At 72.4% G+C, this 85,255-nt stretch carries 74 protein-coding genes, 1 tRNA gene and 1 pseudogene; 28 read left to right on the top strand and 48 right to left on the bottom strand.

Annotated features, from left to right (window positions below):
- Positions 1-236: 236 nt before the first annotated feature.
- The 4 genes from SRB5_RS27225 to SRB5_RS27210 are packed head-to-tail and all read right to left on the bottom strand — an operon-like array spanning position 237 to position 3,608.
- Positions 237-1,007: an SDR family NAD(P)-dependent oxidoreductase gene (locus tag SRB5_RS27225; RefSeq protein WP_153456078.1), complete on the bottom strand. Its 771-nt coding sequence runs from the start codon at positions 1,005-1,007 to the stop codon at positions 237-239.
- 37 nt (positions 1,008-1,044) lie between these two features.
- Positions 1,045-1,812 (bottom strand): energy-coupling factor ABC transporter ATP-binding protein, encoded by a 768-nt coding sequence (locus tag SRB5_RS27220; protein WP_153456077.1) that lies wholly within the window; start codon positions 1,810-1,812, stop codon positions 1,045-1,047.
- Entirely contained in the window at positions 1,797-2,561 is a 765-nt protein-coding gene (cbiQ, locus tag SRB5_RS27215) for a cobalt ECF transporter T component CbiQ (protein WP_323378543.1), read from the bottom strand. The genes SRB5_RS27220 and cbiQ overlap by 16 nt, the downstream gene beginning before the upstream one ends.
- Before the next feature lie 3 nt (positions 2,562-2,564).
- Positions 2,565-3,608, bottom strand: coding sequence for an energy-coupling factor ABC transporter permease (locus SRB5_RS27210; RefSeq protein WP_153456076.1), 1,044 nt, complete (start codon positions 3,606-3,608; stop codon positions 2,565-2,567).
- A gap of 236 nt (positions 3,609-3,844) precedes the next feature.
- Here SRB5_RS27210 and SRB5_RS27205 point away from each other — a divergent pair, with 236 nt between their 5' ends.
- Complete coding sequence (locus tag SRB5_RS27205) at positions 3,845-7,162, top strand: S41 family peptidase (protein WP_153456097.1); 3,318 nt, start codon at positions 3,845-3,847, stop codon at positions 7,160-7,162.
- A 96-nt stretch (positions 7,163-7,258) separates the two neighbouring features.
- On the top strand, positions 7,259-7,483 hold the full coding sequence (locus SRB5_RS27200; protein WP_153456075.1) for a hypothetical protein: 225 nt from the start codon (positions 7,259-7,261) through the stop codon (positions 7,481-7,483).
- 75 nt (positions 7,484-7,558) lie between these two features.
- Here the strand turns inward: SRB5_RS27200 and SRB5_RS27195 are convergent, their stop codons facing one another.
- The 3 genes from SRB5_RS27195 to SRB5_RS27185 are packed head-to-tail and all read right to left on the bottom strand — an operon-like array spanning position 7,559 to position 10,871.
- A complete protein-coding gene (locus SRB5_RS27195) occupies positions 7,559-8,446 on the bottom strand; it encodes an SDR family oxidoreductase (protein WP_323378540.1) in 888 nt (295 codons plus the stop codon).
- Positions 8,443-9,366 (bottom strand): alpha/beta fold hydrolase, encoded by a 924-nt coding sequence (locus SRB5_RS27190; RefSeq protein WP_153456074.1) that lies wholly within the window; start codon positions 9,364-9,366, stop codon positions 8,443-8,445. Before SRB5_RS27190 ends, SRB5_RS27195 begins: the two co-directional genes overlap by 4 nt.
- Entirely contained in the window at positions 9,363-10,871 is a 1,509-nt protein-coding gene (locus tag SRB5_RS27185; protein WP_153456073.1) for a flavin-containing monooxygenase, read from the bottom strand. The genes SRB5_RS27190 and SRB5_RS27185 overlap by 4 nt, the downstream gene beginning before the upstream one ends.
- Before the next feature lie 166 nt (positions 10,872-11,037).
- Here SRB5_RS27185 and SRB5_RS27180 point away from each other — a divergent pair, with 166 nt between their 5' ends.
- Positions 11,038-11,787 (top strand): MerR family transcriptional regulator, encoded by a 750-nt coding sequence (locus tag SRB5_RS27180; RefSeq protein ID WP_153456072.1) that lies wholly within the window; start codon positions 11,038-11,040, stop codon positions 11,785-11,787.
- A gap of 10 nt (positions 11,788-11,797) precedes the next feature.
- Here SRB5_RS27180 and SRB5_RS27175 read toward each other — a convergent pair whose 3' ends face one another.
- The 5 genes from SRB5_RS27175 to SRB5_RS27155 all read right to left on the bottom strand — a co-directional run bounded on the left by SRB5_RS27175 (position 11,798) and on the right by SRB5_RS27155 (position 15,514).
- Positions 11,798-12,433, bottom strand: coding sequence for a hypothetical protein (locus SRB5_RS27175; RefSeq protein WP_153456071.1), 636 nt, complete (start codon positions 12,431-12,433; stop codon positions 11,798-11,800).
- 65 nt (positions 12,434-12,498) lie between these two features.
- Positions 12,499-13,380: a DUF6528 family protein gene (locus SRB5_RS27170; RefSeq protein ID WP_153456070.1), complete on the bottom strand. Its 882-nt coding sequence runs from the start codon at positions 13,378-13,380 to the stop codon at positions 12,499-12,501.
- On the bottom strand, positions 13,377-14,639 hold the full coding sequence (locus SRB5_RS27165) for an RNA polymerase sigma factor (RefSeq protein ID WP_323378538.1): 1,263 nt from the start codon (positions 14,637-14,639) through the stop codon (positions 13,377-13,379). The genes SRB5_RS27170 and SRB5_RS27165 overlap by 4 nt, the downstream gene beginning before the upstream one ends.
- A gap of 54 nt (positions 14,640-14,693) precedes the next feature.
- The gene (locus SRB5_RS27160; RefSeq protein ID WP_153456069.1) at positions 14,694-15,050 is read right to left on the bottom strand and encodes a YciI family protein; all 357 of its coding nucleotides are present in this window, start codon (positions 15,048-15,050) and stop codon (positions 14,694-14,696) included.
- A 122-nt stretch (positions 15,051-15,172) separates the two neighbouring features.
- Positions 15,173-15,514, bottom strand: a complete 342-nt coding sequence (locus tag SRB5_RS27155; protein WP_153456068.1) for a hypothetical protein — start codon at positions 15,512-15,514, stop codon at positions 15,173-15,175.
- 144 nt (positions 15,515-15,658) lie between these two features.
- Here SRB5_RS27155 and SRB5_RS27150 point away from each other — a divergent pair, with 144 nt between their 5' ends.
- From SRB5_RS27150 to SRB5_RS27135, 4 genes are all read left to right on the top strand, one after another.
- Positions 15,659-15,880 (top strand): GntR family transcriptional regulator, encoded by a 222-nt coding sequence (locus SRB5_RS27150; RefSeq protein ID WP_153456067.1) that lies wholly within the window; start codon positions 15,659-15,661, stop codon positions 15,878-15,880.
- A 75-nt stretch (positions 15,881-15,955) separates the two neighbouring features.
- The gene (locus tag SRB5_RS27145) at positions 15,956-16,672 is read left to right on the top strand and encodes a class I SAM-dependent methyltransferase (RefSeq protein ID WP_153456066.1); all 717 of its coding nucleotides are present in this window, start codon (positions 15,956-15,958) and stop codon (positions 16,670-16,672) included.
- Positions 16,673-16,702: 30 nt separating this feature from the next.
- On the top strand, positions 16,703-17,023 hold the full coding sequence (locus SRB5_RS27140) for a winged helix-turn-helix domain-containing protein (RefSeq protein ID WP_323378544.1): 321 nt from the start codon (positions 16,703-16,705) through the stop codon (positions 17,021-17,023).
- Positions 17,020-17,358: a helix-turn-helix domain-containing protein gene (locus SRB5_RS27135; RefSeq protein WP_153456065.1), complete on the top strand. Its 339-nt coding sequence runs from the start codon at positions 17,020-17,022 to the stop codon at positions 17,356-17,358. The genes SRB5_RS27140 and SRB5_RS27135 overlap by 4 nt, the downstream gene beginning before the upstream one ends.
- Here the strand turns inward: SRB5_RS27135 and SRB5_RS27130 are convergent.
- The 4 genes from SRB5_RS27130 to SRB5_RS27115 all read right to left on the bottom strand — a co-directional run bounded on the left by SRB5_RS27130 (position 17,333) and on the right by SRB5_RS27115 (position 18,503).
- Complete coding sequence (locus tag SRB5_RS27130) at positions 17,333-17,620, bottom strand: hypothetical protein (RefSeq protein ID WP_323378537.1); 288 nt, start codon at positions 17,618-17,620, stop codon at positions 17,333-17,335. The two genes, SRB5_RS27135 and SRB5_RS27130, sit on opposite strands and share 26 nt — an antisense overlap.
- 54 nt (positions 17,621-17,674) lie before the next feature.
- Positions 17,675-17,995: a type II toxin-antitoxin system PemK/MazF family toxin gene (locus SRB5_RS27125; protein ID WP_323378536.1), complete on the bottom strand. Its 321-nt coding sequence runs from the start codon at positions 17,993-17,995 to the stop codon at positions 17,675-17,677.
- Entirely contained in the window at positions 17,992-18,204 is a 213-nt protein-coding gene (locus tag SRB5_RS27120) for a type II toxin-antitoxin system CcdA family antitoxin (protein WP_153456064.1), read from the bottom strand. The genes SRB5_RS27125 and SRB5_RS27120 overlap by 4 nt, the downstream gene beginning before the upstream one ends.
- 71 nt (positions 18,205-18,275) lie before the next feature.
- Positions 18,276-18,503, bottom strand: coding sequence for a hypothetical protein (locus SRB5_RS27115; protein WP_323378535.1), 228 nt, complete (start codon positions 18,501-18,503; stop codon positions 18,276-18,278).
- A gap of 342 nt (positions 18,504-18,845) precedes the next feature.
- Here SRB5_RS27115 and SRB5_RS27110 point away from each other — a divergent pair, with 342 nt between their 5' ends.
- Positions 18,846-19,079 carry a GntR family transcriptional regulator gene (locus tag SRB5_RS27110; RefSeq protein ID WP_153456063.1) on the top strand — a complete coding sequence of 78 codons (234 nt, stop codon included), beginning with the start codon at positions 18,846-18,848 and terminating at the stop codon, positions 19,077-19,079.
- A 35-nt stretch (positions 19,080-19,114) separates the two neighbouring features.
- Here SRB5_RS27110 and SRB5_RS27105 read toward each other — a convergent pair whose 3' ends face one another.
- Positions 19,115-19,912 carry an exodeoxyribonuclease III gene (locus SRB5_RS27105; RefSeq protein WP_323378533.1) on the bottom strand — a complete coding sequence of 266 codons (798 nt, stop codon included), beginning with the start codon at positions 19,910-19,912 and terminating at the stop codon, positions 19,115-19,117.
- A gap of 65 nt (positions 19,913-19,977) precedes the next feature.
- Between SRB5_RS27105 and SRB5_RS27100 the strand changes: the two genes are divergently transcribed.
- Positions 19,978-20,577 (top strand): type ISP restriction/modification enzyme, encoded by a 600-nt coding sequence (locus SRB5_RS27100; protein WP_153456062.1) that lies wholly within the window; start codon positions 19,978-19,980, stop codon positions 20,575-20,577.
- Between the two features lie 259 nt (positions 20,578-20,836).
- Here SRB5_RS27100 and SRB5_RS27095 read toward each other — a convergent pair whose 3' ends face one another.
- From SRB5_RS27095 to SRB5_RS27090, 3 genes are all read right to left on the bottom strand, one after another.
- On the bottom strand, positions 20,837-21,613 hold the full coding sequence (locus SRB5_RS27095) for a glutaminyl-peptide cyclotransferase (protein WP_228390483.1): 777 nt from the start codon (positions 21,611-21,613) through the stop codon (positions 20,837-20,839).
- Entirely contained in the window at positions 21,513-22,550 is a 1,038-nt protein-coding gene (locus tag SRB5_RS35980; RefSeq protein ID WP_228390475.1) for a DMT family transporter, read from the bottom strand. Before SRB5_RS35980 ends, SRB5_RS27095 begins: the two co-directional genes overlap by 101 nt.
- A gap of 209 nt (positions 22,551-22,759) precedes the next feature.
- A complete protein-coding gene (locus SRB5_RS27090; RefSeq protein WP_153456060.1) occupies positions 22,760-23,611 on the bottom strand; it encodes a 3-hydroxyacyl-CoA dehydrogenase family protein in 852 nt (283 codons plus the stop codon).
- Positions 23,612-23,657: 46 nt separating this feature from the next.
- Between SRB5_RS27090 and paaI the strand changes: the two genes are divergently transcribed.
- Together paaI and paaK are read left to right on the top strand one after the other, a co-directional pair.
- A complete protein-coding gene (paaI, locus tag SRB5_RS27085) occupies positions 23,658-24,077 on the top strand; it encodes a hydroxyphenylacetyl-CoA thioesterase PaaI (protein ID WP_153456059.1) in 420 nt (139 codons plus the stop codon).
- Positions 24,074-25,372: a phenylacetate--CoA ligase PaaK gene (gene paaK, locus SRB5_RS27080; protein WP_153456058.1), complete on the top strand. Its 1,299-nt coding sequence runs from the start codon at positions 24,074-24,076 to the stop codon at positions 25,370-25,372. The genes paaI and paaK overlap by 4 nt, the downstream gene beginning before the upstream one ends.
- Before the next feature lie 219 nt (positions 25,373-25,591).
- Here paaK and SRB5_RS27075 read toward each other — a convergent pair whose 3' ends face one another.
- Positions 25,592-26,107, bottom strand: a complete 516-nt coding sequence (locus tag SRB5_RS27075) for a GNAT family N-acetyltransferase (protein WP_153456057.1) — start codon at positions 26,105-26,107, stop codon at positions 25,592-25,594.
- A 202-nt stretch (positions 26,108-26,309) separates the two neighbouring features.
- Positions 26,310-27,005: a hypothetical protein gene (locus SRB5_RS36770; RefSeq protein ID WP_228390474.1), complete on the bottom strand. Its 696-nt coding sequence runs from the start codon at positions 27,003-27,005 to the stop codon at positions 26,310-26,312.
- A 275-nt stretch (positions 27,006-27,280) separates the two neighbouring features.
- Between SRB5_RS36770 and SRB5_RS27065 the strand changes: the two genes are divergently transcribed.
- Positions 27,281-28,417 carry an SGNH/GDSL hydrolase family protein gene (locus SRB5_RS27065; RefSeq protein ID WP_194293046.1) on the top strand — a complete coding sequence of 379 codons (1,137 nt, stop codon included), beginning with the start codon at positions 27,281-27,283 and terminating at the stop codon, positions 28,415-28,417.
- 41 nt (positions 28,418-28,458) lie between these two features.
- Here the strand turns inward: SRB5_RS27065 and SRB5_RS27060 are convergent, their stop codons facing one another.
- Complete coding sequence (locus SRB5_RS27060; RefSeq protein WP_323378531.1) at positions 28,459-29,277, bottom strand: endonuclease/exonuclease/phosphatase family protein; 819 nt, start codon at positions 29,275-29,277, stop codon at positions 28,459-28,461.
- Positions 29,278-29,313: 36 nt separating this feature from the next.
- On the bottom strand, positions 29,314-29,943 hold the full coding sequence (locus SRB5_RS27055) for a TetR/AcrR family transcriptional regulator (RefSeq protein ID WP_153456055.1): 630 nt from the start codon (positions 29,941-29,943) through the stop codon (positions 29,314-29,316).
- 134 nt (positions 29,944-30,077) lie between these two features.
- Between SRB5_RS27055 and SRB5_RS27050 the strand changes: the two genes are divergently transcribed.
- The 3 genes from SRB5_RS27050 to SRB5_RS27040 are packed head-to-tail and all read left to right on the top strand — an operon-like array spanning position 30,078 to position 33,540.
- Positions 30,078-31,391: a flavin-containing monooxygenase gene (locus tag SRB5_RS27050; protein ID WP_153456054.1), complete on the top strand. Its 1,314-nt coding sequence runs from the start codon at positions 30,078-30,080 to the stop codon at positions 31,389-31,391.
- Positions 31,388-32,215: an SDR family NAD(P)-dependent oxidoreductase gene (locus SRB5_RS27045; protein WP_153456053.1), complete on the top strand. Its 828-nt coding sequence runs from the start codon at positions 31,388-31,390 to the stop codon at positions 32,213-32,215. Before SRB5_RS27050 ends, SRB5_RS27045 begins: the two co-directional genes overlap by 4 nt.
- Positions 32,212-33,540 (top strand): MFS transporter, encoded by a 1,329-nt coding sequence (locus SRB5_RS27040; RefSeq protein ID WP_323378529.1) that lies wholly within the window; start codon positions 32,212-32,214, stop codon positions 33,538-33,540. Before SRB5_RS27045 ends, SRB5_RS27040 begins: the two co-directional genes overlap by 4 nt.
- Positions 33,541-33,640: 100 nt before the next feature.
- On the opposite strand, the gene SRB5_RS27035 is transcribed toward SRB5_RS27040, so the two are convergent.
- The gene (locus SRB5_RS27035) at positions 33,641-33,910 is read right to left on the bottom strand and encodes a chorismate mutase (RefSeq protein ID WP_153456052.1); all 270 of its coding nucleotides are present in this window, start codon (positions 33,908-33,910) and stop codon (positions 33,641-33,643) included.
- Positions 33,911-34,259: 349 nt separating this feature from the next.
- A complete protein-coding gene (locus tag SRB5_RS27030; RefSeq protein WP_153456051.1) occupies positions 34,260-34,610 on the bottom strand; it encodes a hypothetical protein in 351 nt (116 codons plus the stop codon).
- Positions 34,611-34,754: 144 nt separating this feature from the next.
- On the opposite strand from SRB5_RS27030, the gene SRB5_RS27025 reads away from it, so the two are divergent.
- Positions 34,755-35,792 (top strand): helix-turn-helix domain-containing protein, encoded by a 1,038-nt coding sequence (locus tag SRB5_RS27025; RefSeq protein WP_153456050.1) that lies wholly within the window; start codon positions 34,755-34,757, stop codon positions 35,790-35,792.
- Between the two features lie 47 nt (positions 35,793-35,839).
- Here the strand turns inward: SRB5_RS27025 and SRB5_RS27020 are convergent.
- The 11 genes and pseudogenes from SRB5_RS27020 to SRB5_RS26970 form a co-directional block, all read right to left on the bottom strand.
- Positions 35,840-36,784, bottom strand: a pseudogene (locus SRB5_RS27020) (hydroxyacid dehydrogenase); the annotation flags it as partial.
- Positions 36,785-36,908: 124 nt separating this feature from the next.
- The gene (gene fabG, locus SRB5_RS27015) at positions 36,909-37,661 is read right to left on the bottom strand and encodes a 3-oxoacyl-ACP reductase FabG (protein ID WP_153456049.1); all 753 of its coding nucleotides are present in this window, start codon (positions 37,659-37,661) and stop codon (positions 36,909-36,911) included.
- Positions 37,658-38,779 (bottom strand): beta-ketoacyl synthase N-terminal-like domain-containing protein, encoded by a 1,122-nt coding sequence (locus tag SRB5_RS27010; RefSeq protein ID WP_153456048.1) that lies wholly within the window; start codon positions 38,777-38,779, stop codon positions 37,658-37,660. The genes fabG and SRB5_RS27010 overlap by 4 nt, the downstream gene beginning before the upstream one ends.
- Complete coding sequence (locus tag SRB5_RS27005; RefSeq protein ID WP_153456047.1) at positions 38,776-40,059, bottom strand: beta-ketoacyl-[acyl-carrier-protein] synthase family protein; 1,284 nt, start codon at positions 40,057-40,059, stop codon at positions 38,776-38,778. The genes SRB5_RS27010 and SRB5_RS27005 overlap by 4 nt, the downstream gene beginning before the upstream one ends.
- Positions 40,056-40,316 (bottom strand): acyl carrier protein, encoded by a 261-nt coding sequence (locus SRB5_RS27000; RefSeq protein ID WP_153456046.1) that lies wholly within the window; start codon positions 40,314-40,316, stop codon positions 40,056-40,058. Before SRB5_RS27000 ends, SRB5_RS27005 begins: the two co-directional genes overlap by 4 nt.
- A gap of 51 nt (positions 40,317-40,367) precedes the next feature.
- Positions 40,368-40,577 carry an MbtH family protein gene (locus SRB5_RS26995; protein ID WP_153456045.1) on the bottom strand — a complete coding sequence of 70 codons (210 nt, stop codon included), beginning with the start codon at positions 40,575-40,577 and terminating at the stop codon, positions 40,368-40,370.
- 61 nt (positions 40,578-40,638) lie between these two features.
- Positions 40,639-49,071 (bottom strand): non-ribosomal peptide synthetase, encoded by an 8,433-nt coding sequence (locus SRB5_RS26990; RefSeq protein ID WP_194293044.1) that lies wholly within the window; start codon positions 49,069-49,071, stop codon positions 40,639-40,641.
- On the bottom strand, positions 49,068-56,762 hold the full coding sequence (locus SRB5_RS26985; protein ID WP_153456043.1) for a non-ribosomal peptide synthetase: 7,695 nt from the start codon (positions 56,760-56,762) through the stop codon (positions 49,068-49,070). Before SRB5_RS26985 ends, SRB5_RS26990 begins: the two co-directional genes overlap by 4 nt.
- A complete protein-coding gene (gene sbnA, locus SRB5_RS26980; RefSeq protein ID WP_153456042.1) occupies positions 56,759-57,769 on the bottom strand; it encodes a 2,3-diaminopropionate biosynthesis protein SbnA in 1,011 nt (336 codons plus the stop codon). Before sbnA ends, SRB5_RS26985 begins: the two co-directional genes overlap by 4 nt.
- Positions 57,770-57,790: 21 nt before the next feature.
- Positions 57,791-58,594: an ABC transporter permease gene (locus tag SRB5_RS26975; protein WP_153456041.1), complete on the bottom strand. Its 804-nt coding sequence runs from the start codon at positions 58,592-58,594 to the stop codon at positions 57,791-57,793.
- On the bottom strand, positions 58,591-59,565 hold the full coding sequence (locus SRB5_RS26970) for an ATP-binding cassette domain-containing protein (RefSeq protein ID WP_323378528.1): 975 nt from the start codon (positions 59,563-59,565) through the stop codon (positions 58,591-58,593). The genes SRB5_RS26975 and SRB5_RS26970 overlap by 4 nt, the downstream gene beginning before the upstream one ends.
- Before the next feature lie 315 nt (positions 59,566-59,880).
- Between SRB5_RS26970 and SRB5_RS26965 the strand changes: the two genes are divergently transcribed.
- The 4 genes from SRB5_RS26965 to SRB5_RS26950 all read left to right on the top strand — a co-directional run bounded on the left by SRB5_RS26965 (position 59,881) and on the right by SRB5_RS26950 (position 65,211).
- Positions 59,881-62,154, top strand: coding sequence for an MMPL family transporter (locus SRB5_RS26965; protein ID WP_153456040.1), 2,274 nt, complete (start codon positions 59,881-59,883; stop codon positions 62,152-62,154).
- A 43-nt stretch (positions 62,155-62,197) separates the two neighbouring features.
- Positions 62,198-63,205, top strand: a complete 1,008-nt coding sequence (gene sbnB, locus SRB5_RS26960) for a 2,3-diaminopropionate biosynthesis protein SbnB (protein ID WP_153456039.1) — start codon at positions 62,198-62,200, stop codon at positions 63,203-63,205.
- A gap of 138 nt (positions 63,206-63,343) precedes the next feature.
- Positions 63,344-64,582 (top strand): sensor histidine kinase, encoded by a 1,239-nt coding sequence (locus tag SRB5_RS36765; RefSeq protein WP_153456038.1) that lies wholly within the window; start codon positions 63,344-63,346, stop codon positions 64,580-64,582.
- Positions 64,567-65,211, top strand: coding sequence for a response regulator transcription factor (locus SRB5_RS26950; RefSeq protein ID WP_323378527.1), 645 nt, complete (start codon positions 64,567-64,569; stop codon positions 65,209-65,211). Before SRB5_RS36765 ends, SRB5_RS26950 begins: the two co-directional genes overlap by 16 nt.
- Positions 65,212-65,259: 48 nt before the next feature.
- On the opposite strand, the gene SRB5_RS26945 is transcribed toward SRB5_RS26950, so the two are convergent.
- Genes SRB5_RS26945 through SRB5_RS26935 form a run of 3 tightly spaced genes read right to left on the bottom strand, consistent with a single transcriptional unit; the run spans position 65,260 to position 69,421 of the window.
- The gene (locus SRB5_RS26945; protein ID WP_194293043.1) at positions 65,260-66,687 is read right to left on the bottom strand and encodes a High-affinity nickel-transporter; all 1,428 of its coding nucleotides are present in this window, start codon (positions 66,685-66,687) and stop codon (positions 65,260-65,262) included.
- Positions 66,684-67,964 (bottom strand): tetratricopeptide repeat protein, encoded by a 1,281-nt coding sequence (locus tag SRB5_RS26940; protein WP_323378526.1) that lies wholly within the window; start codon positions 67,962-67,964, stop codon positions 66,684-66,686. Before SRB5_RS26940 ends, SRB5_RS26945 begins: the two co-directional genes overlap by 4 nt.
- Complete coding sequence (locus SRB5_RS26935) at positions 67,961-69,421, bottom strand: DUF4331 domain-containing protein (RefSeq protein ID WP_323378525.1); 1,461 nt, start codon at positions 69,419-69,421, stop codon at positions 67,961-67,963. Before SRB5_RS26935 ends, SRB5_RS26940 begins: the two co-directional genes overlap by 4 nt.
- A 251-nt stretch (positions 69,422-69,672) precedes the next feature.
- Between SRB5_RS26935 and SRB5_RS35975 the strand changes: the two genes are divergently transcribed.
- Positions 69,673-70,941 (top strand): hypothetical protein, encoded by a 1,269-nt coding sequence (locus SRB5_RS35975; protein ID WP_194293042.1) that lies wholly within the window; start codon positions 69,673-69,675, stop codon positions 70,939-70,941.
- Positions 70,942-71,000: 59 nt separating this feature from the next.
- On the opposite strand, the gene SRB5_RS26925 is transcribed toward SRB5_RS35975, so the two are convergent.
- The 7 genes from SRB5_RS26925 to galU form a co-directional block, all read right to left on the bottom strand.
- A tRNA-Ala gene (locus SRB5_RS26925) sits at positions 71,001-71,074 on the bottom strand.
- 76 nt (positions 71,075-71,150) lie between these two features.
- Complete coding sequence (gene sepX / locus SRB5_RS26920) at positions 71,151-72,170, bottom strand: divisome protein SepX/GlpR (RefSeq protein ID WP_323378524.1); 1,020 nt, start codon at positions 72,168-72,170, stop codon at positions 71,151-71,153.
- 140 nt (positions 72,171-72,310) lie between these two features.
- Entirely contained in the window at positions 72,311-72,931 is a 621-nt protein-coding gene (locus SRB5_RS26915; protein ID WP_323378523.1) for a GNAT family N-acetyltransferase, read from the bottom strand.
- Positions 72,932-72,945: 14 nt separating this feature from the next.
- Positions 72,946-73,449 (bottom strand): MogA/MoaB family molybdenum cofactor biosynthesis protein, encoded by a 504-nt coding sequence (locus tag SRB5_RS26910; RefSeq protein ID WP_153456034.1) that lies wholly within the window; start codon positions 73,447-73,449, stop codon positions 72,946-72,948.
- Positions 73,446-73,952 carry a cyclic pyranopterin monophosphate synthase MoaC gene (gene moaC, locus SRB5_RS26905; protein ID WP_153456033.1) on the bottom strand — a complete coding sequence of 169 codons (507 nt, stop codon included), beginning with the start codon at positions 73,950-73,952 and terminating at the stop codon, positions 73,446-73,448. Before moaC ends, SRB5_RS26910 begins: the two co-directional genes overlap by 4 nt.
- 69 nt (positions 73,953-74,021) lie before the next feature.
- Positions 74,022-75,350, bottom strand: a complete 1,329-nt coding sequence (gene glp / locus SRB5_RS26900) for a molybdotransferase-like divisome protein Glp (protein WP_153456082.1) — start codon at positions 75,348-75,350, stop codon at positions 74,022-74,024.
- Positions 75,351-75,358: 8 nt separating this feature from the next.
- Positions 75,359-76,267 (bottom strand): UTP--glucose-1-phosphate uridylyltransferase GalU, encoded by a 909-nt coding sequence (gene galU, locus SRB5_RS26895; protein WP_153456032.1) that lies wholly within the window; start codon positions 76,265-76,267, stop codon positions 75,359-75,361.
- A gap of 141 nt (positions 76,268-76,408) precedes the next feature.
- Between galU and SRB5_RS26890 the strand changes: the two genes are divergently transcribed.
- Positions 76,409-77,032, top strand: coding sequence for a 5-formyltetrahydrofolate cyclo-ligase (locus SRB5_RS26890; protein WP_407703984.1), 624 nt, complete (start codon positions 76,409-76,411; stop codon positions 77,030-77,032).
- On the opposite strand, the gene SRB5_RS26885 is transcribed toward SRB5_RS26890, so the two are convergent.
- Positions 77,029-79,758 carry a penicillin acylase family protein gene (locus tag SRB5_RS26885; protein WP_153456031.1) on the bottom strand — a complete coding sequence of 910 codons (2,730 nt, stop codon included), beginning with the start codon at positions 79,756-79,758 and terminating at the stop codon, positions 77,029-77,031. The two genes, SRB5_RS26890 and SRB5_RS26885, sit on opposite strands and share 4 nt — an antisense overlap.
- A 137-nt stretch (positions 79,759-79,895) precedes the next feature.
- On the opposite strand from SRB5_RS26885, the gene SRB5_RS26880 reads away from it, so the two are divergent.
- The 6 genes from SRB5_RS26880 to SRB5_RS26855 form a co-directional block, all read left to right on the top strand.
- Entirely contained in the window at positions 79,896-81,440 is a 1,545-nt protein-coding gene (locus SRB5_RS26880; RefSeq protein ID WP_228390473.1) for a potassium/proton antiporter, read from the top strand.
- Between the two features lie 152 nt (positions 81,441-81,592).
- The gene (locus SRB5_RS26875) at positions 81,593-82,873 is read left to right on the top strand and encodes an MFS transporter (RefSeq protein WP_323378522.1); all 1,281 of its coding nucleotides are present in this window, start codon (positions 81,593-81,595) and stop codon (positions 82,871-82,873) included.
- A 74-nt stretch (positions 82,874-82,947) separates the two neighbouring features.
- Positions 82,948-83,292 (top strand): FmdB family zinc ribbon protein, encoded by a 345-nt coding sequence (locus tag SRB5_RS26870; RefSeq protein ID WP_323378521.1) that lies wholly within the window; start codon positions 82,948-82,950, stop codon positions 83,290-83,292.
- Between the two features lie 63 nt (positions 83,293-83,355).
- Positions 83,356-84,216, top strand: coding sequence for an S-methyl-5'-thioadenosine phosphorylase (locus SRB5_RS26865; protein WP_153456030.1), 861 nt, complete (start codon positions 83,356-83,358; stop codon positions 84,214-84,216).
- 192 nt (positions 84,217-84,408) lie between these two features.
- Positions 84,409-84,597, top strand: a complete 189-nt coding sequence (locus SRB5_RS26860) for a hypothetical protein (RefSeq protein ID WP_194293041.1) — start codon at positions 84,409-84,411, stop codon at positions 84,595-84,597.
- A 31-nt stretch (positions 84,598-84,628) separates the two neighbouring features.
- Positions 84,629-85,255: P1 family peptidase (locus SRB5_RS26855; RefSeq protein ID WP_194293040.1), on the top strand; the 627-nt coding region annotated here is incomplete at its 3' end.

Genomic DNA, 85,255 nt, shown 5'->3' with positions numbered 1-85,255 from the left:
CCCCGCCCCCCAGGACAACTTCGGCCCGCCGCCCCCCATGCCGCCGAATCCGCCGGGCGCCTAGGGCCTGTACGGAGTTCCCCGTCGTTCGCGCGGAGCGCGGCGTCGCGGCGTTCGGTGCGTGCTCTCGGCGTGCGGCAGACCAGGTCATGTGGCGGAGCCACCTGTCCTGGGCTGCCGTGCGGCGAGAGTGCGTGCCGGGCGTCGGGGCGCAGACGGGGAACTCCGTACAGGCCCTAGTCCCGCGGCGCCCGCGTCCAGGCCAGGTTCCCGGCGAGCAGCCCGCCGTCCACCGGCAGCGTGACCCCCGTGATCCACGCGGCGTCCGCGGAGGCCAGGAACGCCACCGCCGCCGCCACGTCCGACGGCTCGCCGACGCGGCCCAGAGGGTAGACGTTCGCCGCGACCGCGGCCAGGGTCTGTTCCCGGCCGTCCCAGGCGCGGGTGCGGATGGTGCCGGGGGCGACGAGGTTGACGCGGACGCCGTGGTCGGCGGCCTCGATCGCGAGGGTGCGGGTGAAGCCCGCGAGGCCCGCCTTCGCGGCGCTGTACGCGTGTTCGCCGAGGCCCGTCTCGCCGTTCACGGAGCCGATGTTGACGATCGCGCCGCGTCCGCCGGCCCGCGCCAGATGCGGCAGCGCGGCGCGCGAGACGCGGACGGCGCCGTGCAGGGTGACCTCGAAGGTGGCCAGCCAGTCCGCGTCGGAGATGGTCTCGACGGGGCCGACCGTCGCGCCGGCGTAGGCGTTGTTGACGACGACGTCGAGCCGGCCGAAGGTCTCCACGGTGTGGGCGACGGCCTCGTCCACGTCGGCGGAGTCCCGTACGTCGCAGTGCACCCACTCCGCACCGCGGCCGATGTCCGCGGCAGCCGCCTTGGCCGCGTCGGCGTCGACGTCGGCGACGACGACGCGGGCCCCCTCCGTGGCCAGCCTGCGGGCGATGGCCGCGCCGATGCCGCGGGCTCCTCCGGTGACGATCGCTGCGTAACCACCGAACCGTGTCATGGCGGAAGGGTAAGCCCGTGACCAGCGATGCGGTAGATCACCGTCGGGCGGAAGCGGCGGCCCTCGGGTCGTAGCCGAACGGGAGCTCAAGGCGGTGGCGGTGCATCAGGTCCTCGTCGGCGAGGATGTCGCCGGTCGGGCCGTCGGCGGCGATAATCCCGTCGCTGAGGATCAGCGAGCGGGGGCACAGCTCCATCGCGTACGGGAGGTCGTGCGTGACCATCAGGACCGTGACGTCCAGGGAGCGCAGGATGTCGGCGAGTTCGCGGCGGGAGGCGGGGTCGAGGTTGGAGGAGGGCTCGTCGAGGACGAGGATCTCCGGCTCCATCGCGAGGACCGTGGCCACGGCGACGCGGCGGCGCTGGCCGAAGGAGAGGTGGTGCGGCGGGCGGTCGGCGAACTCCGCCATGCCGACGCGCTCCAGCGCGGCCTCGACGCGGGCGGTGAGCTCGGCGCCGCGCAGGCCTGCGGTGGCGGGGCCGAAGGCGACGTCCTCGCGGACGGTGGGCATGAAGAGCTGGTCGTCGGGGTCCTGGAAGACGATGCCGACCCGGCGGCGGATCTCGGCGACGTTGCGCTTCTCCACCGGCAGCCCGGCCACGGTGACGGAGCCCGCGCCGCCGCCGAGGATGCCGTTGAGGTGCAGGACGAGCGTCGTCTTGCCGGCGCCGTTGGGGCCGAGGAGAGCGACGCGTTCGCCGCGGGCGATGGTCAGGTCGACGCCGAAGAGGGCCTGGTGGCCGTCGGGGTAGGCGTACGCGAGGCCGGAGACCTCGAGCGAAGGAGCGGTCACAGCAGGATCCATCCCGTCAGGCACACCACCAGCGCCGCCCCCGGCAGCGCGGCGGCACGCCGCCAGTCGACGGCGGTCGCCGTCACCTCGTCGATCACCGGCATGCTGCCGGTGTAGCCGCGGGACACCATCGCCAGATGCACCCGCTCCCCCCGCTCGTAGGAGCGGATGAACAGCGCCCCGGCGGACTTCCCGAGCACCCCCCAGTGCCGTACGCCGCGCGCCCGGAAGCCCCGCGACTCGCGGGCGATCCGCATCCGCCGCATCTCGTCGGTGATGACGTCCCCGTACCGGATCATGAACGACGCGATCTGCACCAGCAGCGACGGCATCCGCAGCCGCTGCAGCCCCAGCAGCACCTCGCGCAGCTCGGTCGTGGCCGCGAGGAGGACCGAGGCGGCGACCCCGAGGGTGCCCTTGGCCAGGATGTTCCAGGCGCCCCAGAGCCCCGATTCGCTCAGCGACACCCCGAGGACGTGCGTGTACGGGCCTTCGGCGACGAACGGCAGCAGCAGCGCGAACGCGACGAACGGCACCTCGAACACCAGCCGCCGCAGCACGAACGTCACCGGCACCCGCGCGTACGCGGCCACCCCCGCGAGCAGCCCGGCGTACAGCGCGAACGCCCACATCGCCTCCCGCGGCGTGGCGACGACCACGAGGACGAAGCCGAACACCGCCGCCAGCTTGCAGTGCGCCAGCAGCGTGTGCACCCGGCTGTGGGCGTGCCGGTAGAGCCGGTGACCGTGACCCGCTCCCACGGCTCAGGCCCCGGTGGCGGAGACGGACTCCGGCCGGCGCGAGCGGCGGACGACCACGAAGACCCCGGAGCCCACGGCGAGCGTGAGCCCCACCCCGATCACGCCCGCGGTCCCGCCGGAGAGGCGGGCGTCGGTGATGTCCTTGACGCCGTAGTCGGCGAGGGGTGAGCTGGAGAGTCCGTGCTCCTCCTCCTTGGCGGCGATGCCCTGGTCACCGGCGACCTTCTCCAGGCCGTCCGGGTCGGCGGAGGCGTAGAAGCTGACGACGCCCGCGAGCACCACGGCGGCGGCCAGGCCCGCGGCCCACACCGTGCGCGTGGAGCGGGCGGCGGCCGGGGCGGGGACGGCGCCCGGGACGGTGGACGTGGAGCCGTCGGCGTGGCGGATGAGCAGCGGGCGGGCCAGGCCCCGGGCGCCGTGCACCAGGTCGGGGCGGACGGCGGCGACGGAGCCGACGGTGAGGGTGGTGATCGCCGCTTCCCCGAGGCCGATCAGCAGGTGGACGCCGACCATGGCGGTGACGACCTTGCCCAGGGAGACATCCGCCGTCCCGCCGATCGCGTACAGCCCGGTGAAGGCGAGGGCGGCGGCCGGGACGGAGAGCATCGCGGCGGCGAAGGAGGCGACGCCCAGGCCCGTACGGCCGCGCGGGAGGACCCGCAGCAGGCCGCGGAAGACGGCGTACGAGACGACGACGGTGACGACGCCCATCAGCGTGATGTTGACGCCCAGCGCGGTGAGGCCGCCGTCGGCGAAGAGCAGGCCCTGCATGAGGAGGACGACGGAGACGCACAGCACGCCCGTATAAGGTCCGACCAATACGGCGGCCAGGGCCCCGCCCAGCAGATGGCCGCTGGTACCGGCGGCGACCGGGAAGTTCAGCATCTGCACGGCGAAGATGAACGCGGCGACCAGCCCGGCCAGCGGCGCGGTGCGCTCGTCCAGCTCCTTACGGGCCCCGCGCAGGCTGACCGCGACGGCTCCGGCGGCCACCACGCCGGCGGCGACGGAGACGGGGGCGTCGAAGAATCCGTCGGGTACGTGCATGCGGGTCCCCTCCCAAGTGTTTCAGGTGGTCCGATGATATCCCTCTATTGCGAACGACTCGCAATAAGGACGTTAACGCAAGAGGTTCGGAGCGGGGCGCGCGGCGGATTGGCGTGCGCCCCCGTCGATCCGAGTTGCCGGGCCTCCACGGCGCCCGAAAACTGGGGATTGTGACTGTTCAGGGTGATTCTTCCGCGTCCTTCGGGTACCTTCGTGCCCCGCATCTGCACGGCGACATGATCTGCTTCACCACCGAGGACGATCTGTGGCTGGCCCCGCTGGTCGGCAGCGACCAGGTGCCGGAGCGCGCCTGGCGGCTGACGGTGGACCGGACCCGGGTGGACAACCCCCGCTTCAGCCCGGACGGCCGCACGATCGCGTTCACCAGCCTGCGCAGCCTCGACCCCGAGGTGTACGTGGTGCCGGTCACCGGCGGCGAGGCGGTGCGGCTGACGTACTGGGGCGGCACGGACACCAAGGTGCGCGGCTGGTCGCCGCCGGACGAGGACGGGCGGACGGACATCCTGGCGGTGTCGTCGTTCAGCCAGCCGCTGGCGTCCTTCCAGTGGGCGTACACGGTGCCGGCGGACGGGAGCATGGCGGGCAAGCTGCCGTGGGGGCCGGTGAACGACATCGCGGTCGGCACGCTGGACGGCGAGCGGCAGCATCTGCTGCTCACGGGGAAGCCGCCGCACGAGCCGGCGGGCTGGAAGCGGTACCGCGGCGGGGCGATGGGGCGGCTGTACCTGGGCGGCCGGCGGCTGCTGGCGGAGCTGGGCGGGAACCTCGAGAGCATCATGATCGTCGGGGAGCGGATCGCGTTCCTCTCCGACCACGAGGGCGTCGGCAACCTCTACTCCTGCAAGCCGGACGGCAGCGATCTGCGCCGGCACACCGACCACGCCGACTTCTACGCCCGCGCCGCGTCCACCGACGGCCGCCGGGTGATCTACCAGTGCGCCGGCGAGCTGTGGCTGGTCGACGAGCTGACCCCGGACAGCGAGCCGCGCTGGCTGCCCGTACGCCTCGGCGCCCCGCGCGCCGGCCGGCGCCGCTACCAGGTGTCCGCCGCGGCGAACGTCCGCGGCCTCGCCGTCGACGCCACGGGGCGGGCGAGCGCGGTGGAGGTCCGCGGGGCGCTGTACTGGCTGACCCACCGCGACGGCCCGGCGCGCACCGTCGCGCACACCCCGGGGGTACGGATCCGGCTGCCGCAGACGCTGGGAACGACCGGGTCGGTCGCGTACATCACGGACGCGGACGGGGAGGACGCGATCGAGATCGCCGACCTGCCGCAGGCCGGCACCGTACGGCTGCCGCTGCGGATGGCGGGCGGCGAGCTGGGGCGCGTACACGCGATGGTGCCGTCGCCGGACGGCTCGACGATCGCGGTGGCGTCGCACGACGGACGGCTGCTGATCGTGAAGGTGCCGGACCGGCCGTCGCCGTTCACCCATGTCCCGGCGGACGAGGAGAAGGAACACGACGAGGTCGAGCAGGGGGAGGAGGGCCCGGGCGAGGAGAAGAACGAGAGGGGGGAGCCCGTGACCCACGCGCGCGAGCTCATCCGCTCGGACAACGGGCCGGTGCGCGACGTCTCCTTCTCCCCGGACTCCAAGTGGATCACCTGGGCGCATCCGGGGCTGGGCCGCTCGCTGCGCCGGATCAAGCTGGCGCGGCTGGCGGACGACCTGGTCGTCGACGTGACGAACGGGCGCTTCGAGGACGAGCAGCCGGTGTTCACCCGCGACGGCCGCTATCTGGCGTTCCTGTCCTGGCGGGGCTTCGACCCGGTGTACGACGTGCACACCGGCGATCTGTCGTTCCCGCTGGGCAGCCGCCCGTATCTGGTGCCGCTGTCGTCCGCGACGCCGTCGCCGTTCGCGCTGTCGGCGGAGGGGCGGCCGGCGGCCGGCGGGCTGGACCCGACGGGGGCGGAGAGCGGTGACGGCACGGTGCACGTGGAGCCGGCGGGGCTGGAGGCCCGGGTGACGCCGTTCCCGGTGGCGGCGTCGAAGTACTCCTCCCTCACGCCGGTCGCGGGCGGCGGGCTGGTGTGGCTGCGGTGGCCGATCTCCGGAGCGCTCGGGGAGACGTTCGCCAACCCGTACGACACCTCCGGCAATCCGACGCTGGAGCACTTCGACATCGCCAAGGCCAAGCGGACGGAGCTGACGTCGCTGGTCAGCTCGATCTGGTCCAGCGGTGACGGCAGCCGGCTGGTCGTGCTGGACGAGGGGACGCTGCGGGTGATCCCGGCGACCGAGCGGGCGGAGGCCGACACCACGACGTACATCGACCTGCGGCGGATCATGCACGAGGCGGATCCGATCGCGGAGTGGCGGCAGTCGTTCGAGGAGGCGGGGCGGATCATCCGGTCCTACTACTGGGAGCCCAACATGTGCGGCATCGACTGGCCGGGGGTGCTCGACCAGTACCGGCCGCTGCTGGACAAGGTGGCCTCCCCCGACGAGTTCGCCGACCTGCTGCGGGAGGTGCTGGGCGAGCTGGGCACCTCGCACGCGTACGTGACGCCCGCGCGCTCCAACGAGGGGCCGTCGCCGTACCAGCGGCCGCTGGGGTTCCTGGGGGTCAACTACTCCCGTACGCAGCACGGGGAATGGGCCGTCGCCCGGATCCTGCCGGGCGAGTCCTCGGACAACCGGGCCCGGTCACCGCTCGCCGGGCAGGGCGTGCGCGAGGGCATGGTGCTGATCGAGATCGACGGGCGGCGGATCGACTACCGGCTGGGGCCCGGCCCGTTGCTGGCCGCCGCGGGCGGTACGACGGTCGAACTCACCTTCCGCGTACCGGAGACGGGGCGGGCTCGGCGGGTGGCGGTGGTGCCGCTGATCGACGACCGGCCGCTGCGCTACCAGGACTGGGTGGCCAACCGGCGGGCGCTGGTGCGCGAACTCAGCGACGAGCGCTGCGGATACCTCCACATCCCGGACATGGTGGGGTCGGGGTGGGCGCAGTTCAACCGCGACCTGCGGATGGAGATGAGCCGGGAGGCGCTGGTCATCGACGTACGGGGCAACGCGGGCGGCCACATCAGCGAGTTGGTGCTGGAGAAGCTGACGCGCTCGATCCTCGGGTGGGACCTGACGCGCAACGCCGAGCCCGTGTCGTACACCTCGATCGCGCCGCGCGGGCCGCTGGTGGCCCTGTGCGACGAAGGGACCTCGTCCGACGGCGACATGATCATCGCGGCGTTCAAACGGCTGGGCCTGGGGCCGGTGGTGGGGCTGCGGACCTGGGGCGGGGTGGTCGGGATGACGGGGCGGCATCTGCTGGGCGAGGGGACGGTCATCACCGTGCCGATGAACGCGGCCTGGTTCTACGAGTACGGCTGGTCGGTGGAGAACAAGGGCGTTGAGCCCGACATCGTGGCCGACCGCACGCCGGTGGACTGGGCGGAGGGGCGCTGCTCGGAGCTGGCGGTGGCGGTGGACACGGCGCTGCGGCTGCTGGCGGCGAACCCGGCGAAGGTGCCCCCGGACTACAGCGACGTGCCGGACCGGAGGCGGCCGCCGCTGCCGCCGCGGGATTGAGCCGTCACCCGGCCGATTTGATCGAAATGCGGAGGAATGCGGCGTATGTAAATCTAATTCTGCCCCCACCGGACTCACTACTAGGAGTGACAACAGATGGGCATCGCAGAAAACCCCCAGGACCGGCAGCGCCAGCAGCAGGGCCAGGAGCAGCAGCGCCAGGAGCAGCAGCGCCAGCAGGGTCAGCAGGGCCAGCAGCAGGGCCAGCAGAACCCGCAGAACCCGCAGCGGCAGCAGGACCAGCGTCGCCAGCAGGAGCAGCAGCGCAAGGGCCAGCAGCCGGGCCAGCAGTCCTGGGATGACGCCGAAGACAGCTTCTGACGCGTCCGCTTGACCCGCACGACTGTGCATCGAGGGGTGCGTACCGGAGCTCCGGTACGCACCCCTCACCCGTGCCTAGCGCCCGGTACGCGCCGACTCGTCCGCGGCCCCGCCCGCCCCGACCAGCCCGCGCCGCGCATCGCGCCCGGCCGCCAGCCGGGGGGCGAACTTCCGCATCTCGCGGGCGCCGCCCAGCGCGATCAGCCCCGGCAGCGAACCCCGTACCGCCTGCATGCCGCGCAGCCACCACTGGCCGTACACGTGCGGCGCGCGGCGCACGATGCCCCGCACGATGCGGTCCACCGCCGGCTCCAGCGAATACGTCTTGTTCAACGGCCACGGCAGGGACCCGCGCAGCTCGCGCATCACCTCGTCCGCGTCCGCGCCGCGCACCATGTCGGTGTCCGTCCAGCTCAGATAGCCCACGCCGACGCCGACGCCCTGATACGACAGCTCCCCGCGCAGACAGTGCGCGAACGCCTCCACGCCGGACTTTGAGGCGCAGTACGCGGCCATCATCGGCGCCGGGGTGATCGCGGCGAGGGAGGCGATCTGCAGCAGATAGCCGCGGCTCTCCACCAGCGCCGGGACGAACGCGCGGGCCGTGGCGACGCTCCCCAGCAGGTTGACCTCGATGACCCGGTCGAAGCTGCGGGCGTCGGAGTCCACGAACGGCCCACCGGTCGCCACCCCGGCGTTCGCCACCACGATGTCCACCCGGCCGAACCGCTCGACGACCTCCGCCGCCACCCGGCCCATCGCCTCGTGGTCGGTGACGTCGGCGTGCCAGTACGCGGCCTCGCCGCCCAGCGACGCGGCGACCCCCTTCAGCTCCTCCGGCTCCAGCCCCACCAGCGCGAGCGTCGCCCCGCGCGCCGCCAGCTTGCGCGCCAGCAGCGCCCCGACCCCGCGCGCCGCGCCCGTGACGACGGCGACCTTTCCGTCCAGCCTCTTGCCGCTCACGCGCGCTCCCCCTCCGTCATCAGATGGCCCTTCACCAGCCCCCGGATCGCCCCGCTCACCGCGTCGGGCGCCTCGACCGGCGTCATGTGCCCCATCCCCGGCAGCTCCGTGACGCCCAGGCAGTCGGGCAGCCCCGCGGCCAGCCGCCGTCCGTGCACCGCCGGCGTCAGCCGGTCGGCGAGCCCCTGGATCACGGCGGTCGGTACGGGGATCCGCCGCACCTGGGCCTCCAGGTCCAGGGCCGACAGCACCCGCCCCCACCGCCCGCGCGCCTTCGGCGGACAGGCGTGCACGATGTACGCGCAGGCCTCGATCTCCGCCGGCCGCGCGCCCGGGCCCATGGTGGCGTACCGCAGCAGCTTCTTCCCGACGGGCGTGACCGGCCCCAGCGGCAGCCGCGAGTGCAGGAACGTCCGGTGCGCCCAGCCCCGCAGCGCCTTCGGCCCCACCGCGAACACCCGTGACTCCAGCTTGAGTTTCGCCGCCCCCGTCGAGCAGAGCAGCAGCGCGGCGGCCCGCTCCCGCAGGTACGGCCGGTCGGCGGCGGCCATCAGCGTCATCGCGCCCATGGAGTGTCCCGCGAGCACCGCCCGCTCGCCCGGCCCCAGCGCCGCCTGCAGTACGGCACCGAGGTCGTCGGCGAGCAGGGAGGTGGAGTACCCGGTCGCCGACGCCGGGCTGCGGCCGTGGCCGCGCTGGTCGTAGACCACCACCTTGTGGTCCACGGCCAGATCCTTGACGACGGCGGCCCAGAACGCCGTCGAACACGTCCAGCCGTGCGCCAGCACCACGGCCGGCGCGTCCTCGGGACCGTGCACCTCGGCGTACAGCCGCGCGCCGTCGGCGGACGTCACGTCGAGCTCGAGGCGGGGGGCGGGGGGCGCGAAGGGGCCCGTGGTCACGTGCGTACGGGGGCTCAACGGACGTTCTCCTTCTGCTGGTCGGGAGCGGCGGCGCGCAGCACCTCGTACTCGGCGAGGTCGACGCGGCGGGTCACCCGGCGGAACTCGGCGGTGGTGCCCGGCCAGATGGTGGTGTTGCGGCCGGCGGCGTCGAGGTAATAGCTGGTGCAGCCGCCGGCGTTCCAGACGGTGCGCTTCATCCGCTGCTGGACGCGGGCCGTCCAGGCGTCGACGGCCTCGCGGCGGGCGTCCAGGGCGGTGCCCTTGCCGAGAGCCGTGAGCTGACGCATGAAGTCGGCCAGGTAGTTCAGCTGGGACTCGATCATGAGGATCATCGAGCTGTTCCCCAGGCCGGTGTTGGGGCCGATGACCGTCAGGAAGTTGGGGAAGCCGTGCGCGCTGGAGCCGCGCAGGGACTCCATCCCGCCGCTCCACGCCTCGGCGAGGGTGGTGCCGTCGCGACCCTTCACGCGGTCGGCGAACGGCATGTCGGTGACGTGGAAGCCGGTGGAGAAGATCAGGACGTCGGCCTCCGTCTCCGTACCGTCGGAGGCGACGAGGGTGGTGCCGCGGATCTCCTTGAGGCCGGACGCGACGACGTCGACGTTGGGCTTCGCGAGGGCCGGATAGTAGTCGTTCGAGAGCAGGATGCGCTTGCAGCCGATGCGGTAGTCGGGGGTGAGCGTGCGGCGCAGTTGCGGGTCCTTGATCGCGCGGGCGATGTTGCGCTTGGCGAGGGTCTCGATCAGGCCCAGCTGGTTCGGGTGCTTGGTGAAGGCGCCGACCTGGAGCTCGCGGATGCCCCAGAGGATGCCGCGGCGCAGCTTCGTCGTGGCGGGGATCGCGGCGTGCAGCTTCTTCTCGAACGAGGTGATCTCGCGGTCCATGCGCGGCAGGACCCAGGGGGGCGTGCGCTGGAAGAGGGTGAGCCGGCCGGCGTCGCGCTGGATGTTCGGGACGATCTGGATGGCGGAGGCGCCAGTGCCGATGACGGCGACGCGCTTGCCGGTCAGGTCGGCGTCGTGGTCCCACCGGGCGGAGTGGAAGACCGTACCGGGGAAGGTGTCGATGCCCGGTATGTCAGGGATCTTGGGGTCGGAGAGCGGGCCGGTGGCGCCGACGACCACGTCCGCGGTGAACTCCTGGCGGGACGTCTCTATCTCCCAGCGCAGGGCGTCGTCGTCCCAGCGGATGCTGCGCACCTCGTGGTCGAAGCGCAGATGCGGGCGCAGGCCGAAGGTGTCGGCGACCCGCTCGAGGTAGGCCCATATGTGCTCCTGGCCGGAGAAGGTGCGCGGCCAGTCGGGGTTGGGCGCGAAGGAGAAGGAGTACAGGTGGGAGGGCACGTCGCAGGCGCAGCCCGGATAGGAGTTGTCGCGCCAGGTGCCGCCCAGGGCCTTGGCCCGCTCCAGGACGACGAAGTCCGTGATGCCCTCGCGGCGCAGCTTGACGGCGGCCCCCAGACCGCCGAACCCCGCGCCGACCACTGCCACCCGTACGTGCTCCCGCTTTGTACCGGTCATGCCGCACGCTCCCTCTGCTGGCTCCTGCAATCCCGCCGACCGTGCCAGCAATCACTGGCATGATTGGAGGGTAGGGCTTTCGTTTACTCATGGGTAGGGGTTGGGGGCGTCGAGTTCGGACGCACGTAGGCTACGAGGGGTTCACCGGAGGGAGGCGCGGGGGCGCATGGGCCAGGAATACCGGGTGGCGGAGCTCGCGGAGGCCGCCGGCGTGCCCGTCCGCACCGTGCGGTTCTACCGCGAGCGCAAGCTGCTGCAGCCGCCGCGCAAGGAGGGCCGGATCGCTTGGTACGGCGAGGAGCATCTGGCCCGGCTGCGGACCATCGCCGCGCTGCTGGAGCGCGGGCACACCCTCGGCGGGATCGCGGAGCTGATCACGGCGTTCGAGTCGGGGCGCGATGTGCGGGGGGCGGCGGAGCTGCTGGGGTTCGAGGCGGCGATCGTGCGGCCGTTCTCCGAGGAGACGCCGGTGCGGCTGTCGCCTTCGCAGCTCGCCGATTACTACGGGAGCACCGAGGTCAGCCCCGAGAACCTCGCGGAGTCGCTGGACATCGGGTATGTCGCGGTGGACGGCGAGGAGTTCGTGCACGCCAGCCGACGGCTGCTGGACGTGTCCGCGGCGCTGGTCCGGGAGGGCATCCCCCTCGCGGCCGTGCTCGCGGCGGGGCGGGAGGTGCGGCGGCACGCGGACGCGCTGGCGGAGGTCTTCACGGGGCTGATCCGCGAGCATCTGCTGGACGAGGTGCTGAACGCGGACGCCGCCGACATCCGGCCCGAGCAGCTGACGGAGATCGTCGAGACGGTGGAGCGGCTGCGGCCGATGTCCAAGGCCGTGCTGGAGGCGGAGGTCTCGATGGCGATGGACCGGCGGGTACGGGCCGAGCTGGAGGAGTGGCAGCGGGGGCCCGCGTCGTAGCTCGCCCTGGCTACCAGAAGAACGCGCCGAAGCCGCCCTCCGGCTCCGGCTGCGGGCGGCGCGCCGGCAGGTCCCGCAGCGCGTCGCTGAGGTCCTCGTCCGCCCGCCGCACCACCCCGACGGCGCGCTCGACCGCCAGGGTCCAGCGCCGTTCGACCTCCGCGATCACGCTCGGGTAGCCGGAGTTGACCGCCAGCCGCGCCACGTCGTCCTCGCGCCAGCGGTAGTGCGCCCGCCCCTCGTCGTCGATCAGCACCTCGCCGCCCTCGGTCTCCCGTACCAGCGCCAGCAGCGCCGTCTGCGCCTCGGTCAGCGCCCGGTGGCCCGCCTCGAGCGCCCGGGCGATCCGGTGGCCGCTCGGCGGGCCGTTGCGCCAGGACTCGGCGGCGGCGGTCAGGACCTCGAAGTCGGCGGTCAGGGCGTCCTGGTAGGTGAGCTGCGGGGGCTCGTCCCCGGCCCAGACGGAGATCACCGGCTCCGCCGCCTCCTGCCGCGCCTCCATCAGCGCCCACGCCGCCCGGAACCGGCGCAGCCGCTGGATCGCGGTGTCCGTCGCGTCTGGCCCCTGGGTCCAGGCACCGCGCAGCCGGTGGACCTCTCCCGGCCGGGCGGGGTCCGGTCTGACCCCCCGGTCCTCGTTCAGCATTCCCGTCGCCCCCGTCGGTCCCCTGGCTCTCAGGGGTTGTCTCCACCGTAGGACAGGATCGATTGTTACCGCGAGAGTGCGTCAGTCTCTGACAGATCCCACCAACGTGCCTTGTAGATACCCCCGTCGGCGAGTTTCACGGCGCCCGTGGGTTCGTCCAGGCGGACGGAGGTCGTCCACCACGACTGGTGCAGGCCGTCCTCGGGGGAGGTGGACAGCAGGCGTCCGCTCCTGTGGTCGGAGCCGATGGATTTGACGTCTTCGCGGTCGGTCCGCGCGGCGCCGGGGTAGTCCTTGACGAACTCCCGGCGTTTCTTGGAGTACTGCAGCACTTCGTGGCGGGTCGTCACCCAGAGGCGGTCGGGGTTTCCGGCCACTTGCCCCAGGTCGTGGCCTCCCGCGTGGTCGCCGTCGGGGTGCGGGAGTTCCGCGGAGCGGCCTCTTTTGATCTCCGGGCGGTCGGCGGTGCCCTGGACGCGGTACGCGACGAGCTCGTGCCGGCCGAGGGCCCACAGGACGCGGAGTCTCGCGTCCCACTGGAGGCCGTGGGCGTCCTCGAGGGGTGCTTCGGCGTAGGTGTCGTTGTGGGCGGCGTAAATGCGCAGGACGCCGCCGGTGCTGCCGACGACGGCGATGTTGCCGTGGGGGACGAGTTCGATGCTGTGGAGGTTGAGGTCGGGGGTCAGGGCTCTGGCCCAGTAGGGGCGGCCGGTGGGGTATTCGACGACGGCGGCGAAGCCTTTTGAGGCGGTGGTCAGGACGTACGGCTTGCGGCGCCTGATGCGGAGCTTCGCCTCGCTGACGTATTCCCAGCTCGTAGCCGGGTCGAGGTCCGCGTACCGCGGGTCGCCGTCGGGGGTGAATGACCAGAGCACTCCGTCGGGGGCGTCGGCGTCCATGAGGAGCAGCCGACGGCCCGCCTGATCGGCAACGAGAAGGTACGTCACGCGTTCGCCGCCGCACGGTCCAGCAGCAGGGCCCGCTCCTTCTCGTTACGGGTGAGGGCCGCCGCCCGCTCGAACTCCGCCCGCGCCTCCGCCCGCCGGCCGAGGCGCTCCAGCAGGTCGCCGCGGACGCTGGGGAGGAGGTGGTAGTCGCGCAGGGCGGGTTCGTCCACCAACGCGTCGACGATCTCCAGCCCCTTTCTGGGGCTGTCGGCGCGGGCGACGGCGACGGCCCGGTTCAGCTCGACGACCGGGGAGGGGGCGATGCGGGCGAGCTGTCCGTACAGCAGGGCGATGCGGTGCCAGTCGGTGTCCGCGGCGTCGGGCGCGGAGGCGTGGCAGGCGGCGATGGCGGCCTGGAGGGCGTACGGGCCGGGGTGCGCGGTCTCGGCGCGGGCAAGGGCCGTGAAGCCCCGGCGGATGAGGAGGTGGTCCCAGCGGGAGCGGTTCTGGTCCATCAGCAGGACGGGCTCACCGTCGGGGCCGGTGCGGGCGGGCTGGCGGGACGCCTGGATCTCCAGCAGCGCGGCGAGTCCGTGGACCTCGGGCTCCTCGGGCATCAGGCCCTGCAGCACGCGGGCCAGGCGCAGGGCGTCCTCGCAGAGGGCGGGACGCATCCAGTCGTCGCCGGCGGTGGCGGAGTACCCCTCGTTGAACACCAGGTAGATGACCTCGAGCACGGACGGCAGCCGCTCGGCCCGCTCCTCACCCCGCGGCACCTCGAACGGCACGTGCGCCTTGGCCAGGTTCTTCTTCGCCCGTACGATCCGCTGCGCGACGGTCGCCTCCGGTACGAGGAAGGCGCGCGCGATCTCCTCCGTCCGCAGCCCGCCCAGCATCCGCAGGGTGAGGGCGACGCGGGCCTCGGTGGAGAGGACGGGGTGGCAGGCGGTGAAGACGAGGCGCAGGAGGTCGTCCTGGATGTCGTCGTCGATCTTCTCGAGAACGGCGTCGAGCTCGGCCTCGGAGTCCTCGCCGGCCGCTGCCCGCCCGACCTCCTCCAGCTTCCGCGCGTACGTCTGATCCCGCCGGATCAGATCCACCGCCCGCCGCTTCCCCACGGCGGTCAGCCACGCCCCCGGCCGCTCGGGCACCCCGTCCCGGGGCCATTGCTCGAGCGCGGCGACGAGCGCGTCCTGCGCCAGCTCCTCGGCCAGCCCCACATCCCGTACGACCCGCGCGATCCCGGCGACGACCCGCGCGGCCTCTATCCGCCACACGGCCTCGACGGCGCCCCGGGTCTCCTGCTCGCTGTCGCTCACGGCGACCCATCAGACCAGCCCCTGACGGGTCACCGCAAACGCCACGGCCGGGGCTCAGGGCTCGTCGACCTCGCGCACCTCGCAGCTGATGTTCCACCCGTCGCCGTGAATGGCCAGGAACCGCCGGGTCCACTCCACGGCCTCGGCCTGATCCTTGACCTGGAACATGGCGTACCCCCCGACCACTTCCTTGGTCTCGGTGAAGGGCCCGTCGGTGGTGCTGAGCTTCCCCCCACTGAGGTGCACCCGCTTCCCCTGCGCGGTGGGCTTGAGCCCCGCGGTGTCGAGCAGGACGCCGGCCTTGGTCATCTCGTCGATGAGCTTGCCCATGTCCTCCATGAGCCGCTCGTCGGGGCCGCCCTCGGGGGTGTCGTTCTCGTTGATCCGGATCATGGACAGATAGCGCGGCATGATGCTCACTCCTTCACACGTCGGCGGGATTCGGTCTGAACCCTGCCCTCACTGACGCGTCGAACGGGGGAGGGGCGGATCGACACGACGGGGGATCTATTTTCCCGGGGAAGCCCCAGACGTCAGTCCGTACCGTCGAGCATCGCCTGCACGGACTGCCCGACGAGTCCCTCAACCACGATCGGTCCGTCCACCGGAATCCCGTCCAGCCGCTCCCCCCGCAGCACGGCAACATTCACGGCATCCCGCACGGCGTGGGCCAGCCACGCCACCACCGTCCGGAACTCCGCCACGGACGCCCCGGCCACCCGGCCCAGATCCTCCGCCCGCCGGGCGTCCCGCAGGGCCCCGGCCAGGATCTCGAGCTCCATCGCATCGGCGATCCGGTTCACCATCCCGTCCCCGAGGGGTACGTAGGCGGGACGCCCTTCGTCGGTCCAGGGCAAGCGCCGTAGTGTGCTCACGTCGACTCCTTTGCAGTCGGCCGGCCCCGGGGTGTTCGCGCACCGCCGGGGCGTTTCGTTGCAGCTGACGCTACCAAGCTGGGTACACCTGGGTATACCAAGTTTCACTTTGCATAGACCTGGTGTACCCCACACGCTGTAGGTATGACCCGCAAGCTTGACGAGACGAAAGCCAAGTGGCCGCAGATCGCGGCAGCGCTGGAGCGCGAGATCGCGGCCATGCCGTCTGGCGAACGCCTCCCCGGCGCGCTGGCTCTCTCGGAAGAGTGGGGCGTCTCGCTGACGGTGGCTCGTAAGGCGCTGGCCGATCTTCGCGAACGCGGATTGATCAGAACCGAGAACGGCATCGGGACGTTCGTCGCATGAACGTCGCCGGGCTTGAAGGTCCGCCGCTGCCGTAGCTGGCGCACGTCGGAAGACGCCGGTACCGTCCGGGCTTTGATGACTGAATCCTGGGACACCATCGCCGACTGGTACGCGGAACGGCTGCAATCCGGCTCCGCCATGCATGACTTCAGCCGCGACATCCTGCTCGACCGCCTCCCGCCACGTCTCGACGGACAGCACGTCCTCGACCTCGGCTGCGGCGAGGGGATCATCACCCGGGCCCTGGCGGCCCGTGGCGTATCAACCCACGGCATCGACCCGTCACCGCGGATGATCGCCCACGCACAGGAGGCCGAGCGGCTCGAGCCAAGTGGAGCCACCTTCACGGTCGATGACGGATGCACGCTCGCCACCATCGCCACCGCCTCGATGGACTGGGTGACGGCAGGCCTGTCGCTGAACAACGTCCCCGACCTCAACGCCGCACTCACAGCCGTACGACGAGTCCTCACCCCGGGCGGCTCCCTGGCCTTCACCATCCCGCACCCGTGCTTCGAGACACCGCACGCCACCTGGACGGAGACGGCCCCCGTACGCCGGGTCATCGGCGACTACCTCACCGAGGGCTTCTGGCGCTCGGCCAACCCCGAAGGAGCCCGGCGAGCGGGCAACCAGCACCGGACGCTGTCGACGTATCTCACCGCTCTGATCGGGAACGGCTTCGCCTTGAAGACCATCGACGAGCCCGCCCCGGACGCCACCGTCATCGCCGCCCAGCCGCACCGCGCCGGACTGCCACCGTTCATCGTCCTCCACGCATGCCGGGCGTGACCCCGCCGATCCGCCCGTCTCGCAAGGGCCATTTGCGCGGAACGCCGACGCCACCCCACGCCGGCCCAATGGAACTCTGACCACACTCGCCCCCTGTGGCGGCAGATCGCCGCGGAGATCATCCGGCGTATCGAGGACAGAACATACCCGCCTGGGGGCCGCGTCCCGTCGACGCCGGGGCCGGCGCAGGAATTCGGCGTCGTCAACGCGACGGCGGCCAAGGCCATGCGGCTCGTACGCGAGGAGGGATGGACTCGGGGCGAGGTAGGGCTGGGAACGTTCGTCATGGACCCCCTGCCGTCGGGAGTCCGACAGACTCCGGTTCAGGTACGGAAGGAAACCAACCCATGAGCTACAGCCGTTACAGGATCCCGCGTGAGCGGAGACTCGCCGAAGGGTTCACCGAGCCTGCGGAAGTCGCCGAGACCCGCCACGAGATCCGAATCGCCATGGCCCTGGCCAAAGCCGTCTACGACCGCCGAACGCAGCTCGGACTCACCCGGGCCGAGCTTGCCGACCGCGCCGGGCTCACTCAGGCCGAAGTCTCCCGAATCGAGGGTTCCGACACAGTCCCCACGCTCCCCCGCCTCGCCCGCCTCGCCAAAGCACTGGACGCCACGCTCGACATCACCCTGGACGGCGACGGAACCCACGCAGGCTTCACCACTCCCCAGGAGGCTGTTTGACGCCTCCCACGGCGTCAAGCTGCACCCGCGTCAGGCCGGCCAGCAACGCCACCCGGGAAGCTCGGGTGCCGTCGAGTTCAGCCATCAAGTCCTGCAGGTGGCAGCGTCTTTCCTCACGGCGGGCATCAAGGTAGAACCGCACGGCCTCGGCCACCAGTTCCTTCTTGGTCATGCCGAGGAAACTCGCACCAGAGGTGATCAGCTCGTCCGTGACCGGATCGACCTTCAGCAGCGCTTGCCTGTGTGCGGATTTCGTGGCCACGGGATTGCCTCCTCAGGCAACTCACAGTGTCGTTCCATAGGTACGGCCCGCCTCTCAAGTCAGATCGAGCGTGACCCGCAGGGCAGCGGAGATCCGGTCCATGGTGACCTCGTCGACGCTGCCGAGGCATTCGCCCGCCTGCAGCCGCTTGTCGGTCAGCGCTGTGATGTCGACGGCGACGGCGGCCCCCTGTATCGGCTGACGCATGGGGATGGTCACGACGGTGTCGGGAGCCCCCGCGGTCTCGTCGATCACCATGCACACCGCCGTCCCCGGCAGGGCGTCCAGCGCGGCGTCCGACGCCACGATGACCACGGCCCGGCTCTTCCCGGCCAGCTGCACTCGCCACACCTGCCCCCGGGCGAACAGGGTCACGCGACGTCCTCCCCGAAGACGTCGGCGATCTCGTCGGTGTCCCCAGCCCCCCGCTCCCGCCACGCCCGCACGGCGACGGCGGCGTCCCGCAGCTGCTGTGCGCGCAGGGCGTTCTCCACGTAGGCGGACAGATTCCCCCCGGAGGCCGCCCGGGCGTGTGCGAGGAGGTCGTCGGGGAGGGTGACGGTGGTGCGGGTACGGGTTGTCATACATCCGAGCATACTCATGTATGGCGCAGGGCTCGCCGATACTCTCGCCGCCCAACACGACTACGCAGAGCTCACATCTCCTCGAAACCGCGAATCCGGGCGTGGGCCTCCGCCAGCTCCTCGTCACTGAAAGCACCGTGTTCGCTTTCATAGGCGTCGAGGTCAGCACCGAGCTGCTGGTTCCGGATTTGCCGGGCGACCGTCTCAGCCACGCCATCCATCGGCTTCTTGGACTCAGCGGCCTCCTCGCCAGGCAGGCAGGTGGCTTCGATCCGGGTCGTATCCGCGCCGTCACGCACCCGGGCCTCCGTCCTCGACAATCGCTGGGATCGTCTGCCCGACGAGACCATCAGGCCCGCTCATCAGCGGACCGTCCGCCGGAATCCCCTCCCGCCCGTCCAGCCGCTCCCCCCGCAGCAAACCATCCCGTCCCCGAGCGGCACGAAGGCGGGACGCCCTTCGTCGGTCCACGGCAACCGCCGTAGTGTGCTCACGTCGACTCCTCTGTAGTCGGCCGGCCCCGGGACGTTGCCGCGTCGCCGGGGCGCCTCTTGTTCCGCGTTCCGCCGTATACGGTACTTCACGCACGCTAGGCATGCTACGTCTCGCATGAAATGGCTAGCACGCTCATCATGCGAGGCATGGAGTTCGAGCCCGGAATCGCGCGGTGGAAGCAGGTCGCCGCGATCATGCGCGCCCGTATCGCCGATGGCACGTACCCGCCGGGCGAACGGGTCCCCAGCGTGATGGAGGTCGTCGAAGAGTTCGGCATCGCGCAGGCGACAGCTCAGAAGGTGCTGCGCGCGCTGCGGGAAGAGGGACTGACGTTCACTGAGCCGGGCATCGGCTCGTCGGTGCGCCGCGTCGGCAGCTAGGACCGGTCCGCCGGCGGTATGGACTCGCACCACGCCTAGTGGTCAAAGACAACCGTAACGGGCGCCTGGTCTGACCAGCGGTTCTCGTGCGCATCGGCTCGCTCGACGAACCCTTTCACAGCGCGAGAGGCCATGGCCCGCGATGCGCAGACCAGATCGATCCGCCAGCCCGAGTCATTATCGAACGCCCGTCCCCGATACGACCACCACGTATACGGCCCCTCCGCCCCCGGATGCAGGGCCCGCATCACGTCCGTGTACTCCGCCTCCTCGTACACCCGCGTCAGCCACTCCCGTTCCTCCGGGAGGAAGCCGGAGCTCTTGAGGTTGCCGCGCCAGTTCCTGATGTCCGCCTTGTCGTGCGCGATGTTCCAGTCGCCGCACACGACCACCTCCCGGCCGGTGGCCGCCGCGCGCTGGCGCAGGGTCTTCAGGTACGGGAGGAACTCCGCCATGAAGCGGGTCTTCTCCTCCTGGCGAGGGGTGTCCACCTCCCCCGCCGGGAGGTAGAGGCTGGCGACCGTGACGCCGGGGAGGTCCGCCTCGATGTAGCGGCCGCTCGTGTCGAACTCCGTCGAGCCGAAGCCGACGCGGACCTCGTCCGGCTCCCGGCGGGTGTACAGCGCGACGCCCGCGCGGCCCTTCGCTGCGGACGGGGCGAAGGCCGTGAACCAGCCCTTCGGCTCCCGTACCGCCGCCGGCATCTGGTCGGCCTCGGCCCGTACCTCCTGGAGGCACACCACGTCCGCGTCGGTCGCGGTCAGCCAGGGCAGGAAGCCCTTCCTGGCGGCGGCGCGCACCCCGTTCACGTTCACCGAGGTCACAGTTAGCACAGCACTCTCCTGGAGATGGGAAGACCCGGGAACGTTACTCGACGGCGTCCGGGAGAATCGCCCGCATGCCCCAGCGCTACCTCCTCGGCCTGATCCGCGACGCCACGCCCGCGTACGCGGGCCGCCGCACGCTGCTCGACCGCCTGCTGCCGGACCTGGGCCACAACGGGGTGGGCGAGATGAACGCCTCCGTCCTGCGGGACTACCGCGAGGCGTACCAGAACCACTACCTGGACCGCCTCTCGGCGCTGCACTACTTCTACGGGATCCTGCACTCCCCGGAACTGGAGAAGTACGACCGCCTCGCCCGCCTCCCGAAGTCCCGCCGGGGCGACCTCTTCATCCAGGCCGGCCGGGAGCTGTCGCGGCTGCACATCCTGTACGAGGAGTCGGAGCCGTACGACGGCCTGACGGAGGAGCGGCTGACCCCCGACCTGGTACGGATCCGCCTGGAGGACATCCCGGAGCAGGCGACCCGCTTCCGCCAGCGCCTGCGGCCGACGGTGTTCTCGGTGATCCGCCGCTACGACATCCGCCCCCGCGAGGGCGGCGTGGACCTGCCGCCGGAGGTCGCCGACCTCCTCAGGCGCGTCGTCACGGTCGCCCTGCGGACGGTGGAGGTCATGGACGCGATGCCGCCGATCGATCGCTTCGACGAGTGGTGAGCCCAGGCTGCCACGCCCCCCTGATCCGATCCCGTCGGAATCGGCGCTGGTGAAGGACTACGGCCGCTCAGAACGACGAGGACGTGGCCGACCGTCGCGCCCTGCGGGCCCTCGAAAGGAGCGGACAGCAGGAACTCCTCAAAGCCGTCGTCGCTCACATTCACGTATGTCCTCCACTCTCCGGCCGCCGCCGCTCAGGCTACGTCCGCGCCGAAGCAGCCGGTACGGACTTCTCCCACATCCCCCCGGAGGGGGACCCTCACCCCACCGGCACGAACCGCACCCGGAACAGCTTCGGCCACAGCTTCCCCGTGACCCAGAATTCGTCCGTCCCCGGGATCGACGCGATGCCGTTCAGGACGTCCGCGCCCGCCGCGCGTTCCGCGGGGGTCAGGAGGCCCGTGGCGTCCACCGATGCCGTGACCTTGCCCGATGCGGGGTCGATGCGGATGATGCGGTCCGTCTGCCAGATGTTCGCGTAGACCGCGCCGTCCGGCGTGCACTCCAGCTCGTTCAGGTTGCGGACCGGGCGGGAGCCCTCGCGGACCGCGATCGTGCCGTTCACCGCGAACGTGCGCGGGTCGCGGAACGTGAGGTTCGAGGAGCCGTCGCTCATGACGAGGCGGTCCGGCGCGGACTGGTGGCACAGGCCCCAGCCCTCCCCCTTGTAGGGGACCCTGCGGCGTTCCTTCAGGGAGGCCGCGTCCCGCTCCAGGGCCACGCCGTTCTGCCACGTCAGCTGCCAGACCCGGTCCCCCGCCAGGGTGATGCCCTCGCCGAAGAGGGCATCAGGGAGGGACACCGAGCGGGACGGCTTCCCGCCCGGGGGGCCCGCCGAGAGCCGGGAGTGCCCCGCCAGCCCCGTGCCCTCGTACAGGACGTCGTCCTTCAGCTCCAGGCCCTGGGTGAAGGACGACGTGTCGTGCGGGAGCGTCTCACGTACCTCGACCCGCAGCCGCCGCGGGCTCGGGGGCCGGTCGTTTCCGGACGGCGATGCGCCGGCGCTGCCGGCCTGTGCCGAGCAGCCCGTGAGCAGTACGAGGAGGGCGACGCTGGTCGCGGCGGGAGCGCGCATGGGGCAACCCTGGCACACGGCCGGGGCCCGAGCACGGCCGCGCGCCCTGGCGCTGCGCGGGAACCGCCCCGGTGGCCGCCGGAGCGGGCGCCGGGGAGGCCGTCTGGGCGGTGAGGACGAAGACGCCCGCCGCCGTGATCAGCGCCGCCAGCACCGCGCCGAGGGCGCCCGCCGCCCCGTACCGGAAGGACTCCCCCATCGCGACGATGCCCACGGCAGCCGCGACCACCGGGTTCACCACGGTCAGCGTGGCCAGCGGCGCGGCGAGCCCCGCGCCCCGGTACGCGGCCTGCGAGAGGAACACGCCCGCGGGGGCGAGGACGGCGATCATGGCCAGGCTCAGCGGGTCGGACGCGTCCTCGGTGACCGCCTTGGTGAAGACGGACGCCATCCCGAACACCGCGCCCGACGCCACCGCGAGGGTGAGGCTCCGGGCGGCGGACAGGCCCATGCGCCGGGCCACGAGGATCAGCACGCCCACCCCGGCGAGGGTGGCGGCGGCGACGAAGACCTTGGAGTCCCCCGTCATCGGGTGCGCCGGGCCCGAGCCGGTGAGCGAGAGGATCACGGCCAGTCCGGCCGCACACATCAGGGCCGCCGTCCAGGCGGCGCGGCCGGCCCGGCGCCCGACGCAGATCGCGGCGATCGGGAGGGCGAAGACGATGGTCAGGGCTCCGAGTGGCTGGACGAGGCTGAGCGATCCGTACGCGAGGGCGGCGACGTGCAGCACCGCGCCCGAGCCGTTCAGGCCCACGGCCGCCCACCAGCCCGAGCTGCGCAGGGGGGCGACGGCCGGCGCGCGGGTGTTGGACGCCACCCGCTCCTGGAGTACGGCCGCGCCGGCGTACGCGGCCGCCGAGATCAGCGACAGCAGCAGCGCCAGCAGGAAAGGACTCATGGATCCAACGATCCCCCCGCGCGCGCCGAATGTCGTCATCCCAGCGGATGCATTGGGTCCTACTGCCACGGCAGTAGGACTACGCCCCGGGGTCCGGCTGCGGAGGGATATTCCCCCGTGGGGTTTAGAAGGCCGTGTGTCATACGGCACGTACGGGGGATTGCCGCGGATAGGCGGATGGGGTATCCGGAAAAATAATCGGAGGAAATTCAGTTGTCCCAGTCGTAGAATCCCCGCCCCGTCTTACGCCCCAGCTCGCCCCGCGCGACCTTCTCCCGCAGTAGCGCCGGCGGTGCGAAACGGTCACCGAGCGTGGCCGCCAGATGCTCCGCGATGGCCAGGCGTACGTCGAGTCCGACCAGGTCAGTGAGGCGCAGGGGGCCCATGGGGTGCTTGTAACCGAGCGTCATCGCGTTGTCGATGTCCGCCGGGGCGGCCACCCCCTCCTCGACCATCCGGATCGCCTCGAGCCCCAGCATGACGCCGAGACGGCTGCTCGCGAACCCCGGCGAGTCCCGCACGGTCACGTCCGTCTTCCCCAGCGCCCGCGTCCAGCCGCGCGCCGCCTCGACCGTATCTGGGGAAGTCTCCGGCCCCGTGACCAGCTCGACCAGCTCCGACGCCGGGACGGGGTTGAAGAAGTGCATCCCCAGGAACCGTCCCGGATGCTTCAGCGAAGCCGCCAGCTCCGTCACCGGCAGCGAACTGGTGTTCGTGGCCAGCACCGCCCCCTCCCCCACGACCGCCTCCGCCGCCGCCAGCACGGCCGCCTTCAGCCCCGCATCCTCCGGCACCGCCTCCACGACCAGCCCGGTGTCCGCCGGCAGCCCGCCGACCGCGTCCACCGTCCGCACCCGGCCCAGCACCGCGCCGGGATCCGCGACCTTCCCCCGCTCGGCCGCCCGCCGCAGCCCCGTCGCCACCCGCTCCATGGCCGCCGCCGCGGCCTGGGCCCCGCTTTCCACGACGACCACCGAAGACCCCGCCGCGGCGAAGGACTGCGCGATCCCCGCCCCCATCCGCCCGCCGCCGATCACTCCGACGATCCCGGGAACGCTCATCAGCCACCTCTTGACAGGGATTTACGTGTACGGCCAAGCTAACCGAATGGTCGGTCGGGCGGCAAGGCTCATGTACGAGGCGGACCGCGCGTCGCAGCGGCTCGGGATCGAGCTGGTGGACGTGGCGGAGGGCTCCGCGACAGCACGGATGCGCGTCACGAAGGAGATGGTCAACGGCCACGGCATCGCCCACGGCGGCTACGTCTTCCTCCTCGCGGATACGGCCTTCGCCTGCGCCTGCAACAGCCACGGCCCCGTGACGGTGGCCGCCGGCGCCGACATCAGCTTCGTCGCCCCCGCGTACGACGGGGACGAGCTCACCGCGCGCGCCGAGGAGCGCACGCGCTACGGGCGCAGCGGTATATACGACGTGACGGTGACCCGCGGCGAGGACGTGGTGGCCGAGTTCCGGGGCCGCAGCCGCGTGGTCCCGCGGGCGGGCCGGGGTACGGAAGGAACGCGATGAGCACGAGGGACAGCGGGCCGCTGCTCGACGCCGGCGAGCGGATGGACGCGGCCGGGCTGCGTACGTACCAGCTGGAGCGGCTGCGGGAGACGCTGCGCCGGGTGTACGAGAACGTGGCCCCGTACCGGGCGAAGTTCGACGCCGCCGGGGTCACGCCGGACGACCTGCGGAGCCTCGCCGACCTGGCGAGGTTCCCGTTCACCACGAAGGCGGACCTGCGCGACGCGTACCCCTTCGGGATGTTCGCGGTGCCGATGGACGACGTCCGGCGGCTGCACGCGTCCTCCGGCACCACCGGGCAGCCGACCGTCGTCGGCTACACCGGGGGCGATCTGTCGATGTGGGCGGACATGGTGGCGCGCTCGATCCGGGCGGCGGGCGGGCGGCCCGGGCACAAGGTGCACATCGCCTACGGGTACGGGCTGTTCACCGGCGGGCTCGGGGCGCACTACGGCGCCGAGCGGCTCGGCTGCACGGTGATCCCGGCGTCCGGGGGGATGACGTCGCGGCAGGTGCAGCTGATCAGGGACTTCGAGCCCGAGATCATCATGGTCACGCCCTCGTACATGCTGACGCTGCTGGACGAGTTCGAGCGTCAGGGCATCGACGCGCGCACGAGCTCGCTGCGGGTCGGGATCTTCGGCGCGGAGCCGTGGACCGAGGAGATGCGGCGGGAGATCGAGGAGCGGGCGGGGCTGGACGCGGTCGACATATACGGGCTGTCCGAGGTCATCGGTCCCGGGGTGGCGCAGGAGTGCGTGGAGACCAAGGACGGGCTGCACGTCTGGGAGGACCACTTCTACCCGGAGATCGTCGACCCGCTGACGGGTGCGGTGCTGCCCGACGGGGAGGACGGCGAGCTGGTCTTCACGTCCCTGACGAAGGAGGCCATGCCGATCATCCGCTATCGCACCCGGGACCTCAGCCGGCTGCTGCCCGGGACCGCCCGGCCCGGCTTCCGGCGGATGGAGAAGGTCACCGGACGCAGCGACGACATGATCATCCTGCGCGGGGTGAACGTCTTCCCCACGCAGATCGAGGAGATCGTCCTGCGGACGCCCGCCGTCGCCCCGCACTTCCAGATCCATCTGGGCCGCCGGGAGCGGCTGGACGAGATGACTGTGCGCGTGGAGGCCCGGCCCGACGCGGCCCCCGGCTCACGGGAGACGGCGGCGGCGGAGATCGTCCGGGCGGTGAAGGACGGCGTGGGTGTGAGCGTACGGGCGGAGGTCGTGGACCCGGAGACGCTGGAGCGGTCGGTGGGGAAGATCCGCCGGGTCATCGACGAGCGGTAGCCCCGCGTACGGAACGGGCCCGTCCGGTGAGTCACCGGCCGGGCCCTGACGTGGCAGGGCACGCCTGACGTTCAAAGGCGTGTCACTGTCGCGTGTAATCCTTCATGCGCATCACTCCAAGGGTCCCGGGGCCAGTTCCCGGCCGGCCCTCTGTCGCCCAGGAGCCCGCTGTGCGGAACGTCTCGCGGTCGCGAGGCGTTCAGCGGACTGCCGCACTCCTTATTCTCCCACCGCCGCCACGGGCTCGGCCACCGGAGCGGGCAGAAGTTTGGTATAGCAGCGGCTGTCCTCGTACTCGCGATACGTCCCGAACTTCTGACCTGCGAGTTCATATCCCTCGGAGGCGTAGAGCGCCATTGCCTCCGGCTGCTTGTTCCCCGTCTCCAGCACCATCCTCACCCGTCCGGCCGCGTGCGCGTCGGCCTCCAGCGCGGCCAGCATCCGCCGCGCGAGCCCCCGCCCGCGGGCCTCGGGTATCACGTACATCCGCTTGATCTCGGCGTCCCCGTCGGCATACCCCTCGTCGTCGGCCCGCTGCGCCCGCCAGCCCCCGGTCGCGACGGGCACGCCGTCCCCGTCGTACCCCAGGAAGTACCGCCCGGCCGGCGGCTCGAAGTCGGCGGGGTCCATCGGCGCGTTGTCACCGTCGCCGTAACGCTCGACGTACTCGGCCTGCACCCGGGCGTCGAGCAGCGCGGCGTCGGGGTGGTCGTATCGGGTGGGGACGATCTCCATACGCCCATGGTACGAGCGGGGTACGACAGGGCCTGTCTGGAGTTCCCCGTCTGCGTCGCGACGCCCGGCACGCACTCTCGCCGCACGGCAGCACAGGACAGGTGGCTCCGCCACATGACCTGTGCTGCCGCACGCCGAGAGCACGCACCGAACGCCGCTGCGCCCGCGCTCCGCGCGGACGACGGGGAACTCCAGACAGGCCCTAGCGGGGCCCCCGCGTCGCCCGCTCGATCACCAGGCCCGGCGCCGGGCGGCAGGGGCGGCCCATCGCCGTGCAGCGGGACTCGAAGTCCGGGGGGAGCCAGCCGTGGCCCAGGAGGCGGGGGTGGGCGGGGAAGGACGTGAGGGCGGCGAGGACGAAGATCAGGGAGGCCCAGGGGCTGTGGATCTGGACCGAGAGGGACTGGTTGCCGGCGTTGGAGTTCCGGAACGTCGTCTGGAAGAACTCGGGGGCGATCAGGTCTATCTGGTCGAGGCTGTCCCAGTGGAGGTCCAGCCAGGTCTCCGGGTGACCGAAGTACACCTTGCGGGTGGTGATCGACACCTCGCCGACGCCGTCCGGGATCCAGCGGGGCTGGGCGGCGTTCTCGGCGGCGCGCTTGCGGGCGTTGTTGCCGATGGCGTTGCCGACCATGGTGCCGATCACGAACGCCGGGCCGCCCAGGGCCATCACGTTCGAGTGGGTGTAGCTGCCGTTGCCGTAGCCGCGCCAGGTCAGGCGCTGTGCGGGGCCCGATGCCAGGACGCGGTCGCCGGCGTCGACGCGGGCGAAGGTGGGGACCAGGGCGCGCTGGTCGAGGCGGTCCTCGATCAGGTCGGCGAGGATGTCGCAGGTGTGCCAGAGGTACTCGTCGAGCTGGGTCCACTCACCGCCGCCGCCGGTGTATGTGCTGGTCATGGCTCTCCGATGCCCCCGTGCCGAAACGTCGTGCAACTTACCTCCAACGGTACCCAGTTCGGGTCGGATTCGGTCACCGGTCGTAGCAACATCGAACAGGTCGTGACCTGACGAGCACCCCGGACCGGGGGGTGTCTCGAACGGACGTCGGACCCCGGGTCGGTTTGGCACCGTGCGTTCACGATATGTAACGTTCCGCATCGTCCGGTGACCGGCTGTCACCGGTGCGGTAGCGACGAGGGCCAGGGACGTTGAGGAAGAGAGCAGCCGCGGGCGTGCGCGCGAGGTGGCGCGCCGGGTGCGGGATGGTGGCGGTGCTGGGGCTCGCGGTGCTGGGCGTGATCGGGACGGGTACGGCGCGGGCGCATCCGGGCTCCGACGGGGAGCAGGGACACGGGGTGCTGGGGATCCCCCTGGGCGCGCTGCCGAAGCCGCCGGAGGAGGCGCGTACGTGTCCGGACCTGGTGACCGGCCTGCTCGGCGTCGTCGACCGGCGCTGCGAGGCCGGGAAGCCGCCCGTCGCGAGCCCTCCGCCGCCGCGGGAACCCGAGCCCCGCCGCGCCACCACCCCGGCCGCGCGGCCGAAGGACGCCGGGAAGGCCCGTACCGCGGACAGGCCCGCGCGCCGGACCGTCGCCCTGCGTCTGCTTCCGCTCGGCGACTCCATCACGTACGGCCTGGGCGCGTCCGACAGCGGCGGCTACCGCGGCGAGTTGTGGCGCGTCCTCGAGGGTGAGGGCGGCCGGGTGGACTTCGTGGGGTCCGTACGCAGCGGGCGGGCCGGCGACCCGGACCACGAGGGGCACCCGGGCTGGCGCATCGACCAGATCGACCGGCTGGCGACGGCCTGCACCGTGGCCCGCTACCGGCCGAACGTCGTCACCCTGCACATCGGCACCAACGACATGAACCACGCCTACGACGTCGGCCGCGCCCCGGCCCGGCTGCACACCCTGATCGACGACATCTTCCGCGCGGCCCCCCGCACCACCGTCCTGGTCGCGACGCTCGTCCCGTCCGTGGATCCGCTGGTCAACGCCCGGATCCGGCACTTCAACAGCCAGATCCCGGGGATCGTCGCCGAGCTGGAGCGGGAGGGGAAGTACGTCCGGACGGTCGACATGAGCGCGGTGACCCCGGCCGACCTGCACGACTGGCTGCACCCGGGCTCCGCCGGCTACCGCAAGGTGGCCGCCGCCTTCGTCGCCGGCATCCACGCCGCGATCGCCGACGGGTGGATCATGCCGCCCGTACGCACCGCGCCCGGGCGGTGCGCCCCGAAGCCGGAACGCCCGGGTGGGCTGCGGGCGGGCTTCTGGGACTGGCAGAGCGCGGTGGCGTCCGGGGCGTCGAGTCCGAGTACGAACACTCATGTGCCGCCGGCCCATCGGCTGCCACCCTGGCGGGCATGACGCTCGGGCGAGCCCGGGACGGTGCTCGTGTCCACGGTGGCCTACCTCGGCGCCCGGGTCAGCGAGACCGTCACCGGGAGATGGTCGGAGGCCGTCGTGCGGGGGATCGCGGGGGTCTGCGCGCGGAGGTCGGGGGTGGTCGTGATGAAGTCGATCCGGGACGTGGGGGCTTCGGTGGGGTACGTGTAGCCGGGGCCCATCGACGGGGGCCAGGTGTCGTGGAAGGCACGGAACAGGGGCGTCAGTTCCGGGGCCGTCGGGGTGGCGTTGAAGTCGCCCGTGAGGACGGTGGCGGGGCGGTGGGCCAGGAGCGCGGCGACCTGGCCGGCCTGGGCGAGGCGTTCGGTGGCGGGGCCGGCGGTGAGGTGGGTCGTCGCGATACGGAGTGGGGTGCCGTGGATCAGCAACTCCGCCGTCAGCAGACCGCGTTGCTCCTGGCCGGGGGCCCGGGGCAGGAGGGTGTTCGACCAGGTGCGGATGGGGTGGCGGCTGAGGATCGCCGTGCCGTACTGGCGGCGGTGGCCGCCGGGCTCGAGCGGCGCGAGGTCGAGGTTGGCGCCGTAGACGACGTACATGTGCAGGAGGGCGGCGAGTTCGGCGGGCTGGTCGGCGTAGAAGCTGCGCGGGCCGAAGTGGCGGTCGGCCTCCTGGAGGGTGACGACCTCGGCGCCGGAGTCCTCGATCACCTCCGCGATGCGCGGGAGGTCGACGACGCCGTCGAGGCCGGCGCCGTGGTGGATGTTGTACGTCATGATCCGCAGCGGCGGGAGGTCCGAGGCGGTGGCGGGCACGGATGTCAGGGTCACGCCGGTGAGGACGGCGGCGAGCAGCGTGAGGTAGCGCAGGAGTAAGCGGGACACGGCAGGGCTCCGGGAGAAGGAAGGAAGGGGGACGCGTCAGACGACGCCGTTGACCACGCCGTGCAGATGACGGCGGAAGCGCTCGAGTATCGCGAGATCACGCGGGCCCACCCGCTGTCCCGTCGCGTCGATCACGCCCGCCTGGCCGAAGGAGTGCGTGGTGAACACGATCGTGAACACCAGCATCTCCACGTCCACCCCGGCCCCCAGCCCCGCCCGGTCCAGGACCCCGCGCGCCACCGAGGCGACCCGCGCGATGAGGGGGCCGGCGATCTCCGCCTCGATCTCCGCCAGGTCCACGCCCTCCGACAGCCAGCGCCGCATCCACAGGGCGGGGACCTCGGGGTGGTTCAGGCAGAAGGTGAGATACGTGTCGACGAACCCGAGCAGCGCCGCCCGCGTCTCCTCCGGCGACGAACCGCACGCGCCCAGCCGCTCCAGCGCCTCGACGACCACGTCCCGCTGCGTCAGATGCGCCCGCCGCATCACCGCCCGGTAGAGCTCGGGCTTCCCGCCCACGTGGTAGGCGACCGTGGCGATGTTGAGGCCGACCGCCTCCCCGATCGCCCGGGTGCTCGTGGCGTCGTACCCGCGCTCGGCGAACAGCCGGGTGGCCGCCGCGAGGATGCGTTCGCGGCTGGAACCGTCGGCGGGCTGGGCGCTCATGCGGCGAGGCTACCCGACCGGAAGATCCCGGGTCCAATCACTCGCCGGAGAGAAAAAGACCAGGTCAACGGGGATTGCATCCGCCTCCATCATTCGATTGAATGAGCGCCCTGCAGAGAGGGAAGGACCGGGCGATGAGGCGAGTAGCGGTGATCGGCGCCGGCGCGGCGGGGCTGGCCGCGGCCAAGGCGCTGCTCGACGACGGGCTGGACGTCACCGTCCTGGAGAAAGGGGACCGCCCGGGCGGGCTGTGGGCGCAGGACAACGCGAGCGGGCTCTCCCCCGCGTACGACAGCCTGCACCTGAACACGAGCAAGGGCCGTACGGAATTCGCCCGCTTCCCGATGCCCGAGGAGTGGCCGGACTATCCGTCGGCGGCGCTGATCGCGGGCTATCTGGAGGAGTACGCGGCGAAGTTCGGGGTAACCGAACGCATCCGCTTCGGGACCACGGTCGCAGCGGTTCAAAGGCAAAAAACGGGCTGGGACGTCGAGACGGACGGCGACACCGGCACGTACGACGCCGTGGTCGTCGCCAACGGCCACAACTGGGACCCCAAGCCCCCCACCCCCACCTACCCCGGCACGTTCGACGGCGTCCAGACCCACGCCCACGACTACCGCAGCCCCGGCGTCTTCGCCGGGAAGCGGGTGCTCGTCGTCGGGATGGGGAACTCGGCGATGGACATCGCCGTCGACGCCTCGTACGTATCGGAGGGCCCCGTCCTGCTCTCCGCGCGGCACGGCGCGCACATCGTCCCGAAGTACCTCTTCGGCCGCCCCGCCGACGCGACCGGCGGCGCCCTCGCCGTCCTCCCCTGGCGGCTGCGCCAGGGGCTCGCGCAGACCATGCTGCGCCTGGCCGTCGGCACGCCCCAGAGCTACGGGCTGCCGAAGCCCGCCGGCGGCCTCTTCCAGAACCACCCCACCATCAGCGACACCATCCTCCACCGCCTCACCCACGGCGAGGTCGTCCCCCGCCCCGGCATCGAGCGGCTCGACGGCGGCCGGGTGGTGTTCACCGACGGCACCGCCGACGACGTCGACGTGATCGTCTGGGCGACGGGCTACCGGGTGACGATCCCGTTCCTCGACAGCGCCTGGCTCGGCGACAACCCCGAGGATCTGCCCCTCTACCAGCGCGTCTTCCACCTCGACGACCCCACGCTGGCGTTCGTCGGCCTGATGCAGTCCACCGGCGCCGCGCTCCCGGTCGTCGAGGCGCAGGGCGAGCTGGTCGCCGCGTATCTGAGCGGCCGGTACGCGCTGCCCTCCCCCGCCGGGCAGCGCACGGCGGTCGACAAGGCGCACGCGGCGGCCGTCCGGCGCTGGGGGCACAAGCGGCCGATGATGCGGATCGACTTCGACCAGTACACCGCCGCCGTCCCCCGCGAGATCCGCGCCGGTATCCGCCGGGCAGCCGCCGCCGACAAGGAAGTACGCCCATGAAGCTCCACGACCCCCACGGCCGCCGGGTCCTGATCACCGGCGCCTCCGGCACCATCGGCCGCGCCCTCGGCGAACGCCTGACGCGGCAGGGCGCGAAGGTCGTCGGCCTCGACGTACGGCCCGCCGGCGACGAGCCGTTCGACGTGATCGCCTGCGACGTCACCGACGACGCGAGCACCGCGGCCGGGGTCGCCGAGGCCCTGGACCGGCTCGGCGGGCTGGACGTCCTGGTCAACAACGCCGGCGTCGGCGGCCCCGCCCCCGCCGAGTACGCGCCGGGCGCCGAGGTCCGCCGTCAGCTGGAGATCAACCTCCTCGGCACCTGGCGGGTGACCGCCGCCTGCACCAGCGCGCTGGTCGCCGCGCGCGGCCGGGTCGTGATGGTGACCTCGCGGATGGCGGTCATGCAGCTGCCGCTGGCCGCCGCGTACGGGGCGTCGAAGCGCGCGATGGTCGCGTACGCGGACGCCCTGCGCCTCGAGCTCGGCACGCATGTGGGCGTGACCTGCGTCTATCCGTCCGCCGTGCGCAGCCCGATCCACGACTCGACGAAGGCGGCGGGGCTGTCGCTCGAGGGCATGAGCGTGTACGAGCCCCTGGAGGGCGTGGTCGGCGCGATCGAGAAGGCCGCGCTGTCCGTACGGGCCCGGCGGGATCTGACGACCACGCGCAAGGGGGCGGTGGAGTTCTTCCTGGCCCGCCATCTGCCCGCGCTCACCGACCGGATCGTGGCGCGCACCCTCGCCGGGCGGGCCCGGGCGGGGGCGTTCGACGGGGCGGAGCTGGCGGCCGGGGTGGTCGAGCGGCATCGGAGCGGGTCGTGACAGCCACCGAGGTGCACGCGAGCAGGAAGGCGCTCACCGCGTACGCGTCGGGGTCGGTCGGCATGGGTGTGTGGGTCACCGTGCCCGGGCTGTTGCTGCTGTACTTCCTCACCGACGTCCTCGGGGTGCCGGCGTTCGTGGCCGGGCTGACGCTGCTGCTGCCGAAGGTCGTGGACGTGGTCGTCCACCCGCTGCTGGGGTCGCGGTCCGACCGGCAGGCGCGGCGGTACGGGCACCGGCGGCGGATGATGCTCGGCGGGGTGGCGCTCGGGGCGGCCATGGTGGGGATGTTCACCGTGCCGTCGGCGCTGACGGGATGGCCTGCGGCGTTGTGGGTGGGCGGGTGGTTCGTGGCGGGGAATCTGCTCTTCGCGTCGTTCCAGGTGCCGTATCTGACGACGGCCTCCGATCTGCTCGTGGGGTATCACGAGCGGACCCGGGTGTTCATGTTCCGGATGCTGTATCTGACGGTGGGGCTGCTGGGCGCCGGGGTCGCGGCGCCGGCGCTGGTGGCGGCGGGCGGGCGCGGTGACTACACGCGCATGGCGCTGCTGCTGGCGGTGGTGACGGCCGTGTCGGCTGTGGTGGCGATCGGCGGGGTGCGGCGGCTCACCGGGGAGTGCGGGTTCCGGGCGCCGGACGAGGGGGCGGGGCGTTCGACGGTCGCGGATCTGCGGATCGCGTGGGCGGACCGGGACTACCGGGCGCTGGTGGTCTCGTACCTCTTCACGGGGACGACGACGCATCTGTTCCTGGCGGCGCTGCCCTATGTGACGGAGTACGTCTTCGACAACGACAAGCTGACGGCGCTGTTCATGGGGCTGTTCCTGGGGCCGGCGATCTTCGCGAGCCCGCTGTGGACGGCGTGGTCGCGGCGGTTCGGCAAGCAGCGCGGGCTGCTGCTGTCACAGGGCGTGTTCGCGGCCGGTTCGCTGACGCTCCTGGTCGGCGCGTGGCTGGACGGGGCGCCGGCGGTGGTCGTCACGTCGGTCGTGGTGATGGCGATGGGGACGGCGTTCGCGGGGCTGCAGCTGTTCGCGTTCTCGATGGTCCCGGACGCGGTCGCGGCGGCGGGCTCGTCGAAGGCCGGTGCCTATACGGGCGTGTGGACGGCGACGGAGGCCACGGGGACGGCCGTGGGGCCGTACCTCTACTCGGCGGTGCTGGCGCTGGGCGGTTTCGTGTCCAGCACGGCGGACGAGCACGTGGCGCAGCCGGACTCGGCGCTGACGGCGCTGCTGGTGGGCTTCACCGTGGTGCCGGCCGTGCTGATGGCGGTCGCGCTGTTCTGGCAGCGGCGCTACACGCTGGACGCGGCGGTATAGCGAGCCCGTATACGCCTGAGAGCCTCCCGGAGCGGCGCGGCGTCGGTCAGGTGCCGTGCCGCTCCGGGAAACCCCCTGGTCGTACGGGTCGTCGTGCTGACTACCGGGCTGCAGTCCCCCGGCAGGTCTCGAGCAGGGCCATCGCGATGGCCGTTCCCTGCCGACCGTACGCGTCGGCGTAGGAGGAGATGATCCTGCCCTCCCGCGACAGGTCGGTGCGGGTGCCGCCCGCGGCGAGCCGGGCCCGCTGTACGCCGGCGGACAGCTCCCGGCGTCGCTCGATCAGTGCCCGGATCTCCACGTCGATCAGGTCGATGCCGGCGCGGAGAGTGGTCACGTCCGATACGGCTTCCTCTTCTTGTACGAACATCAGTCAGTCACCCCAAGTGTTGCCATTGGTGGAACGGGTCGGACCCTCGCCCCCGTCGTTGGGGCCGGACTCACCCTGCGCCGAGGCGACAATGGCTGTCGCCGCTGACACAGCGTGAACTTCGGTTCTCGGCATAGCCACGGCGGTCGAGGCCGCCGCGGCCGGCACCGAGACGGCCAGGGCGAGCAGGCCCGCCGCGGCGAACCGCTGAATAGTTGCGGGCTTGACAATTATCTGGGAAGAGCGAATGGCGTTGCGCATGGCGGTGTATCCCCCAAGACCTTCACGTCGTAGTGGCGCTTTGCCTTGACGTGTTTGAGTCTCGCAGCCGCCATGCGCCACGTCTGCATCAGAAGGTGTCAGCCTCCTGTGATGGCAACTCCCTGTCAGAAGAGCCCCCCGGCGCGCCGAGGCCGAGCCGGTCGAGCACTTCTACCAGGGGCGTCGCCGGACGCCAGTCGACGGTGCCGGCCAGGTCGGGCCCGAGCGCTTCCCCGACCAGACGGACTGCAACCGATGTCGCGTACATGTCGTCCGAATGGTCGAGGAGAAGCCCCAGTTGCAGCGAGCCGTCATCCGCGGAGGTGACATGCAATTGTTCCAGCTTGTCCTCTGGCAGCGACAGCTGATGTATGCGTGCGGTCAGTGCCGAGGAGCTCGGCACTGATTCCGGAGCTATAGATCCGATCACCAGGAACACGGTTGCGCCTCCGTGAACATCCAATGAGGCAAGCTGAGTACCCCTGAGTAATGTTGCAGTAGATCGAACTCCACTGCGATAGTCGGACGGGAGGGCCGTCGGCTCGAGTGCCGCGGCCGGCAGGTGGTCTTTTGGGAGCGAAACATGGGGGACTTGGGGCTCGATTCCGATTCCGAGGCTGTCTACCGCATCCTTTTAAAGGTGCCTAGAGCGGGGGTTGTGGAGATCGCCGAGGCCTTGGGGTGGCCCGTCGCGCGCGTCCGGGAGACGTTGCGCAGCCTTGTCGAGCTCGCCCTCGTACGGGAATCCTCCGAGGAAACCGGCAAGGTGCGTCTGGTCAACCCGGAGTTCGGGCTGGCGGGTCTGCTGCAGCGCCAGGAACAGGAACTCGCCCAGCGCCAGCAGGCGGTCGCCGCGACCAGGCTGGCCGTAACGCGGATGCTGACGGAGTACGACGAGAATCCGTCGGCGCAGACCGACGAGGTGCGCAGGTACACCGGCCTGGACGCGATCAACTCCCAGATCGAGCGCCTCTCGTACGGCGCGGAGACCACGATCGAGGTGTTCGCGCCGCGCGGCGCCCAGACGCCGGCCGCGCTGAATGCCGCCCGGCCGCTGGACGAGGCCGCCATCGGCCGCGGGGTCCAGGTCCGGTACATCTACCTGGACTCCGTGCGCAACGACACCGCGACGCTGGCGTACGCGCGGTGGGTGCACGAGACCGGGGGCGAGGTGCGGGTGCTGCCGCACCTCCCGCTCCGCATGATCATCTACGATCGCCGGGCCGCCGTCGTCCCCATCGACCCCGAGGCCGCCGCCCGGGGCATCCTGCTCCTGCAGGGCGCCGGGGTGGTGACCGCGCTCGTCTCGCTCTTCCAGCAGACCTGGGAGCAGGCCCGCCCCCTCGGCGAGGCCCGCACGTCGACGCCGGAGGGCCTCAGCCCGCAGGAACAGGCCGTCCTCGACCTGCTCTTCGAGGGCCACACCGATGACGTCGTCGCCCGCAGGCTGGGCGTCTCGGTGCGTACGGGCCGGCGTATCACGGCCGAGCTGATGACCAGGCTCGGCGCGCGCAGCCGGTTCCAGGCGGGGGCCCTGGCCATGGGACGGGGCTGGCTGGGCCACGGCTCCCCGCCCGGCGAGGACTCCCTGCCGGGGCCGGCGGACGACGACGGCGGCTGACCTCACCGGGCGGACGCCAGCACGTTCGCCGGGGTGTTCGCCGGGGTGTTGACGGCGTCCGGGACGGGGCGGCCGGCCAGGGCGTCCAGCACCGAGCGGGCCGCCTGGGTGCCGGCCCGCTCCTGCGCCTCGGGGGTGCTGGCGCCCAGATGCGGGGTGACGACGACGTTGTCCAGCTCGAACAGGGCGGAGTCGGTGCACGGCTCGGTCGCGTAGACGTCCAGGGCGGCGCCGGCGACCCGGCCCTCCTTCAGGGCCGCGTACAGCTCCTGCTCGTCGATGATCCCGCCGCGCGCGGCGTTGACGATGCGCAGATCGGAGCGCACCCGCTGGAAGGCGTCGAAGCCCAGCAGACCCCGGGTGTGGTCGGTCAGGGGCAGATGGACGGTGAGGAACTGCGCCTCGTCCAGCAGCTCGTCCAGGCCCACCAGGCGGACGCCCAGGGCGCGGGCGTGCTCCTCGGTGGCGTACGGGTCGTGGGCGACGACGCGCATGTCGAAGGCGGCCATCCGGCGGGCCACGAGCGAGCCGATCCGCCCCAGGCCCAGCACGCCGAGCGTCTTGCCGGAGAGCTCGACGCCCGTGTACAGGCTGCGCGCCCAGCGGCCCTGCTTCAGCGCGCCGTGCGCCTGCGGGACGTTACGGGCCAGGGCCAGCAGCAGCGCGACGGCGTGCTCGGCGGCGCTGACGACGTTGGAGGAGGGGGCGTTGACGACGAGGACGCCGGCGTCGGTGGCGGCGGGCACGTCGACGTTGTCCAGGCCGACGCCGGCCCGGGCGACGACCTCGAGCCTGGGCGCGGCGGCCAGGGCCTCGGCGTCGATCCGGGTGGCGGAGCGGACCAGGACGGCGTGGGCGTCGGCGAGGGCGGCCAGCAGCGCCGGGCGGTCGGTGCCGTCGACGTGGCGTACCTCGACGGAGCTGTCCTCGGTCAGCACGGCCGTGGCGGCGGTGCTGAGTTTGTCGGCGATGAGGGCGACGTAGTGGCTCACGGGGAGGGCTGCCTTTCCGTGGTGGTGACGGTGCGGGAGGTGCTGTTGCGGCGGTACGGGGAGGGTCCCGCGGCGGTGGTGAGGGGGGTTGCCACCGCCGCGGGAGGTTCGGGTGCCCGCGCGGTCACAGGCCGCCGTCCACGGGCAGGACGGCCCCGGTGACGTAGGAGGCGCGGGGGGAGGCCAGATAGGCCACGGCGTCGGCGACCTCGCCGGCGAGTCCGGTACGGCCCAGGGCGGCGCGGGCGGCCACCTGGTCCCGTACCCGCTCGTCCAGGGCGGCCGACATGTCGGTGTCGATGAGTCCGGGGGCGACCGCGTTGACGCGGATGCCGCGGCGGCCGACCTCCTTGGCCAGGGAGCGGGTCAGGGCGATGATCCCGGCCTTGGCGGCGGCGTAGTTGGTCTGGCCGGCGTTGCCGTGCCGGCCGGAGACGGAGGACAGGGTGACGATGCTGCCGGCCCTGCGTTTCATCATGGGGAACACCACGGCCTTGCAGACGTGGCGGACGCCGCTGAGGTTGACGTCGACGACGTCGTGCCAGTCGTCGTCGGACATCAGCAGCATCGGGCCGTCCCGGGTGATCCCGGCGGAGGTGACGGCCACCGCGACCGGGCCGAAGGTCTGCTCCGTACGGTCGACCCAGGCCTTGACCGCGGCCGCGTCGGAGACGTCGACGCGTTCGGCCAGGCAGCGGGCGCCGAGGCCGGCCAGCTCCTTCTCCAGCTCGGCGGCGGCCTGTTCGTCGCCGCGGTAGCAGAAGGAGATGTCGTGGCCGTCCTCGGCCAGGCGCAGGGCGACCGCGCGGCCGATGCCCCGGGAGCCGCCGCTGATCAGGGCGACCGGCCGGTCGACGGTGGTCTCGTCGTCGCTCATGCCGCCCGGCTCCCTTCGTCCGGCCCGGCGTCCTCGAGCGCCGCCGCCGGTTCGCCGTCGGTGAGCAGGCGCAGTACGGCGCACGCCACCGTGCCGTCCGGGTCCGTGACCGTGAGCACCGCGATCCGGCCGGGCTCGCCCGGCTCGCACAACAGCGCCGCGAGCTGGAACGCCCCGGTGGCCGCCGCCGTCTCGCCGAGCAGCGAGGGCCGCGCGGCGCGGTCCAGGGCCGCCTCGTCGAACAGGTCCTGGTGCACCTGGAGTTCCTGGTCCCCCGACGGCCCGGGGGCGTCGGAGGGCAGCGCCGCCCAGACCTCGTCGGCGTCCACCCCGGCCTGCTCCAGCGCCGTGCGTACGGTCGCGGTGAGCACGTCGGCGACGTCACCGGCCGGCGCCACCCGGTGGTGGACGGCCAGGACCTCGGCGAGCGGCTCGCCCTCCGCGGCGTCGGCGGACTCCAGCAGGACCATCACGCAGCCCTCGCCCAGCACCACGTCCTCGCCGTGCTCGGCGCGGGTGATGCGCGCCCGGGAGGCGGAGTACTCCTCCGCCGACCCGGCGATGACCCGCTCCGCGCGCCCCTCGGCGAGCATCCGGCAGGCGTGGGTGAGCGCGACGAGCGCGGACACCCTGCCGGCGGCGACGGTGGAGTTGGGGCCCTTCAGGGCGTGCCGGATGGCGCTCAGGGAGGCCGCCCGGTTCATCGCCTGGTTGGGGATACGGGCCATCGGTACGTCGATGGGCCGGTCCCCCTCCAGGGACGCCTTGGTGAACTCCATGAACCCCTGCACGCTGCCCGCCGTGGTGCCCAGGATGACGCCCGTACCGAGGTCGCCCTCGGCGTCGTGCGCGGCGACCAGGGTGCCCAGCACGTCCCGGACGGTCACGGCCGTGAGGCCGGTGAGCCGGTCCAGGCCGCGGGTGCCCTTGCGGCCCAGGGCCTCACGGACGTCGAAGCCGGGCACGACGCGGGCGGTGGCGGACTCCTCCGCCAGCCACTCCTCGGGCGCCGGGGACTCGGGCCCGGGATTGCGGCCGCGCAGTCCCTCGGCCAGCGGGGCCGCGCCGGTGCCGTAGGGCGACACGGCGGACCAGGCGGTGATGACCGCGGTACTCATCGGACGTGCTCTCCTTGGGTGCTTGGGTGGTGGCCGAGCAGCAGGACGGCGTTGTTGCCGCCGAACGCGAGACCGTTGTTCTGCACGACGCGCACCTTGGCGGGCACGGACTCGTTGGGTACGACGTCGACCTCGCAGTTCGGGTCGGTCGTGCGGTGGTTCGCCGTGGGCGGCACGAAGCCGTACCGGATGGCGAGCGCGGAGGCGATGGCGCCCAGGGCGCTGGCGGCGCCCATGGTGTGGCCGATCATCCCCTTGATGCCGACGGTGCGCGGCGGGGTGCGCCCGTACACCTGGCGGATCGCGGCGATCTCGGTGTTGTCGTTGGTCACCGTCCCGGTGCCGTGGGCGGAGATCAGGTCGACCTCCTCGGGCTTGACGGAGGCGTTGGTGAGGGCGAGCCGGATGCAGCGGGCCACGCTGTCCGCCTCGGGGGCGGTGGGGTGCGCGGCGTCGCAGTTCAGGCCGTAGCCCAGGACCTCGGCGTAGATGTGCGCGCCGCGGGCCAGGGCGGACTCCTCGGTCTCCAGGAGCAGCATGCCGGCGCCCTCGCCGGTGAGCAGTCCGGCGCGTTCGGTGTCGAACGGCCGGCACTCGTCGGCGGCGATCAGGCCCAGGCGGGAGAAGCCCGCGAAGGTCTTGCGGTTGAGGGCGTCGGCGCCGCCGACGATGGCCCACTCGGCCTCGCCGGAGCGGACGGCGTCGAAGCCGGAGCCGATCGCGTAGTTGCCGGCCGCGCAGGCGGTGGCGATGGTGGACGTCTCCACGTTGGACACGTCCAGCTCGCGGGCGACGCCCAGCGCCAGGCTGCCGGTGGCGGTACGGCCCAGCAGGCCGCCGGTGAAGACGGCGATGCCGGCGGCGAGGACCGACTCGGTGAGCAGGTCCAGTTCGCCGGTCTCGCCGTCCGTGGTGCCGACGACGACGATGCCGCGCCGGTCCCGCAGCCACGCCTCGCTGAGCCCGGAGTCCTCCAGCGCCATCCGGGCCGCGGCGGCCGCGAACTGGGTGGCGCGGCCGGTGTCGCGGCGGCGGATGCGGTGCAGCCGCTCGGACGGCTCGAAGCCGTGGACCTGGTGGCCGCGGCGGCTGGGGAAGCCGGTGGTGTCGAAGGCGGTGATGTCGCCGGTGCCGACCCGGCCGGCGCGCAGGCCGTCCGTGAACGACTCGACGCCGATACCGATGCTGGACAGCACGCCGCAGCCGGTCAGGACGACCTTGCGGGCCGGGGGCGGCGCCTGCCTCCTGCGGACCGGGGTCCGCGTGGCGGCGGCTCTCATGACGTCCGCCGCTCTGCCGTCGCGAGCACCGCCAGGACGGCGTCCAGGTTCACCAGCTTGACCAGGTCCTCCTGCGGGATGACCACGCCGAGGTCCTTCTCCATGCGGGACAGGATCTCGATGGCGCCCAGGGAGTCGGCGTCGTGGTCCTCGATGAACAGGCTGGTGTTGGTGAGCTCGTGGTCCTCGAGCTCGAGGATGTCGGTGATGATGGCCCGGACGGCCGGGACGTCCACGGAAGGGCTGACAGTGGTCATCGTCGTTCTCGTCTTTCGTGTGAAGTGATGAGGGTGGTGACGGGCGGGTGGTCAGGCCGCGCCGCGGACCAGGGAGGCCGGGCGCATGTCGGTCCAGGTGCGCTCGATGTGGTCGAGCGCGGCCTCACGGCTCCCGGCCGGCAGCACGGTGGTCCAGCCGGCGGGCACGGCCGCGAACTCGGGCCAGATGCTGTGCTGTCCCTCGTCGTTGACCAGGACGAGGAAAGAGCCGTTCTCGTCGTCGAACGGGTTGTTCTTCATGGGGACTTTTTCCTCCAGTGCTGTACGTACGTGCAGTGCGTACGGTGACCCTTTCGGGCCGTCAGCGGGCGAGATATTCGGCGACTATTCGGCCGATCGTCCGCTGCGGTTCCGGGTGCATCATTCCGTCGTGGTCGGATTCGATGCGGTGGTGCGAGATCCGGCCGCCGATATAGGGCGTCCATTCCGCGATGGTGGGTGAATGTTCGTCCGTGCCGAGTGCGGCCGACAGGAAGAGCACGTCTCCGCCGAAGCGGTCAGGGGTGAATTCGGCGCTGAGGATCGCGTGGTTGCGGATGATCCGCAGCAGCCGGCCCAGCTGGTCCTCGTCGAGTCCGGCGAGCGGGTTGGCGTCCCGTCGGAAGAGCTCCAGGACCTCGGCGAGCTGCGGTGCGCCGTCGGCGAAGGACTCCGCGTCGTATCCGCAGTACCCCAGCATGGTGGTGAGCAGGGCCTGGTCGTCCGGGATGCCGTCGGGCTCGGGACCCGGGTAGGCGTCGAGATTCACCAGGACCGCGACGTCGTGTCCGAGTTCCTCGAGCCGGGTTGCGGCCGCGTGCGCCAGCAGCCCGCCGAAAGACCAACCAATTAGATAGTACGGCCCACTTGGCTGGATTTCCAGGATTCTGCTCACGTATTTTTGAGCAATCTCCTTGATTGACGACGGAAGCGGTGCTTCCGTGACGATTCCGGACGTCTGGAATCCATAGACCGGGAAATCCTCGGGCAGGTGTTCGGCCAGTCCCATATAGGGCCAGCTGAGTCCGACGCCGCCGTGCATGAAGAACAGCGGGGGACGGGTTCCCTCGGGCCGTATCCGCAGCAGCGGGTCGAACGCCTCGGTGAGCAGCCTGGGCCGGCGCGAGCCGGCCCCGGAGGGCTCCAGGAGGGCGATCTCGGCGGCGCGTTCGGCCAGGGCGCGCAGGGCGCGGAACCAGCCGTCGGCGAGCGTACGGACCTCGCTGTCCGCCAGCACCTCGCCGGCCCAGGTCCAGTTGGCGACCAGCACCGGGCCGTCGGGGCCCTCCTCGACCAGGGCGTCGACCTCGGCGGTGTGCCCGAGCGGCATGCCCTTGGCCGTGGCGGCGAACGCCTCGGCGGACTCCGGGGCCGCGGCCCAGCCGCCGCCGTAGGACTCCAGGCCGGCGAACCGGCCCAGGTAGTTGAACCCGAGCTGCGGGTTCACCGGGGGCAGCGGGGAGGGTTCGTCGATCAGATGGCGCAGGACGCCGTGGCCGAGGCCGTGGTCGGGGAGCGCGGCGAGCTGTTCGCGCATCTCCTTGACGGTCTGCTCGGGCGCCAGTCCCCCGGCCCGCAGGAGCACGGGATGGGTGGCGGTGAACCAGCCGACCGTACGGGACAGGTCGACGCCGGCGTGCAGCTGTTCGCGGCCGTGGGTCTCGACCTCGACCAGCAGCGGGCCGCCGTACCAGTCGGCGACCGCGAGGTCGAGGGCGCCGAGGAGGACGTCGTTGATCTCGGAGTGGAAGGAGCTGGGCCCGTGTTCCAGGAGGGGTCCGGTGACGTCCGCCGGGAGTTCCAGGCGCAGGGTGCGGGCGGTGGCGTACGTGTCGCGGACGGGGTCCAGGGCGCGGGCGCCGATCAGGGGCTCCTCGCGGGTCACCAGCTGCTGCCAGTACGGCAGTTCGTCGGTGCGGGCGGCCGCCTGTTCGTGCAGCAGCCCCGACCAGTGCCGCAGGGAGGTGCCGACGGGGTCGAGCCCGGCGTCGGGTGTCTCGTACGCGGTCAGCAGGTCCGGGAGCAGGATGCGCCAGGACACGCCGTCGACGACGAGGTGGTGGAGCATCACGATCAGCCGGCCGGGGTGTTCGGGCCCGCGGTCGATCCACACCGCCTGCAGCACGCTCCCGTCGTGCGGGGCGAGCCGGTCGCGCGCCGCCTGCGACTGGGCGGCGACGGCCCGCCGCAGCAGGGCCTCGTCCCGGTACGCGGCGTGCGTGGCGTCCACCCGGGTGAGGAGGGCGCCGGCCGGTGTCGCCCCAGGGGTGGCGACGACCAGCCGGCGCCCGCGGTGACCCTGCCCGGTCACCCGCATGCGCAGGGCGTCGTGGTGGTCCACGAGCCGGCGCAGCGCGGCGTCGAGCCGGTCGGGCCGGAGGTCCGCGGGGGTGGTGAGGACGACGGACTGGTTGAAGCCGTCGACCGGTCCGCCCTCCTCGAACAGCCGCCGCATGACGGGCAGCGGGTCGAACTCGCCGGTCCCGTCGTCGGTGCCGACGATCTCGACGGGCTCCGCGTCCCCGGCGGCCACCGCGAGCGCGGCGACCGTCTTGTGCGTGAAGACGTCGGCCGCGGTGACCCGCAGCCCCGCCCGGCGGGCGGCGGCGACGACCTCGATCGAGCGGATGCTGTCGCCGCCCAGGTCGAAGAAGCTGTCGTCGACGGACACCTCGGGCAGCCCGAGGACGATGGCGAAGATCTCGCCCAGCGCCCGCTCGGCGTCCGTGCGCGGCGCCCGCCCGGGGGCGGCCGGTACGGCGGTGAGGTCGGGGGCGGGCAGCGCGGCCCGGTCGACCTTGCCGTTGGGCGTCAGCGGCAGCGCGTCGAGGGTGACGCACATGCTGGGGATCATGTAGTCGGGCAGGATCCCGGCCAGTCCCCCGCGCGGGTCGTCGTGCTCGCCGATGAGGTAGCCGACGAGGCGGCCCTGGTGGACGGCCGCGGCGGCGTCGGTGACCCCGGCCAGGGTGCGCAGGGCGGTCTCGACCTCGCCGAGCTCGATGCGGTGGCCGCGGACCTTGACCTGGTGGTCGGTGCGCTCCAGGAACTCCAGCTGGCCGTCCAGCCGCTGCCGTACGAGGTCGCCCGTGCGGTACATCCTGGTCCCCGGGGTGGTGGCGAACGGGTCGGGGAGGAAGGTGAACGACGTCTTGCGCGGGTCGTCCAGATAGCCGCGGCCCACGCCGGTGCCGGCGACGTACAGCTCGCCGGGGGTGCCGGGCGGGACGGGGCGCAGGTGGGAGTCCAGCACGTACAGCCGGGTGTTGCGGACGGGGTGGCCGATGGGGGCGCGGCCGGCCAGTTCGGTGCGCGGGGTGATGACGGCGTGGGTGACGTCGTCCGAGCACTCCGTCGGGCCGTACGCGTTGACCAGCGGGATCCCCGGCTCCAGCCGGCCCCAGACGGCGGCCAGGTCGGCGGGGAGGGCCTCGCCGGTGACCATGAGGGAGCGCAGTCCGGCCAGGGAGGGGCGGGGCATGCCCGACTGCCAGGCGTCGACGGCGGCGCGCAGGAGGGAGGGGACGACCTCGAGGACGGTGACGCCGTCGGTGCCGACGCGGCCGAAGAGCTCCTGGGGGTCGGCGGCCGTGTCGCGGTCGACGACGACCAGGGAGCCGCCGGTGATCAGCGGGGACAGCATCTGCCAGACGGAGATGTCGAACGTGACGGGCGCGTTGTGGACGACCACGTCCGCCGGCGTCATCTCCAGGTCGCCGACCTTGGCCAGGAGGTGGTTGACCATGCCGGCGCGGTGCACCATGGCCCCCTTGGGGCGGCCGGTGGAGCCGGACGTGAAGATCACGTACGCCAGGTCGTCGGGGTGGCCGGCGACCGGCGCCCAGTCGTCCTCGCCGGCGCCGTCCCAGGTGACGGGCCAGGGGGCGCTCGTGGCCAGGTCCAGCACCTCCTCGGCGACGGGCTCGCGGCCGGGGCCGATGTACAGGACGTCGGGCTTGCTGTCGTCCAGCAGGCCGGCGGTACGGGCCCGGGGCGCGCGCAGGTCGAGGGGCACCCACGCGGCGCCGGCGCCGAGCACGCCGAGGATGCCGGTGACGAACGGGATGCCGGGCTCGCACAGCATCGCGACGCGGGAGCCGGGACCGACGCCCGCGGAGGTGAGCCGGCGCGTCAGGGCGGAGGCCTGACCGGCGAGTTCGCCGTAGGTGACGGAGCCGTCGGGGTCGGTCACGGCGACCTTGCCGGGGGTGTCGGCGGCCCAGGCACGGACCCGCTCGACGACGCCCGTGTACACGTCCTCGACCTCGGTCGACCCCCAGCCCTCGAGCACGGCCGCCAGCTCCACGGGCAGCAGCACGTCGAACTCGGTGACCGGCCGGTCGGGTTCGGCCACGAGCATGCCGAGCAGGTGGGTCAGACGCTCGGCGACGGCCTGCGCGGACGACTGCCCGTACAGGTCGCGGCTGTACTCGAGGACGGCGTCGATGCCGTTCGGGGTGCCGTCGGCCGTGCGCCGCTCGAAGAGCTCGAACGCCAGGTCCGACTTGGCGGTTCCGGTGCCGATGAGCAGCGGCTCCGACTCCAGCCCGGCCAGCGTCACGACGCTCTCCGGGGTGTTGTGCAGCGTGATCATCGTCTGGAACAGCGGCGGCCTCGCGAGGGAACGGCTCGGCGCCAGCTCGTCGACCAGGACTTCGAACGGCAGGTCCTGATTCGCGTACGCGGCCAGATCCGTCGTCCGCACCCGCTCCAGCAGCTCACGGAACGTGGGCCGCCCGGAGAGATCCGTGCGCAGCACCAGGGTGTTGACGAACAGCCCCACCAGCCCGTCCAGCGCCGGATCGGTCCGCCCCGCGACGGGAGCGCCGAGGGGGATGTCGTCACCGGCGCCGAGCCGCGACAGCAGGGTGGCCAGGGCCGCCTGGAGCACCATGAACGTGCTCACGCCCTGCGCCCGCCCGATCGCCGCGACGGCGGCGTGCAGTTCGGCGTCGATCCGGAACTCCACCTCACCGCCCGCGTGCCCCGGCACGGCCGGCCGGGCGTGGTCGGTGGGCAGCTCCAGCTCCTCGGGGATCCCGGCCAGGGCCTCGCGCCAGTACGCGAGCTGCTGCTCGGACACGTCCTCGAGGAGGTCCCGCTGCCACAGCGTGTAGTCCGCGTACTGCACGGGAAGCGGCACCCACCCGGGCTCCGCCCCGGCCAGCCGCGCCTCGTACGCCGCCGCCAGGTCGGCGCCCAGGGGGCCGACGGACCAGCCGTCGGAGGCGATGTGGTGGACGACCAGCAGCAGCACGTGCTCCTCGCCGGACACCCGGAACAGCTCCGTCCACAGCGGTAGTTCCGTCGCCAGGTCGAAGATGCGGCGCGCGCAGACCCGTACGGAATCCGCGTCCAGGTCGGACACCGGCAGCTCGATGCGTACGTCTTCCGCCGGGACGACCTCCTGCCGGGGCCGCCCGTCGGTGTCCGGATAGCGGGTGCGCAGCGCCTCGTGCCGTACGACGACGTCCCGAATCGCCGCCTGCAGCGCGGCGATGTCCAGGGAGCCCTTCAGCCGGACGGCCACGGGGATGTTGTACGCGGGGTTGCCGGCCTCCAGCTGCGCCAGGAACCACAGGCGCCGCTGGGCCGGCGACAGCGGCATGACCTCGGGGCGTACGGCCGGGACGGGCGCCGTACGCGCCTCCCCGGCGTTCGCCGCGAGCACCGCCAGCTCGGCGGGGCTCGGCGACTCGAAGACGGCACGCACCGGCAGATCCGCGCCGAGGGCCGCCCTGATGCGCCCCGTGAGCCGGGTGGCGAGCAGGGAGTGGCCGCCGAGCTCGAAGAACGAGTCGTCCGGTCCCGCCGGCCCCGGCAGCCCCAGCACCTCGGCGAACACCTCGCACAGCAGCTGCTCCTGCGGCGTGCGCGGCGCCCGCGCGGCCGGGGCCGGACCCTGGGCGGGGGCGGGCAGCAGCTTGCGGTCCACCTTGCCGTTCGCGGTGAGCGGCAGGGCGTCCATAGCCACGTACAGCGCCGGGACCATGTGCGCCGGCAGCGACTCGGCGAGGTGGACGCGCAGGGCCGCGGGGGCGGCCGTACCGACCGTGTACGCGACGAGCTGGGTGCCGCCCGGCAGGTCCTCACGGGCCAGGACGGTCGCCTGGGAGACCTCGGGGTGCGCGGCCAGCGCGGACTCGATCTCGCCGAGTTCGATGCGGAAGCCGCGGATCTTGACCTGGTGGTCGGCGCGCCCGATGTACTCGATCTGCCCGTCGGCGCCCCACCGCACGACGTCACCGGTGCGGTACATGCGGCTGCCGTCCGGCCCGAACGGGTCGGGGACGAAGCGCGTCGACGTCAGCTCGGGCCGCCCGTGGTAGCCGCGGGCCACACCGTCGCCGGCGATGTACAGCTCGCCGATCGCGCCGGCCGGGGCCGGGCGCAGGGCGTCGTCGAGGATGTAGACCTGGGTGTTGGCGATGGGCCGGCCGATGGGCGGTACGCCCGGGCGGGTGCCGTCGAGGGTGGCGGCGGTGGACCAGATGGTCGTCTCGGTGGGCCCGTAGACGTTGGTGACCTCACGGCACGCGGCACGCAGCGCGTCGGCCAGGGGCTCGCCGACGGCCTCGCCGCCGATCAGGACGCGCAGGCCGGCCAGGGACTCCGGCTGCTCGGTGACCAGGGCGTGCCACAGGGTGGGCGTGGCCTGCATGACGGTCGCCCGGCTGCCGGTGATCAGGGCGGCGAGGGCGGCAGGGTCGCGGACTGTGTCGCGTTCGGCGAGGACCAGTTCCGCGCCGGTGAGCAGCGGGACGAAGATCTCCAGGTTGGAGATGTCGAACCCGAAGGTCGTCACCGACAGGAAGCGGTCGTCGCCGTCGATCCGGAACCGCTCGGCCATGTCGTGCACCAGGTTGATCAGCGCGCCCTGCGGTACGACGACGCCTTTGGGGCGGCCCGTCGAGCCGGACGTGTAGATCGTGTACGCGGTGTCGCGCGGGTCCGGCGCGGCGGTGGTCGCCGGGCCGGTGGGCCGGGTGGCCGGGCCGGTGGCGGTGTCGAGCATGAGGTGCGGGCGCTCGGTGACGACGGGCAGCGCCGAGGCGACGCCGGTGGTGGTGAGGACCAGGGCGGGGTCGGAGTCGTCGAGCATGTAGCCGATGCGGTCCGCCGGGTAGTCCGGGTCGAGCGGCAGGTACGCGGCGCCGGTCTTGACCACGGCGAGCGTCGACACGATCAGGTCCGTCGAGCGGGGCAGGGCGATCGCGACGAGGCCGCCGGGACCGACGCCGTGCGCGACGAGCTCGTGCGCGAGCCGGTCGGCGCGGGCGTGCAGCGCGGCGAACGTCAGCCGGTCGTCGCCGCACCGCAGCGCGGGCGCGTCGGGGTTCGCGGCGGCGCGGGCGTCGAGCTGCTCGCGGAGGGGGTGGCGGGGGTAGTCGCGGGCGGTGTCGTTGTACGTGCCCAGCAGCGTGGTGCGTTCGGCGCCGGTGAGCAGGTCCAGCTGGGCGAGGGGCCGTTCGGCGTTCGCCGGCAGCTTGGCCAGCAGGCCCAGGACTCGGGCGGCCAGGACCTCCGCCTGGTCGGCGGTGACCAGGTCCGGGGCGTAGTCCAGGCGCAGGGTCAGCTCGGTGCCGGGCAGGACGAGCAGGGCGAGCGGGTAGTGCGTGGCGTCGCGGCCCTGGACGCCGGTGACGCGCAGGCCGGGGACGGCGTCGCGCAGGGCGTCGGGGTCCAGCGGATAGTTCTCGAAGATCATCACGGTGTCGAAGAGCTCACCGTGCCCCGCGTCCTGCTGGATGCGCGACAGACCCAGGTGCTGGTGGGGCAGCAGCGCGGTGTGCTGCTCCTGCGCAGCGCCGATGACCTCGGCGAGGGTGCTGCGGGCGTCCGTCCGCAGGCGTACGGGCAGGGTGTTGATGAACAGGCCGATCATCGACTCGACGCCCGGCAGCTGCGGCGGCCGGCCGGAGGCGGTGGTGCCGAAGACCAGGTCGTCGCGGCCGGTGAGGGCGCCGAGGACCACGGCCCAGACGCCCTGCAGCACGCTGGACAGGGTGACGCCGTTGCCGCGCGCCCAGTCGGTGAGCGCGGCGGTTTCGGCGGCGTTCAGCTTCGCGACGTGCTGCTCGGGCAGGACGGGGCCGCGCCCCGGCGGGGCGGGGACGAGGCGCGTGGGCTCGTCGAGGCCGGCCAGGAGGTCCTGGTAGGCGGTGGCGGCGGCCTCGTCGTCCTGGGCGGAGAGCCAGGTGAGGTAGCTCTTGTACGAGGTGACGGCGGGCAGCGCCGCGGTGTCGCCCCCGGCGGCGTACGCCGTGAACAGCTCCGCCAGCAGCACCGGCATCGACCAGCCGTCGAGCAGGATGTGGTGGCACGTCATCAGGAACCGGTGCCGGTCCGCCCCGGTGCGGACCAGGGTGAAGCGGATCAGCGGCGGCCGGCCGACGTCGAACGGCTCGTCGCGGTCCCGGTCGGTGAGGGCGCCGAGTTCGGCGGCGCTCGCCTCCAGCTCGCGCCAGGCGAGCGGGACGGCGCGCGGGATCAGCTGGACGGGCTGCCCGTTCTTGCGGTAGCGGAAGCCCGCCCGCAGGTTCGGGTGCCGGTCCATCAGCCCGCCCGCGGCCCGCTTCAGGGCGGCCTTGTCGAGCGGTCCCTCGAGGTCGAGGACGAGCTGGACGGTGTAGACGTCGCGCTCCCGCCGGTCGTACACGGCATGGAACAGCAGTCCCTCCTGCAGGGGGGTCAGCGGCAGTACGTCGCTGAGTCCTCCACCCTGTTTACGGGATCTGGTGGTGCTCGTACTCATTCCTCGTTCCCCCATTCGTCTGCGAAGTCCAGCTCGAACTCGTCGATCTCGTCCTGTGCCAGGTCCTCGACGAGCTGCAGGTCCGAGGGCGTGAAGCCCCCGGCGTCGGGGCGGGTGGCGTGGCGGGCCAGGTTCTCCAGGGCGGTGAACCAGCCGTGTGCGATGTGCTCGGCGTCGGCGTCCGCGATCGCGCCGGGCGCCCAGGCCCAGTCGGCGACCAGGCAGGGGCCGTCGGGGCGGTCCTCGGTACGGGCGTTGAGGCCGAGCGTGTGCGGGAGGGGCATGCCGGGGTCGGTGCCGGCGGCGACCTCGAGGGACTCGGCGGTCAGCTGCCAGTCGCCGGGCTCCGGGAGGGGCATCCGGCCGAGGTAGTTGAAGCCGAGCTGCGGGGCGGGGTGTGCGGCCAGGACCGCGGCGGACCCGGGGTCCAGGCGGCGCAGGAGGCCGTGGCCGATGCCGTGGCCGGGGAGGCGGCGCAGCTGTTCCTTGATCTCCTTGAGCGCCTGGCCGAGGGCGGGGCCGCCGGCGTGGATGTCGTCCCAGTCGCACTGTCCGGCGTCGAGCCGTACGGGGTGGGTGCTGGTGAACCAGCCGACGGTACGGGACAGATCGACGCCCGGGACGACGGGCTCGCGGCCGTGGCCCTCGAGCTCGACGAGCACGTCCTGCGGTTCGCCACGCCCGCGCCGCCAGTCGGCGACGGCCAGGGTGTAGGCGGTGAGCAGCACGTCGTTGATCTCGGCGTGGAAGGCGGCCGGGACGGTCGTCAGCAGCTCGGCGGTGATGTCGGCCGGGAGGTCCAGGCGCAGGTGGTGCGCGGCGGCGGCGGTGTCGCGCGCCGGGTCGAGCGGGCGGGCGCCGAGCGGGGTGTCGCCGCGGTCGGCGGTCTCCTGCCACAGCGCCAGTTCGGCGCGGCGGCTGTCGGTGGCGGCCTCCTCGTTCAGCAGGCGGGCCCACTGGCGGAAGGAGGTGCCGACGGGCAGCAGGGCATCGCCCGGCCGCTCGTACGCCTGCACGAGGTCGGGGAGGAGGATGCGCCAGGAGACGCCGTCCACGACCAGGTGGTGCAGGGTGAGCAGCAGCTTCCCGGCGGCCTCGAACCAGACGGCGCGCATGACCCGGCCCTCGCGGGGCGCGAGTTGTCCGGCCTCGGTACGGGCGGTCTCCACCACGTCCGCGTCGGATGCGGCGACCCGCAGCACGTCCGACGCCCGGACGCTCCCGGGCTCCCGGATGCCGTCGCCGCTCCACCGCAGCACGTCGTGGTGGTCGATCACCGTCTGCAGCGCGGCGGTCAGCCGCTCGTACGACGCACCGTCCGGCGTCCGCACGACGGCCGCCTGGTGGAAGCCGTCCGTCGGCCCCTGGATCGCGTCGAACCACGCGGTGATGGGCGTCGCGGCCACCGGCCCCGTCCCGTCACCGACGCCGACGACCTCCGCCGCGCCGCCGGCCTCCGCGACCAGCGCGAGCCCCTGCGGGGTGCGGTGGACGAAGACGTCCTGCGCGGTGATCGTCAGCCCGGCCTCGCGGGCCTTGCCGACCAGCTGGATGGAGCTGATGCTGTCGCCGCCCAGGTCGAAGAAGCTGGCGTCGGCGCCGGCCTGCTCCAGGCCCAGGATCTCGGCGAACGCGGCGCAGAACACGGCCTCCCGCTCGTTCGCGGGCGCCTGACCGGACGCCACGACCGAGTAGTCCGGCTCGGGCAGGGCCCGCTTGTCGAGCTTGCCATTGCCGGTGAGCGGCAGCGCGTCCAGCTGGACGACGGCGCTCGGCACCATGTGCTCGGGCAGCTCGCCCGTCAGCCGGGCACGTACCTCGCGGACGTCGAGCCGGGCGCCGGTGGAGACGACGTACGCGACCAGGCGCTTGTCCCCCGGCCGGTCCTCCCGCACGATCACCGCCGCACCGGTGAGGTCCTCGCGGGCCAGCAGCACGCCCTCGATCTCACCGGGCTCGATCCGGAACCCGCGCAGCTTCACCTGGTCGTCGACCCGCCCGATGTAGTCCAGGCTCCCGTCGTCGTTCCACCGCACCAGGTCCCCGGAGCGGTACATCCGCCCCCCGGGCCCGGCGGCGAACGGGTCGGCGACAAAGCGCTCCGCCGTCAGACCGGGCCGGCGCAGATACCCCCGCGCCAGCTGCGCCCCGCCGATGTACAGCTCGCCGGTGACCCCCGGAGGCACCGGGCGCAGCCACTTGTCCAGCACGTACAGCCGGGTGTTGTGCAGCGGGAAGCCGATCGACGGCTTCACCGCCCCCGACAGCGGCTCGCTGATGCTGGCGCAGACGGTGGCCTCGGTCGGCCCGTACGCGTTGCGCATCACGCGGTCCCTCGAGAAACGCTCGACCAGCTCCGGCGGGCACGCCTCGCCGGCCACGACCAGCTGGACGCCCGGGGGCATCGGCCGGTCAGCGGGCCAGGCGGACAGCACCGTCGGCGGGACGCACACCATGGTCGTACCGGTGCGCTCGACCAGGTCCGCCAGGGGCTCGCCCGGGCCGCGGTCCTCCGCCGTGCACAGGATCATCGTCGCGCCGGAGAGCAGCCCGATGGACAGCTCCCAGGTGGCGGCGTCGAAGCTGTACGAGGCGAACTGCAGCCAGCGGGTGGCGGGCCCGATGCCCATCCGGGGCCCCTGGTCGGCGGTCATCACGGCGACCGTCCGGTGCTCGACGACCACGCCCTTGGGGCGGCCCGTGGAGCCGGAGGTGTAGATGACGTACGCGGCGTCGCGCACCGTCAGCGGTCCCGTGCGGTCCTCGTCGGTGAGCGGCCGGCCGGGGCGGGCGTCGATGGCGGCGCGCACCCAGGGGTCGTCGAGCAGCATCCGCCGGACCGGGGAGTCGCCGAGGCCGGCGGACTCCGCGGTCATGGTCAGGGCGAGCGCGGGGCGCGCGTCCTCGATCATGTACGCGATGCGGTCGGCCGGGTAGGCGGCGTCGATCGGCAGATACGCGGCGCCCGCCTTCTGCACGGCGAGCATCGCGACGACCATCGACGGCGAACGCGGCAGCAGCAGCGCCACGATGTCGCCGGGGCCGGTGCCGCGCGCGGCCAGCTCGTGCGCGAGGCGGTTGGCGCGGGCGTCGAGTTCCGCGTACGAGATGACCTGGTCGCCGAAGACCAGCGCCGGATGGCCGGGCTGGCGGGCGGCGCGGGCCGCGTACAGCTCGTGCACCGGGGCGATCTCGACGTCCCGCGTCGGTCCGGCCCACTCGCCGAGGATGCGCTCCGACTCGGCGGGCAGCAGCGTGTCGAGCCCGGCCAGGCGCCGGTCGGGGGCGCCGACCAGGGTGCGCAGCAGGTGGGTGAAGCGGTCGGCGAAGGACCGGGCGGTCGCGGCGCCGAACAGGTCGGTGCTGTACTCCAGGACCGCGTCGATGCCGCCGTTGCCCTGACGCTCCGTCAGCTCGAAGACCAGGTCCACCTTGGCGGTGTTCGTACGGACCGGCACGACCTCGACGGCCAGGCCCGGGAGGGCGAGGTCGGCGGTGGTGTTGTTCTGCAGGACGAGCATGGTCTGGAAGAGCGGCCGGCGCGACAGCGAACGGCTCGGTGCCACCGCGTCGACCAGGGCCTCGAACGGCAGGTCCTGATTCACGTACGCAGCCAGGTCGGCGGCCTTCACCCGGACCAGGAGCTCGCGGAACGTGGGGTCGCCGGACAGGTCGGTGCGCAGCACCAGGGTGTTGACGAAGAAGCCGACCAGATCGTCCAGCGCCTCGTCGGTGCGCCCGGCGACGGGCGTGCCGAGGGGGATGTCGTCCCCGGCGCCCAGGCTGGACAGCAGCGTGGCGAGGGCGGCCTGGAGCACCATGAACGTGCTGGCGCCCTGGGCCCGGGCGAGCGCGGTGACGGCGGCGTGCAGGTCGCCGTCGATGGTGAAGCCGACCGTGTCGCCGGCGTGGGTGGGCAGCGCCGGCCGGACGTGGTCGGCGGGCAGCTCCAGCTCCTCCGGGATGCTGGCGAGGGTCTCGCGCCAGTGGGCGAGCTGGTCGTCGGCGACGGCGTCGAGCAGGTCGCGCTGCCAGAGGGTGTAGTCCGCGTACTGCACGGGCAGCGGCGTCCACGCGGGGGCGGCGCCGGTCAGGCGGGCCGCGTAGGCGGTCGCGAAGTCGCGGGCCAGCGGGACGATGGACCAGCCGTCGGACGCGATGTGGTGCAGGACGAGGAGCAGGACGTGCTCGTCGTCGGCGATGCGGAAGAGCTCGGCGCGCAGCGGCAGTTCGGCCCCGAGGTCGAAGCTGCGGACGGCCGCGGCGGTCAGTGCCCCGGTGAGGGCGTCGGGGTCGATGGGCGTGCAGGGCAGGTCGACGCGTGCCTCGTCCGCCGCGAGGATCCGCTGGCGGGCCTTGCCACCGGCGTCGGGGAAGACGGTACGCAGGGACTCGTGGCGGGCGATGACGTCGCCCAGTGCCGTGCGCAGGGCGTCGGCGTCCAGGGCGCCGGACAGGCGGACGGCGAAGGGGAGGTGGTAGGTGGCGGCGCCGTTCTCCAGCTGGTTGAGGACCCACATGCGCTGCTGGGCCGGGGACAGCGGGAGCTCCGCCGGGCGTTCGGCGCCGGGGCTCAGGACGGGGCGGGTGGTGCCGGTGTCGTCGAAGCCCAGGCTCGCGGACAGGGCGGCCACCGTCGACGCCTGGAAGAAGACGCGGATGGACACCTCGGCGCCCAGCCGGGCGCGGACCCGGGCGGCGACCTTGGTGGCCAGCAGGGAGTGGCCGCCGAGGTCGAAGAAGTCGTCGTCGATGCCCACGGCCGGCAGGCCCAGGACCTCGGCGAAGACCTCGCAGAGGACCCGCTCCCGCTCGTTGCGCGGCGGGGTCAGCCCGGTCGCGGCGTCGGCTGGGTCGGGCTCCGGGAGGGCGGCGCGGTCGATCTTGCCGTTGGCGGTCAGGGGCAGGGCGTCCAGGGTGAGGAACGCCGACGGGATCATGTAGTCGGGGAGGGTGGCGGCCAGGTTCGTACGGGGGTTGTCGTTGGCGCCGATGAGGTAGCCGACGAGGCGGCCCTGGTGGACGGCCGCGGCGGCGTCGGTGACCCCGGTCAGGGTGCGCAGGGCGGCCTCGACCTCGCCGAGCTCGATGCGGTGACCTCGGATCTTGACCTGGTGGTCGGTGCGCTCCAGGAACTCCAGCTGGCCGTCGGCGCGTTGGCGGACGCGGTCGCCGGTGCGGTACATCCGGCTGCCGGGGACCGTGGCGAAGGGGTCGGGGAGGAAGGTGACGGAGGTCTTGCGGGCGTCGTCGAGGTAACCCCGGCCGACGCCGGTGCCGGCCACGTACAGCTCGCCGGGGGTGCCGGGGGCCACGGGGCGCAGGCGGGCGTCCAGGACGTACAGGCGGGTGTTGCGGACCGGTTCGCCGATGGGGGTGCGGCCGGTCAGGTCGGTCTGCGGGGTGATGACGGCGTGGGTGACGTCGTCGGAGCACTCCGTCGGGCCGTACGCGTTGACCAGCGGGATGTCCGGGTTGAGGGCCAGCCATTCGCGGGCCAGGTCGGGGGGCAGGGCTTCGCCGGTGACCAGCAGGCGGGTGAGGGGGGTGAGGTCGGGGCGGTCGAGGCCGGCGTGCCAGGCGTCGACGGCGGCGCGCAGGAGGGAGGGGACGACCTCGAGGACGGTGACGCCGTCGGGGGCGACGCGGCCGAGGAGGTCCTGGGGGTCGGCGGCGGTGTCGCGGTCGACGACGATGAGGGAGCCGCCGGTGATCAGGGGGGAGAGCATCTGCCAGACGGAGATGTCGAACGTGACGGGCGCGTTGTGGACGACGACGTCCCGGTCGGTCAGGTCGAGGTCGGCGACCTTCGCCAGGAGGTGGTTGACCATGCCGGCGCGGTGCACCATGGCGCCCTTGGGGCGGCCGGTGGAGCCGGACGTGAAGATCACGTACGCCAGATCGTCCGCCCGCCCCTCGAGCGGCGACCACTGCGCCTCGCGCGCCCCGTTCCAGCCGATGACGGCGGGGGAGGCGGCGGAGGCGGCGAGCACGTCACCGGCCGCGGCCTGCTGCCCGGGGCCCACGTACAGGGCGTCCGGGCGGCTGTCGTCCAGCAGCGCGGCGGTACGGGCGCGCGGGGCTCGGACGTCGAGCGGCACCCACGCGGCGCCGGCGCCGAGCACGCCGAGGATGCCGGTGACGAACGGGATGCCGGGCTCGCACAGCATCGCGACGCGCGAGCCGGGACCGACGCCCGCGGCCGTCAGCCGACGGGTCAGCGCGGAGGCCTGACCGGCCAGTTCGCCGTACGAGACGGACCCGCCGGGATCGCGGACGGCGGCCTTGTCGGGGTTGGCCACGGCCCACATGCGGAACCGCTCGACGACGCCGGTGTACACGTCCTCGACGACGGTGGCGCTCCACTGCTCGCGGGCGTGCTCCAGCTCGGCCGGGAGCAGCATGTCCAGCTGGTCGACGGTGGCGTCGGGGCCGGCGTCGGCGAGGGTGCGCAGCCACTCGAAGAGGCGGAGCTGGTGCAGTTCCAGCTCCTCCTGCGTGTAGCGCGTCGGGTTGGCGTCCAGGCGGACCGCGTAACCGTCCTCGGCGGAGTCGAGGTAGATGATCTGCATGTCCTCGACGGGACCGGTCGACAGGTTGTGCAGCAGACCGGAGCACTCGCCGTAGGTGTAGTCGAAGCCGGACTCCAGGACATTGACGGTCGGGCCCAGCGAGCGGCCCGCGTCCCCGGTGAAGCCCAGGTCGCGGCGGATGCGGTCGCCCCGGTAGTTCTGGTGGCGCAGGGTGGCGCGCAGCTCGCCGAAGCAGTCGCGCAGGAAGTCGTGCACGGAGATGCCGGGAGCGATCCGTACCGGATGCGGCACGAAGTTCGCGCGCATGCCGGGCACCGCGCGGGCGGCGGGGGTGGGGCGGGCCGGGACGGCGAGGGTGAGCAGCGCCCGGTCGACGCCGGCGGCGCGCTGCACGTACGCGCCGGTCGCGGCGATGAGGAGGGTCTGCCAGGTGACGCGGGCGTCCCAGGCCAGGGCGCGCAGCTTCGCCACCGTGGCGGCGGGCAGGGTGGCCTCGACGCGCAGGGAGTGGTGGGCGGGGGTGCCGGGGCGCGGGGAGAGGCTGACGGGCTCGGGGGTGTCCGCGTACCGGGCGCGCCAGAACGCCTGCTCCTTGGCGTGCTTGGCGGTCTTCTCGAACTCCGCCTCGTCCTCGGCGAGGGTGCGCGGCTCCGGGAAGGACGGCGGGGAGTCCGGGTCGGCGTACAGCTCGGCCAGCCGCTCGTACACCAGGACGCGGCTGAAGCCGTCCACGACGATGTGGTTGACGCGGATGTAGAGCAGGCGGTGGTCCGGGCCGAGCCGCAGCAGCACCGAACGCAGGGTGCCGGCGGTGAGGTCGGGCGGGTCGAGCAGGTCCAGGCGCATGAAGGCGTCGGCGGCCCGGTACGGCTCGTCCTCGGCGGACAGGTCGACGGTCTCGACGGGGTACGCCTCGACGGGGAGGAGTTCCTGGCGCGGCTCGCCCTCGTGCTCGGTGAACCGGGCGCGCAGGGTGCCGGCCTCCCGCATCACGCCCTGCCAGGCGGTGACGAGCCGGGCCTCGTCGAGGGGGCCGCGGAGCTCCAGGAAGTCGCCCATGGTGAAGATCGGGTTGCCCGGGTCGGCCTGCTGCCCGTACCACATCTCGCGCTGCGCGGCGCTGAGCGGCAACTGCTGTGCGGAGAGCATCGTGATCATGACTGCAGTGCTCCAGAGGGGAAGTCGGTCAGTTCCGCGAAGGCGGTGGGCTCGTCGTGCACCTCGGACCCGAACACCTCGTGCACCCAGCTCGGGTGGTAGACGGTGTCGAGGTAGCGCTCGCCGAGGTCGGGCGCGAGGGCGACGGCCGTGAGGTCGCGGCCGGGACGGTTCTCGGCGAGCCAGCGCACGGCGCCGCTCACGACCGTTCCGGTGGACCCGCCGAAGAGGAAGCCGCCGCGGGCCAGGGTGCGGCAGGTGCGGACGGTGTCGACCTCGGGCACGTGGACGACGTCGTCGATGAACGAGGTGTCCAGCAGCGCCGGCCGTACCCCGGTGCCCAGCCCGGGGATCATGCGGGTGCCCGGGGGGCCGCCGAAGGTGACCGAGCCGACGCTGTCGACGGCGACGACGGTCACCTTGCGGGGCTGGTCCTTGAAGTAGCGGGCGCAGCCCATCAGGGTGCCGGTGGTGCCGGCGCCGACGAACAGCAGCTCCAGACCGGGGAACTGCTTCTCGATCTGCGGGGCGGTGGTGCGGTAGTGCGCCCGCCAGTTGTCCGGGTTGGCGTGCTGGTTGAGCCAGATGTAGCCGGGGCCGCGCGCCAGCAGCTCCTGCACGTACGCCAGCCGCGCGGCGAGGAACCCGCCTTCGGCGGCGGGCTCCTTCACCATGTGGACCTCGCTGCCCAGGGACTCGATGACCTTGCGGGTGGCGAGGTTGGTGCGCGGGTCGATGACGCAGATGAAGCGGTAGCCCTTGGCGGCGGCGATCACGCTGAGCGCGACTCCGAGATTCCCGGAAGAGGATTCCACGATGGTGGAGTTACGGGTGAGCGCGCCGCTGTTCTCGGCCGCCTCGATCATGCTGGCGGCGGCCTTGAGTTTGATGGAACCGGCGAAATTGAAACCCTCGCATTTGAGGTGCAGCGGATATCCGTACATCTCGCGGAGATCCACATAAAGATCTTCGGTGTTGAATTGATGCGGAGCCGATATGACCGGCATGGATCCCCCAGAAGGACTTTGTCACCGGGTCGCGGATGTACGGAACACCCGCAGGCTCAGTGGGACGAGAACGACGAGAAGAAGACCGATGCTGACGAGCGAGACGATCACCGGATGAGCCACCGGATAACTGCCGGAGGAGACGGGCCCGGTGTTGCCCCACAGCTGGCGGCACGCCTCGGACACGGCGCTCACCGGGTTCCACTCGGCGACCGTCCGCAGCCAGGCGGGCAGCCCCGTCAGCGGCATGAACGAGCTGGAGAGGAAGGAGAAGAGGACCAGCAGGAGGGCGGCGACACCGCTGATGGCCTCGAGGTTGCGCATCACCATGCCGAGCAGGGCGCCGACCCAGAGCATCGCGTACGCGAAGGCCAGCAGCAGGACGAAGCCGGCGACGTTCTCCGCGAACGAACCGTGCACCCGCCAGCCGACGGCCAGTCCCGTGAGGGCGACCAGGACGATGCTCAGCGCGGCGGTGACGAGGTCCGCGAGCGTATGGCTGACCAGGACGGTGGCCCGCCCCATCGGCAGCGAACGGAACCGGTCGATCAGCCCCTTGCCCAGGTCACCGGCCACACCGATGGCGGTGATGCCGATGCAGGAGAGGCCCACCTGCGCGAAGACGCCGGCCATGACGTACTCGCGGTAGGTGTCGCCGGTGTTCTTCACCTGCACGACGGTGGCGAACAGATACCCGAGGATGACGACCATCGCGACGGGCGTCAGCGCCACGCCGGTGATCTTCTCGGGGGTGCGCCGCAGATGGCGCAGATGGCGGCCGGTGAGGGCGGCGATGTCGGCTCCGTGGGCCAGCGCCGGGTTCATCGTGCGTCCTTTTCGTCCGGGGTGTCGGCAGGGCCGGCGGACTCGCCGGTCAGCTGGAAGAAGACGTCGTCGAGGGAGGGCCGCCGCAGGGCGAACTCCTCGACGGTGATGCCCGCGTACTCCAGCGCCGTGGCGGCGGACGCCAGCGCGCCCATCCCGTCGGGCAGCTGGACGTGCACGGTGCGCTGGCGCTCGTCGGACTGCGGGGTGACGACGGCCAGCGGGGCCAGGACGGACACGGCCTGCTCCAGCAGGGCGCGGTCGGTGACCGTGACCTCGAGGCGTTCGCCGCCGACCTTGCGCTTGAGCTCGTCGGAGGTGCCCTCGGCGATGACGCGGCCCCGGTCGACGACCAGGATCCGGTCGGCGAGGAAGTCGGCCTCCTCCAGGTACTGGGTGGTCAGCAGCACGGTGACGCCCCGGCCAACCTGGTCCTGGACCATGTTCCAGAGCGTGGCGCGGCTGGCCGGGTCCAGCCCGGTGGTGGGCTCGTCGAGGAACAGCACCTCGGGCGAGCCGAGCAGGCTGACGGCCAGGTCGAGCCGGCGGCGCATACCGCCGGAGTAGTCCTTGGCGGCCTTGTCCGCCGCGTACTCCAGCTCGAACTGGGCGAGCAGTTCCTCGGCCCGCACGCGGGCGCCCTTGCGGCCCAGACGCAGCAGCCGGCCCAGCAGGATCAGGTTCTCCCGGCCGGTGAGCAGCTCGTCTACGGCGGCGTACTGACCGGCCAGACCGATCCGGCGGCGCACCTCGCGCCGCTCGCGCACGACGTCGAAGCCCGCGATCCGCGCGGTGCCGGCGTCGGGCTCGAGCAGGGTGGCGAGCGTACGGACCGTGGTGGTCTTGCCCGCGCCGTTGGGGCCGAGCAGTCCGAGCACGGTGCCGGCCTCGACGGACAGGCTCACGTCGTCCAGGGCGCGGTGGCTGCCGTACGTCTTCGTCAGGCCGTCGGCTTCGATCGCGGCATTCACGGTTTCCCCCTTTCGTGGAATTCGGAGAATCAGCGAATCGGGGGCCCGGTGATCGGAGTGATCACGAATCGGCGAATCCCTCGACACCAAGGAACCTAACCGGATCTATCGCCGGATCGGGCTAGATCGAATGTCCGCAGACTGCCGCTGCAGGATGCTGCACGCGCTTGCCACCAGCCGGTTGGCAGGACCCTGCAGCGGCAGTCAACTGCCATACGGGAAGCAGGCTTCGAATGCCTCCCCCTGCCTACCGTTGAGGGACAACGCTGATCAATCGTCCGAAGAATTGATGTCCCACCCCACATGGGAGAGGTAATGGCAAGTCGACGAAATCTGGCAGCCTCGCTGGGCGCCTGGAGTGCCCGGCACCGGAAGACCGCGCTGTTCGGATGGCTCTTCGCCGTCGTCGCGCTCACTGTCCTCGGCAGCATGGTGGGCCAGAAGAGCCTGACGGAGGCCGACTACGGCACCGGGGAGTCGGGGCGCGCCTCCGAGATCCTCATCGACGCCGGAATCACCACCCCGGCCCCCGAGATGGTCCTGGTGCACAGCGACGGACTGACCGCGGACCAGGCCGGCTTCAGGAAGGCCGTCGCCGACGCGATCACCGCCGTGGACGGTACGGGCCTGGCGCAGGGCATCGGGGACCCGTACAAGACCGGCGCGGTGTCCGAGGACGGCCACGACGCCCTGATCCAGTTCACCGTCAAGGGTGACCCCGAGACCGCCCCCGACCGTATCCAGCCCGTGGTGGACGCGGTCACCAGGACCGACCGCGCCAACGCGGACGTCACGTACGGCCAGTACGGGGCGGCCACCGGCCTGCTGGGCATCAACGACGCGCTGGGCGAGGACTTCGCCGGCGCCGAGTACACCGCCGTGCCGGTCGCCCTCGGCATCCTGCTCGTGGTGTTCGGCGCGCTGGTCGCCGCTGTGCTGCCGCTGATCCTCGCGATCACGGCGTGCGTGGCCGCGATGGGCCTGCTGGCGCTGAGCAGCCAGCTCGTCCCGGTGGACGCGATGACGAGCTCCGTGCTGTTCCTGATGGGGCTGGCCGTCGGCGTCGACTACTGCCTCTTCTACATCCGCCGCGAGCGCGAGGAGCGGGCCGCCGGACGCGACCCGCAGACCGCGCTGCAGATCGCGGCGGCCACCTCCGGACGCTCGGTGCTGATCTCGGGCCTGACCGTCGCCGTCGCCATGGCCGGCATGTTCCTGTCGGGGCTGACGGTGTTCGAGGGCTTCGCGATGGCCACCATCGAGGTCGTCCTGATCGCCGTCCTCGGCTCCATGACCGTGCTGCCCGCCGTGATGGCGATGCTCGGCGACAAGGTCAACGCCGGCCGGATCCCGGGCCTGCGCCGCAAGGCGCGGGTGCGTACCGCGAACGACAAGCCGGGCATCCTGCTCGGCGCCGTCCTCAAGGCGCCCGCGCTGTTCGCCCTGATCGGCATCGCCGGCATGCTGGCGCTCGCCTCCCCCGCCCTGTCCATGAAGACCGAGAAGCTCGGCTTCGACCAGCTGCTGCCCGCCGACAACGTGACGGCGCAGACCGCCGGCCGGATCGAGAAGGTCTTCCCCGGCGCTCCCGCCCCGGCCCAGATCGTCTACCAGACGAACGACATCACCTCGCCCGCCGCGACGAAGGCGATCGCGGACTTCCAGCAGACGGCCCTGGCGTCCGGTCAGGTCAAGAAGCCGATCGACGTGACCCTGCACAAGAAGGAGAACATCGCCGTCATCAACGCCCCGCTCGCCGGCGACGGCCGCAACTCCGTCTCCACCGGCGCGCTGGACGCCCTCCGCGACGACATCGTCCCGGCCACCCTGGGCGACGCCCCGGTCGGCGGCGACCTGGCCTTCTCCGTCGACTACAACGACCAGCTGAAGTCGTCGATCGTGCCGGTCTTCGCCTTCGTCATGGGCATCAGCTTCCTGCTCATGCTGACCTGCTTCCGCTCCGTGGTCATCGCGATCACGGCGATCGTCCTCAACCTGCTGTCCGTGGCCGCCGCGTACGGCGTGATGACCGCGGTGTTCCAGAAGGGCTGGGGCGACGAGCTGGTCGGCACGACGGCGGTCGGCGCGATCGAGTCGTGGATGCCGCTGTTCGTCTTCGTGGTGCTGTTCGGCCTGTCGATGGACTACCACGTGTTCGTGGTCTCCCGGATCCGGGAGGCGCACGACCGCGGGCTGGAGAACAAGGCGGCCGTCGCCCACGGCATCCGCTCCACGGCCGGTGTCGTGACCAGCGCCGGTCTGATCATGGTGGCCGTCTTCGCGGTCTTCGGCACGCTGTCCATGCAGGACTTCAAGCAGCTGGGCGTCGGCCTGGCGGTGGCGGTGTTCCTGGACGCCACGCTGGTACGGGCCGTCCTGCTGCCCTCGGTGATGGTCCTGCTGGGCCGCTCCAACTGGTGGCTGCCCCGCTGGCTGGGCTGGCTGCCGGACCTCGAGCACGGCGGCCCGGAGCCGGCGGCGGCCCCGCGGCCCGCGCCGCAGCCGGTGGCGCAGTCCTTCTCGGACGCCGTCGCCGAGGCCCCGTCCCGCCCGGCGGCAGCCGCCGAGCGCTCCTTCGCCGCGAACTGACCCGTCGACCACACCACCCTCGCGATCACAAGGACAGGCACCCATGTACGAGTTCAGCGTCATCGGCGGCAAGACCGCACGTGAGATCATCTCGGCCTCACGGCAGACCGTCGTCGACGTCGTCCGCGACACCTACCTCGCCCACCACAAGGGCGACACGGTGAACCCCGACAGCTACTTCCTGCGCTTCCCCGACAAGCCCGACGCCCGCATCATCGCGCTCCCCGCCCATCTGGGCGGGGGCACCGACGTGGCCGGCATCAAGTGGATCAGCAGCTTCCCCGCGAACATCCGCCGCGGCATCCCGCGCGCGTCGGCGGCGCTGCTGCTCAACGACTACGAGACCGGCTACCCCTTCGCCTGCCTGGAGGCCTCGCAGATCAGCGCCGCCCGCACCGCCGCCTCCGCGGTGCTCGCCGCCGAGCAGCTCACCGGCGGGCGCACCGCGGGCAAGATGACCGTGGTGGGCGCGGGCATCATCGCCCGTAACATCCTGGAGTTCTTCAAGGCCCGCGACTGGACCGTCTCCTCGCTCACCGTGCACGACATGAACGAGGAGTACGGCTCCGCGCTGGCCGCCCACGCCACCACGGCGCTCGGCTACCCGGCCGGCACCGAGGCGGACCTGGACAAGGCCCTCGACGGCGCGGACGTGGTGGTCCTGGCGACCACCGCGGCCGAGCCGTACATCACCGACCCGGGAGCGTTCGTCCCCGGCCAGGTCGTCCTCAACATCTCGCTGCGGGACATCGGCCCGGAGCTGATCGAGGGCGCCTACAACATCCTCGACGACGTCGAGCACTGCATGAAGGCCAACACCTCCCCGCACCTCGCGGAGCAGAAGTACGGGGACCGCCACTTCGTCACCGGGACGCTCGCCCAGTTCATCGAGGGCGAGGTGAGCACCGGGAGCGACAAGCCGGTGATCTTCTCGCCGTTCGGTCTGGGCGTCCTGGATCTGGCGGTCGGCCTGCACGTCTTCCACGCGGCGCGCGAGTCGGGCGCCGCCGTGGAGGTCGCCGACTTCTTCGGCGAGACGACCCGCTGGTAGGACCACGCTTTTCCGTCCCCGGCCGGGGGGTGTAGTTGAGTACACCCCCGGTCGGGGACAGTTGTCCCGTGACCGGGGCGGGCGGGTGGTCGAGACTCATAGCAGGACACGGCAGGGAGCCGTGCGGGAGGGACAACCATGAAGCTCAACCCCGGAGTTCGCGCCGTCGCCGGCGGTCTGCCCGTCGTGGGGCTGGCGCTCGCGGAGGTCGTCGTGTTCAGCCTGTTCCTCACGGGCGTCTCCCTGATCGGCATCGGCATCGGCGTCCTGCTCGTCCCGGTGCTCGCCGCCGCCGTCCGCGCCACCGCCGACGCCTCGCGGGGGATGGCCCGTAAGTGGGGCGGCGTCGAGATCGCGTCGCCGTATCCCCCCGAGCCCGCGTTCTCCCCGGGCCTCAAGGGCCGCTGGGAGCACACCCAGTGGATCCTGTCCGACCCGGCGACCTGGCGCGATCTGACCTGGATGCTGATCAACCCGCTGGCCGGGGTGACGCTGGCGCTGCTGCCGGTCACGCTGGTCGTCGGCGGACTCGGCGGCGTGCTGATGCCGCTGATCTACGAGCCGATCTCCGACAACGGCGGCAACTGGTATCTGTGGGTCGAGATCACCGACCTGAGCTCCGCCTGGTACGCGTCCGCCCTCGGCGTCCTCACCGTCGTCGGCGGCCTCCTCGTTGCCCCCGCCGCCCAGCGCTGGTACGCCGGCCTCGCCGGCACGTTCCTCGCCCCCACCCGCACCGCCGAGCGGATGCGCCACCTCACCGAGACCCGTACCGACGCCGTCAACACCTCCGCCGCCGAGCTCCGCCGCATCGAGCGCGACCTGCACGACGGCGCCCAGGCCCGCCTCGTCGCCCTCGGCATGAACCTCAGCGTCGCCGAGCGGCTGCTGGCCAAGGACCCCGAGGCCGTACGCAACATCCTCGCCGACACCCGCAAGGCCTCCGCCGCCGCGCTCACCGAGCTGCGTGACCTGGTCCGCGGCATCCACCCGCCGGTGCTCGCCGACCGCGGTCTGGCCGACGCGGTGCGCGCCCTCGCCCTGGACAGCCCGCTCGACGTCACCGTCAACGCCGACCTGCCGGGCCGCGCGGAGGCGCCCGTGGAGTCCGCGATGTACTTCGCCGTCGCCGAGTCCCTGACCAACGCCGCCAAGCACGCCTCCCCCACGCATGTCACCATCGACCTCTGGTACGAGGACGGTGTCCTGCGCGGCCAGATCGCGGACGACGGCAACGGCGGAGCGGACCCGTCGCGCGGCACCGGGCTGCGCGGCATCGAACGCCGCCTCGCCGCCTTCGACGGAGTCCTCGCCGTCCACAGCAAGGCCGGCGCGGGCACCACCCTGACCATGGAGCTGCCGTGCGAGCTGTCCTAGCCGAAGACCTCTTCCTGCTGCGGGACGGCCTCGTCCGGCTCCTCGAGTCGTACGACATCGAGGTCGTCACCGCCGTGGACAACGGGCCCGCGCTGCTGCGGGCCCTGGTCGAGGAGAAGCCGGACGTCGCGGTCGTCGACGTCCGGCTTCCGCCGTCGTTCACCGACGAGGGGCTGCGGGCGGCGCTGGAGGCGCGGCGGCAGGTGCCGGGGCTGCCGGTGCTGGTGCTGTCGCAGTACGTGGAGCAGTTGTACGCGCGGGAGTTGCTGGCCGACGGGAGTGGGGGGATCGGGTATCTGCTGAAGGACCGGGTGTTCGATCCGGATGAGTTCATCGACGCGGTGCGGCGGGTGGCCGGCGGGGGGACGGCGCTGGATCCGGAGGTCGTCAGCCGGCTGTTCGCGAAGGATGTGCATCGGGAGGGGCCGTTGAGCCGGCTTACGCCTCGGGAGAAGGAGGTGCTGTCGTTGATGGCGGAGGGGCGGTCCAATGCGGCTATCGCGGAGCGGCTGGTGATTACGGAGCGGGCGGTGATCAAGCACACGTCGAATGTGTTCGCGAAGCTCGATCTTCCCCCTTCGGAGGCGGATAACCGGCGGGTTCTGGCTGTTCTGGCGTATCTGCGTTGAGGGGTACGTGGTGAGGGGTTACGGGCTGAGGGCTTACGTGGTGAGGGCTTACGTGCTGAGGGCGCGGAGGGTCAGGCCCAGGCCGACGGCCAGGACGGCTACGGCGGTGAGGAGCGAGCCGTAGGGGGTGACTCGCTTGAGCGCGGGGAGGCGGCGTTCGCCGAGCTGTGCCAGGCGGCTGCCGCCGCCGGAGAGGAGCAGGCCGGCGCCGGTGAGGGTGGCGGCCATGCCCAGGCCGTAGCCGATGACCAGGAGGACGCCGAAGGCGGTGCGGCTCAGGGCCACGGCGCCCAGGAGGACGACGAGGGCGGAGGGGCTGGGGACGAGGCTGCCGGCCAGGCCGACGCCCAGGAGGGGGAGGACGCCTTTTCGGGGGGTGTCGTGGGTGTGGGTGTGACTGTGTCCGTGATGGTCGTGAGCGTGTTTCTTGCCTGAACGCAGCGTCCGTACCGCCGAGAACACCAGCCCGGTGCCGACGACCGCGATCAGCGCCCCGCTCGCCAGGCCGAGCCACCCCAGCAGCCGTTCCCCGGCGAATCCGGCCGACGCGGTGAGGATCAGCCCCGTGGCGAGCACCCCGACGGTATGGGTGACCGTGACAGTCGCCCCCACGGCCACGGCCGCCCGTACGCCTCGCTCACGGCGGGCCAGGCAGGCGGCGACGGCGAGCTTGGCGTGGCCGGGGAGGGCGGCGTGGCCGGCGCCCAGGAGGACGGTCAGGAGGATCGCGAGGAGGCCGACGGGGAGGGTGAGGTCGCGGCCGGTGGTGAGGGCGGTGAGGCGGTGCTCCAGGGCGGGGAGGAATTCGGGCTCGCCGGGTGCCGCCTTGTGTTGTCTTGCGTCCGCCGCCTGAGGTCCCGCTCCGGGCTCCGTCCGCAGCTCGGCGGTGACCGTGTGCCGTGGCCGGCTCCGCGCGATCACGGGATAGTCCTGTAGGCCGCCGGTCTCGCTGTCCGCCCGTACCGACGATTCGGCCAGCCGCACCCCGTCTTGGCCGACGGCGGTGATCTCCTTCCACCCCGTACGGTCCGGGTCGGCGGCGGACGCGAAGGACACGTACGCGGGCTCACCGAGCCGGGCGTCGGCATGCAGCGTGCAGGCCAGCCGGGCGACCGGCAGCCCCGCCTCGCCTTTCGTGTAGGTGAGCCCTGAGCGGGTGCTGCGCCAGGGGAGCCGCCGTCCGCCGACGGTGACACGGGTACGGCTCGCCTGCTCCGCGCATCTCGCGGCGGCCCGTTCCGCGGCCTCCGTCCGGGAGATCCGCCCGTCGCGGTCGGTGTCGGTCGCCCCCTCGTCCTGGGCGGTGGGGATCTCCGCCGTATCGACGACCAGGCGGTCCTCGATGCCGTCGGGCGTCAGGACCAGACCGTCGTAGTGATTCACGCTGAAGTTGCCCAGCGGATGGGCCTGTACGGCGGGGGCGGCGGCCCCCAGGCACAGCACCGCCACGGCCGTCACGAGGGACGCACGCTTCATTTCCCGAGCAGCTCCTCGGCCCGTTCCCGGTGATACGGCGAGAAGTTCGGATTGACCTCGAGCGCCCGCTCCACCCTGCGCACGCCCTCCGCCTCACCGAGCTCCGCCTCGATGACTCCGCGGTGATAGAGGAAGAGGGCGTTGTCCCACCCCGTACGCCCGGCCGCCCGCGCCTGCTCGGCGGCCTCCTCCGTCCGCCCCGCCCGATACAGCGCCCAGCCGTACGCGTCCGCGACGATCACCCCCCGCGAGCGCTTCGCCTCCCGCCGCACCAGCTCGACGGCGACGTCCGGGTCCCCGAAGTCGGCGGCGTACAGCGCGAGATGCGGATCGACGGCACCTCCCCCGGCCCGCTGCAGCCTCAGTTGCGCGTCGAGGGCCGCCCGCAGCGACTCCCCCCGCCCCTGGCCGGCGGCGACCCGCAGCTCCAGCGCCTCCAGCAGGAACTGCGGCGCCGGCGTCCGCCCGACCAGCCGCCCGTACCGCTTCAGCGCCTTGTCGGTCCGCCCCCGCGCCGCCTCCACCCGAGCGAGGCCGGACTCGGCGTACGGATGCCCCTTCACCGCGTCGAGGGCTCGCCGGAAACCGGCCTCCGCCCCCGTCACGTCCCCCCGCGCCCACGCGAGCTCCCCCAGCCGATAGGCGGCGAACGCCTTCTCGTCCGCCGTCCCCGCCGCCTCCTCCGCCCGCTCCAGCGCGATCCGCGCATCGGACGTCCGCCCGTGGGTCTCCAGGTCGTACGCCGCCCTCGCCCACGAGGCGGTGGACGGAGCGAGGTCCAGCATCCGCTGGACGGACGTCCGCGCGGCGCCGTAGTGGCCGAGCTGGATCTCCGCGTCGGCGAGCACCCCGTACCCCTCCGCCCGGTCGGGGGCCATCCGGGTGGCGCGCAAGGCGAATCGACGTCCCCCGTCGAAGGCGTGGCGGGCGTTGGCGAGCATCCCCCGGCCCACGACGGCGGCGTAGTTGTCCGTGGGGTCCAGCCGCAGGGAGCGCCGCAGCGCCCGGTCCGCCGCGTCGAGCCGGCCCGCGTCCAGCGTGGTGCGGGCCTCCTCGATCTCGGCGCGCCCCGACTGGGCCCAGACGTAGGGGTCGTCCGGGAACTCCTCGGTCATCCACCGGGCGACCTCCGCCGCCGTGCCGCCGCCGACGGGCGCGGCGACGGCGGGGGCCCGCCCGGCGGGTCCGCCGGGTCCGAGGGCCAGCAGACCGGCCGCGCAGGCCCCGACGACGGCGACGGCGGCGGTCCCGCCGATCAGTCGTCGCCGTCGGATCACAGGGCGTGCGGCAGATTGACGTACGGGAAGGTGTCCTGCGCGTCGGCGGGCTGCAGCTCGACGATCGGCGCGGGCACCAGATGCGCGGCGGACGGCCCGTTGGGCTCACCCTCCAGCATGCGCAGCAGCGGACCGTCGATCATGTCGTTGAGCCGCCGCCCGTTCGGGAAGCCCTGAAGGTCACCGTCGAGGACACCGTTGACATTCGGTTCACCGGTGACGGGGGTGGTGAGGTTCAGCCGCAGCTCCTCGGCGAGGACGATGCGCGCGGGATCGGCGTCCGCGTTCATGGTGTGCGTGTTCAGATCCACGCCGAACGGAGCGCCGTTGTCCTTCCCCAGCCCCTTGAGGAACAGCGCCTGGATGTCCTCACGCGGAGTCGCGGGCGCCTTGAACCCCTGGGCCCGCTCGATCCGCCGGGGCGGCACCGGATCCAGCACGGTGTCGATGAACTCCTGCTCCAGCGCGTCGTCCTTGGGCACCCGCGCCTGGAACCGGTCCTCGGGCCCGCCCGGCGTCTGCAGGCCCACCGTGGACCCGTACACCGCGAACGCGACGTGCGGCATGCCGTGCCGGGAGATCTGCCGGAAGGACGGCGCCTGCCCGTCCAGCGACCGGCTGAGGTCCGCGCCCGGCCGGGAGACGGTCGCCCATACGCCGACGACCGGGTTGCGCTGCGGATCGCCCTTCAGCGCGATGTCCTCCTTCGGCACCTGCAGCACGAGGCTGTTGACGTTGGTCACGGCCAACGGGTTGGCGTCCGGCCCCCAGTTCGGCACCGGTCCGGCCGTCCCGACCGTGTACAGGCCGAAGTCCTGGGTGTTGGTCTTGAACGCGTCCGCCGCCTGCGTCGCGAGCGTCTGCCCGCCGCCGGGAAGCTCGCGCACCGCCTCACTCCGCAGCGCCGCGTAATCCGGCATCAGCGCCCGCCCCACGTTCGTCGGCGCGGCGATCCCGTCGACCAGCTTCTCCGTGCCGTCCGCCCGTACCCGCTCCAGGGTGTAGCGCTGGCGGACGCCCAGCGAGGAGGAGTCGAGCGAGGTCACCGGCAGCGGACCGACCTTGGGGCCGAGGCCGAAGGGGCGGCGGTCGTCGTCGGTGAAGGTCCAGCGGTACGTCGTGTCGGCCGCCCCGTCCCCGTCGGCGTCCGTGTGGATCTCGTACCGGGCGCCCGTCGCGAACGGGTAGTCCGCCAGCGCGTTGGCGGGGTTGCCGGGGAGCTGGAACGGACGCACGTTGGCGACGAGGGTGACGGTGTCGGGGGCGTCCGGGCTGGTGAACGCGTACACATCGGTGAGGTCGGCGGCGGTGTCGGCCACCGACGAAGGGGCATCGACATGACCGCCGGCCCGGCTGCTGCCGGTCAGCGGGCCGGCGACGGCGGCGGACACGAGGACGGCGGCGGCAGCCGGCAGCAGGGCCGCCCGCCGCGGGGAGAGCCTGACGCTCGGAAACACGGGGCACCTCACGGTTCGCGGGAAGTCTGGCGCGCCCAGCGTTCCAGCACGGCGATCTTGAGCGGGGACTCCGGCGACCGGAAGGGGCTATCCGTGTGGCACTTTCACACGAACGGTTCACGCAGAAACGTTTGTGCTATTCGATGGCCCTGCCTCATGTGCATGCATAGCTGTGCGGCGACCCGGGTCTCGGGTCAGTGGCCCGGTTCGTGGCCATGCCGCACACGCGAAGAAGAGGACCTGAGGAAAGCATGCGTTCAATCGCGAGGAACCACATCACCTACCTGGCCGCCACGGCCGCGCTCAGCCTGCCGCTGGTGTTCTCCGGCGCCGCTGTCGCCGCCGCACCGGCCGGCCCGACGCCCGTCACGATCAGCCAACCCGGCGAGCCCATCCCGCCGAACCTGTACATCTCCCCGTGGGGCGACGCCCACGTCGCGATCAGCGACGAGTTCCAGAAGTGGCTGGCGGAGCAGCAGATCACGGTCGAGGCGATCAGCCCGTTCGTGATGGACGAGGACGGCAAGGGCTTCAGCATGCCGATCGGCGCCACGGCCGGCGACGGCCTCGACGCCCAGGGGCGGATCTTCTACCCCGGCGGCCTGACGTTCACCCACGCCCCCTCCGGCCAGGAGATCACCCTCAAGCCGACGTACATCCGGGTCATGCCGCGCCCGGGCTGGACGTCGGGGGTCACGATCGACGGCGAGACGGTCTCCGAGGAGCTGCCGATCGGTGACACGAAGTACGAGGAGGTCATCGCCAGTGCCCGCCCGAGCCCGACGGGCTTCCGCCTCGAGAAGGTCCCGTTCTACGTGACCCCCGAGCTGGCCGCTTTCATCCAGGACCACCTCGGCAGCCCCGGTCCGGAGGCGGGCACCCCGATCGGCACCCTGACCCCGGACTTCCGCTACATCCCGAACGACCCGAACCGCCCCCCGACCCTCCCGACGGTCCCGGGCCTCCCGACGGCTCCGGGCCTCCCGACGGGGGCGTCGGACGCGACGGCGCCCGTAGCACCCACGGCTCCTACGGCGCCCACGGCTCCGACCGCGCCCACGGCCCCGGACCTCCCGACGGACGCGACGGCTCCGACCGCACCCGACCTCCCCACGGACGCGACCGCCCCGACGGCCCCGACCGCACCCGACCTCCCCACGGACGCGACCGCCCCGACGGCGCCGACCGCCCCGGAGCTCCCCACCGCCCCCACGGACGCCACAGCGCCGACGGCTCCCACCGCCCCCACGGACGCCACAGCGCCGACGGCTCCCACCGCCCCGACGGACGCAACGGCTCCGACGGCCCCGACCGCACCGGACCTCCCCACGGACGCAACGGCGCCGACAGCCCCGACCGCACCGGACCTCCCCACGGACGTCACGGCGCCGACGGCTCCGACCGCACCGACGGACGCGACGGCCCCGACGGCGCCGACCGCCCCGGAGCTCCCCGCCGCCCCCACGGACGCCACAGCGCCGACGGCTCCGACCGCCCCCTCGATCCCCGGCGGTCTCTGAGCCCCGCATAAACGCAAAAAGATCCCGGCCGATCAACCGATCGGCCGGGATCCGTGTTGTGGACCTGAGGGGATTCGAACCCCTGACCCCCTCGATGCGAACGAGGTGCGCTACCGGACTGCGCCACAGGCCCTCACAACGAGATGAACCTTAGCACCCCCGACGTGCTGCGGTGAAATCCCTTTGGGGGCGCTGGCCAGGGGGGACGGTCACTCGTTCGCCGCGCGCCGGCGATCCCCGTCCGCGTACTGGTCGAAGAGCGGCGTGCGCGCCGAGCGCCGCTGGGGCGCCGCGGGGGCCTCCGGCTCCGGACGCGGGCGGGCCGGCGGGGCGGCGGACGACGGGCTCGCCGTCGAGGAGCGGGCGGAGCTCCAGGCGTCCGGGGCCTCCAGGTCCAGCCCCTGTGTGGCGCGGGGGGCCACCGGGGCCGTGACGTACGTCGGGAGGGGCACCGGGACGGGGTCCCAGCCGCCGTCCGCCGGACGGGCGCGGTCGGGCTCGCGCTGGGCGTCGACCCACTCCGCGTGATCCGTCTGCTCCACGAGCGCCCGCCGGTCCGCCTCGTACGGCGATCCCTCGGCGACGGGCTCCGTCTCCGCGTGCCGTACGTCGGGGGTCTCGGGCGGCACGTCGGCGGCCGGCTCCGGGCGGGCCTCCGCCCGGCGCGCGTGCAGCCGCTGGGCGGCCGCGGCGCCGCGGCGCTGGTCGACGGATGCCGCGAACCGGCGGCGCTCGGCGGCGCGCAGATGGACGACGTACGCGGTGAGCAGCCCCGCGGGCAGCGCGACGGCCCAGAGGTAGCGCAGCCCCTCGACGGCGGCGAGGATCGCGCCGGCCGTCAGGGCGAGGAAGAGGAGCGTGGTCGTACGACGGCGGCGCGCCATCACCTTCGCCCGCGCGGCGCGCTCGGCGGTCCCCGGGGCCGGAGCGGCGGGGCGGCGGCGCACGGCGGGGGCGGCCTCCGCGTCGGCGGCGGGCAGCGGGGCGTCGTCCGGCGGCAGCACGGAGTCCCGGGCGTCCGGCTCGATCGCCGGCCCGGCGGTCGCGGGGTCGTCCTCGGCGCTACGGCGCTCCGCCGCACCGCGTCCGGTCAGCAGCCGGAGAGCGGTGCTGAAGCGTTCCGTCGGACGGGCCTCGTTCAGCTCGTCCTGCCTACGAAGCCACATCGGAACCAAGTAGGCGGCCCAGGCCCCCACAATCATTGCGTAGATGAGGCCGCTGCTGCTCACGCCTTACACGGTAGAGGTGTTGGAGTCACGGCATCTGCCAATTGGCTCGGTGTGTCGCACCATCTGGCGCATATCGCGAGCTTTTCTTGTGATTTTTGCGCGAGCCGGGCCACAATGCCCCAGAATTTCGAACGTATATTTCATTCCGGGTTGGACTGCGGCGGAGAGGGAAGCGGCTGCTTCGCGCGCCACCGCATGAGCAGCCCCTCCGGGATCTCCTCCGCCGTCAGCGCGAAGACGAGATGGTCGCGCCAGGCGCCGTCGATGTGCAGATAGTTCGGACGCAGGCCCTCCTCGCGGAATCCCAGCTTTTCCACGACGCGCCGGCTGGGCCCGTTCTCCGGCCGGATGCACACCTCGACGCGGTGCAGTCCGACGGTCCGGAAACAGTGGTCGACGGCGAGCGCCACGGACGTCGGCATCACGCCCCGTCCGGCGATCGCCCGGTCGACCCAGTAGCCGACGTGGCCGGAGCGCATCGAGCCCCAGGTGATGCCGGCGACGGTGAGCTGGCCGACGAGCCGGCCCTCGTACTCGATGACGAACGGCAGCATCCGTCCGGCGGACGCCTCCTGGCGCAGATGGCGGACCATCTGCCGGAACGTGGGGCGGCGCACCGGCGGTAGGCCGGGCAGCGACGGGGGGACGGTGGCCTCCCAGGGGCGCAGCCAGTCGCGGTTGCGCCGGTTGACCTCGCGCCAGGCGCTCTGGTCACGCCGCCGGATGGGACGCAGACGCACCGGGCCGTCCGTCAGCTCCACCGGCCAGGCGGCGTTCAGTTCGCACCGCCGGGGCCGCGGGGGTGGTCACCGCCGCGCAGCTGGTCGACCGCGTGCGGGAGGAGGGGGGCGAGGACCGCGAGGCCGTCGCGGACGCCGCCGGAGGAGCCGGGGAGGTTGACGATCAGGGTGCGGCCGGCGACGCCCGCCAGACCCCGGGAGAGGGCCGCGGTGGGGACCTTTCGGACGCCGTAGGCGCGGATGGCCTCGGGGATGCCGGGGACGTGGTGGTCGAGGACGCGGGCGGTCATCTCGGGGGTGGCGTCCGTCGGGGAGATGCCCGTGCCGCCGGTGGTGAGGATGACGTCGAAGCCCTCGGCCACGCCCGCGCGCAGCGCCTCCTCCACCGCCTCGCCGTCGGGGACGACGCGGGGGCCCTCGACGGTGAAGCCCATCGCGGTGAGGCCCTCGACGAGCAGCGGGCCGCCCGTGTCGCTGTAGACGCCGGCGGCGGCGCGGTTGGAGACGGTGACGGCGAGGGCGCGTCCGGCGGAGGTCATGCCGTGACCTCCCGGTGCCAGTCACCGGACTTGCCGCCGGTCTTCTCCTCCACCCGTACGTCCGTGATGACGGCTCCCTTGTCGACGGCCTTCACCATGTCGACGACCGTCAGCGCGGCGACGGTGACGGCGGTGAGGGCTTCCATCTCGACGCCGGTGCGGTCCGTCGTCTTCACCGTGGCGGCGATCTCGACGGCGTCACCGGTGACGGTGAGGTCGACGGTGACGCCGGAGACGGCGAGCGGATGGCAGAGCGGGATGAGGTCGGGGGTGCGTTTGGCGCCCATGATGCCGGCGATCCGGGCGGTGCCCAGGGCGTCGCCCTTCGGCACGCCCTCACCGCGGAGCAGTTCGACGACGCGGGGGGCGACGAGCACCCGGCCGGTGGCGCGGGCGGTGCGTCTGGTGACGTCCTTCGCGGACACGTCGACCATACGGGCGGCCCCGGCCTCGTCGACGTGCGTCAGCGAGGCGGGGGTGTCCTGCGGGGACTGGGCGGTCATACGGCGGTGGCTCCCGGGTTCCGATGCGTGCGCAGCCACCGTACCCGCATGGCCGGTGAGGGCGTCGGCTCAGTCCAGGGGAACGACCTCGACGTCCGCCAGCGCGTTCACCGTTGTGACGTCCTCGGGGACGACGATGAGGGCGTTCGCCTGCGCCAGGGCGGCCACCAGATGCGAGCCCGCGCCGCCGACAGGACGCACCGAACCGGCCGTCGCGTCGTAGCGCCCCCGGAGGAACTGCCGTTTGCCGGCCGGGGAGGACAGCGGTTCCTCGCTGTCCAGCAGCGCGCGGACGGAGGGGCGCGACTCGGGGGTGAGGCCCATCAGCCGCCGGATGACCGGGCGGACGAACAGTTCGAACGACACGTACGAGCTCACCGGGTTGCCCGGCAGGGCGATCAGCGGCGTCAGGTCCTCCCCGATCCGCCCGAAGCCCTGCGGCTTGCCCGGCTGCATCGCCAGCTTGCGGAAGTCGACGCCGCCGCCCTCGCCGCCGAACTCGGTGAGCGCTTCCTTCACCACGTCGTACGCGCCGACGCTCACCCCGCCCGAGGTGACCACGGCATCCGCGCGGATCAGCTGGTCCTCCAGCGTCGCCCGCAGCGTCTCCGCGTCGTCCGCCACGGCGCCCACGCGGTACGCCTGCGCGCCGGCGTCCTTCGCGCACGCCGTCAGGGCGAAGCTGTTCGAGTCGTGGATCTGCCCGGCGCCCAGCGTCTCCCCCGGCTGCACCAGCTCGCTGCCGGTGGACATCACGACCACCCGCGGCCGCGGCCGCACCGTCACCGTGCCCCGCCCGATCGCCGCGAGGAGCGCGATCTGCGCCGGCCCGAGGACCGTCCCGGCCTCCAGCGCCAGCTCTCCGGCGGCCACATCGCTGCCGCGCGCCCGTACGTACTGCCGCGCCTCCACCGGACGGTGCACGGCGACCGTCCCGCCGGCGCCCTCCGGAGCCGCGCTGTGCGCCCGCATGGTCGTCGCCGGACCGCCGCCCGTACCGCCGTCCGTCCACTCCACCGGGACGACGGCCTCCGCCCCCGGCGGCAGCGGGGCGCCGGTCATGATGCGCGCCGCCTGGCCGGGGCCGACGGTGGGCAGTTCGCCGCTGCCCGCCGCCACGTCGCCGATGACCGTCAGCCGGACCGGAAACTCCTCGGAGGCTTTCACCACATCGGCGACGCGGACGGCGTAACCGTCCATCGAGCTGTTGTCGAACGGCGGCAGCGCCGCCGGCACCGTCACGTCCTCCACCAGGACGCACCCCTGGGCCTCGAGCAGTTGCAGCTCCAGCGGCTCCAGGGGCCGGATCTGCCGGAGGATATCGGCCAGATGCTCGTCGACCGACCAGACTCCGTCGGGCTTCGCTGCTTCCTCGTCCGTACTCACCGGCGTCTCCATGGTGGTGCTCAACTGGTCATCTCCTCCGCCACGTACGTCCGCAGCCAGGACCGGAAGTCCTCGCCCAGGTCCTCACGTTCGCACGCGAGGCGGACGATAGCGCGGAGGTAGTCCCCGCGGTCACCGGTGTCGTACCGCCGGCCGCGGAAGACGACGCCGTGCACCGGTCCGCCGATCGAGGGGTCGGCGACGAGCGTCTGCAGGGCGTCCGTCAGCTGGATCTCGTTGCCCCGGCCGGGCTCCGTCTTGCCCAGCACCTCGAAGATCGCGGGGTCCAGGACGTACCGGCCGATGATCGCGTAGTTGCTGGGGGCGTCCGCCACGTCGGGCTTCTCGACCAGTCCGGTGATCCGGACGGTGTCGTCGTCGGCGGTCGGCTCGACGGCCGCGCAGCCGTACAGATGGATCTGCGAGGGGTCGACCTCCATCAGCGCAATGACGCTGCCGCCGCACTCACCCTGTATGGCCGTCATCCGGGCGAGCAGCGGGTCGCGCGGGTCGATCAGGTCGTCGCCCAGCAGGACGGCGAACGGCTGGTCGCCGACGTGGTCCGAGGCGCACAGCACGGCGTGGCCCAGGCCGCGCGGGTCGCCCTGGCGGACGTAGTGGATGTCGGCCAGGCCGGTGGACTCCTCGACGGCCGCGAGACGGGCCTCGTCACCCTTCCGGCGCAGGGCCTCCTCGAGCTCGTAGTTCCGGTCGAAGTGGTCCTCCAGCGGCCGCTTGTTGCGCCCGGTGACCATCAGTACGTCGGCGAGTCCGGCGGATACGGCCTCTTCCACGACGTACTGGATCGCGGGTTTGTCGACCACCGGCAGCATTTCCTTGGGTGTCGCCTTGGTGGCCGGCAGGAACCGAGTGCCCAGGCCCGCCGCCGGGATGACGGCCTTGGTGATCCGAGTACGCGATGAAGTCATGTCGAGCACCATATCCGTAGTGATGAAGGGAAGATGAGCGTCCGGACTGCTTTGACCGGATCCGGACGGCTTTGCACGTGTGGATTGTAGGGACACCGGATGACAGGGAGATGTGATCCACGTTGACGCGAGGGAGCGAGGATGTTCCGGACCGTAATGAGCGCGGGAGACGTGAGGGCGATGGGTGACGCGGGCGTGAAGGCGGAGCTGCGGCGGGAGTTGCTGGCGGGGCGGGCGAAGCTCGGTCCGGCGGACGTCGCGGCGGCGGGCGCGGTGCTGGCGCGGCGGGCGCTGGAGACCGAGGAGCTGGCACAGGCCCGGACGGTGGCCGCGTACGTGTCCGTGGGGCGTGAGCCGGCGACGCGCGCGCTCCTGGACGCGCTGCGCGCGCGGGGCGTGCGCGTACTGCTGCCGGTGCTCATGGCGGACAACGATCTGGACTGGGCGCCGTACGAGGGCCCCGACGCCCTCGTGCCCGCCGGCCGCGGGCTGCTGGAGCCGGCGGGCGAGCGGCTGGGCCCCGGCGCGGTGCTGGCGGCGGACGCCGTGCTGCTGCCGGGGCTGGCCGTGGACGGGCGCGGGCGGCGGCTCGGGCGGGGCGGCGGCTCGTACGACCGGGTGCTGGCGCGGCTCGAGGCGGCCGACGCCGCCCCGGCGCTCATCGTGCTGCTGTACGACACGGAGGTGCTGGCGGAGGTCCCCGCGGAGGCCCACGACCGCCCGGTCCGGGCGGCCGTCACGCCGTCGGGGGTGCACCGCTATTAGGGGGTGAGGGTCAGCTTGTCCTCGGCGGCCTTCTCGACCGCCTGCGGCGTGGAGGGCCAGGGGAACAGCTCGCCCTTCGCCCACGCGTCCGTCTGGTCCACGTAGTGCTCGTCGCGGGCGTGGCCGGAGGCGCCGGTGAGGTTCACCCACTGGGACTCGTCCAGATTGTCGAGGTCGACGACCATCCGCATGGACGGCACCCAGCTGACGTCGTACCCGCCGGCCGCGTTCCAGCCGGTCGCGTTGACGGTGGACTCGCCGCCGCTGAGGTTCCACGGGCCGCGGTTGAGGAGCCACTGGATGAAGCCGGGGCCCTCGGTGCCGAGCGTCTGGTTCTTCAGCATCAGGCGGTGCAGCCGGCCCCAGTTCCAGGTGTCGATGTCCTTGCCGAGCTTGGCGGTCAGCTCCCAGCGGGCGTCGCGCATGGCACGCTCGAAGAGCTCGTCCCGGGTCTGCGTGCCGTCCTTGCTGTGCGCGCGGGAGTTCGGCGTCACCCACCACTTGCTGTCCGGCTTGTCGACGAGCTTGCGTACGACCTCGAACCACCGGTCCCCGCCGTCCGGCTGCGCCGCCGTCGGCTCGCGGTCGCCGCACTCGACGACGGTGGTCTCCGGGGCGTCGGACTGGGTGGCCGTCGGCACCCGCAGGCACTCGCCCTCCACCCGCAGCTCCTTCGGCATCTTCTCGCCGAACGCCAGCAGCAGGATGTTGCGCCAGACGGCGTTGAAGTACGCGGCGGCCGCCGAATCGGCGTCCTGCGAGTAGTCCCAGTCCTTCAGCAGGTCCTGCGCCTCGCGCACGTACGGGTCCTTGACGGGGATCTTCAGCAGCATCGGGGTCAGCAGCGCGCCGATCTCGCTGTTGTTGTCGATCTGTATCGACGCCATGTCGGCGGGCGAGATCTTGCCGCCGTCCTTGATCTTGTCCTTGATCAGGTTGTTGATCCGCTGGCTGCGCGCCCCGTAGCCGGGGTCGGTGGTCAGCAGATACGGGTACGCCTTCTCGTCGATCACGGCCTGGTTGGCGGTGACGATGAACCCGCGCTTGGGGTTGAACTCCCACGGCAGCGCCGACTGCTTGATGTACCCCTGCCACTTGTACGCGGAGTTCCAGCCCGGCAGCGGCATGCTGCCGTCCGCCTTCGCGCCGCGAACGGGGATCTGTCCGGGTGCCTGGTAGCCGATGTTTCCGGCGGTGTCGGCATAGATCAGGTTCTGCGAGGGAACGGCGAAGTCGGCGGCCGCCGCCCGGAACTGCTGGAAGTCCTGCGCCGTGTCTATCTCGAAGACGGCGTCCATCGTGTTGGACGGATCGAGCGCCGTCCACCGAAGCGCCACCGCGTAACCGTCGCCCCGGTCCGGCGCCGACGCGCTCACCGGCGCGCGTTTGCCGACGTCCTCCAGCGAGTCCATCCGGTCGGAGACGATCGGGCCGTTCTCCGTCGAGCGGACGGTGATGGTCTTCTTCGCGCCGTCGGCGCTCTTCAGCGTCTCGGTGCGGGTCTTGAAGTCCTTGGCCTTGCCGTCGAGCTCGTAGCGCCCGGAGGAGTCGACCTTCTCGAGGTACAGGTCGGCGACGTCCGCCCCGAGGTTCGTGAAGCCCCAGGAGATGCTCTGGTTGTGGCCGATGACCACACCGGGCAGCCCGGAGAACGTGAAGCCGCTGACGTCGAACGGGCACTTCTCGTCGACCGTCCGGCAGTGCAGCCCCATCTGGTACCAGAGGGACGGCAGCTGCGGCGCCAGATGCGGGTCGTTGGCCAGCAGCGGCTTCCCGGTCGTGGTGTTCGCGCCGGACACCACCCACGAGTTGGAGCCGATGCCGGAGCCGCTGGGGCCGAGCAGGGCGGGCACCCGGGAGATGTTCTCCGACAGCGCCGACAGCTGCGTCTGCACCTCGGCGCCGGACGTCGCGGCGTTGGCGGTGGCGACGTCCTTCGTGACGATGTCCCCGCCGCCCTTCGGCGTGTAGACGTCGTTCTTGACGGTGCCCGCGTCGACGATCGGGCGGTTGCGCTCGTACGGGTACGGCGGGTACAGGTCGGCCATCTGGTCGGGGGTGAACCGGGTCGTCATCAGCGACCGGTCGATCTCGTCCTCCATGTTGGCCCGCAGGTCCCAGGCCATGGCCTTCAGCCAGGCCACCGAGTCGACGGGCGTCCAGAGGGCCGGCTTGTAGTCGTTCGTCAGGCCCAGCGCCGCGTACTCGACGGACAGCGACGAACCGGAGTGCGTCTTCAGGTACTCGTTGACCCCGGAGGTGTAGGCGCGCAGATACGCCTTCGTCGTGTCCGACAGCTTGGTGTCGAACTCCTTCTGCGCCACCCCCCGCCAATCGAGGGTGCGGAGGAACGCGTCCGTGTCGAACTGACTCTTGCCGAACATCTCGGACAGCGTCCCGGACGTCGTGTGCCGGCGGACGTCCATCTCCCAGAAGCGGTCCTGCGCGTGCACGAAGCCCTGCGCGCGGAACAGGTCCTCGGGGGTCGACGCGTACAGCTGCGGCACCCCCCGGGCGTCGCGCTTGACGTCGACGGGGCGGGACAGTCCGGGCAGCTTCAGCTCACCCGACGTCTGCGGGTACGAGTCGTGGACCTGGCCCACGGCCCAGTACGCGCCCGCGCCCAGGCCCAGCACCAGGAGGAACGCGACACCGAGCACCATGAGCTTGGTGCGCTTCTTCGCGCGGGGCTGCCTCGGTGAGGAGCTGTTCTCGTTGCCGGGCATCGCTGTCCTTCGAGGGGCTGGGACCAAGGTGCAGGAGCAACCATAGGCGCACCGTCAAGGTGCGCTGTCCCCCAGGTAGGGCAACTGCTCCGGACCTGCGGACTACTCGGCTCTTCTCGGGCGGAGAAGGTAAATTCTTGACCAAAGGACGATCAGCCGAAGATCGGATACGGGATCTCGTACGGGAGGAGCCGGCCCTGACAGTCGAAGAGCTCAACCGTCTGCTGCTCGTTTCCGCGCTGATCCTCCTGGTCGCCGTCACGGCCGTCCGTATCGCCTCGCGCACCGGTCTGCCGTCGCTGCTGCTGTACATGGGCATCGGCGTCATCGTCGGCGAGGACGGCTTCGGGTTCGAGTTCGACGACGCGGCGCTCACCCAGCTCATCGGGTACACGGCGCTGGCGGTGATCCTCGCCGAGGGTGGTCTCGGGACGAAGTGGTCCGAGATCAAGCCCGTGCTGCCCGCCGCGATCTCGCTGTCGCTCGTCGGCGTCGGGGTGAGCGTCGGCGTGGTCGCCGCCGGGGCGCACTTCCTGGTGGGGCTGGACTGGCGGCAGTCGCTGATCATCGCGGCGGTCGTCTCCTCGACGGACGCCGCCGCCGTGTTCTCCGTGCTGCGGAAGGTGCCGCTACCCAAACGCGTCACGGGCACACTCGAGGCGGAGTCCGGGTTCAACGACGCCCCTGTTGTGCTGCTGGTCATCGCCTTCTCCACGTCCGAGACGGTGGGTCCCTGGTACGAGCTGATCGGCACGATCACCCTGGAGCTGGCCATCGGCGCCGCCATCGGGCTCGCGGTGGGCTTCATCGGCGCGTACGGGCTGCAGCACATGGCGCTGCCCGCGTCGGGCCTCTATCCGATCGCCGTGATGGCGATCGCCGTCGGCGCGTACGCGGCCGGTGCCATGGCGCACGGCAGCGGCTTCATCGCCGTCTATCTGGCGGCGATGGTGCTCGGGAACTCCCGGCTGCCCCACTCGACGGCCACCCGGGGCTTCGCGGACGGGCTCGGCTGGATCTCCCAGATCGGCATGTTCGTGCTGCTCGGGCTGCTGGTCACGCCGCACGAGCTGTCCGACGACATCCTCCCGGCGGTGATCATCGGGCTGGTGCTGACGATGGTCGCGCGGCCCGCCGAGGTGCTCGCCAGCCTGATCCCGTTCCGGATCCCGTGGCGCGAGATGGCGCTGATGTCGTGGGCGGGGCTGCGGGGCGCGGTGCCGATCATCCTGGCCACCATTCCGATGGTGGAGGGGGTGCCGGAGAACGAGAAGATGTTCAACATCGTCTTCGTGCTCGTGATCGTCTACACCCTGGTGCAGGGGCCGACGCTGCCGTGGCTGGCGAAGCGGCTGGATCTGGGCGACGCGGACGCCGCGTACGACCTCGGGATCGAATCGGCGCCCCTCGAGCGGCTGCGCGGGCATCTGCTGTCCCTCTCCGTGCCGGCGAAGTCCCGGATGATCGGTGTGGAGGTCGGCGAGCTGCGGCTGCCCAGGGGGGCGGCGGTCACGCTCGTCGTGCGCAACGGGTCGAGTTTCGTGCCGTCGCCGCAGACGGTGCTGCGGTCCGGGGACGAGCTGCTGGTCGTGGCCACGGACGAGGTGCGGGACGCGGCGGAGAAGCGGCTGCGCGCCGTGGGCCGCGGGGGCAAGCTGGCGGGGTGGCTGGGAACGGGCTGACCTGCGGGTTTGCGCGGTGTCGTATGCTTTTGGGGAGCTGTTGACCTCGATACAGCTGTAGGCACCACCCCCGTCCGACGCAGAGCGGTACCTCTCGGCGGCGGCCCCCTTCGTACGGGCCTGTCGTCCTCGGACGGCAGGAAGGACCGGCCGTGGGTTCCGCGGTCATCTCTGAGACCGGCGCCCGTCCGGGATACGGGCAGCTGCTGCGTACCCCCGGGGCGCTCTCGTTCGTACTGCCCGGCTTTGCCGCGCGGCAGCCGTTCGCGATGCTCACCATCAGCATCGTGCTCCTCGTCGAGCACACCTCCGGCAGCTACGGGACCGCCGGCCTCGTCGCCGCCGCCGTGGGGCTCGCGGGAGCGCTGTGCGCGCCCGTCAACGGCAAGCTGAGCGACCGGTTCGGGCAGAGCCGCGTACTGGTGCCCGTCGTCGCCGTCCACACGTCCGCCGTCGTGGTGCTGGCGCTGCTCGCGCTCGGCGGGGCGCCGGTGTGGGCGCTGCTGGCGGCGGCCGTCGTCTCCGGAGCGTCGATCCCTCCGGTCGGGCCGATGGTGCGCGCCCGGTGGGCGGTGCGGCTGCCGGGCGGATCGCCGTTGCAGCACAAGGCGGCGGCCTTCGAGTCGGTCACCGACGAGTTCACGTTCGTCGTCGGTCCGGTGCTCGCCGCCGCGCTCTGCGCGAGCGTGCATCCGTCGGCCGGACTGTTCGCGGAGGCGGGCCTCACCCTCGTCGGCGGGCTGCTGTTCGCCGCCGCCCGCCGCACCGCCCCGCCGATCGCGCCGCCGGGGGAGCACGTGAAGCATCCGTCGGCGCTGCGGGTGCCCGGGGTGCGGGTGCTGGCGGTGGTCTTCCTGGGCATCGGGTCGGTGTTCGGCGGGATGCAGGTCAGCCTGACGGCGTTCGCGGAGGAGATCGGCAACCCCGGGATCAACGGTGTGCTGTACGGGGTCTTCGCGGCCGGCAACATGCTCGCCGGGATCGTCTTCGGGATGATCCACTGGACGGCCGCGCCGCGGGTGCGGCTGCTCGTCGGGTATCCGCTGCTCGTCGTGGCGTGCGCCGGGCTGTGGGCGGTGTCGTCCGCGCCGCTGCTGGGGGCGCTGGGGCTGGTGGTCGGTGTGTTCATCGCGCCGGCGATCATCACCGGCTTCACGCTGGTCGACGCGCTCGTCCCCGGGACGTCCCGGACGGAGGCGTTCACCTGGCTCACGGGATCCGTCGCACTGGGGCAGGCCGCCGCGGCGAGCGCCGCGGGGCGGCTGACGGACGCGGGCGGCTCGACGCTGGGGTTCCTGGTGCCGCTCGCCGGTACGGGGCTGGCGGCCGTCACGCTGCTGTCGCTGCGATCGCGGCTGACGCCCGCCGAGGGGTCACGGAACGTGGTCGCGGCGCGTGGTGTCGGTCACCGGGAACGGCTCCCAGTGGACTGATGGGCCCGGAATACTGCAAGATGGATCGTCGTTAGCACTCCACAGGTGAGAGTGCCAGCCCGGAGGAAGCAAACGTGCCGACCTACCAGTACCAGTGCACCGAGTGCGGCGAGGGCCTCGAAGCGGTGCAGAAGTTCACCGATGACGCACTGACGGAGTGCCCTGCCTGCGGCGGGAAGCTGCGGAAGGTGTTCTCGGCGGTCGGGGTCGTCTTCAAGGGGTCCGGGTTCTACCGGACGGACAGCCGGGGCGGGAGCAGCTCGTCGTCGGTTCCGGCGAAGTCGTCGTCTTCCTCTTCGGACAAGTCGTCCTCCACTTCCTCGTCGTCTTCGCCCTCCGCGCCCTCCTCGTCCTCGTCGGACAAGTCGTCGTCCTCCGCGTCGAAGTCGTCGTCGAGCTCCTCCAGCTCCGCCGCCTGAGACGCGCGTTCTTCCGGCCCCGGTCGCCTCTGGCGGTCGGGGCCGTTTGTTTACTGTGGGGGCATGACAGAGCCCCAGGCGTTCCCCTCGGCTTCCCAGGCTGATATCGGCGTGATCGGCGGATCCGGTTTCTACTCCTTTCTGGAGGACGTGACCGAGGTCGCCGTGCAGACCCCGTACGGCGACCCCAGCGACTCCCTCTTCGTCGGCGAGATCGCCGGCCGGCGAGTCGCGTTCCTGCCCCGGCACGGCCGCGATCACCACCTCCCCCCGCACCGCATCAACTACCGCGCCAACCTCTGGGCGCTGCGCTCCCTCGGGGTGCGCCAGGTGATCGGTCCGTGCGCGGTCGGCGGACTGCGGCAGGAGTACGGGCCGGGGACACTGCTCGTACCGGATCAGCTGGTGGACCGGACGAAGTCGCGGGTCCAGACGTTCTACGACGGCGAGCCCCTGCCCGACGGGCGGACGCCGAACGTGGTGCACGTGTCGTTCGCCGACCCGTACTGCGCCACCGGGCGGGCCGCCGCGCTGGCCGCCGCCCGGGGGCAGGACTGGGAGGCGGTGGACGGCGGGGCGATGGTCGTCATCGAGGGGCCGCGGTTCTCGACGCGCGCCGAGTCGGTGTGGCATGCGGCGCAGGGGTGGGCCGTGGTCGGGATGACCGGGCATCCGGAGGCGCTGCTGGCGCGGGAGCTGGAGCTCTGTTACACGTCGATGGCGCTGGTCACGGATCTGGACGCGGGTGCGGAGGCCGGTGAGGGGGTCTCGCACAAGGAGGTCCTGGCGGAGTTCGCGAAGAACGTGGACCGGCTGCGGGGGGTGCTGTTCGACGCGGTGTCGCGGCTGCCGGAGACGGGGGAGCGGAGCTGTGCGTGTGTGGATGCGCTGGATGGGTGGGATCCGGGGGTTGAGCTGCCGTAGGGGGTTCGACCCGCCGCGGGGTGGTCCGGCCTCTGCGGCGCGGCTTGGCCTCGGCAGGGTGGTCGGCTTTTCCACAACCGGTGAGTAATTCACAGGCCCCGGCGGCGACGCCGGGGTCTCGTGCATGGTGGTGGGTGTCAGTCGGCTTCGAGGGGTTGGGCGGTGAAGGTCGTGGCTGGTTCTGCGGGTGGGGTGCCTGCGTTCGCGCCGGTGCGGGTGGGTGGGCGGTATCGGCTGCGGCGGGTGGTGGCCGGGTCGGGGCGGCGCCGGGGGCTGGCCGTGGGGCTGGCTGTGCTGTCGGCGGTGTTGGCGATGGTCGGGTCGCCTTCCGGTGACTCCCCCGGCTCGACCGGGGTCTCCGGGGCCGCCGCGGGGCCGTGAGCCGCGGTGAGGGGCGGCGTAGCGTGCGGGTATGGGCAGCGATGCGATCACGGACGTGCGGGGGATCTCGGTCGGGCAGGCGCAGCGGATCGGCGGGGGGTGGTTGAGCGGGGTCACGGTGGTGCTGGCGCCGGCGGGTGGGGCCGTCGCGGGGGTCGATGTGCGGGGCGGGGGGCCCGGGACGCGGGAGACGGATGCGCTGGATCCGCGGAATCTGGTGCAGGCGGTCGAGGGTGTGGTGCTCACCGGGGGCAGTGCGTTCGGGCTGGACGCGGTGGGGGGTGTGGTGCGGTGGCTGGAGGAACGGGGGCGTGGGTTCCGGGTGGGGCCGGAGCCGGGGCAGGTGGTGCCGGTGGTGCCGGGTGCGGCGCTGTTCGACCTGGGGCGCGGCGGTGACTGGCGGGCGCGGCCGGGGGCGGACCTCGGGTACGAGGCGGCGGATGCGGCGCGAGCGGGTGTGCGGCCGACTGAAGGGAACGTGGGCGCGGGGGCGGGAGCTGTCGCGGGCGGGCTGAAGGGGGGCGTGGGGACGGCGAGCGTGCGGCTGGCGTCGGGGCACACGGTGGGGGCGATCGCGGCGGTGAACGCCGCGGGGTCGGTGGTGGATCCGGGGAGCGGGGTGTTGTACGGGGCGGTGTTCGGGGAGGGGGCGTTGGGG

Origin of the sequence: Streptomyces smaragdinus (genome assembly GCF_009604385.1) — a bacterium.
Lineage (GTDB): Bacteria > Actinomycetota > Actinomycetes > Streptomycetales > Streptomycetaceae > Streptomyces > Streptomyces smaragdinus.
The sequence above is the reverse complement of the archived record's forward strand: the minus strand, read 5'-3'. Positions and strand labels throughout refer to the sequence as shown.

Bases quoted from the DNA above. Each gene is read 5' to 3' on its own strand.
- moaC (WP_153456033.1), bottom strand. From the start codon at position 73,952: ATGACCGCCCAGTCCCCGCAGGACACCCCCGCCTCGCTGACGCACGTC.
- SRB5_RS26890 (WP_407703984.1), top strand. From the start codon at position 76,409: ATGTTCCGGACCGTAATGAGCGCGGGAGACGTGAGGGCGATGGGTGAC.
- SRB5_RS27200 (WP_153456075.1), top strand. From the start codon at position 7,259: ATGGGCATCGCAGAAAACCCCCAGGACCGGCAGCGCCAGCAGCAGGGC.
- galU (WP_153456032.1), bottom strand. From the start codon at position 76,267: ATGACTTCATCGCGTACTCGGATCACCAAGGCCGTCATCCCGGCGGCG.
- SRB5_RS27210 (WP_153456076.1), bottom strand. From the start codon at position 3,608: ATGCACGTACCCGACGGATTCTTCGACGCCCCCGTCTCCGTCGCCGCC.
- SRB5_RS27160 (WP_153456069.1), bottom strand. From the start codon at position 15,050: ATGCCGCGCTATCTGTCCATGATCCGGATCAACGAGAACGACACCCCC.
- paaK (WP_153456058.1), top strand. From the start codon at position 24,074: ATGAGCACGAGGGACAGCGGGCCGCTGCTCGACGCCGGCGAGCGGATG.
- SRB5_RS27135 (WP_153456065.1), top strand. From the start codon at position 17,020: ATGAGCTACAGCCGTTACAGGATCCCGCGTGAGCGGAGACTCGCCGAA.
- SRB5_RS27010 (WP_153456048.1), bottom strand. From the start codon at position 38,779: ATGAGTACCGCGGTCATCACCGCCTGGTCCGCCGTGTCGCCCTACGGC.
- SRB5_RS27090 (WP_153456060.1), bottom strand. From the start codon at position 23,611: ATGAGCGTTCCCGGGATCGTCGGAGTGATCGGCGGCGGGCGGATGGGG.
- SRB5_RS26995 (WP_153456045.1), bottom strand. From the start codon at position 40,577: ATGAAGAACAACCCGTTCGACGACGAGAACGGCTCTTTCCTCGTCCTG.
- SRB5_RS36765 (WP_153456038.1), top strand. From the start codon at position 63,344: ATGAAGCTCAACCCCGGAGTTCGCGCCGTCGCCGGCGGTCTGCCCGTC.
- SRB5_RS27185 (WP_153456073.1), bottom strand. From the start codon at position 10,871: ATGACCGGTACAAAGCGGGAGCACGTACGGGTGGCAGTGGTCGGCGCG.
- SRB5_RS26985 (WP_153456043.1), bottom strand. From the start codon at position 56,762: ATGATCACGATGCTCTCCGCACAGCAGTTGCCGCTCAGCGCCGCGCAG.
- SRB5_RS27100 (WP_153456062.1), top strand. From the start codon at position 19,978: ATGCCCCAGCGCTACCTCCTCGGCCTGATCCGCGACGCCACGCCCGCG.
- SRB5_RS27180 (WP_153456072.1), top strand. From the start codon at position 11,038: ATGGGCCAGGAATACCGGGTGGCGGAGCTCGCGGAGGCCGCCGGCGTG.
- SRB5_RS36770 (WP_228390474.1), bottom strand. From the start codon at position 27,005: ATGACCAGCACATACACCGGCGGCGGCGGTGAGTGGACCCAGCTCGAC.
- SRB5_RS27005 (WP_153456047.1), bottom strand. From the start codon at position 40,059: ATGAGAGCCGCCGCCACGCGGACCCCGGTCCGCAGGAGGCAGGCGCCG.
- SRB5_RS26975 (WP_153456041.1), bottom strand. From the start codon at position 58,594: ATGAACCCGGCGCTGGCCCACGGAGCCGACATCGCCGCCCTCACCGGC.
- SRB5_RS35980 (WP_228390475.1), bottom strand. From the start codon at position 22,550: ATGAGTCCTTTCCTGCTGGCGCTGCTGCTGTCGCTGATCTCGGCGGCC.
- SRB5_RS27025 (WP_153456050.1), top strand. From the start codon at position 34,755: ATGGGGGACTTGGGGCTCGATTCCGATTCCGAGGCTGTCTACCGCATC.
- SRB5_RS27035 (WP_153456052.1), bottom strand. From the start codon at position 33,910: ATGTTCGTACAAGAAGAGGAAGCCGTATCGGACGTGACCACTCTCCGC.
- SRB5_RS35975 (WP_194293042.1), top strand. From the start codon at position 69,673: ATGCGTTCAATCGCGAGGAACCACATCACCTACCTGGCCGCCACGGCC.
- sbnB (WP_153456039.1), top strand. From the start codon at position 62,198: ATGTACGAGTTCAGCGTCATCGGCGGCAAGACCGCACGTGAGATCATC.
- SRB5_RS26965 (WP_153456040.1), top strand. From the start codon at position 59,881: ATGGCAAGTCGACGAAATCTGGCAGCCTCGCTGGGCGCCTGGAGTGCC.
- SRB5_RS27205 (WP_153456097.1), top strand. From the start codon at position 3,845: ATGATCTGCTTCACCACCGAGGACGATCTGTGGCTGGCCCCGCTGGTC.
- SRB5_RS27050 (WP_153456054.1), top strand. From the start codon at position 30,078: ATGAGGCGAGTAGCGGTGATCGGCGCCGGCGCGGCGGGGCTGGCCGCG.
- SRB5_RS26910 (WP_153456034.1), bottom strand. From the start codon at position 73,449: ATGACCTCCGCCGGACGCGCCCTCGCCGTCACCGTCTCCAACCGCGCC.
- SRB5_RS27225 (WP_153456078.1), bottom strand. From the start codon at position 1,007: ATGACACGGTTCGGTGGTTACGCAGCGATCGTCACCGGAGGAGCCCGC.
- sbnA (WP_153456042.1), bottom strand. From the start codon at position 57,769: ATGCCGGTCATATCGGCTCCGCATCAATTCAACACCGAAGATCTTTAT.
- SRB5_RS27055 (WP_153456055.1), bottom strand. From the start codon at position 29,943: ATGAGCGCCCAGCCCGCCGACGGTTCCAGCCGCGAACGCATCCTCGCG.
- SRB5_RS27150 (WP_153456067.1), top strand. From the start codon at position 15,659: ATGACCCGCAAGCTTGACGAGACGAAAGCCAAGTGGCCGCAGATCGCG.
- SRB5_RS27110 (WP_153456063.1), top strand. From the start codon at position 18,846: ATGGAGTTCGAGCCCGGAATCGCGCGGTGGAAGCAGGTCGCCGCGATC.
- SRB5_RS27145 (WP_153456066.1), top strand. From the start codon at position 15,956: ATGACTGAATCCTGGGACACCATCGCCGACTGGTACGCGGAACGGCTG.
- glp (WP_153456082.1), bottom strand. From the start codon at position 75,350: ATGGAGACGCCGGTGAGTACGGACGAGGAAGCAGCGAAGCCCGACGGA.
- paaI (WP_153456059.1), top strand. From the start codon at position 23,658: ATGGTCGGTCGGGCGGCAAGGCTCATGTACGAGGCGGACCGCGCGTCG.
- SRB5_RS27175 (WP_153456071.1), bottom strand. From the start codon at position 12,433: ATGCTGAACGAGGACCGGGGGGTCAGACCGGACCCCGCCCGGCCGGGA.
- SRB5_RS26990 (WP_194293044.1), bottom strand. From the start codon at position 49,071: ATGAGTACGAGCACCACCAGATCCCGTAAACAGGGTGGAGGACTCAGC.
- SRB5_RS27045 (WP_153456053.1), top strand. From the start codon at position 31,388: ATGAAGCTCCACGACCCCCACGGCCGCCGGGTCCTGATCACCGGCGCC.
- SRB5_RS27120 (WP_153456064.1), bottom strand. From the start codon at position 18,204: ATGACAACCCGTACCCGCACCACCGTCACCCTCCCCGACGACCTCCTC.
- SRB5_RS27075 (WP_153456057.1), bottom strand. From the start codon at position 26,107: ATGGAGATCGTCCCCACCCGATACGACCACCCCGACGCCGCGCTGCTC.
- SRB5_RS26865 (WP_153456030.1), top strand. From the start codon at position 83,356: ATGACAGAGCCCCAGGCGTTCCCCTCGGCTTCCCAGGCTGATATCGGC.
- SRB5_RS27220 (WP_153456077.1), bottom strand. From the start codon at position 1,812: ATGGATCCTGCTGTGACCGCTCCTTCGCTCGAGGTCTCCGGCCTCGCG.
- fabG (WP_153456049.1), bottom strand. From the start codon at position 37,661: ATGAGCGACGACGAGACCACCGTCGACCGGCCGGTCGCCCTGATCAGC.
- SRB5_RS26945 (WP_194293043.1), bottom strand. From the start codon at position 66,687: ATGAAGCGTGCGTCCCTCGTGACGGCCGTGGCGGTGCTGTGCCTGGGG.
- SRB5_RS26885 (WP_153456031.1), bottom strand. From the start codon at position 79,758: ATGCCCGGCAACGAGAACAGCTCCTCACCGAGGCAGCCCCGCGCGAAG.
- SRB5_RS27000 (WP_153456046.1), bottom strand. From the start codon at position 40,316: ATGACCACTGTCAGCCCTTCCGTGGACGTCCCGGCCGTCCGGGCCATC.